Below are 115,343 nucleotides of genomic sequence, written 5' to 3'. Positions count from 1 at the left end.
ATGAAGCTCAACAGCCTAAAACAATTAATGTTAACGAATTTAAATAATTAATTATGTCTATAGTTCACAAAATCGGAAGAAGAAAAACTTCTGTAGCAAGAGTTTATGTAAGACCAGGTTCTGGTGTTATTACAGTAAACGGTAAAGATGCTGCAACTTATTTCTCTACAGACGTGATGGTTTACAAATTAAACCAACCGTTTATCCTTTCTGAGACTGTTGGTCAGTACGACGTTACCGTAAATGTTTTCGGTGGTGGAAATACAGGTCAGGCAGAAGCTATCAGATTAGGTATTTCAAGAGCTTTATGCGAGATCAACGCTGAGTTCAGATTAGCATTAAAGCCTGCTGGTTTACTTACAAGAGACGCAAGAATGGTGGAAAGAAAGAAGCCAGGTCAGAAAAAAGCAAGAAAGAGATTCCAATTCTCAAAACGTTAATTTTCAGACTTCAGATACAAGATCTCAGATTTCAGAATTTATTCGGTCTGTTGTCTTATATCTAAATCTATTTATCAAAACAAAAAAATTGCCCGTTACGTTTAGCATCCAAACGCTTCTCCCATCTAAAGAAGTTGTTGATTGTTTAAAAGACGGAAAGTAAACTAACAAAAACAGAAAACATGGCAAAAGCAAATGTAAAAGACCTTCTAGAGGCTGGTGTACACTTCGGTCACATGACTAGAAAGTGGAATCCAAATATGGCTCCATACATTTTTATGGAGAAAAATGGTATTCACATTGTAGACTTACATAAAACAGCAGTTAAATTGGATGAAGCGTGCAGCGCTTTAGAAAAATTAACTTCTGCAGGTAAAAAAGTTCTTTTCGTAGCTACTAAGAAGCAAGCGAAAGAAGTTGTTGCAAAACACGCTTCTGAACTTAATATGCCTTATATTACAGAAAGATGGCCAGGTGGTATGTTGACGAACTTCGTTACTATCAGAAAGGCTGTAAAGAAGATGAACTCTATCGACAAAATGAAAAAAGACGGTACGTTCGAAACTTTATCTAAAAAAGAAAGATTACAAGTTGACAGACAAAGAGCTAACTTAGAGAAAAACTTAGGTTCTATCTCTGACATGGTTCGTCTTCCTTCTGCAATCTTCGTTGTAGATATCTTGAGAGAACACATCGCTGTAACTGAAGCTAAGAAATTAGGTATTCCAGTTTTCGGTATTGTTGATACAAACTCTGACCCTAGAAAAGTTGACTTCGTTATCCCAGGAAACGATGATGCTTCTAAATCTATCGATATGATCTTGAGCATTGTTTCTGATTCTATCAAAGAAGGTCAGTCTCAAAGAAAAGCTGATAAAGAAAAATCTAAAGAAGAAGGAGAAGTAGTATCTGCTGATAAAGATGCTGATTTCGATGCAGAATAATTAAAGATTTTCTTTAATATAGGAAAAACGCTGGATTTATATCCAGCGTTTTTTTATTATTTATATACTAAGGTTTCTTAGGGCATACCGTAAATTCTGGAAAATCTGGATCTGTAGTTGGAACAACTACCCCGATTCTGCATACACCGCTGCAGCACATTTCTCCAATTTCCAAATTACAGCCGTCTATACAGCTTCTGTATCCTCCTTTGATTGTTCTTAGCTCATTTCTTGAGACTTTTTTTAAATTTTTCATGGTTTTAGTTTTAGTTTTTTCCTACTCTATGTGCTTTTCGGAATCCGCAATTGTATTTCTAAATATATGTAAATATTTATTATGTGTATGATTTTCAGAATAATATTTTGGTTTTACATTGTTTAAGCTTTTGATAGGGGATTTTTGTATAGTTTCTTACAATCTGAATACTGTTTAAATATGAGCTTAGGTTTACAACTCTTTGTTGATGCTTATGACTTTATTAAGCATTTTAAGATCTCTGAATCTTTAGATGTAGCTTTCATTTAGATAGCTCAAAAACAGTATTGTTCTGCTGTTTTCTGCTTGCCTATTAACTTTCCAGATAAAATATTATATTTATTCATTAAAAATAAAAACCCACAGAGTTCTGCGGGTTGTATATTATTTTGAAAGTTTTATAGAATAGGAGGTGGTTACAAATTTTGTACTCTGATAAGCCGAGTTGCAGATAACTCCGGATAACCTGTAGTTTTGATTTTTTGGAACCATTGTATATCCTGTCTTTCCAGCACCTATAGGGATTTTCTTGAAGAAATTGTTCCCGCTTACAGTAAGTACCATATTGCAGGGAGATTTGTTTTCTACCGATATAGAGGTCTTAGGATTCTTGGGATCATCACTGTTGAGGAGATCATTAAGAACTTCGGCTGTTTCCGGCTTATAGCCCTTAATAAGCTCGTTATATTCTCTTTCTGTATTGGCTGTGCTGCCTGAATTATTGGTAGGGTAAGATGTTCTTACCGGATAACCTCCATAATTTACATTACAGCTGGTAAGAATCATTGAAATTCCGGTAAAAACGAATAGTTTTTTCATCCTATTTTATTTTTTGGTTTCTCTTTTTTCAAAGGTTTTTTTTCCGGTTCATTATGGGTAGATTTCATTTCTGTCTCAGTCTGTCCCGGATTACCTATCGTTACAAATATACTTTTTTTAATGTCTTTCTGTGAAATGTATTTCATATCGCAGATATTACTGTTGAGCGTATAGGAACCCTTATTGAGCACAATAAAATTTTCTCCACGAGCAGGAACAGCAAGATTGTAGTAATCTTTTCCTTCAATTCGCAGTACGATATTGCAGTCCGAATTATTTTTGAATAAAAGTATCGCTTCCTTACGGGTAATATCTTCATTGAACATTGCATTCAGAAGCTTCGCCGTTTTATCCTTGTGTTCAGAAGATGTTTCAGTGATGAGTTTTTTAAACTCTTCAGCATCGTCTGAATTTGGGTTTCTCATAATGCTTTTAGGAATATCGGAGATAACAGGCCTTGCTTCCATAGGTTTGGCTGTACGGGCTCCTTTTGTCCATTCTGCATTTTTTAAAGCGATCAGCTTTGGTTTTAGCACACTTTTCTTAGGATCGTCAGGGTGTGCGTTCTTCAGGTATTCTTCAATTTCTTTGATGTTTGTGTTTTTTAGAATGTCTTTATTGCTTTTTTGGGCATTTGTAAAGACGGGTAGTAAAAAAGTGAAGAATAAAATCGTTGAAATTTTTTTTTTCATCAAGCTTGTTTATTTCATCAGCTTATCCGGAATTTAATATAAGTAATTGTTTTTCCTTTAGCCGAGAACAGCTCTTCATAATACGTTTTGATGTCTCTCAAATGCTCTGTATTAGGATCGTATTCAGGTGCCCCATAGATATCATGGTGCGCGCTGATGATTTCATAGCCTGCTCCCTGTAAATATCCCAGTGTATACCCATGCAGAAATTCTGAATCGGTTTTCAGATGAATGATACCTCCTGGCTTCAGGAACTTTTTATATCGGTTTAAAAAATCCGGATGTGTTAATCTGTGTTTTGTTCTTTTATATTTTATTTGTGGATCCGGGAACGTAATCCATATTTCATCTACTTCATTTTCAGCAAAAAAATAATCAACGAGTTCGATCTGAGTTCTCAGAAAAGCGACATTATTCATGTTACTTTCTACAGCTTCTTTGGCACCAAACCAGAATCTAGCCCCTTTAATATCCACTCCTATAAAATTCTTTTCAGGAAATGTTTTTGCAAGTCCTACAGAATATTCTCCTTTCCCACAACCTAATTCCAATACAATTGGATTCTCATTTTTAAAGAAATTGTCTCTCCATTTTCCTTTAAGGTCGAAACCTTCTAAGGCCTCTTCTCTTGTAGGTTGTATTACATTTGGTAATATTTTGTTTTCTGTAAATCTTGCTAATTTATTCTTGCCCATTGAGTTATAAAATGAGTGCAAAAATACTAAAAATTTATGGAGAATCTCTGTCTTTTGGAGGTAAAAGACAGAGAACTAATTCGTTTATGATTGAGGTTATTGGCTTCCTAAAGCGACCATAATGGCTCTTTGTATCGTTTTTTGTGAGGCATATTGTGCTCCGCAAACCAGACTGGAGAAAAGATACTGGCCTTTTTCTATGACAATGGAACCTTCACCCTGAGCCGGTACTGCCAGTCTGTATTTCGTAGTACCTACGCCTTCCATTCTTACAATGATATTACAGTCTGATTTATTTTGAATCATGACAATGCACTCTTTAGCATTAGGATCATTATCAAATAAAGAATTGAGAATTTTTACTGTTTTGTTTTTATGTTCTACAGGAGAGACAGCCATCAGCATGTTGAATTCTTCTGCTTCAGCATTGGGAACTGCAGTATTAGCCGTTGGATTCACAACATAGGTATTCTGAGCAGTGCTTGGAGTATAAACAGTAGTAGGCTGTTTCGCTGCCAGCTCAGCTTTATACTTTGCAATTTGTTTTTGTTTGATGATCGCATTCATTTCATCAAAAGTGATCTTTGTAGAAGGTCTTCTTCTCAGCATAGCAAGCATTTCCTGCATGTCTTTTACCTTCTGATCAGCAGGGTGTGCATTTTTGATGTATTCTTTCATCAGGTCCATTACCTTTGGTTTCAGAACAGATCTTCGGGGATCATCTGGATGGGCATCTCTTAAAAATGCATTGATCTCATAGATATTATTACTTTTTAGAATATTACTATAATCTTTGCCTTTTTTTTGAGCAGACACCGTAAAAAGGAACATGCAGCCAAGAAGTAAAAGTACTTTTTTCATTAATTAATATTAAATTAGAATTGGTGTTTCTCATTTAATTTACGTTTTGCGCTGGTTAGTTTTTATTTGGATAACGAAATATAAGTATTTTTATTTTAAACACTTATTCGTGAGATAAATTTAATATATTTTTGAATATTATAGAAATATATGTGGTAAAAATTGAATAATATATATTTGAATGAACTGTAGTAAAGGTCTGGGCTAAATTTTTATTGTTTCATAAAAAAAATAATCCATGCGTGAAACATGGATTATTGTATAGTCTGATTTGTTTTTTCTCGGAATTTTTAATTGCTGCTTACAACCTCCTGAAGATGTGAGCTTCTAAGTCTCTTCTGATAGATCGGCAGATATTTTTCAATAGGAATCTTTACTGCCTCAAAGTTACCAGCTAATACATAGGCCTGGATGTTTTCAGAGGTATAAACGAACTGAAGGAAATTATCAATTAAATTCTCAGGAATTTTGAATCTTGTAAAATAGTCTTTTCCTAAATAATTTTTGATCTGGGCAACGGAGGTGTTCATTCTTTCGTAAGCCTGGTAACGCTGCTTTTTCTTTCTATCCCCGGAAAGAATATCATAGATGCTTTCAAGGCTGAAGGTCAATCCGCCATCTCGTAGTCCGGCAACAGGAAGTTCCGGTGGAGTTCCGTCACCTTTTGGCTCAGGAAGACCAATGACTTTCTTGAGAGCATATGCTTTATCTTCTTTTCTTAACGAATTGACATCATACCGAAGGTTTCCGGTAGGTTTGAACCTGCTGAGGACAATTTCCTGAATTTCATAATAGGCAATTTTAAGCTCAACCAGATTTTTCTGCGTCATCGATTGAGGCGTTAGCTTTATGTCTTTTCTTTCGGTAACAATAGAGGTAAACCGGATTACATCTCCAGGGTTAGCCGGAATCTTAAAATTACCATTGTAGTCCGTAAGAACGGTTTTTTGTATAGTCAGGTTCGTAACATATACCTGATTGAGATATAAAATAGAGTTGTCTCTCAGAAATACCTCTCCGGAATATATTTGTGCATTCATTTTTGCCAGAAAAACCAATAGCAGCAGAGTAAACAGTTTCTTCATATAATGCGCAAAATTACATAGAAATATAGCAATTTTGCCTAATTAGATGATGAATAGTGGTTAAAGTTATATTAAACTTTGGGATTTAATTGTTAAGGACTGTTAGAAAGTTGCCATTAACTTAAAAAAATAAAGATTCAAATAAAAAAACCGGAAGAAAGGAACTCTGAGTTTTCAGTTATTCTTTCTTCCGGTTTCCTTGTGTTATCTGTGTTTTACCAATAGCCAGCTCGAATATTTTACCGTAAGAGCAGAACCATACTCTGTCCAGGTGATAAAATACCAGTAGGTGGCTGTAGGAACATATCTTCCGCCTATTCTTCCGTCCCAGGTATATCTGTTTTCGGGAGTTCCTCTGAAGACCTCAGCACCATACCTGTCAAAGATCCGGAATACAAGATTTTCATTGGCCATGAGAGCAGAATAATCGATTCCCTCGTTATAACCGTCTCCATTTGGAGTGATGGTATTGATCAGATTAATTATGGCAAATGGTTTTTTGACTTCCTCACACATTTTAGAGTCTCTTACAAATACATTGTGAGCCCCTCTGGGTACGTTGTAAAAAACATTGGAACTCTGCCATACCACACCGTCCAAAGAATATTCATAAGGTGGTGTACCTCCGCTTACTCCCACTTTTACTGTTGTTCCGTCGATTTCAATAGAAGTAATTATAGGATTTGGCAATTCTGTAACGTTCACATACTGTTTGTAAACGCAGCCATTGAAGGTAAGCTCTACCCAATAACTTCCCGGAGCAACATTGGTAATGGAAGGAGTGGTAGCTCCTGTACTCCATAAATACCTTTCGAATCCAGGCCCTGCATCTAAAGTAGTGGTTGTCTTTGGACAAATAGCCTTATCTTTTAATACATCCGATTTTTTAGGAATCTTAATATTGATTTTAAGGGTTGCCACTTCCGGACATACTCCATTTTTTTCAAAACGGATATAATACGTTTGAGAGGTTGTAATATTAACCGGTGATGAGACGATATTCACATTGTTCTGAGCATCTGATAAAGTGGCGTGGAATGTGAAAGTAACATTCGGGTCTAATGTAAACTGAGGGATAAACTGTGCTAAATTGACACTTTTTATTCCATCTAAATCATCATCACAAACACTTTCTGTAACAGTTTTGGTGATCAGTGGTACTTTAGCTCCAATACTGAACTGCAAAGGTTTGATGACAGCAGCACAGCCGTCCGGAGAATCTACTCTGATGTAAATAGTCGTTGTGGCTGTATAACTCCAGCTGTTAGGAAGCGTATTGATATTTCCTGCGTTGGCGTCTGCCAGGTTTGCATAATACCTTACATTGGTAAAGAAATTAGGGTTATTGAGAACAAGAGGAGTGACATTGGAAAGGATAACGGTAACCGTTCCATCCAGATTATCATCACAGAAAATACCATTGTAGTTATCTAAAACAATCGCTTTATTGAAAAGAGATAATGTGATTTGCGCTATACTTTTACAGCCTATATTGTTTTTGACAACTGCATATATGATGTTACCATTGGGTGCGGTATAAGCTGTTGTATTGGTGATTAATGCGGTTGCGTTTTCATTCTGAGCATCCAAAAGAGTAGGGTAATAAGTAATTGTAACAGGCGAATTACTAGTCACGTTTGCTGTAGTGAGGTTGAATGTTCCCTGTCCGTTTATGTCACAGGCAGTTAAGGTCGTATTCATGACAACAAGTGCCTGGATATTAATCGTAACGGTTATCGTTTCACAATCAGGAAAGTCCGGATCATTTCCGCAGAATGTATACGTGAATGTGTCTGTTCCTGCTGTTCCGGGAGTTGTCACGGTATAAGTAATGATTCCTGTGGTTGAATTTACAACTGCAGTACCCAATGCAGGTGCTGTTGTAATCGCTACAGTGTTAGGAGCAGGTGTTTGTGATGAACTACTGAATGCAGGTGTTATAGTCTGTGTAGTACATACATTGTAGGCTGCATTGGTCAGTTTTGTACAGTTCAGAACTTTAAGTTGTTGGGTGACTAAAGGCGCACAGCTACCCATCGTTACAGAACAGGTGTAATATCCAGGTAGTGTAGGAGTGAGTGAAGAAGCAGTAGCTCCCGGAATAATTGATCCGTTTCTGTACCATTGATAGGTATCGTAGATAAGAGGATCTACGGTAAGAACTGCCCCCGGAATACATCCGTCCCCTGATTTTAAAATAACGGGCTGTGTGGGGAAACCAGCAAAGAAACCTCCGTATCCTACAGCATCAGTCCCAGCAGTGATTCCTGCCATAATGGCTTTGTCTGAAACGACTGTAATGGTTCCCGTCACATTAGGAATTCCATAGGTTACCCAATTGGTGGTTCCTGTCATATTGTAAGGACCTGTGATCGCAAGAGGGGTAGCACTGTTTACGGTAACGGTAGCTCCTCTTTCCGTAATAAGGTTGAGCTTTGTAGGGATGTTGAGACCACCTGAAGGATTACCATTGGAATGAACAAAATTTTCATTAATAAGTCCTAGTTCATTAATCTGTTTGGGAAGGTAGCAGTTCAAAGCCGGAATAAAATTGAATCCTCCGGTAGCTGTTTCATTTCCCGAGTTGGAATCTCCTGCTAAAATCTGATAGACATAGGTATTTTTGGATGTTTTTAGATATAAATTATAATGTCCGTTTCCCTGAAGGATATATTTGGAATCTGGTATAACATAATATTTTCCTGCATTGATAGTCGCTATAGGAGGAATTTCATTATTAACAAAGATCTGGGTATTGTCTTCAGTAGCAATCACAACAGCGCCTTCCATATTGGATCCTATAGGTCCGTTCCCTTTTACAAGAGCAAATTCATTCCCCAGTCTGTTGACAGGTACTGCCTGATCCATTAAAATGTCCGAACTGGAAGGGAAGTTTCCGGCATATTGTCCGTTAAAATTCCCGTTGGTGATATTGACGGGTTTGTTTGAAATGATTTTTGAACCAATGAAGCCGTCAAAATTTCCTGTTATATTTCCAACCCCATCAATAATATAAGATTGTCCTTTGTTTAAGGTGAACGTCATTGTAGGATTCGTGGCTCCGGTCGTCCCGTTGGAAAACTGAACGGTAGGGGTGTATCCGGAAATAGTAACGGTGGTATTATCTTCTGTTGCCAGTACGCTGGTCATGAAATTCAGAATATTGTTGCTCACAGTGATAGGAGCAGAGGCGGCATAAAAGCTTGTTCCTGTAGAAGAAATTCCTTTGGAAGTAATGATCTCAGCATGATTGAATACCGAAAACCTTAAGTTGGCATAAAAAGGAAATTCTGCTTTAAGGTATAATCCTTTGGTGGTAGGAGTAAATAAATCCGTCTGCAGAGTGGTGATAATATAATTTCTTAATACATCGAATTTCTGTGGATTATTTTTACTGATATTCACCGTTCCGATCAGTACGTTATTGTTATAAATACTTACGGGAAAAGGAGTCGTTCTGCTGGTGGATAAATACAGTTTCTGATAAGGATTGGTAGCACTTGTCCTATCCATCATAGGAGCAAACCAATGCTCTCGGTCCAATTGGGCAAAAGCAGAGGTGAAAAAATAAAATATAAATAAAAAAGATAGAATTTTCTTCATTCAGTAGTAGTATTTATCACAAATTTAATAATAAAAAGCATTAAATAGTTGAAAACATAATAAAAAAGCCGCGATTTCAAAATCGTGGCTTTTAAAATTTTATGCCTGTAGGATTACTCCCTGTTTTTTACCATAATCCAACCCGTAAATTTTATTGGAGTTTGCTTGGCATTAGGCTCATTCCAGCCTACTTCATACCAATAGTTTCCTGTAGGGACTCTTTTGCTGCCATCTGCAGTTCCGTTCCATTTGTATCCGTTGGTTTTGTCTGCCTGGAAGATTTTGCTTCCATATCGGTCAAAAATATTACATACAAGATTGTTTTTAACGGCCAGTGAAGAGTAGTCTATAACATCGTTTATCCCATCCTGATTGGGAGTAATGACATTAATAAGATTGGGAATGGTGATATCCACTTTTATTGGTTCACAATTATAATCATCTTTTACGTAGATGCTGGCATTTCCTCTCGCAATATTGGTAAATAGGTTAGAATCCTGCCAGCTGATATTGTCCATAGAATATTTATAAGGTGGAGTACCTCCTATAACATTCACTGTTACTGTATTGTTTGAGATGTCAATGTTTGAAATAACGGGCTGTTCTGATGCATATACTTTTACCGTCTGCAGGGTGATGCATTCTCCGGTTTTTAGTTTTACCCAATAGACTCCCACTCCTGCGTTTTTAATGGTTTGAGTAGTTGCTCCGGTACTCCATTCATAGCTTTTGAATCCTGGACCTGCATCCAGCGTGGTTTTTCCTTCCATACAGATAATCTTGTCTGTCAATACATCTGATTTTACAGGAGGGAGAACAACAAGAGTTACCATTGCCACTCTATAGCAGCCATTCCCGTTAATTACTTTTATATAAACTACCCCATTAGGAGCGATATAATTAGCAGGGGTCAAAATTTCATTGGTTCCGGCGTGGGCATCTGCAAGAGAAGGGTAGTATTTCTTGGTAATTCCGGTAGCCAGCGTTACATTGACATTGGTAAGATTGAACAATCCGGTAGCAATATTAGCTTCCAGGAAACAGGTTCTTATTAAAGCATCATTAACTATGGGACTTTCCGATATGGTTAAATTTAATGTCACTTCTTCACAATCTGTAAAATCAGGATTGTTTCCACAAAACTTATAAATGATCTTATCCGGACCAATATAACCGTACGTCGGAGCATAGCTTATTACACCAGTAACAGGATCGAGAACTGCATTCCCATGAGTGGGAGGAGTAATGATTATTACAGTTCCCGGTACTACAGTTTGGGTAGAACTGGAGAATGTAGGTACAATCTGTTTTACTCCATCACATACCGTATCGTTTATGATGGTTTTCTTAAGACATGTGTACACTTTGTACACAGGGGTGAATACCGGCGGGCACGATCCGACTGTAATTTTTACCGTATAGTTTCCTGATTGTGTTGGAGTATAAGAATGGCTTGTTGCACCTGGAATAGGATTATTTTCTTTATACCACTGGTAAGTATCGAAACTGTCATCAACTTCCAGCACAATTCCCGGGATGCACTCACCATTTTGTTTTGCGATAACAGGAATGGAGGAGAATCCTGCAAAATAACCACCATATCCCACTACACCACTACCTCCGGAAATACCGGCAGTAACAGCCTTTGTAGAATTAATGGTCACATTTCCTGTAATATCAGGTACAGAGTAAGAGACCCAGTTTGGAGTTCCTGTTACTGGATAAGGCCCCTGCGTTGCTGGTAAAGGAGCTCCGTTTACGGTAACATTAGCGCCAGCCTCTGTAAGAATATTTAGTTTTACAATATGTCCTGTAAGAGTTGTAGAATAAGGAAGGTCTTTGATTTTTCCAATCTCATCAATTTTTCTTGGAAGGTAGCAGTTCAATGGCGGGATATAATTGAACCCAAGTGTTGCATTACTTGCTCCAACCCCTGCCATCAGCTGGTACACATATACATTCTTTGTCGTTCTGATGTACATGTTGTAATGATCATTTCCTTGGTTGATATAGTTGGTATTATTGATTTTGTTAACCCTGTAACTTTCACCTTCAGCTAATGTTGCCGCTGGCGTAGTTGCATTATTGATATATACCTGGGTACCTCCTTCAGTAGCTACAATCAGTGCATCTTCCATTCTTCTGCTGATGTCACCGTTTCCTTTTACCACAACAAATTCATTTCCTAATCGGTCTACCGGTACAGATTGGTCCATGATAATATCAGATCCCTGATAAGAACCCCCTGCAGCCATTGCGAACTGTCCGTTGAAATTTCCGTTGGTCACTGAAATGGGTTTGTCAGATTCTATTTTGGCCCCAATGAAGGCTTCTTTATTGACTGTTTTATCACCTATTCCTTCGATAATATAGGATTGTCCTTTATTTAATGTAAAAGTAAGCGTAGGGTTGGTCACGCCAGTCCATCCGTTGGTAAATACAACATTGGCAGAATAATTGGAAACCGTCACCTTGGTATTGTCTTCTGTTGCCAGAATTCCGGTGGTGAAATTATACTCACCGTTGAGTTCTTCTATAGGAGAGGTCACCGCGTAGAATTTTGTCCCAATCCCGGCTTTTCCTTTTGATGTTAATATTTCTCCGTGCTGACTTACCGAGAATCTGTAAGTGACAAAGTAAGGTTTAGATCCTTTAGTGTACAAACCCTTATTTCCCGGAGTGAATAGTTCGCCATTTATTGTAGCAACCATTCTATTCAAGGGAATATTAAATGTCTGCGGAGAACCTTTGCTGATTGTAACGGTACCCAGTATAGTATTGTTACTATAAATGTCTACTGTAAATGGAGTCGCAGAATCTGTAGAGAAATAAAGGGCCTGCATAGGAGTGACAACTTTGGGAGATCGGGCTGCCATAGGAGCAAACCAGTGTTCTGTGTCTCTTTGTGCAAAAAGCATTTGAGTTGCCACAAATAACAAAAGAAGAATCGATATAATTTTCTTCATATATATTTAGTTATAGTTTGTACAAAAATAACAGAATAGTTGATTGATGGTTGAAATATTTTATGATATTCATTATTAATTTAAAAAAATAAGCCACGATCATCAAATCGTGGCTTATAAAATATAGTTTTAAACTAATTATTACTCTCTGTTTTTAACAAGAATCCAACCTGTATATTTTACTGGAGTCTTTTCTTTATTGGACTCAGTCCAGTTGATATGATACCAGTAAGTTCCTGTTCCTAGTTTCTTATCAAAGTGCTTACCGTCCCATCTGAAGTTGTTGAATTTATTTCCGGTGAATACCATATTTCCATATCTGTCATATACTACAAATGTAAGGTTGTCTTTATAAGCAAGTTCACTGTAATCTATATAATCATTTACATTATCTCCATTAGGAGTGATGGCATTTAATAGATTAGGAATAGTAATTTCAACAGAAGTAGGAGTACAGTTATAAAAATCTTTTACATAGAAAGTATGCTGTCCTCTTGTTAAACCCGTGAAAGTACTTGAATCCTGCCAGTTAGCCGTTCCGTCAACTGCATATTTGTAAGGAGATTTACCTCCGCTTACAATTACTGTCGCTGTATTGTTGTTGATCTCAATGGTTTGAATTACCGGATCTTCAACTTTCTTCACTTTTACAGTTTGGGTAAGGAAACATCCGTTCTTACTAAGTATTACAGAATATTCTCCAACGCCTACATCTCTGATCCCTGAAGTGGTAGCACCCGTGCTCCATTGGTATGAGTCATATCCAGAACCTGCATCCAGGTTTGTTTTTGCATCCATACAGATATATTGATCTACCAGGATCGGAGATTTTTTGATTGGAAGTACAATTAATTCAATTTTTGCATTCGCTGTACATCCTTCAGCAGTCGTTACTTTCACATATACAAATCCACCTGTTGAAGGGAAATTTTCTGGTGTTGTGATTTCATTGATCCCTGCAGTAAGATCATTTAAAGTACGGTAGTATTTTTTTGTAACCGCATTATAGTCTGTTACTTTAGCTTTAGTAAGATCAAAATAAGCATAAGGAGCTACATCGTACCAACATGCCTTAATAGAAGTATCCGTTACAATGAATGGTACTACAGTAAGGTTTAATGTTACCTGCTCGCAATCTGTAAACTCTACTGAGTTTCCACAGAATTTATAAATAATCTTGTCTGATCCTAAATATCCTGCATTCGGAGTGTAAGTGATTGTTCCGTTTGGATTAACCACAGCGGTTCCTTTTGTAGGAGGCGTTAAAATTACTACTGTAGTTGGAACTACTGTTTGAGTAGACGAAGTAAACGTAGGCGTAATAATTTTAGTAGAACAAGCATTAAGCGCTTGTGTCGTTTCTTTTAAACAGTTTTGTACTTTATAGATAGGAGTTGTCACTGGAGGACATGTTCCCATCGTTACTTTTACAGTATAATTTCCTGACTGTGTAGGTGTATAAGTGTAAGTAGTTGCCCCTGAAATAGCTACTCCGTCACGGTACCACTGGTATGTTTCATATCCGTCATCTACTTCAAGAATAATCCCTGGTACACATTCTCCTATTTTTTTAGCAATTACAGGGATTGATGAGAATCCGGCAAAGTAACCACCGTATCCTGCAGAACTGAATCCACCGTTGATACCAGCTGTTACAGCTTTTGTAGAAGTGATTTTAATATTTCCTGTTACTCCGGTAATTCCATACGTTACCCAGTTGGAGTTTCCTGCCAATGGATATGGACCGTCTGTTGCAGCTGGAGGCGCATCATTTACCAATACTGTTGCCCCTGTCTCTGTTAAGATATTTAATTTTACAATAATATCCTGAACTGCACTGGCTCCAGCTGTTCCAATTGGCATTTCATTGATCTTTCCAATTTCATCAATTTTTCTTGGAAGGAAACAGTTCAATGGCGGTATATAGTTGAATCCGTTGGTGGCTTCACTATTACCTACCCCTACGAACTGATAGAGATATACGTTTTTGGTTGTTGAAATAAACATATTTGAATGCCCCGAAGTACCTTGAGCCACATAGCTGGTTTCATTGATTCTGTACCATCCTCCGGCAGCAAGTGTTGCCACTGGCATACCACCACCATTTAAGAAGACTTCAGTGTTGTCTTCTGTAGCAATAATAAGTCCTCCTTCCATATTCTGGGTAGGGACAGTAGATCTTGTTTTTACAATAGCAAATGTATTTCCAAGTCTGTCAACCGGTACAGACTGATCCAGAACCGGGTCACTACCGGATGGTGAAGTAGAGAAGTTGGCATTACAACTTCCATTAGTAAGGGTTACAGGTTTGTCTGCTACCACTTTTGCTCCGATAAAACCATTCTTGTTGGCCGACTGAGAGCCTGATCCTGCAAGAATGAAAGATTGTCCTTTCTGCAAGGTAAAGGTATGGGTGTTACCAGGAGGAGTACCATTGATAAAGACTACTCCGGCAGTAGGGTTCCAAGATACAGTTACATTAGTATTATCCTCAGTAGCAAGGATACCTGCTGTAAAGTTCTGAATACTGCTTGTATTGGTATTGGGAGCACTCGCAACGAAAAATGTTTTTCCGATTCCGGCTCTTCCTTTACTGGTAATAACTTCTCCGTGAACACTCTGAGCAAGTCTTAAACTACAATAAAAAGGTTTTAATGCCTTTAAATAGAGTCCTTTATTACCCACATTGAATGCCTCTGTAGTTGTACCCGTAGAAATAAGGTTGTTGGCAACCTTGTAGGTTTGAGGGCTGCCTTTACTGATGGTAACCGTCGTGACTACAGCATTGTTGTTGTAAATAGTTACATCAAAGGGAGTTGTAGAATCAGTGGAAAGGTATATCATGTTCGTATACCCTCCAACACTGTCATAATAAGGAGCAATCCAATGCTCGCTATCCCTTTGTGCAAAGAGTGTATTAATTGTCAAAAAAATTAATACCAAACTGAGTAGAAATCTTTTCATGTGTATGGAATTAGGATTTCTACAAAATTAAAATAAAAAATGAAATACTTTTAATAAAATTTAAATAAATGTTAAAAAATTATTCCCGATTTTTAATTAAAAGCCATCCTGAATACGAAACTGGTAATTTCGTATCTGGTTCTGTCCATCTAATTATATACCAATATGTTCCCGTAGGAAGGTTTCTTCCATTTGATTTTCCGTCCCAGGTATAATTTTTGTCAGAAGACTTATATACAGAGGCTCCGTAGCGGTCAGCAATCTCAATGGTAACGTTCTGTTTGATCCTTAATTCTGAATAATTAAGAACATCATTTATTCCATCTCCATTCGGGGTGATCGTATTGATAAGGTTAAGAACCAAAAACTCTTTGGTTACGTGACTACATCCATCAGAACCCAATACGTATACTGTATGAAGACCTCTTGATAATCCTGTGAAAACATTGGAAGCCTGGTAATCGAAACCGTTTAATGAATATTTGTAAGGAGCTGTTCCTCCCGTTACAAAGACAGTTGCTGTAGAGCCTACAACATCTATTTTAGTAATAGCAGGTGCTTGTGAATTTGTTACATTTACAGACTGACGGTATACACATCCGTTGAATCCAAGATCTACATAATAAGTTCCGGCTCCTACAGAAATATTTTGAGAAGTAGCGCCGGTACTCCATAAGTACGAAGTGAATCCAGGACCTGCATCCAACATTATTTTTTCATTAGAACAGATAACCTGATCACGTAATTGGGTTGATTTTTTAGGTGTTTTAAGAGTAAGAGTTAAAACAGCTGTATTAGGACATGCAGTACTGCTTTGAAATCTTACATAAAAAACACTGCTAAAAGAGGTAAGCGTTTGCGATGCGGCAATAGGATTTAGCCCTGCCTGTGCATTCGCCAGTGAGGTGTAGAATGATAGAATTACCCCTGGATCTGTAGTGAATAAAGCTTTATAGTCATTAAGGTTTACTGCTTCAGAACCATTAAGATCATTGTCACAGATATCAGCCTGTCCATTATTGGTAATCAAAGGAATCTTGTTTCCAATGGTGAAATTGATTTGGCCCAAAGCAGGAGGACATTCTCCAACGACACCGGATACTCTTACATAAACAATTGTATTAGCTGTGAAAGTCCAGTTAGCAGGAAGCGTGTTGTTGTTTCCGGCGTTTGCATCAGCCTGATTCAAATAATATTTTACAATGAAGTTCGCCGGATTTGTTACAATTTGTGGGGTTACATTGGTAAAGTTGACATTTACAACTCCATCAAAATTATCATCACAAATTGCAGCATTGAAATTACTTGTATTAAGGTTGGGAGTAGGATAGGTGGTTAATGTGATAGTAGCTGTTTTAGAACATCCGTAAGAGGTTACATTCACATAGATCGTTCCCGACTGTCCTGAATAAGCCGCTGGATTGGCAATCTGCCCCGTTAAATTAGGATTGGTAAAATAAGTAACCACAGCACCCGGTTCCTGAGTGACAATCGCTGTTGTCAGGTTGAATGTCCCGTTTCCATTGGCTGCTGCACAAGAAGTCAAAGTAGCATTGGTTACCTGGAACACATGAGTGTTGATTATAATTTTAAAATATTCAAAAGCAGCCGGATTTCCGGTTCCCTGGATATAATAAGTGAAGGTATCAGACGTATTTGTTGTAATACCTGCATTAGGAGTATAGGTAATCTGTCCTGTTGTAGGGTTTACAAAAACAGTTCCATTGGTAGGATGTACAATAATACTGGTATTGGTAGGGTCCACAGCCTGATTGGAATTACTCAATACAGGATTAATGATTTTTGTATTACATGATCCAATATCATAAGTAGTCGTAGTGATCGGCGGACATACTGTATAATCAAATTCTGCAGTAAGTCTGGATTCACAATTGGTTCTGGTAATATAACAAGTATATACTCCCGAACCATACAAATCCGGGTTGATAGATGGTGACGTAGCACCGTTAATCAGAGTTCCGTTAAGATACCATTGATAAGCATCATAACCACTTTCTACAGAAAGGAGAACTCCATTATAACAATCTCCCGTTTTTGTAATTACCGGAATAGAAGAGAATCCTGCAAAATATCCTCCATATCCTACCGCTCCGTTTCCGGCAGCAATTCCTGCTGTAACCGGTTTTGTAGAAGCAACGGTTATATTTCCTGTTACACTCGGAATGGAATAGGTAACCCAGTTAGGATTTCCCGTTACAGGTGCCGGTCCGGTACCCGCTGCAATTGGATTTCCATTAATTGTTACTGCAGCACCTGTCTGAGTAATAATATTAAGTCTGGTATTGAAAGTATCGTTTCCTATTTTATTAATAAATCCAATTTCGTTGATCTCTTTGGGTAAGAAACAACTTAATGGAGGTATAAAGTTCATTCCGCCTGTAGCATAAACCGTACCTGAAGATGTTCCGGCAAGAAGCTGATATACATATACATTATTGTTAGCGGAAATACTCATATTGTAATTTCCGTTCACCTGGTTTACATAGTTAGTTCCCTGAACAACATAATATTGTCCCGCATTTAAGGTCACATTATTCAAAAGAGTTCCATTTACGGTAAGTTTGGTATTATTTACCGTTGCAATCACTACGGCTGCTTCCATTCCTGAATTTGCAGGTCCGTTTCCTTTTACCATTACAAAATCTTTTCCCAGTCTTTCCACAGGAACAGCCTGATCCATAAGAACGTCTACATTTGTATTGTTTTGAGTAGTATAGATGCTGTTGAAGTTTCCGTTGGTAACAGAGATTGGTTTACTGGCAACAATTTTTGCTCCTACCAATCCTGCTAAGTTATTAGGATTAAGATTACTCTGCGCTTCAAGGATGTATGATTTTCCTTTATTGATTGTGAAAGTTCTTGACGGAGCCGAAATACCGTCAGAAAAAACAACACCAGGATTATATCCGGATAAAGTTACAGTAGTGTTGTCTTCCGTTGCAGTGACTCCAATAGTAGAGTTCACATAAGGTTTTGCCGTCGTATTAGGAGCCATTCCCACAAAGAAAGTTTTTCCAAGTCCGGCTAATCCTTTTGATGTAATAAATTCCGCCTGGTCCTGCACGGTAAATCTATAGCTGGCAAAGAATTTTTTACTTCCTTTTACATATAATCCCATTGAAGTTGAAGTAAACAACCCGGATGGTGCAGAAGCAATCATCATATTGTTAGGGATGGTTACTTGTGTCGGATTTCCTTTGCTTACCTGAACAGTAGAAATTACATTGTTGTTGTTATAAACCTGTACAGAAAAGGGAATTGTTTCATTGGTTGAAAGGTAAAGATAGCCTTTCGGTGTTCCAAGAAGACTGCTTGCCGACATAGGAGCGATCCAATGCTCAGAATCCAATTGTGCATTAGCAAATAAAGAAAGAAAAGTGCAAATAGCCAGTAGAAATTTTTTCATGCGTTATTATATGGGGCCGCAAATTTAAACATTAATAATCAATTTTTTATACAAAAAAAACTTTGAAATCGTGATTATAGTGTAATTGTTGAATATTTAAAACTCTCGTCATATTGTGTTCATAATAACGCCTTTTTAGAATAAAAAAAATCCCGGTGAACTTCACCGGGATCTCATATTTTTAAAAAGATGGATTATAAGCTTACTCTTACAAATCCTGTTACTTTTAGGTCTGCGTTTACAGATTTTACGTAATCAGCAACTGAGATACTTGCGTCTTTAATAAAGTCTTGGTGTACCAAAGTGTTGTCTTTGTAGAATCTCTGCATTTTACCTTTAAGAATATTGTCGATAATGTTTGCAGGCTTACCTTCTTCAGTAAGTTTGTGTCTTTCGATCTCTAATTCTTTGTCGATAGTCTCCTGAGAAACTTTAGTTTCATCCAAAGCGATTGGGTTCATAGCAGCAACCTGCATAGAAACAGACTTAGCAGCTTCGTCAGATCCGTCTACTTTAGCAGAAAGAGAAGTGATTGCAGCAATTTTGTTTCCAGCGTGGATGTAAGCTCCTAAGAAATCTCCCTGGATTCTTTCGAAAGAACCGATCTCGATTTTTTCACCGATAACTCCTGTTTGCTCAATTAATTTGTCAGCAACAGTAAGTCCGTGGAAATCTGTAGCCAAAAGTTCTTCTTTAGTAGCAGCGAAAATTGCCATTTCAGCTAATTCGTAAGCTAGTTCGATGAACGCTTCGTTTTTAGCAACGAAGTCAGTTTCGCAATTTAGAGAGATTACTACACCTAAAGTGTTGTCCTCGTTTACTCTTGCGATTACTGCACCTTCAGCAGATTCTCTGTCAGCTCTGTTAGCAGCAACTTTTTGTCCTTTTTTTCTAAGGATATCTACCGCTTTTTCGAAGTCTCCTTCAGCTTCAACTAAAGCTTTCTTGCAGTCCATCATACCTGCACCTGTTTGGTTTCTCAATTTTGCTACGTCTGCAGCAGCTGGTGTATAAGACATAATATCTATTATTTTTTTTATTTAAGATTAGTATTAATTTTTAGCTTAAATTTAGAGCAGTGCAAAGATAATGATTTTAATGATAAACTAAAAAATGACTTTTCACGTTATTAATATATTTAATACTATTTTAAAGATTTGATTAATGAAAAAAATCTTCTTCCTCCTATTTATATGCATTTTCTCACTTGGTTTTTCCCAAAAAAAGAAAAAAACAAAATCTAAAGCTGTTGTTGAAAAAGAAACGGTAATCATCTATACAGAACAGGAAGCTGAGATTTCAAAAGAGGCAAGAGTAATTGCCGGCTTTTTGAAACAGAATCCGGGACACGCTAAAACAGATTTTTTTAAAAGAAAACTGATTGATATTATTATGGCAGGGAATTCTCCCGAAGCAAAGCCTACAATAAAACCGATCAGTAAAGAAAAAATTGAAAATATCGTAAAGAATAACGAACTAAACAGCGGTAAAACAGTCGCAGCGAATAAAACTTATACCGCTAATGGTAAACCTGTTTCTAATAATACAGCTGCTGCTATTGATGCTTTGAAAGAAGAAAGAAGAACGACATTTGCTTCAGTAGGTTCAACGGGATCTGCAGCGAAGACTGCGGGAACATCTAAATCTGAACCAAGCGAAGAAAATAAAAGAAGGGCAGCCATGTTGACTCATCTCTTTAATAATGACGTCAATAAAAGTGAAGCGTATGTCAATATTAAAAACAGATCATCCTGTAACCTTATTGTAAAGATAAGCGGCAAAAAATATTATAACCTAACTGTTCCTGCAAAAGGAGAAAACTTTATTTTGGTAGATAAAGGTGAATATGTCATGACCACCATGGTGTGTGATGCCAAATATTCTTCTTTAAAGAAAATTGAACAGGATATTGAAATAGCACTTAACGTTGCAGAATAGAACAGACGAAAACTAAAGAAAAAAGGTTAAGAAGAAATTCTTAACCTTTTTATTTTTTATCCTTTAAACTGACCCATCGCAATGAATTTATCTTGTCTCTGGGTTTCAAGCTCCTGTCCTGTAAATTTGGAGAAAGCTTTGATATTTTGTAAAATAGAATTTTTCAAGTTTAAATAAGTTGTCTCCTGGTCATAATGAGCACCTCCAAGCGGTTCCTCAATAATCCCGTCGATAAACTTTTCTCTTAAAGCATCTGCCGGAGTAAGGTTCAATGCATTGGCTGCATCTTCCTTGTGGTCCCAGTTTCTCCATAAGATAGAAGAACAGCTTTCAGGTGCAATTACGGTATACCAGGTGTTTTCCAACATATATACTTTATTTCCAACACCTATTCCTAATGCTCCACCACTGGCTCCTTCTCCGATGATGTAAGTGAAGATTGGTGTTTTCAGCTGAACCATTTCAAAAATGTTTCTTGCAATAGCTTCTCCCTGTCCTCTTTCTTCAGCTTCCAATCCTGGATAAGCTCCCGGTGTATCTACTAAAGTTACCACAGGAATATTGAATTTTTCAGCAAGCTTCATCAGTCTTAAAGCTTTTCTGTAACCCTCCGGATTTGGCATTCCAAATCTTCTGTGCTGTCTTTCTTTAGTTGTTCTACCTTTTTGAGTCCCTATGATCATTACTTTTTGACCGTCAAGGGTAATCAATCCTCCAATCATAGCCGGATCATCAGCGAAATTTCTGTCTCCGTGAAGCTCTAAGAAACTGCCTTTATCTGCCATTCCGTGGATGTAGTCTAAGGTATAAGGACGATCTGGATGACGAGACATTTGTACTCTTTGCCAAGGGGTAAGATTTCCATAGATTTCTTTTTTCTTTTCTAAAATCTTATCCTCAATCTGGCTGCATGCTAATTTTACATCAACACCACTTTCTTCTCCTACTAAAGAACACGTCTGGTATTGATCCATCAATTCTTTGATAGGAAGTTCGAAACTTAAATATTCCATTTCTTGAAGTAAATTAAATCTTTCAAATGTATGAAAAATTATGGTTATTCTATTTAAAATTATTTATAGCATTGTTTATTCTGGAGACACTTTCCTCTTTACCAAGGGTTTCCAGAATATCCGGAACGTCCGGTCCTTTCAATTCTCCTACTAAAGACAATCGTAGCGGCATCATCACTTTACCCATACCCAATCCTTTGTTTTCAGCAAAATCATGCATTGTCTGCTTCAATGTTTCAGCAGTGAAGTCTGTAGCTTCAAAAGCAGATGCCAATTCTCCTAAAATTGCAGAAGTCTCATCATTCCAAGCTTTTTTTGACGCTTTTTCATCGTAAGAAGTTGGAGCTTCAAAGAAGAATTTTCCGTTTTCATAGATGTCTTTCGGGAAAGTAGCTCTTTCTTTCATCAGATGAATTACTTTTAGCAGTTTCTCATCAGAAGCACCGGAAAAATCAAGATCTGTATTTTTCAGGATTTGAAGAATCTCTTCATCAGATTTCATCTGAATATACTGATGGTTGAACCACTCAGATTTTTCTTTACTGAATCTTGCGCCAGCTTTATGTACTTTATGAAGGTCAAATTCTTTGATCATCTCTTCCAAAGGAAGAATTTCTTTATCATCTGCAGGAGACCATCCCAATAATGCGACCATATTGATGAAAGCATCAGGAAGATAACCGTTTTCTCTGTATCCTTTAGAAACTATTCCTGTAACAGGATCTTTGAAATCAAGCGGGAATACCGGGAACCCGAATTTATCACCATCTCTTTTGCTTAATTTACCTTTCCCTTCTGGTTTTAAAATTAAAGACAGGTGTGCAAATTGTGGTGCTTCCCACTGCATTGCTTCATATAAAAGGGTGTGAAGTCCTAAAGAAGGCAGCCATTCTTCCCCACGGATGACGTGAGAAATCTCCATTTCGTGGTCATCAATGATGTTTGCGAAATGGTAGGTTGGCATTCCGTCATTCTTTACCAGAACTTTATCATCTAAAGTATTCGTATTGACGGAGAATTTTCCACGAATAATGTCTTGAAGGTTCAATACTCTGTCAACAGGCATTTTGAATCTTACGACATAAGGAGTCTTTTCGTCCAATAGTTTTTGAACTTCTTCTTCAGAAAGGGCAAGATTGTTTCTTAAACGGTTTCTGGTTTTGTTGTCATAAGAGAAAACATCACCTTTTGCTTCGTATTCTGCACGAATTGCATCTAATTCTTCTGCAGTATCAAAAGCGATATAAGCATAATCTGTTTTTAAGATCTGCTCTGTATATCGGTCATAGATATCTCTTCTTTCAGATTGTCTGTAAGGAGCATATTTCCCTCCTTTCTTAGGACTTTCATCAGGGATAATTCCACACCATTCTAAAGCTTCTTCTATATATTCTTCAGCTCCTTCTACATATCTTGCGGTATCTGTATCTTCAATTCTTAATACAAACTCTCCCCCTTGATTTTTAGCAAAAAGATAATCATATAATGCAGTTCTTACGCCTCCCAAATGTAAAGGTCCTGTAGGACTTGGAGCAAAACGTACTCTTACTTTCTCCATTTCAATTTTAATTTTTGCAAATTTACTTAAAATTATGCGTTTACGAGATGATTTATAACCCGGTATTGGTTTTTTGACTCTAACTTTTTTATTTATTTCTATAGATTTTCATGAAACACTGTTTAAAAGCGATCAATCGTATAATGGCGAATAATTATTGTAAGCTATAAATGATAATTTAAAATAGGGTGTTGTGAAAATGTAAGCCCTATACTGGTGGGTTGTGCTGGAAATAAAAGCTTCTGACGTGTTTGATTAATTAGATTTTTACTCTTTTCATTTTCTTAAATCACAAATAGTGATGGGTATATCATTTATTAATAGGAGTTTAATTAAATGTTAAATTCACTAAATAATGATATATATCATTGTGCGATTGTTTTTATCACTGCTTGTTGAATATTATATTTGCCGAAACTTTTAAATAATACTATGAAAAAACAAATTTTATTTTGCTTCAGTAGCTTACTGATGCTTTTCATGAGTTCATGTTCTACAGAAGAGCTGAATACTGAAGTAACGCCCGACAGTCCCGCAGCAAAAGCCAATCGTTTATCGGCTGCCAAATTTGCAGGAGACGGAATTTATGATGTCTTAGGGCATGGTTATAATGTTGCCGGTGAATATGCCAATGCTACCGCAGCAGGTTTTAAGGTGATCGATATTGACCGTTTTAAAACAGAGCAGGCGAATAGGTTAATTAGTGAAAACACATTCTCACAGGAATATGTTGAGGAATATGGTGAAAATGCAGAGTCATACTCTAAAATGGTTTCTACCAAGGTAAATGTTACAGCCGGTATCCCATTGTTTAAGAAAACACTTTCAGTAGGATTCAATTCTGCAGTGACGACAAACAATAAGTTTGATGCAAAATACATCTACGGAAGTTATAACCTGACTATCAGACAGAAAAGATTGAGGTTCAATGCGACGACAGATATGTTGGGAGATTATCTGACTCCGGAATTTGTTCAGGATCTGCAGACAAAAACTCCACAACAGATTGTACAGGACTACGGAACTCACGTAACACTTGATATTTATACAGGTGCTAAACTGGATGTTATGTTCCAGGCAGAAACAAGAAGCCAAAGCCGCGATCGTGCTGCGAGAATCGGGGTGAAAGTAGGGATGAAAGATATTTTTGATGTAGATGTTACAAATGATGTGAACACTGCTGAATCATCCATGAACTATTCTAAAAAATTAGCCTATAAAACAAGAGGAGGAGACCCTTCAAAAGGATTGGTAGGAGATCTGAATCTTGATCAGACAAATCCTAAAATTAATATTTCCAACTGGCAGAACAGCTCTAATGCAAGCAATTCAGTTTTGGTAGATTTTGGAAACAACGGATTGGTGATTATTTATGATCTAGTGAAAGATGCGGCTAAAAAAGCACAGCTTAAAGCTTATGTAGATCAATATCTTATTGACAATAAAGTGTATCTTGAATTCAATACCATTTCAATTTACAGATATTACAACGGATTAGATCATTACTATACAAGAACTCCGGGAAGCTATAGCGGGTATTCTTTTGAAGGGATAGAGTTCAATGCATTCTTATATAAAGCTCCAAATACTGTTCCTATTTACAGATATTATAACGGGAGAGATCACTATTATACAAGAACTCCGGGGTATTACCAGGGGTATGTAGAAGAAGGAATTGAGTTTAACGCATTTGCAACTCAGCAGCCTAATACTGTTCCTATTTACAGATATTGGAATGGTAAAGATCATTATTATTCAAGATCAGGCGTAAGACCATCTGGTTATGCTTCTGAAGGAATTGAATTCTATGCCTATTAATTAAATATATTGATATTTTACAAGCAGACCGTCTCATTTTTGGGACGGTTTTTTGATGCAGTGAAGAAGAGAATTTAATAATAACTATTTTTTTTTCGCTGATAATGACAATACCGAAAGAATATTTCAGGCAGCCTTATCATTAAAAATGTATTTTTGTAACTTATAAATTTAGAGGATCAATGAAAAAAGCAATCTGTCTTTTTATTGTAGGAGAGAAGTACTGGAAAATGTACAACAAAAACAGAGCAAGGTTTGAAAGCTATGCCAAAAAATGTGGAGCAGATTTAAAGATCATTGACAAACCTATGGATGATACTTTTCATCGTCCGCTTCTATCTCAAAAACTGCTGATTCCTGCAGAAACAAGAGATTATGATATGGTTCTTTTTTTAGACCTTGATATCATAATTTCAGATAAAGCACCTTCAATTTTTGATTATCTTCCGGAAGACAAATATTTTGGCGCTATTTTGGATCCGAGAGGAACAGAAGAGTTCAATAAAACCTGGGGACATATTCCGAGAATATTGGAAGAGACCAGTGAAATATATTTTACAGATCGTCATTTTGAAATGAATCCTTTATTACAAGGAAGCATCAATGGCGGTGTATTTGTTTTCAGACCTGAAAAAGTGGCTGATATCTTTGAAGAATATTATTATTCAGATCATAATCAAGGTGAGCTGAATAGTTTTGAAGAAACGCCATTCGCCTATTTTTCCCAGATCAATAATTGGTTTGAAGCTTTACCACCTGCATTCAATGTTCAGATTTTATACAAGATAAAAGGAACAGAACAGGGGAATGAAGTAGAAAATAATGAGAGAAAACTTCCGGGATTTTTCAGAAGATATTACTACAAAAAAACGGGTACCTGCTTTTATCCCACAAAGAAATATAAAAATTATGTACAACAGATTATTGCTGAAAATTACTTCACCCATTTTTCCGGCAATTATCCTATAATCTACAATTAGTTATGAGCCTACTTTCACGCTTTTCCAGCAAATTTATAACAGTTTCTTACGGAATCACCGTCAATGATGAAGTAAAAGAACTACAAAAATTATTGGAGATCCTCCTTCCCTTGATTGACAAGAATGATGAGATTATTGTTCTTCAGGATATCACCAATAAAAACAAAGAAGTGACAGAATTGCTTGCTAATTATGATACTATTGTAAAACTTGAAGCAAGACTGGACGGGGATTTTGCCACTTTTAAAAACAGGTTAATAGAAAAAGCAAACTGCCAGTATCTGTTCCAGATTGATGCAGATGAATATCCTACCGAGCAATTCATCAAAACATTGAAACCTTATCTTAAAAAAGAAAAAAGTGTTGAAATGTTCCTCGTACCAAGAATCAATATTGTAGAAGGAATTACAGGAGAATATGTACAGCAGATGGGTTGGGATATGAATGCCGAAGGATATATCAATTTCCCTGACTACCAGGCAAGGATTATCAAGAACAATAAAAAAATCTTCTGGAAAAACAAAGTACATGAAGTTTTGTATGGAAACAAGAACTTTACAGAAGTTCCCAAAAAATACGAATTATCATTAGTGCATAAAAAGAATTTTGAAAAGCAGAAAAAGCAGAATGATTTTTATGAAACATTGGAAGATTAATCAGTTTGAATTATATTGAAAACTAAAATGGCAGATTTAGGAATTAACGTTTTTGGATTTATTAATGGAGAATTTGGCATTGCTGAAGCAACAAGACTTAATTGTAAGGCGATACAGAGTGTAGGGGTTCCTATCAGTCTGATCAATTATAATGTGACGACCAATCATAATAATAATGACCTTACTTTTACGGAGTTTTCTGATCATGCACCGTATCCGATCAATCTGATTCAGATATCTCCCTCAGAGACTCCTAACTTCTTTGATTATTTTGATCATTCATTCTTTAAGGATAAATATAATATTCTTTACATGGCATGGGAGTCTGAAACAATTCCTGAAGATTATGTGATGAATATGAACCTTTTTGATGAGATCTGGACGCCATCTACTTACTGTAAAGAATGCATTGAAAAATATGTGAGCCTTCCGGTAAAGGTTATTCCACATCCCATCAATATTGATTTGAAAGAAACCGATGATGAAGATGCATTACAATTTTATGATAAAAGCCTTTTCAATTTCCTATTCATCTTTGATTATAATAGTTCCGTTGACAGGAAAAATGTGATCAATCTTATTAAAGTTTTCAGAGAAACTTTTGATCAGGGAAAAAATAATGCATTTCTGACGATTAAAACTTCACGCTCTCAAAGATTTCCTACGGAAAAAGAGCAACTGATCCAGGCAATAGGAGATTCAAAGAAGATCAAAATTGTTGAAAAGGTTTTTGATAAAAATGCACTGAACTATGTGATCAGCAATTGTGACAGCTATATTTCTCTTCACAGATCCGAAGGTTTCGGTCTGACAATGGCTGAGGCGATGTATTTTAAAAAACCTGTGATTGCAACAGGATATTCCGGGAATCTGGAATTTATGAATACAGAAAATAGCTTTTTGGTTCCAGCAAAAGTGATTGTTTCCGACTCCAATGTGATCAATTATTCAGCAAATACAGTCTGGTCAGAACCTTCATTGAAGGAAGCAGGAGATTACTTAACAGCTGTTTATGAAGGAAGGGAAGACGTACAGGAAAAAGCTGAAAAAGGGCAGGAAACCATTATGGAAAACCTTTCGCTGAAAAGAGTAGGACAGCTGATCAAAATGAGATGTGAAGAGCTTTTTAATGAAAAAAGAATTGAACAGAACAAATCAACATTAATCAAACTGTATGTGGAAAACATTCTGTTAAAAAAAGATTTGAGAATCTACAAGAAAAGTGCTCCGATTCAGTTTATTTACAATATTAAAATGTATTTCAGAAATAGAAAAGGCAAGAAATAATTACTTCTTGCCTTTGATTTTTTTGAGGAAAGCATTCACTTTCTTTCTTGCTTTATTGTAAAGAGTTCTTTCAAGATAGTTGACTTTCGTATGTAATCTTTCAATTTCGCTCAGGTAAAAGACATTATTTACATCACTGCCACCAGTAGTTTCCTTTTTACCAAAACTATCAATAAAATTCAATCTAATTTTGAACAATTCCCCAATGGACTGGATTGAAAAGTTTTCAGCGATCTGAGATTTTGCATTTTCCCTTATTGAAGCCAGGTCGTCAAAATTATTTTTAATATACTGAAGCTTTTCAACGGCATCTTTCAGGCTGGGCTTGGCAAGCGTTAACCCTTCATCAATCAATCCTTTTGTATTGGAAGTTTTGATGAAATCATACTGTATCAGGAAACTGTTGTTTACATTCATAAAATCGAGGTTTCCGGAATAGCCTGTTCCGACTACGATTTTTCCATAAGCCATTGCCTCTGCCATTGTAAGACCGAAACCTTCGGAACCGTGAAGCGAGATCAGCACATCAGACTGCTGGATCAGAGAGTGTAGCTTTTCCTTTGAAAAATGCTCATTGATGATGATCACGTTGGGAATATTGTTGTATGCCTCCAATGCTTTTTGAGCATCTTTACTTCTTTCAAGATTATGTGTTTTTACAATAAGAACACTGTTTTTATCCTCTTTGAAAACCGTTGTGAAGGCCTCAAGCGTAGCTTCCGGATTTTTTCTGATCGTCGTGCTCAAAGAATCGAAAATCGTAAGATAGATCTTTGACTCTGGAGAAATATTATACTGGCTCAGTTCAAAGTCTTTAGACTCAGCCATTTTTTGAATCGGATGAGAAAATCTGATCACCGGAATTCCTGTATATTTTGTGAAAATATTCACACAGAAATCACTAGGTACCCACAGCTCATCAAAAACATTTAATATTTCAACAACCTTATCAGAAACTTCAGGAAATTCCCAGGCCCAGTAAATGATATTATAATGATCTTTAAGATTCAGATCCTGATTCTTAGAGAAAAAATTGTTGATAAAATTGATGTTAATGTGGAAAATATTAATCAGAGATGCTGCTTCAGCACCGCTATCGATTCTTTCAAAAGTTTCACTGGAATAATTGATACGGTTTACTTTGATGCCGATCGTTTCCAATGCTAAGGCATTCAATCGGGTCGCTTCGGAAATTCCAAAATTACCGTCAAAAAAACCATGATAATTTACACTTAATGACATGGATTATAATGTTTTAAGTTTTTCTTTTACTTCTTCGGGGGAAAATGCTCTCAGACTGTCCACAGAATTCTGGCTTAAAGTATTCCAAAGCTCTTCATTATTATTCAGCTGAATAATCGCTTCTGCAAAACTCTTTTCGTCATTGGCAATCAATACATTTTTTTTATCCGTAAGTTTCATTCCTTCAGCACCGATATCTGTGGTAACTACAGGGAAAAAAAACTCAAAGGCCTGTCCGATCTTTCCTTTTACTCCAGCTCCGAATCTTAAAGGAGCTACCATAATTTTCGAATTCATGAAATGTTCTTCAATGCTTTCCACAAACCCTAAAAATTTAAACTTAGGATATAGTTTAAGATCCAGCTTTTCAGCAACATTTCCGATGATGCTTACTTCCAGTTCTGGATTTGTTTTCCAGACAATGGGCATTATTTTTTCATATAAAAACTTTACAGCATCTATATTCGGTTCGTGGATAGATCCAATGAAAGTAATTCCTTTACTCTCATTGAAATTTTTCCTTTCAGAAATATCAATTTTAGGATAATGGATATTGGAAATAGTAATGATCTTATTTTGATCCGCGTACTGGCTCATAATTTCTTTCTCCTTATCAGAGATCGCAATAATGTAATCCAGCTGTGGGGCAACAACGGTTTCCAGACGGAAAAAATGTTTATAATTTTTCTTTAAAGAAATACGGGTTGGTTCCAGTTCGATCGCTCTTTTAAACCTTAAAAAATGAATATCTACCATATCGTAAATGAATTTGGCAGAAGGTAAAAGGGATTTCATCTTTTTGTAGAACAGATTCAGAGCCAGAGGACCATTAAACCAAACGTAATCTATCTTTTTAAAAGAAGACAGAAAATCATAGATATTTTTATACTTATTGTTCTCTGTATAGACAATAACATTGTGCTGCTGGTAAAACTTTACATAAGAATTGTCTTCAAAAATATGGGGAGCGAATAAAATGCAGTTATATCCTAATTCTTTGTAAATAAATATAAGTTCTTTCAGTCTGTTGGCTCCGGATTCTTTATCATGGGCAGGAAAATCTCTTGAAGCAAACAGGATTGTTTTTTGGGAAGCGTCATACAGATTGATGTTGACAATATCCTGAGACTGAAGATATTTGAGTTTTTCTTTTCTTTCGAAGTGTTTTTTTATTTTTTTTAAGATTCCCATTTGCTAGTTTTTAGTATCCAGTTCAAAAACTTTATTTACCCAACTATCCAAAGTGTATCTGTAATAGATTTCTTCCGGAATTTTTTCGTAAGGTTTTTCAAAAAAAGATTTGTCAAGATTACTAATATTTTTGTTTAAAATCAAAATATTATTGGGATTGTAAAAATCATAGGTTTTAATGGCTTCATTATCAGTAATGATTTTCTTTTCCAGAGACATGGCCTCAAAAACGCGGAAGCTAAGCCCATATTGGCCTTCTCGCATCAGGTCAAGCAAAACCTTTGAGTTCTTATAATATTTTGGAAGATCGTTATGAGGAATCTTTTTGATGCTGAAAATCAGAAAAAGATTTTTAGGTACGGTCATGAACATATTGGTCAGCTGATGTTTCCATGATTTTTTTCCGATGATCATAATCTGGAATTTCAGCCCTTGCTCAATGAGCTTTTTAGCCAGCAGTTTTATCAGGGAAACCCTTCTGTTATCATAGGATGTGATATAGAAAAGATCCATTTCCGGTTGCTGGGTTTCTTTCGCACAGTGAGGAAGATAGATGTAATTCGTCAGTTTTTCAAATCCGTGCTTTTTGACATCTATATAGTCAAAAGAGAACACTTTGTCAAAAAGATAGAGTTTATCCTCTACAGGAACTCTTTCAAGATTATCATAAAGATAGGTAACCAGGCGGTCTGTGTATTTTCTAATCTTTTTGAGGGTCGAAAGATCAAATGTATCCGGGTTCATCACCAGTATCTGGTCCTGGTGTCCCAGTTTTTCCAGGGAATCCAGAACGTATTTTTGTCTTTTTTCAGTCTTAAGATTTTTGCTTAAAAAAGTTTTGCTTAAAGCATTTACTGCTCTTTCATTGAAGTTGGAATGAGTAACGGTACTGATCTTTACATGATGCGCATCAATACCCCGTTTGCATAATGTTTCAACAATATACTTATCATAATCCCAAAAATCATAACTAATGATACAAATCTTCATTCAACTAATTTTGCTCTTTTTTTAATGATTCATAGGTTTCATAGACGCTTAAAGATTGCAGGTAAGATAACTGATACCCTTCTTTACCGTCTAAAACACCAAGTCTCATTATGTAGGCTTTAAAGAATTTAAAAGCTGTTTTAAGATATTGAACTAAAACACTGTACTTTTTCCCTTTTGCAGCCAGTTCTTTCCCCTTTAAAATTCCGTAATGAACCATTTTTTTTCTATATGATTCATAATCTGAAACGGAATAATGAAGTAATTTATTTTTAAAAACACCGATAGTTCCGTTAACTTCCAGAGTTTCATGTACCTTTTTTCCTGCCATATACCTGGCCTTCGATTTTCTGAAAAGCCTAAAGTTTTTATCAGACTGTGTTCCTGAAAAATGAATCGGTTTCTGGGCAAAAAAGAACTTCCTGTAAAAATAATAGGCATCCTTTTGCCCGGGTTTATTCATCTCCTCTATAATTTCCTGCCTTAACGCAGGAGTTATTCTTTCATCACCATCCAAAAATAATACCCAATCATTTTTAGAAGCATCCAGAGCCAGATTTCTTTGCTTTGTAAAGTCTTCAAATTTATTTTGAATCACTTTTACATGGGGGAATTTCTTTGCAATTTCTACAGTTTTATCCTTACTAAATGAGTCTATTACTATTATCTCATCACAAAAATCAAAAGACTCAAGGACATCCTGTATGTTTTTTTCTTCGTTATATGTTATGATCAAACCAGTTATATTCATTACAACGCTTTGTTTGATAGAGAAGTACACTGATACTTCTTTAAAATCGTTTTTAAAATAGTTTTAATCTTCCAAAGATAAGTTTTAATTTGAACTTTATTAGCGAATCTTTGCCTTTTATATCAACCCTGCACAGTTCGTAATGATGCTGTGTAGGGAAATAATTCACCTTATTTCCAATTCTTACTGCAAAATCAATTCCTATTTTTTTCAAAATAGAAAAAAAAGCAGATTTCTCCTCTTTTTTTTGAGGGTATTTTCCGTAAGGATAGGCCAAAACCCTTGAATACTCTATATTATGAGCGTCAAGAACTTCCATATTCCTTTCTAGATCTTTTTCTATAAACTCGATGAAGGCATTTTTCAGGTTTTCATGAGCATGGCTGTGAAGTGCAATTTCGAAATAATTTTTATCCAGATTTCTGATTTCTTCAAAAGTCATCATGGAATAATTTTTATATCCTTTTTCAATAAACCCTGTAGGAATAAAAATGGTAGCCTTGAGATTGTATTTTTCCAATAAAGACGGTAAATACTCAAGATTATTTTTATATCCGTCATCAAAGGTGATAATGATATTTTTTTTCGTAGCAATACTGAGCTCTGAAAAAAACTTGGAAGTATATTTTTTACGGCTCAGATAAGAAAACTGCTGTTCAAGATTTTCCAGACTTATGGTAAGATCTTCATGACTTTCTTTTTCAATCTGATGGTACATGAGAATAACCAGTCTGTTGTATGGGAAAGCAAAAAGATACAGACGGAAATACACGACGATAAATACCGCCAATATAATAGGAATCAAATAAAAGATCATATTATTTTAACCTTTTTTTTTCAAGTTCCATGAGTCTTATTTTTTCACGCAGTTTAATATATTTCAAAAAGGTGTAATAGGACATCGTTTTGGCAATATAAAACCCAGGAAATCCATCCAGAAAAGCACGTTTGAAAATCAAAACTTTGATAAATTCAAATATTGGGCTTACAATGATTTTGAATCTGTTGATCTTTTTTCCTCTTTCAAACATTTTTTCCGCCATCATATCGGAATATTTGTTGATTTTTGAGACATGATGATGGATACTTTTGTAGGTATAATGATCCAGTCTTCCCTCCAGGAGGCCGGTTTTTTGATCGGTAATCAAAAATTCATGGACTTTATCATCAGAATACATTGCATATTTTTTTCTGAACAGCCTTTCACGGTATACATTTCCCCAACCTCCATATTTGATCAGGTGAGAACCGAGATGATTGTTGAATTTGGCCTTATATACATTGAATTCTGGGTTTGCTGAAGAAACGATCTTTTGTATGGATCTTTTCAGGGTTTCATCAGGAACTTCGTCAGCATCCAGAAATAGAACCCATTCTTGGGAACATAAACTAAGGGCATGGTTTTTTTGTTCACCATACCCGTTGAATTTTTTCTCAAAGAATTGTACCTGAGGATATTTTTGAGTAGAAATTTCTTTTGTTCTATCCGTAGAAAAGCTATCGACAATGATAATTTCATCAGCTATATCTACTAATGAATCTAAAAGTCTTATGATATTTTCTTCCTCATTATAAGTAATGATTGCAAGGGAAAGAGCCATTTATTTATACTCAAGAATAGTCTTTTCAATAATCTTCACACAATCCAGCAATTGCTCTTCAGTGATTACCAATGGTGGTGCCAGTCTGATGATGTTACCATGGGTAGGCTTTGCCAGTAATCCGTTTTCTTTCAACTGTAAGCAAAGGTTCCATGCGGTAGAGCTTTCAGGAGTATCATTGATCAGGATCGCATTTAAAAGTCCTTTTCCTCTTACTTTAATAATAAGATCTGACTTTTCGATCAGCTTTTCAATTTCAGCTCTGAACAGTTGTCCCAATTCTTCAGCTCTTTCAGAGAGTTTTTCTTCAGCTACTACATCTAGTGCTGCAACTGCAACTGCACATGCAATTGGGTTTCCTCCGAATGTAGAACCATGTTGTCCAGGTTTGATCACATTCATGATGCTGTCATTGGCTAAAACAGCAGATACAGGGTACATTCCTCCGGAAAGTGCTTTTCCTAAGATTAAGATATCCGGCTGTACATCTTCATGGTGGCATGCAATCAGTCTACCTGTTCTTGCGATACCAGTCTGAACTTCATCCGCAATGAAAAGAACGTTGTGCTTTTTACAAAGTTCAGAAGCATTTTTAAGGAAATTTTCATCTGGAACATATACTCCGGCTTCTCCCTGAATAGGTTCTACCAGAAATGCTGCAATATCTCCGGCTTCTCTGCTCAACACTTCTTCTAATGCTGCAATATCGTTATAAGGAATTTTGATAAATCCGGGGGTAAAAGGTCCGTAGTTTTGGTTGGCGTCAGGATCGTTAGAGAAAGAAACAATAGTAGTGGTTCTTCCGTGGAAGTTGTTTTCGCAAACAATTATTTTTGCGGCATTTTCCGAAATTCCTTTTACTTCATAACTCCATTTTCTGGCTAATTTTACTGCTGTTTCTACCGCTTCAGCTCCGGAGTTCATGGGTAAAACTTTATCAAACCCAAAAAGAGTTGTAATTTTCTGTTCGTATTCTCCCAATTTGGAGTTGTAGAAAGCTCTTGAAGTTAAAGCCAGCTTTTGTGCCTGCTCTACTAATGCTCCTACAATTTTAGGGTGAGAGTGTCCCTGGTTCACAGCTGAATATGCTGAAAGAAAATCATAATACCTATTGCCTTCTACATCCCAAACGAAAACACCTTCTCCACGATCTAGAACTACTGGAAGTGGGTGATAATTATGTGCTCCATGTTTGTCTTCAAGGTCAATAAAATACTGTGAGTTTTTTGTTTGTTCTGCTGTTGACATATATTTAGGTTTTCTACAAATTTACGCAATATTAGCGAGATTAAGATGTTAGCATTTTTAGAGAAAAATAAAAATGTATTTTTGAAATTAAAATGAATAACCCTGCTGAATGAAAAAACTATTATTAATTATTTTCGCAATATTTTTATCTGTTGTTAAGGCTCAGGATAAAAAATATCTTCTGTTTCATAATGGCTATCGCGAGTTTTATATTTATACTTTTCAAAAAGAATTCACCTATAAAATCGAAAGATATCAACTGAATAATGAAATAAAACTTGTAGAAACAAGGACCGAAACGTTCAAAAATCAGGAAGAAGAGAATCTTTATTTGAAAGACGCTCAACTTACCAGTTCAATCAAAACGGATGATATTAAAGAATTTGATCAGTTTAGAAATAAGCCGTTCAAAGTTATTGACAAAAGGGAAAAAACATCATACTCTTATTGTTTCTATGGCTCATTATTATTAACAGATAATGTGCAGAGGCAGATAACATATTCTGGCCATATTACTCAATTGTTATACCAGGAAAACTATGGTTACAAACTAGAAGAGGATGCAAGTAAATATAGTTTAAAATATGCTTTTCAAAAGGTTGAAGGGATTAACTTTTTTATTGTAGATGGCAATATTTATCTTTTTAGAGCGAAAGATCTGCTCAAAAATATGTTTAGAAACAGCGATGTACTATTTATTGATAAAAAGTTTGCTACTCTTTTCAATGCTCAGATTTTGAAAATTACTAAAAAAACTATTGGAGATAAAATAGTATACGGTGTAAATGATGATCAGGATATTGCTGTTCTCACCCCTTCATTTGAGAAAATTATGGTTTGTGCTGATGCTATATTAGCAAAGGAGAATGGTCTGTGGTATTTTTATGATTTCTATGGAAATAAGCTTATAGAAAAAGGATATCGGAAAATTTTGCCTACTCGATTCAACCCCAATTTTATAAGGCATAGACCTACCTATGATGGACTGCTTATGTATGTTGTACTGGACGGGAATGAAATAAAAACAGTAGATGAGATTTATAAAAAAAGTAAAACATCAAAATTTATAAATAATTTAAGAGATTTTGCTGTCTGTGGTGCAAGAATGGGCATGTCCAGATCGGAATATGTAAATTTTGAATTCAACGAAAAGGAATTTACTTTAAATAATAAAGTCTTTTATTATGGAGTTTCATCATTTCATCCTCCTCTTGCAAGTAATGAAATACGGATGGAAAATAAATACTCTTTCTTAAATCCCTTTGAAGGTGTTTCATCTATTAATAAAGATGATGAGAACGTTTTGTTTCAGAAATCTACTGCTTCAAAACCTATGACTGTGGTTTTAAAAAGGAAAACAAAAGAAAATAGATTTATTCCTTTTTTTCTGGTGGTTTCAGAAGAAAGTAAGGAACTTCCTTTCTATCATGTGGATTATTTAGGTTTAACATCACAACAGAATAATTCTAACAGCAATTCTTATGATTCTTATGATGATATTTTAGATCTCAAAGCCGATCTGCCAATGCTGAGTCTTGGAGGCACCTATTATTCAAGCCGCGATTTTTCGAATAGTAATATTTCTTTGGACCGGTATTATAAGCTGAAAAGAGATGGTAAATTAGGGCTGTATTCACCAAGGTCTGCTTTTATCAATGATGTAGAGATTAAGTATAAAAAACTGGATGACCTTACAATGCGTTTTTCCCGTTTTGAAGATGAAAATGGAAAAGCGGGATGGCTAAGTGAAGATGGTGAAGAATTTTATGATTTATAAAAAAAACAGACAGTTCAAGGAACTGTCTGTTTTTATATGGTAATAGTAATCTTAGTGATTATCATATTTTTTATCCATTACAAAATCCTCCATGAATTTTGTAGTATAGTTTCCAGCAAGATAATCTTCGTTATCCATCAGTTGTCTGTGGAAAGGAATGGTTGTTTTTACTCCTTCAATATAGAATTCCTCAAGGGCACGTCTCATTTTAGCAATAGCTTCTTCACGGGTTTGAGCCGTAGTGATAAGCTTAGCAATCATTGAGTCATAATTAGAAGGAATGCTGTATCCGGAGTATACGTGAGTATCTACTCTGATTCCGTGTCCGCCAGGAATGTTTAATCCTGTGATTTTCCCTGGAGACGGTCTGAAGTCTGCGTAAGGATCTTCTGCGTTGATTCTACATTCGATTGAATGTAATTTAGGATAATAGTTGATTCCTGAAATAGGAGTTCCTGCCGCAAGAAGAATTTGTTCTCTGATAAGGTCATAATCAATTACCTGCTCAGTAATAGGGTGTTCTACCTGGATTCTTGTATTCATTTCCATGAAATAGAAATTTCTGTGTTTGTCTACAAGGAATTCGATAGTTCCTACACCTTCATATCCAATAAATTCAGCAGCTTTTACAGCAGCGTCACCCATTTTCTCACGAAGTTCGTCTGTCATGAAAGGAGAAGGAGTTTCCTCAGTCAGTTTCTGATTTCTTCTTTGTACAGAACAGTCTCTTTCAGAAAGGTGGCATGCTTTACCGAATTGGTCACCAGCAACCTGAATTTCGATGTGTCTAGGCTCTTCAATCAGTTTTTCCATATACATACCTCCGTTTCCAAAGGCAGCGATAGCTTCCTGAATTGCAGATTCCCAGTGATCTTTAAGGTCTTCAGCTTTCCAAACGGCTCTCATCCCTTTTCCACCACCACCAGCAGTAGCTTTGATCATTACCGGGTATCCGGTTTCTTCAGCCACTTTTACAGCGTGGTCGTAAGATTCGATCAATCCGTCGGAACCTGGTACACATGGTACACCAGCTTCTTTCATGGTCGCTTTGGCGTTTGCTTTGTCTCCCATTTTCTCAATTTGTTCAGGAGAAGCACCAATAAACTTGATCCCGTTCTTCTGACAGATTCTTGAAAAGTTAGCATTTTCAGATAAAAATCCGTAACCTGGGTGGATAGCGTCGGCATTGGTTATTTCCGCAGCCGCAATAATGTTAGAGATTTTAAGATAAGAGTCTTTACTCATTGCAGGGCCAATACATACCGCTTCATCAGCAAATCTTACGTGAAGACTGTCTTTGTCAGCAGTAGAATATACAGCAACGGTTTTGATCCCCATTTCTTTACAAGTACGTAAAATACGCATTGCAATTTCGCCACGATTGGCTATTAATATTTTTTTGAACATCTTCTTAAATTTGAAAATTAGATAATTTGAAAATTAGATTAATGTTATTTGAATGTAGAATTTTAGTCTAACATCTAATGTCTAACATCTAACTTCTAATTAAGATGGATCTACTAAGAATAATGGTTGGTCATACTCTACAGGAGTCGTATCGTCAACTAAAATTTTAACGATTTTTCCACTGATTTCTGATTCAATCTGGTTGAATAGTTTCATTGCTTCAATAACGCAAACTACTTTACCTACAGAAACTTCGTCACCTACATTTACAAATACATCTTTATCAGGAGATGGTTTTCTATAGAAAGTACCGATCATTGGAGACTTGATTGTAATATATTTGCTGTCATCAGATGCAGCTTCAGCTTTCTCAGCAGGAGCAGCAGCCGGAGTTGCAACAGGTGCCGGAGCAGCTACCGCTTGCGGAGCAGTGTGGTATACTGCAGGTTGTGCATAAACAGCATCGCTTCCAGCTAATGGAGTTTTAATAGTGATTTCGAAATCTTTAGTCTTGTACTTCACTTCTGAAACTTCAGCTTTAGATACAAACTTAATAAGATTTTGTATGTCTTTAATGTCCATAAATTTGATATTTGATTTTGGGTCAAAGATACCAAAAAAACGTAAAAAACAACAAAAAACCGCCAAATTTTATCAAAATTGGGCGGTTTTTGTATTAAAATGAGGCTTTTTCAACGAAAAGCGACTCTTAGTTTTCTTCAGTAGCAGCTACTTCTTTTTCCAATACTACTTTACCTCTGTAGTAAAGTTTTCCTTCATGCCAGTGAGCTCTGTGGTATAGGTGAAGCTCTCCTGTTGTTGCATCTTTAGCTAATTGAGGAACTACAGCTTTGTAGTGAGTTCTTCTCTTATCTCTTCTTGTGGACGATTGTCTTCTCTTTGGATGTGCCATTTTCTAATAACTTTTTTAATTGATGAGCGATGAGATTCATCATCTCATCATATTTAAATTATTCTATTTAATTATTGTCTTTTAATTTTCTTAAAGCGTCCCATCTAGGATCACTTTCATGTTCTTTTTCTTCAATTTCCTCAACTTCTTTGGGACTGAACTGGTTAAGAATATTAAGATCTTCGTCACTTATATTCGGTGAAACCTTCTTCATTGGGATAGATAGCATTACATTTTCATAGATCAAATGCGCTATGTTGAATGCATGATCGCTGGTAGGAATCGTAATGACCTCTTCGTTGCTGTCATCATATTCTTCCCCGAAATTCACCAAAATCTTGATTTCATTCTCAATAGGATAGTCAAAATTTTCATTTGTAATATCACAAACCAACTCGACCAATCCTTTTATTTTAATTTCAAATTCTAAGAAAGTAGTGTGTTTATCAAGTAATACATCTACTTTTATTCTAGGATTTGTAAATTCCTGCTCAGTGTCAAATAATTGAAAGAACGTTTTATCTATCTCAAATTTGAACTCGTGTTTTCCGTTTTTAAGTCCGGAAAAGCTTACGTCATAGTTTCTTAATTTGTCCATAAAATGAGTGTGCAAAAATATGCATTTTTTTTATAATAACAAATAAAATCTGAAACAAATTAATTTAAAATTTGTTTTAAAGATTTATGCTTCAGTTTCATCCGGTAGATCCTCGTCTATTCCATTGTCTGTAGCCATTTTTCTAGGCTGAAGACGCTCGCTCATGAGTTCTCTGTATTCACTTCTGTTTTTGAAAATCTTAATAGCAGTGAAGATCGCTTCAGTAAAACTCTGTTCATCAGCAATGTTTTTCCCCGCAATATCATAAGCTACCCCGTGATCAGGCGATGTTCTGATAAACGGAAGGCCTGCTGTATAATTGACACCTTCCTCATAGGCAAGTGTTTTGAAAGGAGCTAATCCCTGATCATGATACATCGCTAAAACAGCATCGAAACTTTTATATTTATTCGGTTGGAAGAAGCTGTCTGCTGGAAAAGGTCCGAATGCCAATATACCATTGTCAGAAAGTTCTTTGATGGCAGGGCTGATGATTTCAATTTCTTCATTTCCGATAACACCGCCGTCTCCTGCATGAGGATTTAATCCAAGAACTGCAATTTTAGGCTTTTGAACACAGAAATCTTCTATAAGCGTTTGGTTTAAAACTCTGATCTGCTTCTTTATTTTTTCCTTTGAAATGTTTTCAGTGATCTGTGCAATTGGAATATGATGTGTGGATACAGCTACTTTAAGGTCTTCGGTTACCAGGAACATTAATCCCTTTTTGCCGAATTTTTCTTCAAAATACCCTGTATGTCCTGTATGTTTAAAACCCATTTTTACCATCTCATCCTTATTGATGGGGGCGGTAACTAAAACATCAATATCTCCTTTCATCAAAGCTTCTGTAGCGGCCTCCAAAGAATCAATAGCCATTTTCGTAGATTCTTCTGTTGGAACTCCTAATTCTACATTAACGTTCTCCTTGGTAAGGTTCACCATATTAAGTTTTGCTGGCTGAGCCTGCGAAGCTTCGTTGACATAGTTGAAATTAAGATTCAGCTTAAAGATGTTTTTCTGATAAGTGAATAATTTTCCCGAGCCAAAAATTACAGGAGTGAAAAAATCTGTAATGGTTTTGTCATTCAGAGACTTCATAATGATCTCCGGGCCGATGCCGTTGAAATCACCGATTGAAATTCCTACTCGTACTTTATGGTTTTTTGGGCTCATTTTGATTATCTTTGAAGATTATAATTTACAAATTTAGCAAAAAATAATATGTTCACAGGAATTATTGAAGCAGTTGGTGTTATTGATAAGATTGAAGAAAAAGGAAGCAATATAGATTTTACCCTTACATGCCCTTTTACAAACGAATTAAAAATTGATCAGAGCCTTGCGCATAACGGTTGCTGTCTTACGGTTGTAGAGATAAAAGACAATCAATATGTAGTAACAGCCATCAATGAAACATTGGAAAAGACGAATCTTGGAAAGTGGGAATTGGGAACTGTTGTGAATCTGGAGCGTTGCATGAAGATGGATGGAAGACTGGATGGACATATTGTTCAGGGACATGTTGATAAAACAGGTGAGGTTGTAGGTATTGAAAATAAAGACGGAAGCTATTTCATTACGATGAAATATGAGAATGACGGAAGCTTTGTAACAGTGCCTCAGGGATCAATCACGGTAAATGGAATCAGCCTGACGGTTGCTAAAAGTGAAGATGCTCAGTTTTCTGTAGCCATTATTCCTTATACTTGGGAATTTACCAATATGAAAAACTTGAAAATTGGTGATAAAGTTAACCTGGAATTTGATATTATTGGTAAGTATATTGCTAGGTTAATTAAAAAGTAGAATGTCAATTAATAAGTATAAAGGATATAGCTTAAGGAACCGGGTATTTTTCGGCTTCTTGCTGGTATGCTTTTTAAGTGTTGTGGCTACATCGCTCGTTCCTTACTTTGTGTTGAGGAATCACTCTCTGCAGCAGAGTAATATCGATATGCAGGATAAGACCAATGCCGTTATGCGGTATCTGGACTATGCGGTAAGCCAGACTCTTATAGAAACAAAAGACCTTCCGAAAGTTTTAGGGAATAAAATCTTTGAAATAGCGGATATCAACCAGCATGACATTTTTATTTATGATCTGAAGGGAGATTATCTGCTTTCCAATAAAGATGAAGCCCTGGTAGAGCAGAAAACGATTCCCATAGAGATCGTCAATAGAATGCTGTCTACCGATGCAAGGGTAGATATGGTAAATTATGATGCTTCTAAAGATGCTAAACTTACCTCTTCATATCTGTTGTTGAAAAACAATGAGCTTGAGCCTATCGGAATTGTCTATATTCCTTTATATCACAATGAATCTGCTTATCTGGAGGTTCTTCATCAATATGTAAAATACATTCTTTTAGTCGATATATTCCTTATCCTGTTTAGTGTATGGATCAGCTGGGTGACCTCCAACAGCCTTGCCAAAACAATTACGAAGTTCTCTGATATGATTACCCGTATTACATTATTTGAAAATGAAATGCGTCCTATCAGATATTATAAAAATGATGAGCTTAATGCTTTGGCTAGAGCGTATAACAGGATGATTCTTCAAATCCAGGATCAGAAGGAAAGGCTGCGTTTCAAAGCTTCAGAAGAAGCATGGAGGGAAATGGCCAAGCAGGTTGCCCATGAGGTGAAAAATCCACTTACTCCGATGAAACTTACGATTCAGAATTTCGAAAGAAAATTTGATCCGGAAGATCCGAATATTAAAGAAAAAGTAAAGCAGATGAGCAAAACCATGGTAGATCAGATCGACCTGATTGCTACGGTAGCTTCGGCTTTCTCAGAATTTGCAAAACTCCCTGAAAAAAATAATGAGGTGATCAATCTGAATACAGAGGTTGAAGATATTCTCCGTGTATTCAATGATGACAGTATTTTCATGCATGCCAACAAAACCAATATTATGATCAATATGGATAGAATATATCTTTCCAGGATTATAACCAATCTTGTGACCAATGCAAAACAGGCAGAAAGTGATCAGAGAAAACTCATCATCAATGTAGATGTAGAACAGCATCAGAGAAGAGTTATTATTTCTGTTCAGGATAACGGAATAGGAATTCCCGATAATATGTACGAAAGAATCTTTGAACCGAATTTTACTTCTAAAAACAGCGGAATGGGACTTGGATTATCGATGGTAAGAAAGATGATTGAAGATTATAAAGGGGAGATCTCTGTGAAATCTGAAGTAGGGAAGGGGTCCACATTCATTATTACACTGCCTACCAATTTATAGTGAAGCCTTTTACATTTAAACAATTTGAAATTCAGCAGTCTAAAGACGTCTTCCGTGTAGGAACAGACGGTGTCCTGCTTGGAGCTTTGGCTGATGTTGAACATGCTTCCCATATTTTGGAAGTAGGAACAGGTACAGGACTGATCTCTTTAATGCTGGCGCAAAGAAATTTGCAGGCTGATTTTTTGGGACTTGATATTAATGAAGATGCTGTATTGCTTACAAAGCTCAATTTTGAAAATTCCCCATTTCATGCAAGGCTGAAAAATAAACATCAGGATTTTAAAACTTTTGAATCTGAAGAGCAATTTGATCTGATTGTGTCTAATCCTCCTTATTTTGAGGAGTCAGGATCAGAGAAAGATAAGATTGCTCGCCAAACTGTAGAATTAAATTTCAGGCAGTTAATATCCAAAGCGTCCGGGTTTCTGTCTGGGAGCGGTATTTTCTCAGTAATTATTCCTGTGGAAGCGGGAGCGGTTTTTATATCAATTGGAAAAGAAAATAATCTGTTTCTGAACCGAAAGGTAAATATCAAAGGGATTGAAAATTCAAAAGCTAAAAGACTGATTCTGGAGTTTTCATTGGAAGAAAAAGAGATCCGCGAATCTGACTTTATTATAGAAAAAAGTCCGAGACAATACTCGGACCAATATCTTGAACTCACTAAAGAGTTTCATGTTTTTAAATAGGGGGCTGAATCCTTACTCAAACAATTCAGCAGTATCCAATACTGATACTTTTCCATCTTCACATCTGATTGCTTCACCAGGGAAGTTCTGAATCATATGGTAATCGTGTGTTGCCATTACTACTGCAGCTCCGTTTTCAAGGGCAACCTGCTTTAATAAGGTCATAATTTCATTGGAAGTTTCCGGATCAAGGTTTCCTGTCGGCTCATCTGCTAAGATAAGATCAGGGTGGTTAAGAAGAGCTCTTGCGATCGCGATACGCTGCTGTTCTCCTCCGGAAAGCTCGTGCGGCATTTTGTGCTTTTTGCTTTTCATGTTCACACTTCCCAAAACCTCATTGATACGGTCTTCCATTTTTACTTTATCATTCCATCCTGTTGCTTCAAGAACAAATTTTAAATTCTTTTCAACAGTTCTGTCAGAAAGTAATTGGAAATCCTGGAATACGATTCCTAATTTTCTTCTTAGATTAGGGATGTCAGAGGGCTTTAATTTTGCAAGGTCAAATCCTACCACAGATCCGTGTCCTGATGCTAATGGAATGTGTCCGTAAAGCGTTTTCAGAAGGGAGCTTTTTCCAGAACCTGTTTTTCCGATAAGATAGCAGAATCTACCTTTTTTAATGTTAAGATTTACATCGGAAAGTACAGTGAAGCTTTTTTGTGCAATCTTGGCTTGCTGTAAACTTATGATATTTTCTCCGGAGATATTTGTATGTGGCATAATTTAATTTTAAAGGCTGTTTCTAACAAAAAAATTTCAATCTTTAAAAATAGAAAAAAGAAGTCTATCTGACTCTAATTTTAGTAAATTTTAACAACAAAAAATGCCTGAAAATAAACTTTTCAAGCATGATTTGTATATGATAATGTAGAATTATCTCTTAGCGCGTGAAGCACTTACAGTTAAACTCTTTCTGCCTTTAGCTCTTCTCGCAGCCAAAACTCTTCTTCCATTTGGCGTAGACATTCTTTCTCTGAAACCGTGTTTGTTTCTTTTCTTTCTTTCTGATGGCTGGAATGTTCTTTTACTCATTACTATATGTTTAAATCGTAATTAATCTATTAATTTTCAGGTTGCAAAGATATATAAAATTTTATAAGATACAAACTTTAATAATCTTTTTTTAAATTAAATTGAATGTTTTTTGATCAGGTATTTATAAACCCCCGATGGGAAAACCATTTTCGGGTGCAAAAATAATATTTAAATGATTTATATAAAAGCTCTATCTTTGAAAACTTTAATTTTAACGAAAATAAACACCGGATGTTTACACCAGCAGAACTTTTAGATATCAATACATTACTTACACAAGAGAGCAAAATAGTTATCCTTACCCACTATAACCCGGATGGAGATGCTATTGGTTCTAGTTTAGGATTGAAGCATTATCTGAAAGCAAAAGGAATTCATGCCGAGGTTATTGTACCTAACGATTTTCCGAAATTTCTGAAGTGGATGCCGGAATCTAAAAAAGTGATTATTGCTGAGTACAAAAGAAAGCTGGCGTCTGATATGATTGCAGGTGCAGATGTTATCTTCTGTCTGGATTTCAATTCTCCATCAAGAATTGGTTTACTTGGAGATTGGCTGGTTAGAGCTCAGGGGAAGAAAATTCTTATTGATCACCACCAGCAGCCGGAAAAATTTGACTTTGTTTACTCAGATACGGTAATCCCTGCAACTTCACAGATGATCTATCATTTCATTGAAGCAATGAATGATGAAAAACTGGTGAATCAGGATATGGCAGAATGCCTTTATACAGGTATTATGACAGATACAGGTGGTTTCCGTTTTCGTTCTACGAGTGCTACCACGCACAGAATTATTGCCAATCTTATTGAACATGGCGCAGATCCTGCCATGATCACATCCAACACATGGGACACCAATACAGTTTCCCGTTTGCATTTACTTGCTTTGGTGCTGGGAAGAATAGAAGTCGTGAATGATGGTACTGTGGCGGTTTTAAGCCTTACTAGAAATGAACTTAAAGAATTAGGTTTCCAGAAAGGAGATACGGAAGGTTTTGTAAACTATGGTTTGAGCATTGCCGGAGTAAAAATGTCTGCTTTCTTTATGGAAGATCTATATGAGGATTTTGTTAAAATCTCGTTCAGAAGTAAAGATGATGTTGATGTGAATCAGTTTTCAAGAAAATATTTCAATGGTGGCGGGCATATCAATGCTGCTGGTGGAAAATCTTTAGAATCTTTGGCTGGAACGATAGAAACCTTTAAAAATAAAGTAAAAGAGGAAAACTTCTAGAAGGACGAAAATGTAAAAACAAAGGGGGAAAGTCTTACACCCTCAAATCTTTTCGGTGTCCTTTTTCTTCAAGCTCCTGACAGGTGTATTCATACACTTGCTGAAACATCTCATCCATGTATCTTTTGTTGAAAAGACTGTACTTCGTCATTTTAGGCGGATCTAAAAATATATTGCAGTGTTTCACTTTAGAATAGACCGATTTGGCGATGGCTAAGTGAAGGATTCTGTCGAATTCTTTCATCAGGCTCATCTTTTTCAATTCGTCATAGCTGATCGAGTTGACGTGAGAGGCAATCAGGAAGTCGCATTTGTCAATAATAGGTTCAATGGGAAGATTGTCCAGAACGCCGCCGTCTACATAAATTTTCTCTCCTATCCTTACCGGAGGAAGAATGAATGGAACACTGGATGAAGCCAGTAACGGGCCGAAAAGCTCTCCTTCAGAAAAGAAATCTACAATGCCATGGGTCATTTCGGTAGCGGCCACATACACAGGGATTCCTAAAATACTGAAATTGTCCTCTGGAAAATAATCTTTGAAAAGTTTTAAAATAAAATTCGAGCTGAAAATTCCGTTCTTTGATAATTTTAAAGCTGATCTGGAAAAAAAAGAAGTCTGTCTTACAATTTCCATCATCTCATCCGGCGTTTTTCCAAAAGAATAAAAAGCCCCAATGATAGAACCTGCACTGGTTCCGGAGATAATATGTGGTTTCAGATTATATTCTTCCAAAGCCTTCAACACGGCAATATGAGCAATGCCACGCATGCCTCCGCCTGAAAGTGTAAGCCCGATAACCGGCGGTTTCTTTTTTTTGAATGTGAATAAAGCCATTGCGAAAATTATCCTTACTAATATACAGGATTTTTTGTAAACAAGACTTTAATTCATTAGAAAACTGGGGATTAGAAAACCAGTTTTTTAGGAAGATTGTGAAGAAGTTCTGTGTTGATGATTTCGGCGCATATGCCAGGTTTTTCCCAATGTCCGTTATGCCCGCAATCCAGAATATATGATTTGATATTCGTTCTGTCCGGTAGATGTTTGATCATCATATCGGTTTTTACGGCGTTGTCGTGTTTTCCTGCCAATACCAGGATTTTAGCCTCCAGATTTTCCAGGACATGCTTTTTATCGGTTCTTTCTACCATCCCTTTCACGCAGGCAAGAGCGCCCATATTGTTCGTCGAGAGTGCAGTTTCAAGAGCGGTTTCAATTTTCCCTTCCAGAATATCTCTTTCGTTAGGATTGAATAAATTGGGAACTCCGGCTCTTGCATAATGAGCAAATGCATCCTTTATAATTCTATAGCTTTTGATGCGCTGCTGTTTTTTTTCCTCATCATCCGGAAAATAGGTAGAGAAAAATAGCGTTAAGCTTTTTAAAGAGTCAGGATATTTTTCTGCGAAAGCTAGCGAAGTGTAACCTCCCATAGAATGTCCCAAAAGATGTACTTTTTCTAAATTTTGCTGGTCTAAAACTTTTTTCACTTCATCAGCCATCAGTTCCATGGTGTGAACTTCTGCAAGAATTTCAGACTGTCCGTGGCCGGGAAGATCAATTTTCAGCAGTGAAAAATCTTTAGAAAGATGAGGCTCCATATCATTCCATATGGATAAATTCTCCATAAACCCGTGAAGAAGTACCAAGGTTTCTTTTCCGTTTCCTTTTCTTTCAAAGTTCAGCATGATTTCAAAATTATAGAAGGTTAAAAATAATGCAGCCGGTTATGGACTGCAAACTCATTTCTTCTTTCAAATGTAAACAAAAAAGAGCATTTCTTAAATGCTCTTCTTGTTTTATTGAGTTAATTCCTTGTAAACCTTTGTTTCCCAAGGTTTGATGTCTGTTACACCATATCTTTCCTTTTTAGAAATAGCGAGATTGTCCAGCATGTCTACAAAATTCTTGTAGTTGGCTTCATCCGTAGGTTTTACAATTACCGTGAATTTTTTCTGATCAGGAGCTTTTTGATAAGCTTCCGCGATGATTTTTGAAATCTTTATTCCACTGAAATCAGTTTCCTTAAGGTTTCCTGTATTCAGATCTTTTGCGTTGCTCTGATGATAAAATACACGGTTGTCTTTTCCAAGGATAAAGGTAACCTGGTTTTTATCTCCAATTACATTATCATTTGGGAGTGGGGTTGGATTATGATCTTTTGCCGGTAACCCTAAATCCATTACGTTGGGTTTTGTAAAATTAGTGGTGAACATAAAGAATGTGATGAGCAAGAATCCCAGATCTACCATAGGAGTCATGTCTACTCTGATCATTTTTTTCTTTTGCTTGCCGCCTTGTTTTTCTTGTGCAATTACTTCTGCCATGATTAAAAGTTTTAAAATGTTAAACGGTATTTTTTGATTAATTCTTACAAAACATATGCCTTGTTTATGGAATAATCAATAGATTCATGAATTTATTGATGGTTTTTGCAATGAATTTTAATTTTCCGTTTCTTTTAATCTGTTTTTCTAAAAGTGTATCATCATGATGTTGCTGGCTTACTGATTATTGAATTTTCAGGATGATCTTTGTCTAAAAATCGACAAAAAAAACTCACACGGTAAAGTGTGAGTTTTTAAATAATATGTAAATGATTTATTTATTCTTTTTATAGAAGTTAACACCACATTCCAGAAATTTTTTAAAATCCTCTTTTGGCATATATCCTGAAACCGGAGTATTGATTACTTTACCGTCCGGAGTGATTAAAACATAGTGAGGCTGGGAGTTATTATTAAAGTTAACCTGTTGGAATAAGCTCCATCGGTCACCAATTGTTTTTACCTTTTTAATCTGGCCTTCCCCAAGGTCAATTTTAGTTTTTTGATCCTCAGGAAGCTCTTCTTTGTCATCTACGTACAGAGATGCTAATACAACATCATTCTGAAGGACTGGTAAAATATCTGGTTCGCTCCATACAAATTCCTCCATTTTTCTACAGTTTTCACATCCGTATCCGGTGAAGTCAATCAGTATGGGTTTATCTTCTTTTTTGGCAAGTTCTATTGCTTTGAAGAAGTCGTGTTCCGGATGCATTCCTAAAATTCCGTCTTTTTCATCATGGAAATAACTTACATTCAATGGAGGTAAAATTCCACTTAATAGCTGAAGTTTCGGACGGTCAGATGGAATCAATCCCTGAATCAGATAGATCACAAAACCAATTCCCAATACTCCTAATATCTTTCTTGTGATAGAAATTTTAGGCTTTTTATCATCATGCGGGAATTTGATAAATCCTAATAAATATAATGCTAATCCTAGTGCAACAATGATCCAGATGGCGATGAAAAGTTCTCTTTTTAAGAAGAATGTTTTAGATACAAGATCTGCTTTAGATAAGAATTTCAATGCTAAAGCCAGTTCTACGAAACCTAAAACTACTTTTACCGTATTCATCCATCCTCCGGATTTCGGAAGACTTTGTAATGCTTGCGGGAATAAAGCCAATAATCCGAAAACAATAGCCCATGCCAATCCAAATCCTGCCAATGCAAATGTCAATAACATCGGAACGTTGGTAGAACCTGTTACCGCACTTCCTAATAAACTTCCCAAAATAGGTCCTGTACAAGAGAATGAAACGATAACCAATGTCAATGCCATAAAGAAAATCCCAATGATTCCTCCTGCTTCTTCCGCTTTAGAAGACTTGTTGGCGATTGAACTTGGCAAAGTAATATCATAATACCCGAAGAAACTTCCGGCAAAGAAGATGAATATGATGAAGAATGCAATATTCAGCCATACGCTTGTGGAAATTTCGTTGAAGATATTTCCTGCAATTCCGTCGATAATATGAAACGGAATACTTAATAAAACGAAGATAAGAAGGATGAAAAACCCATAAATAAGGGCATCTCTTTTTCCTTTTGCTTTGTTCTTATTCCCCTTTGTGAAAAATGAAACGGTCAAAGGAATCATCGGGAAAACGCAAGGAGTAAGCAATGCAATGAGCCCACCGATAAATCCTAAGAATAAATAAGTCCAGTAATTTTCATCCACTTTGGTTGAAGCTGTACCGCAATCCGTCAATGGATTTTTGAAATCTATACTTTCAATTTTCAGCTGTTTAGGATCCAGTTTTGAAGCCTCTGTGATCGTGGCTGCTGTTTTTGAAGGATTTTCGGTAACTGTTTCAGTCACTTTTAATGAGTCTTTTACAGGAACTGCCGTTTCCTCAGGGGTAGCTTCTTCCGTAGCCCCTTTTGGAGTCACTTTTTGGTTGAATTCTAATGTATTTGGAGCCAGACAAACTCTGTCATCACAAGTCTGATAAGTAATCTCAGAAGTGACATCCGCAGGTTTTGTAGGGTCTTTTAACTTAAACTTCTGCTTAAACCCAGCTGAGTTGGAGTAGAAAACAATCGTTCCACCGAATGCTTCAGAAAACTCTTCATGTTTTTTACCCACTTCGGAAAATTTCCCGATCAGTTCAATATTCTTTCCTGTAACTTTATACTCAGTGGGAATTCCGGTATCTTCCGGTAGATCTTTTGAGTAAATGTGCCATCCGCTTTCCATTGTGGCATTCAATACCGCTTCGTACTGGTTGTTTCCCAGATCGTTGATGGTGAATTTAAACTTTACAGGATTCTTTATCTGTGCATTAATCCCCGTTGCTAAAAATAGTAGAATTAATAAAAACCAATTTCTAAATTTCATTTTTCGTTTCATTAAAAATTTTGAGACTCCATTTTGTTTTCTCATCCTTTGCGTATCATCTGTTTTGTCTGAAAGATCGTATTCTGAGTACAGAATCATCATCAGACAGTATCTGAATTTTTTGCCTCGCTAAAATAGATAATTTTTCGTCCTTAAAAAACTTAGAAGCTTTCTTTTTTAGAAGCTTTTCAAGTAAAATATTTCCTATTTTACTTTAGCTGGAGTAAAAATATCAATCCATTTAGGACTCAAAGCTATTATTGATTTTATCAATATTAGAAAATTAAATTCTGTTTCAGTATTGCTATTAAAAAATCCTGAACCTAAATTATAAATAGCAAGTTCAAATCAGACTTTGTTATAATTGCTTTACAATATCTTCTGTAGAGGCTCTCTTTTTGTAATCTGTATCAAAATGCCTCCATATAATTTCTTTCCCCTCATTAAGAATAAATGTCGCAGAAACAGGCAGTCTTCCTGAGTTATCTGATCTGCTTTTTGCAAAGTCATCTTTCAATCTGGAATTATAGAAATTCAGAGTTTCACTGTCGGGAGTATACAGAACATCAAAAGCTTCTGCGATTTTATACCCTTCATCATATAGAACCGTATAATCAGTTTTTGTTTTGTTAATTGTTTTTTCTATAAATTCTGGTTTTTCAGGAGATATGATGACCAACCTTGCATTTTTGGATTTTAGTTCAGGTGCCAGGTTTTGTAACGTTTCAATATATTTATTGCAGTAAGGACACCATTGACCTCTGATAAAAACAATAATAAGTTTTTCTTTTTCTTGCGATGACGAAAATGTATTTCCTACATGGTCTTTTGCCGTAAAATTTTCGATCTTATCTCCAACCATTTTCCCTTTTACCTGTTCTAAGGTTTTATCGGTTTGAACCATTTTTTTTTTCAAAACAGATGCTCCGACATCTAAAAACTGGGTGGGATTATAATATCCGAAATCATATTGAACCAGCTTGCCTTTTGGATCCAGGAATAAAAAAGAAGGATAATTGACCACTTTAAATTCTTTAGCTAGGTTAACCCCCTCTTTTTCTGCATCTATAGCAAGATTTACAAAGTTTTTATTGAACATTTCCCCAATTTGAGGATCGGTGAATGTTTTCTTTGCCATCAACTTACAGGGACCACACCAGGTAGTGTACAAGTCAATGAAAATAAGTTTATTCTCTTTTGCTGCGATTTTTTTCGCCGCTTCTAAATCAATTTTTTTAAAATTGATACCCGTGCTTTGCGCATTAAACGAGATTCCTAGTAATATGAGGAAGCTCAATACCATTTTTTTGAACATAAGAATGTTGTTTTTTATTATGTTCCCTTAAAAAGGAAAAAATCACCCATTCATTTAATAATTTATTTTAACTCGTTGATAATCAGTGTGTTTTTTTTGTCTTTTATTTTTCTGATCTGCTCTACACATTTATATTTTTGGTTCTGAGCATTATGCTTGCTTGAATATTGATATTTGTCCTGGATTTCCTCAATGCTTTTATTTTCAATAAAAATATCGTGGATTAAATTTTGACAGTGTGAAGAAATAGACTTAACATAACCAAAAAGTTTTTCCCAGTAATATTTTTCATTTTCAATCGCAGAAGTGATTTCCTGCTGATTTTCTATGAAATAATTTTCAGGCGACTCTATATAAAAATTTCTGTTTTTTAATTTTTTCAGCCATAGATTTTTAGAAATTCCAATGATGTAATTTCCCAGACAGGTCTGAACGTTGAAATCATCTGCATTCAGCTTTTGATAAAGGATGAGCAGTGCGTCTTGAAAAATATCTTCTGCATCTTCTGTATTGCCTTTATTCTTGAGGATAAATTTTTTAGTATAGTCAAAATACTGTTGATATAAAATACCAAAAGCGATATTGCTGTCTTTCTTAAAATCATCAACAGCTAACGAATTAGTTGTTCTTCTGTCCATTTTATGATTATCTTTTTTTGAGTATTTCCATCTGCCTGATACCTGCGGTCCTGTCTGAGAGGAATAACTCCCAAAATGTGGTTTCTTGAATCACACAATAACCAGACCTTTTCCCTGATCAAAATAGATAATTTCTCGTCTCTAAAAAACTTGGAAACTTTCTTTTTCCCCGAAAAACCAATAGGATAAAACTCGTCACCCTCTTTTTGTTTTCTTAAACGCAGTGGGAAGTGAATTTTTTCAGCATCAAAATCCCATTCAATCTCTTTATTGATCCCATCAATGTTTTCAATATGATCTACGAGATTGATGCTGATTTGGTTTTTAGAAAAATCAAAATGATCGATCAGTATTATTTCTTCTTTAGTGCCCTGTTCATCATTTCTATTCATAAATATCAGTTCATTACGATTGACAATCAACTGATATTCTTTTGAGAAAAAGGAACTGTTGTTTTCGGCTTTAAAAATTTTAGGGATTTCTTCCTCCTGGCTGAACCCGTATTTTTTTAAAATTTCAAATTTTACGAAATCACTTTCCTGATCAAGTTTTTCTTTTGATACTATTTTATAGTCTTTGTTAAATATTGTAATACGATTTTCTATCTCCTGAATTTGTTTCTGTACAAAATCTTTGGTTTGATTCAGGTACAAAGAACTTTTTCTGAAGTTTTCCAAGAAATGATCGTTAGTTTCCATCAATGCCGGAACAATCTTATTTCTAATCTTATTACGGAGATAATCATTTTTTTTATTGGACAGATCTTCCCGGAATTCAATAGTATTCTGTTCAGCAAATTCATAAATTTCTTTTTTGGAAAAATTTAAAAGGGGTCTGAGAATATTATTGTCATTTGATGGAATTCCAGTCAATCCATTGATGCCGGCAGCCTTGGAAAGATTGATGATAAATGTTTCCAGCTGGTCGTTCAGATGATGGGCTGTCACCAGAAATTCCAGTTTTTCCTTTCGCTGGATTTCTTTAAAAAAGGTGTATCTAAGTTCTCTTGCCCAAAGCTGAATAGAATTTTCCGGCTTCTGATCTTTTTCAGAAACTTCATACAAATGAAATTTTATATGATTTTTCTCACAAAAATCCTGTACTGTTTTCTGATCCAGTTCCGAATCATTACCACGGAGTTTATAATTGATATGAGCAACCTGAAACCGGTACTTTGAACCTTGGATTTCGGAACCTAAATCCCTGAATAAAGAGGCAAGAACCATAGAATCTGCCCCACCGCTTACGGCCAGAAGATACGTGTGATTTTCAGGCTCGTGAACGAGATTTTTTAATTGGCTGATAAAGCTTGATTTTTCCAACATAGATGTTGAGAATTTCTTTTATGCAAAGATAACCGATATAATTCAATTGAATTTTCCTAACTTTGAGTAGTCTAAAAATGATTATTTATGAAGATTTTAAAAGTTTTGGCAGTTTCTGCAATGGCGCTGGGAATGACATCTTGTGTCAGCAAGAAGCAATATGATGCTTTGAGCATAAACTATAAACAGTGTATTGAGAATATTGGAGAAAGACAAAGAGAAATTCAGGATTTGAAATCTCAAAACTCTGCATTGACAGGGGAAAACAATTTGTTGAAAAGTCAGCATGATGCTTTGAAATCATCACTTGATGCATGTCTTTCTAATACCGGAAAAAGTTCTGCTAACATTGATAAACTTGTAGGTGAAATCAATGCTTCCAACTCTTATATCAAACAGTTGATATCAAGCAATGCTAAAAACGACAGCTTGAACCTTGCATTGTCCAACAAACTGAAAAGATCTTTGGATAATATGTCAGATCAGGATGTACAGGTGAAAGTATTGAAAGGGGTAGTAATGATCTCTCTTTCAGATAAAATGCTATACAAAACAGGTGATTACAACATTTTGCCTGCAGCTCAGGAAGTGTTGGGTAAAGTGGCTAAAGTAATCAATGATTATGATAAATATTCAGTATTGATCGAAGGTAATACAGATAATGCTCCATTAAGTTCTCCAAATCTTCCGAGAGACAACTGGGATCTTTCTGCATTAAGAGGGACTTCTGTTGCTAAAATTCTTCAGACTCAGTTTGGAGTAGATCCTGCAAGAATTACCGCTGGTGGTCGTTCAGAATACAACCCGAAAGCGACTAATATGAGCGTTTCAGGAAGATCTGAAAACAGAAGAACAGAAATCATCATCATGCCTAAACTTGATGAGTTTATGAAACTGATGGATATCACTCCTAAGAAATAATCACTCAACCATACATAAAAATAAATCCCGAAGCAATTCGGGATTTGTTTTTTTATGAACCTATTTGTTTCGGAATATAATGGGCAGGTATTTTTTTCTTTGAAGAACGGACAACCTTTTTAATGGGTTGTTCAAAATAAAAATTGGTGATATTCCATACAATCATAATCGCTGAAAAATAATATAAGTTGAGAACCAATGCAATTCCTATATGCATAGAAACCGTTAGGAAAAGCCATGTCTTCTGAGTCGGTTTGTACCATATGAAAAACGGATAACACATCTCAATAATAATAGTGCTCCATCCGATCAAACTTAAAATATAAGAATGTTCTATAAGCCAGCTAAAATCAATATTCAGATCTCTGTTGGAGTAGGGCAGATGGATGGCTTTCCAGATAGATTCGCCGTTCCACCAGTTGAAACCTAAAGCTTTGTCCAGCCCTGAAAAGAAATAAGCAATAGAAATATGAATCTGGAATAACCTTTTTACTGGGGTAATATTAATGTTTCCAGGTTTTTTGCTGAAAATAAAGTTTCTAAGGGAAAAATGGGAATCGGACGGAAAAAGGATCAGATAAAACAAGGACATACTCGTGAAAAAGTCCGCACCATACGCAAAGAAAGAACTTCCCTTGAGTAATGCAATCTGTAGTATCAGTAATAGCAGAGCAGAAATCCTGGAATAAAATCCGGTGATAACAAAAATACACAATGTAATAAATGATACTTTGGTCATCATAATTGTAGTGCTCTCTTCAATACCGAAAGTCTGCAAAAAACTGACAGCTTTTGAAAATGTAATGAGCCAATCCGGAGTGAAAACACTCATGATATCCTGTGGAATGACGCTGCTGCTAGAAAATAATTTTTCAAAATCAGGCATCACTGCAATGAATTGTAAGAGAATAATAAGTCCTATTGCAATTCTGAAGAAACTTAAAAATTCTGTTTGATTATCCTGCTTGAAAAAGAAATTTTCAACTTTTGTGTAAAGTACATTCAGTTTTTTCATCGTTTTAATGTTTAAATTCATCAATAAGAATCAAATTTTCATTCGTCTTTCCCTGTCTGAAATCTGCAATAGTAGGGTAGTCGTACAGATAAAGTTTTGTAGTAACCTTTGTTGCTTTTGGATTTTCTTTCATGACATGCGCTGCAATCTGTCGGATAATAATGTCCAGATATTGATAGTACTTGCTGTCGTACTTGTTTTTATCAGAAATTTTATCAAGAAACATATTAAAGACTGTCGTATATCTCACTCTGCTTTCCTTACTTTTAAAATAAGGCATGGTCTTTTGTTCCAGAATATTTCCATTGCTATCTTTCAGTTCAAAGCTCATGACAAAATCACTGGCAACATTGGGTGCATAAAAGCCATAGCCTGTATCAAAACCGGTATAAGATGCAAACATATTGACGGGTTTTGACTGGGCAATGTTTTCTGAAATTTTGTAAGCTAAAGGTTTTTCATAATTTTTGTTTTCATAATAAAAACCATAGTAGCCATCAAACGTTCCCTTCAAACCAATCGTAAAGACCAGTAGTAAAACAATAAAAATTCCGGATAACTGAAGCTTTCTTTTCATGGCAAAAGATTTAAGAAAAGGCTGTCTTCAGAATGAAAACAGCCTTTTGCTGTTATTTGTAATTTACCAATACATTATTCAGTTTTACATTGATTCTGGGATCAATAGCTGTATTGGCTTTTATAGATTTTATAATCACATTGGTAAGGTTCTTTCTACCCATCGTTGGTGGGCAGATGGTATATTCTTCAGCACCTCTTATCGTTAATTTACTTAAAGATGCAATGTCTTTCTGGCTCAGCAATGCAGCGTTGGTAGCAACCTGATTGTTTTGAATAGCATAATAATCTGTTCGCAATTCTTTAGCTCCGTATTTTTTTAGGATATCATCTACTTTAGTTCTCAGATCACCATATTTTTTCCAGTCAATATTGGCTTTTATCAGGCATCCGCGGATGATGTACTGTCTGTTGATTTTGTATACAATAAAATTGGTACCCAAACCATTCTGATGAAGTTTTTGCAGGCTTAATAAATTTTTCATGTCTTCATCAGAGATTTTTTTGACATCTTTAATGATGTAATTGTTGTCTACGATGTAATTGCCCTTTTCTTTATAAAAAGTCATCTCCTGAGGTTTTAGCTGGGAAAATATAATAACAAGTCCCACTATTGCTCCAATTAAAAATAAAGTCTTTGTTTTCATGTGGTTGTTTTAAAAAAAATATCCCTACTCTGTTTTAGGATTTTCGGGTTCCTCCTTTTTGTGAGTGTTTCATGGTTGGAAAACTTAGATCAAATGTAGAATGATGTGAGTGCTTTAGAATAAGTGTTTATCCTGTTTTTATGTAGGGATTTTAACCTTTAACCTTAAATCTGATGATGGGATGAGGTAATAATCTGTAAATAACAGCCTGTCTAAGGATTATCAAGACTGCTTTGTAGATGCGTAAAATGTAAAATTTGATAAAAATTTGTCGAACGAACTTGATAAAGTTCTTTTGAATGGATGTTGGTAAAAGATTGATCCCTGTGCGGGATAAATTGTTAATCTGACGATCAGGCAGACTACCTGATGTGACCTGAGTAGAAATAACCCTGTATTAAAAAAAAATAAATCCCGAAGGTGGCCGGGATTTACTTTTTAATCAAATTAATTCTTCTTTTTTCAAGAGAGAAATAATTCGTTGCAAAAATGAAGTGGATATTTCTGTCTTAGTTTTTGCTGCAGAAGAATCTGTTCTACCTTTCGGTACAACTTTTTTGCGATTCTCATGGTTAGTTTGTGTCTCTCCTGCAACCATCTTGTTTTCTCTTAGTGTTTTTACCCGTTATTCGTATTGCAAACTTATCATTAATACCACAAAAATAACATCCGTGTTTTCACGGTATTTTATATGGGTATTTCCCTGAAAAAGTGAAAATTATTTTATAGATAAATAAATTATACGGTATATAATCATTTGGTTTATAATAAAATATGTATATTTAAATCTCTATAAAAGGAAATAATATAGAGAGATATCCGAAAATCTTAAGAGTAGGAATTAATACTAAACTAAAACAATTATGAAAAATTTAAAAAGACTTTCAAGAGGAGAAATGAAAACTGTACAGGGAGCTGATTTATGGTGTAATCCACAAATAATTTGTCAAAGAACTTCTGACTGCTGTCCGGGATGGGTTTGCGGTTCTAAAGGAGAGTATTGTATAGCCTATTAAAGATATCATCTGTGTTGAAATACTTAGACTAAAAAAGAGGGATTTATTTCTCTCTTTTTTTGTATCTTATCTTCGGGTAGAAACTGAAAATTAAAAAAAGAAGTTTTAAAATCCTTAAATTTGTTTAAATTAAAGTTGTATGAGTTTTTTTGAAGAAAAGAATCCTGAAATGGACAGATATTTAGAAGCACACGCTTCTTCGGAATCCGAAATTCTGAAAAAACTGAGAAGAGAAACGTATCAAAAAACAACACAGCCGCATATGATTTCGGGATACCAGCAGGGAAGACTGCTAACGATGATTTCCCAAATGATGCAGCCGAAAAATATCCTGGAGATAGGAACATTTACAGGATATGCCACATTATGCCTGGCTTCAGGGTTGGCAAAAGACGGCAAAATTACAACGTTGGATGTGAATGAAGATCTTGCCTATCTGCCGAGAAAATATTTCGAAGCAAGCGAATATGCTGATCAGATTGATTTCAAACTTCAGGATGCTAAAGAGTTTTTAAAAGAAACAGATGAGTTTTTTGACCTGATTTTTGTAGATGCAGATAAAGAGAACTACGCTGAATATTTTAGACTGATAAAACCCCATACGAAGTCAGGAACTGTAGTTCTTTTCGATAATGTTCTGTGGTACGGAAAAGTACTGGAAGAAAATCCAAAGTTGAAATCTACCCAGTCTATCCAGGAATTAAATGATTTAGCAGCAAAAGATGAAGATTTTGAAAATCTTATTTTACCTTTGCGAGACGGAGTCAACTTTCTTCGCAGAAAGTAATTAAAATATCCAAAGATTAAACATTTAAAGAGTGTACAGACCGTATTTTTACTCTTTAAATTATTCAATCTTAAAATTGAGAGTTAATGAATAAAGGAATTTGTATTGTTACAGTAGCGCCGGTTCGTGCAGAAAATTCTGACAGAGCTGAAATTGTTACGGAAATATTGTTCGGGGAAAGTGCAGATATTTTGGAAGTAGATAAAAACTGGACCAAAATCAAGATGCATTACGATGGCTATGAAGGATGGATGGATACGAAACAATTGAAACCCGTAACAGATGAAGATCTGGCCAGAAGAAAAGTTACTGTTGTTACTGAAGATTTTTCTTCCGTACTCATGAACGACGGAAAAACGCTGCTGTCTATGGGATCAGAAGTGGAATTTCCAGTGGTGGCTTCCAGAAGAAGTCATGATGTACGGGAAAGTATCGCATTGGCTGCAAAAGAATTCCTTAATGTACCTTATCTGTGGGGAGGCAAAAGCTTTTTTGCAGTAGACTGCTCAGGCTTTACCCAATTGGTATATAAAATTCACAATATTAAAATACCCAGAGATGCATCACAACAGGCTGAGGTGGGAGAACCTCTTACTTTTATAGAAGAAACACAGCCCGGAGATCTTGCTTTCTTTGAGAATGCAGACGGGAAAATAATTCATGTAGGAATTATGCTGGAGAATCAAAAAATCATCCATGCTTCAGGAAAAGTGAGAATTGACACCTTAGATTCTACAGGGATTTTCAATAAAGAAATGAATAAGCACACTCATAAATTGAGAGTGCTTAAAAGCGTAATTTAATTTCCAACAAATCTGATCTGAAATGGAAAATATTCTCTTTACAATTTTTGATATTTTTAATTTTGGATGGGTCGTTTTTCTGTGGTGGTTTACCATCAAGAACTATAATACTTTGCCGAAGAAAATTCCTGTTCATATGGATTTGGACGGAAAGCCGGACAGGTTCGGTGGAAAGATCTATGCTTTTTTAATGCCTTTATTGGCTGCAGTAATGTATGCTGTTTTTACCTTTGCTACAAGGCATCCTGAGGGAACGAATTTTCCGGTAGAAATTACAGATCAGAACAGACACGCCCAGTTTTTAATCATGAAGATCTTTATGAGGGTTCTATTTGCATTCCTTATGCTGATCTTTATAAACAATCAGGATTATATGATCAGACGGGCTTCCAATGAAAATGCTAAACCGAAAATTTCGATTGCTACTACCATTTTAAGCGTTATTGCATTTTTACCTGTAATGTTGGTCATTATCAATCTATTTAAATGATACATTCCAAAGACAATTCAGAACATTATATTTGGGGAGACCATTGTGACAGCTGGATTCTGAAAAACCCCCAAAACTTATCTGTGAAGCAGGAAAAGATGCCTGCGGGAACTTCAGAAAAATTACATTTTCATAAGGCAGCAGAACAGTTTTTTTATATTCTGAAAGGAGAAGCCGTCTTATATATCAATGAAGATAAATTTTTGGTTAAACAAGGTGAATCTATTTCCATTGCACCAGGATCAAGGCATTTTATATCCAATGAATCCCCCGAAGAAATTGAGTTTTTAGTCATATCCAATCCACCTACGGATCAGGATAGAATTGAAATTAAAGAATAATTAAAATGGCTTTCCTATACAATATATTTATCAGTCTCCTTACTTTCGGAATGAAAGCTTTCGCGTTGATTAATGATAAAACTAAAAAAGGCGTTGAAGGAAGAAAGCAGTCCTTGAACAAAGTAAAATCTGCATTTTCAAAAACAGATAAAGTGATCTGGATGCATGCTGCCAGTTTAGGAGAGTATGAGCAGGGATTGCCCGTTTTGGAAAAGCTTAAAGAGAATTTTCCCCAGCACAAAGTTCTGGTGACCTTTTTCTCTCCATCCGGATATGAAAATGTTGTAAAAAAGAAACATATTGCAGACGTGATCTGTTATCTTCCTTTTGATAAAAAAAGCAGTGTAAAAGAATTTGTATCACAGTTTAATGCCGAACTATTTTTTACGGTTAAATATGATTACTGGTATAATCTGCTTGCTGAACTGAAAAATAAAGGTACAAAGATCTACGTTATTTCTGCGTTGTTCTATGAAAGACAGTCCTTCTTTACCTCTTATGGAAAATGGTTTGTAAAACAGCTTCAGAAAAATGTAGATTGGTTTTTTCATCAGACCCAGTTTTCATTGGCTTTGGCAAAAAGTGTAGGGTTGGTGAAGTCTTCCGTAACGGGAGATACAAGATTTGATAGAGTGAAACAACTTCGCGAACGGGATAATCATGTAGACTTTATTGCAAGTTTCAAAGGAGAAAATAAAGCCGTTGTCTTTGGAAGTTCATGGCAGGCAGAGGAGAAAATAGCACAGGTGGTTTCCCTTAAAAATAATACGGTGAAACTCATTATAGCACCGCATGATCTGAAAAGAGTAGAGCATTTAAAAAATACCTTTCCAAATGCTTTATTATACAGCGAAATAAAAAATGCCCAACCATCAGTTTCTAATTCTCAAATTCTGATCATAGACAGCATCGGGTTATTGTCAAAACTATATTCTTATGCAGATGTAGCCGTTGTGGGAGGAGGGTTTCATGAGGCAGGCCTTCATAATATTCTGGAAGCAGCAACCTTTGGCGTTCCTGTGATCTTTGGAAATCATTACAGAAAGAATCCGGAAGCCGATGATCTTGTCTCCGCAAATGGAGGGAAATCTTTTCCGGACGAATATACAGCCTCAGAATTCGTTTTATTTCTCTTGAATGAAGAGAATAGAGAAGAACTTGAAGAAATGTCTCAAAATGCCGGGAAATTCGTAGATGAAAAACCTAATTCTACCCAAATGATTCTTCAGAAAATTTTATCGTAAGTATCCCTGGCTTTTCATCTCTTTCACAATCTGTTCCACATTTTCCGGGATTTTTTCACATTCGAGCCAGCTGATGTCAAGACCGTTATTGATGCAGAGTTTTTGAAGATAGTGGTTGTCTGAGATCTTCTTCTGGGTATCACGCAGATATTCATCAATTTCCATCCAGTAATCCTCATCCAGTTTTTTAATAAGAGTTAAAGATTTGAATACTTTATTGATAATGTAAATATAAAGTTTGTAAACATTGTCAAATCTTTGTCTGCTGAGGTCACTGTTGTTATCCAATATTTTATTGACAAGAAGAAGGTTCAGTGAAACTTCTCCAAATTTATCAGTAGTAATTTTTATATGTTCAGTGATTTCTGCACTTATCTTTCGGATGATAGTCAGGAAATAGGGAGCATTTCCGGTATATTTTGATGCTAAAAGAACCTTTTCCTCTACAATTTCTTCCATGGCATTTCTCTTATCATCGGTGGTTTCCGGATCGATAAGTTCGAAATACAGTTTTTTAGACAATAATTTATCCTTTCTCAGGAGTCTGAAAATAAGTTTGTCTTTCTCGGTACCGGAAAAAGCGCTCAGAGCGGCTTTGAACTCTTTTGAATACTCCATTAATTGAAAATTTTCGAATACTTCATGAATCCATTAAGCGCCCAGTTAGCCGTATAGTATAATGATTTTACAGTTGAAAATCCCATGAAATCTTTATAAACAAGATATTGATCTTTGATGATGTTTTTTTTATTTCTGGAAACACTGTTTTCGCGCATTCTGTATTTTGCCAGTGTTTTATTAATAGGCATCCCTTCCGGAATTACTTTTAAAAGATTTAGCCACATAACGTGGTCTTCACGCTTACTTTTTACTGGGAACAGAAACTTTCCAACTCTTTTTGTGTCATACATTGTGGAAACCGGAGCCAGTCGGCAGGTCTTCAGCAGATTGGAAAAAGTGACAATTTTATCAGCAAGGAAATCTTTTAATATAGGTTGAAGCTGCTCATTACATCTCGAATAATTACAGTATACAAGTTCTGCATGATGTTCCTGCATATAATCTGTCATGGTTTCAAGATACTCAGAATGCCAATAATCATCAGAATCCAGAAAGGCTATGTATCGTCCCTGAGCTCTTTCAAGGCTGTTATTTCTTGCATTTCCCGCTCCGCCGTTTTTCTCCAGTACCTGCAGTTTTATTCTGGGGTCATTATATTTTTTAATGATTTCAACAGTATTGTCTTTGGAAAGGTCATCAGTGATCAGCCACTCCCAGTTTTCGTAGGTTTGGTTAAGAACAGACTGTATGGTTTCCTCGATGAATTCCGCTGAATTATAGCAAGGAGTGATAATGGAGACGAGATCTTTCATTTATGTTTTCTAAACTGCAAAATTATAAAAATCTTTTTTCATAAAGATGCCAGGAGCTTACACCTACCGCAATAACCACCAACATACATACCAAAGCCATTACAAATGGATTGTAATCTTCAAACAGTCCTAAAGTCTGGAAAGTTCTGATAATAGGAAAGTGGAAAATGTAGATTCCGTATGTGAAATCACCATATTTTCCGAAATTATTTAAGAATTTGAATGAATAGGCAATATACATTACGATAACACCGATCATCATTGGAGAAAAAAGCTGGATTTTTAAATATAAATCAATCCACACAGTGGCGAGAGCAATGATGAAAATTATATTTTTATGTTTGATAAATTTATCAAAATTAAAGTAAACCAGCATTCCAGGGATAAAATAGGATAATGTTCCAGGAAGCTGTTTGGCGAGTGAAATTTTATTTAAAGATTCAAAATAATTGAGATAAATAAGTGATAAAAAGTATAAAATAACCAGACTTATATTTCTGTATTTATTATTCTTTCCGAAAAGCAAAAACAACAAAGGAACAGAGAAATAGTAGCACATTTCTATTTTAAGCGTCCATAAAGCACCGTTAACTGCTTGATTTCCAAAGACTCCCGGAAGCCAGGGTGCTTTAAAATTTAAAAATAATGAGTTCCAAAAAAAGTATTTGTAAACTTGTGTATTACTGAAATATTCGGTTAAAGAATATGTGCTTACCAAACTTAATAAAATCGCACATAAAAAAATAACCAATAAGTAAGCGGGAACAATTCTTTTGATTCTCTTTTTTAAATAACTTTTCAGGCTTGAAGACCTGTCATAACTCCTTGCAATAAGAAATCCGCTCACTGCAAAGAAACCGAAAACGGCAATTTCAATAGGGCTGTGTTCAAAAATCTTGAGATCAGGAGATGCGCTGAGTGTACCAAGATGTCCAAGAAAGACAATAAAGGCGAGGAGAACACGTATAAAGTCAAAATTGTTTTTCGTTATATCCTGCATTTGTATTTTGTTTCCTGCAAAAATAACTTTTTTAATAAAATGAATGATGCTCATGTATTCATTATTTGTTAAATAAAGGGAAAATGAGGTCCGAGTGTTTTAAAATATATATAAATAAACGTCGATAAAATAATTTTTCATAAAAAATAGTAATATAAATCAAAAAAATTATAATTTTAGCGCTTGAAAAAATTGATCTATGAAGAAATTAGCATTACTATTTGCAGGTTTGTCGTTATTTGCCGCTACAGGATGTAGTAGTGATAATGATACTGTTCTGGAAGCACCCCTAGTTGGGACATGGCAGCCATTGAAAGAAGTAGTTACTACTGTAGAGGTTGGTGAAGACCCGGTTTCTAACACGATTACTTATACGGACTGCCAGAAGCAGACCAGATGGTGGTTTAGTGTTGATTCCAAAGGTGGAAAAACAAACTGGGGAGATACTGCTACACCTGGCCAGTGTGCTATTCTTTCGGATATAAAATTCAATTATACCTACAATAAGGAAGGAAAAGACGTTCAAATGAAAATTCAGGGGATCGTAGAGCCGGTAAATGCAAAGATTATTACTTTGGATAATACAACGCTTAATCTTGCTGTAAGAGAAGAAACTCAGGATCCTACTATATTCCAGACAAGAACTTATACGTTCAAAAGAGTTAGCCAATAATAGTATACTTCAGGATATAAAAATAGATCTCATCTCCGGATGGGATTTTTTTGTTGAGCCTAGAATTGCAATTCATCATAAATTAAATTTCTATTTACTTTAAAATCATTATTTTTGTGAATCTTGTTAAAAAGAGAAGATAATTCAAAATTTTAAAGTCTAACATATAACATCTATATAAAGTGTTTTACGATCATCAGCAGATAGAAAAAAAGTGGCAGAAATACTGGGAGGAAAATCAAACCTATAAAACCTCTAATAACACAGATAAACCAAAATTTTATGTACTCGATATGTTTCCGTATCCATCGGGGGCAGGACTTCACGTAGGTCACCCGCTCGGATATATTGCGTCGGATATCTATGCGAGATATAAGAGACACCAAGGGTTTAATGTACTTCACCCGGTAGGATATGACAGCTTTGGACTCCCTGCTGAGCAGTATGCGATCCAGACAGGACAGCATCCGGCAATCACTACAGAAGAAAATATTAACAGATACGAAGAGCAGTTAAAAAAGATCGGATTTTCATTCGATTGGAGCAGAGAAGTAAGAACTTCAGATGCTTCCTATTATAAATGGACACAATGGATTTTTATCCAGTTGTATCACTCTTGGTATAATAAAGATACCGATAAGGCAGAATCTATAGATTCGCTTATCAAACATTTTGAAGAAAAAGGAACAGAAGGATTAAATGCCAATCAGAATGATGAATTAAATTTCACCGCTGAAGAATGGAAAAATGCTTCTGATATTGATAAAGAAGACATCTTATTAAACTATCGTCTTTCTTACAGAGCTGAAACAACTGTGAACTGGTGTCCTGCACTAGGAACAGTATTGGCAAATGATGAGGTGAAGGATGGTAAATCTGAAAGAGGAGGATTCCCGGTTTTCCAGAAAAAAATGATGCAGTGGAGTATGAGAATCTCTGCTTACTCTGAAAGACTTTTACAAGGATTGAATACTTTAGACTGGCCACAGCCTTTGAAAGATTCCCAGGAATACTGGATCGGAAAATCTCAGGGTGCACAGGTTCAGTTCCAGGTAGAAGGTCATGATGAGATTGTTGAGGTATTTACAACGAGACCTGATACCATCTTTGGGGCTACCTTTATGGTATTGGCTCCCGAAAATCCTTTAGTAGAAACTATTACTACAGATGCTCAAAAAGTAGAAGTAGATACTTATATTGAAGAAACTTCCAAAAAAACGGAAAGAGACAGAATGTCTGACGTGAAAAACGTGAGCGGAGCTTTCACCGGAAGTTATGCAATCAATCCGTTCAGCAATGAGAAAATGCCAATCTATATTTCAGACTATGTGTTGATGGGATACGGAACAGGAGCTGTAATGGCTGTTCCTGCACATGATGAGCGTGACCACAGATTTGCAAAGAAATTTAATCTTGAAATTAAAAAGGTTGTAGAAACTCAAGAAGATGTTCAGGAAAAATCTTTTGATTCCAAAGATTCCGTTTGTGTAAACTCTGATTTCTTAAACGGGCTGCATTATAATGAAGCGAAAGCAAAAATGATTTCAGAGATCGAAACGAAAGGAATTGGTCATGGAACAACAAACTATAGACAGCGTGATGCTATTTTCTCAAGACAGCGTTACTGGGGAGAACCTGTTCCTATATATTATAAGGATGGGATGCCTTACACGTTGCCGACTTCTGCTTTACCGCTGGAACTTCCTGAAGTTGAAAAATATTTACCAACAGAAGATGGAGATCCGCCACTAGGAAATGCAAAAGAATTTGCATGGGATGAAGCTAATCAGAAAGTGGTAGCTACAGACCTTATTGACGATAAAACAATTTTCCCTTTAGAATTATCTACAATGCCGGGTTGGGCTGGAAGCTCATGGTATTTCCTTAGATATATGGATCCGCAAAATGACGGAGAATTCTGTGCAAAGGATCTTTCAGACTATTGGGGACAGGTAGACTTATATATAGGAGGAAGCGAACACGCTACAGGTCACTTGTTGTATTCCCGTTTCTGGAACATGTTCCTAAAAGATAGAGGATACATCAATCATGATGAACCATTCCAGAAATTAATCAACCAGGGGATGATTTTAGGAATGAGTGCATTTGTATATAGAGTTGACGGAACCAATCAATATGTATCTAAAAACTTAGCCGGAGAATATCAGACCCAGCAGATCCACGTTGACGTATCTTTATTAAAAGGTACATCTGATGAATTGGATACGGAAGCCTTCAAAGCTTGGAGACCGGATTATGCGGATGCTGAATTTATCCTGGAAGATGGAAAATACATCACAGATCGTGAAGTAGAGAAAATGTCCAAGTCAAAATACAATGTCGTAAACCCTGATGTTATCTGTGAAGAATATGGAGCAGACGGTTTAAGATTGTATGAAATGTTCTTAGGACCTTTAGAGCAATCCAAGCCTTGGAATACTCAGGGGCTAAGTGGAGTATATGGTTTCCTTAAGAAATTCTGGAACTTATATTTCAATGGAGAAACTTTTGAAGTTTCAGACGAAGAACCTACAAAAGCAGAATACAAAGTGCTGCATACCTTAATAAAGAAGGTAGTATATGATATTGAAAACTTCTCTTTCAATACCTCTGTATCATCATTTATGATTGCTGTAAACGAGCTTCAGAAAATAAAATGCAACAAGCGCAATATTTTAGAACCGTTAGCCGTTATCATTTCTCCTTATGCTCCTCATATCTGTGAAGAACTGTGGAGTTTATTAGGACACGATACATCGATAGAATTTGAAAAGTTCCCAGTATTGAATGAAGATTATCTGGTTGAGGACGAAATTGAGTATCCGGTAAGCGTAAATGGCAAAATGAAGTTCAAAATTTCGCTTTCAGCTCAATTATCTGCCAAAGAAGTGGAAGATTTGGTGATTTCAAATGAGAAAATGCAAGAGATTTTGGAAGGGAAAACCCCTAAAAAAATCATTGTGGTTCATCACCGTATTGTGAATATCGTAATTTAAAAAAAAATTAACATTGGGAAAATCAAAAAAATGGGTGTCTTATTTTTTTGATTTTTTAACTCAAATGTTAAATTTGAGGAAAATAAATAAAATAATTTAAAATAATTATTATATCGAAATCGTATTAAAATTTCTTTATCAAAAAAAAGCAAAATGTTTAATTAAGACTCTTGCATTTTAATTAATTTTGCCTTTAATTTACACCCTGTAAAATTTTAAAACAATATAATTTAGTTAAATATGGAAATGAATGTTTCAAAAAATGATGAGCAAGTAGTTGCTAGAAAAGCAGGAGGTTTAAATCCAGCTATTATTATTCCTATTTTATTCGTTATAGGAGTTTGTATTTACTTATTTGTTCTGGGGAGCCCAGGGAACTTTAAAGATGCAGATAAGCTTGGAAGTGGTTCTGTAGCTTTTTCAAGTGTTGAAGGAAAAGACATTCATCCAGAATCGTTTTTAGGTATTATCTACAAAGGAGGGGTTATTGTACCAATCTTGATTACTTTCATGATTACTGTAATTGTTTTCTCTTTTGAAAGATATTTCGTTCTTGGTAAAGCGGCTGGAAAAGGAAACTTAGACAACTTCGTTGTACAAGTAAGAAGCTTACTAAACCAAAACAAAATTGACGAGGCTATCGAAGAATGTGACAGACAACAAGGTTCTGTAGGTAACGTAGTAAAAGAAGGTCTTACTACTTACAAAGCGCTTTCTCACGATAATACATTAAATAAAGAGCAGAAAATGGTAGCGCTTAACAAAGCTATCGAAGAAGCTACAACTCTTGAGATGCCAATGCTTGAGAAAAACATGATGATCCTTTCTACTCTAGGTACAGTTGCAACGTTAATCGCACTACTTGGAACAGTAATCGGGATGATCAAGGCGTTCTTTGCATTAGGTTCAGGAGGTGGTACTCCAGATGCTGCTGCTCTATCTACAGGTATCTCTGAAGCCTTGATCAACACGGCATTAGGTATTGGTACTTCAGCAATCGCTATTATCCTTTATAACTTCTTTACATCTAAAATTGATGGATTAACTTACAAGATCGACGAGATCTCTATGAGTATCCAACAATCTTTTGCTGAATTCAACTAAGAATTAGCAAGGTATTTGCATTAGCAATTAAAAGAAGTTTAATCAAAAATATTTTATAATAATGGCGAGAGTCAAACCAAAAAGACATGGAGTAGTGACGGACATGACCGCAATGTGTGACGTTGCGTTCCTACTTCTTACGTTCTTTATCTTGACCACTCAGTTTAAAAAACCTGACGTGGAGCAGATCAAACCGCCATCTTCAATTTCGGAAAAATTACTTCCTGATGCTAGTTTAATGACTATCAATGCTACTCCGGACGGAAAATTCTATTTCCAACCAGTAGAAAATGCATCAGAAAGAGTTGCTCTTTTGGATAAAATGGGACAGAAGTATGGTATTACTTTTGACAACAACCAAAAAGCTGCTTTCCAGAAAGTTCAGGCAATTGGAGTTCCAATGAACCAACTTAAAGGTTATTTGGATATGCCTGCAGATGAGCAGAAAAATTATAAGAGTCCTTCAGGAATTCCTATGGACAGTACAAATAAGCAGTTAATTGACTGGGTAAAAGAAAGTTTAAGCGTTAACCCTGACTACAAGTTAGCCATCAAAGGTGACGTTACAACTCAGTACCCGAAAGTTAAAGGTCTATTTGAGGGTTTAAGAGATATTGATTTTCTTAAATTTTGGTTGATTACATCACAAGAAGGTAAACCTAACGAATAATATCGATAGAAATGGCAGAAGTACAAGTACAAGAAAAAGGCGGCAAGGGCGGCAAGGTCCGTTCCAAGAAGCAAAACACCAGAGTCGATATGACTCCGATGGTGGACTTGGGTTTTCTATTGATTACCTTCTTTATGTTCACAACTACATTTAGTAAACCGAATGTTATGGACTTAGGTCTTCCGGCTAAACCAAAACCAGATGCTCCTAAACCTCCACCAACAGAAATTAAACTTTCTAACTCAATTTCTATCTTATTAGGAAAAAACAATAGAGTTTTTTGGCACCAACAGGATGCTAGTTCTTTGAACGACCAAACTCTTTTGGAAACTACTCTTGATAGAGAAGGAATTAGAAAAGTAATTCAGCAGGCAAAATCTAGAGCTGTAGATCAAAGTAAATTTACGGTGATCATTAAGCCAACTGATGATGCTGTATATAAGAACTTTGTTGATATTCTTGACGAAATGGCAATTACCAAAAGCGAGCAGTACGGTGTTACTGATTTGAAGCCTTGGGAAAAAGCTATTTATGAAAAGAAAATAGGAGGTGCTGCTGCACCTGCTGCTACAAAGTAATTTAACCATAAAATTGTTATATATAATCTATGGCAGATGAAAATGTATACGGTCAGAATCTTACTTTAGATGAGATCGTATTTGAAAATAGAAACAAGGAATATGGTGCCTATGATCTTAGACATCAGTATCCTAGACTTTTAACTAAGTCTTTTATTATAGGAACAGCATTATTCCTTTTGGCCGCTTTGTCTCCGTTCATCTATCTTACGATCAAGAATCTTACAGCTCCACCTAAACAAGAAGTGAAGGCAGATCTAGTAGATATTCTTGAAGAAGAACCGATTATCGAGCAGCCTAAAGAAGAAGAACCACCACCACCACCTCCACCAAAAGAAGAGGAGAAAATTGAGGTGATTCAGAACGTAGTTCCTGAGCCTGTAAAAGCTCCGAAAATTGAAACTCCACCACCACCGATTACGAAACAGTTGGAAACAACAACTGGTTTGAATAATCAGGAGGGGGTTAAAGCTCCGGCTTATACGCCACCACCACCACCACCATCTACAGGTACTAAAGCTAGTACTGTAGAAGTTAAAACGAATAACCCGAACGAGATCTATAAAGATGTTGACCAGTCTGCAGAATATCCTGGAGGAATGGGAGCATTAAGAAAGTTCTTGGGAGATAACTTCGATACTTCTTTAATGGAAGGAGGTGAAGGGACACTTAAAGCTAAGCTTAAGTTCGTTGTAGAAAAAGATGGAACTGTTTCTGCGGTTACTATTGAAGAGAAATCTCCAAATGGCGACTTCAACAGTGAAGCTGTTCGTGTAGTTAAGAAACTTAAAAAGTGGACTCCAGCTAAAAGAAATGGAGAAAGCGTTAGATCTTACTATAGCGTACCATTTACTATGAACTTTGAATAAGACTTAATTTATTCAAAATATAAATAAAAAGAGAAGCATATGCTTCTCTTTTTATTTTTTTTGGTATTTTTGTTACATGATGTTCAATTGGTTATCCCTGGTTACGGGATTGTTTTATATCGTTTTAGGAATTGTAGTGATTATCTATAAATTCTTCTTTACTATTTTAGAACCTGCTGTTGCCTATGCATTGGGAGTGGTATTGGTTATTTATGGTATTTTCAGAATTTACAGGGCGATCTCAAGAATTAAAAAATCGAGAAATGAAGAATAGTTTCAAGCTTGCAGTAATTTTTGTTTTAAGCATGATGCTTGCAGGCTGCAAAAAGGAGCAAAACGCTCCTTCATATCACAAAGGTGATCTTACAATTTTTACTGACGAATCTTTTCAAAGTGTCACAGAAGCATTAGCCGGCGGCTATATGATTAATTACCCTGAAACCCATATCAAAGTAGAAACTAAAAAGGAAGATTTAGGACTTCTTGATCTTCTTAAAGGTAATGCTAAAGTGATCGTGATGTCCAGAAATCTTAATCCTGATGAAATAAAAACATACGAAGAAAGAACAGATTTGAAGTTCCTTCCTGCTAAATTTGCTGCGGATGCGGTAGTTTTTGTTGTTCCTAAAGATTCTCCGAAAGAAAGTATTTCAATGGAGGAAATTGAGAAGGGATTGATGTCTGATAAAAAGGAGCTTATCTTTGATGGAACCAACTCAAGTAATCTGAATTTTGTTGCTGAAAAATTTAAAAAGCAGCCAAAAGATCTGCAATTTTCCATTATTCCGGGAAATCAGAAGATCATAGAGGAGCTAGGCCAATATCCTAATAAAATAGGCGTTATAGGCCTTAATACTTTTAGCCGTCCTTATGATAAAACTTCAGAAAAACTGAGAGAGATGGTGAAAATTCTTCCTGTGGTAGAAAAAGGGAAATCATATAATGCCGATTTTGAAGGACTTCGTTCAATGGAATATCCATTTACAAGAGTACTTTATTTCCTTATTAATGAAGGTAACTTTAATATAGCCAACGGATTTATAAGATTTTCATGTACCCACTTAGGACAAAAAATTGTTCAGAAAGAGGGATTACAGCCTTATAACATCTACAAAAGAGAGGTGCAGATGCGATAAAATTATTAAATTCACAATTTATTCCTATTAAAAAAAATGTTTTGGTCTGAAAATTGTGTAGAATATAACTCAATTATTAGAAAATATAAAATGAAAGATATAATGAATATGAATGTAAAGAAGATTGCTTTTGGAGCAGCCGTAGTATTTTTTACCGGTTTTGCCTCTGCACAAACACTGCAGGATGGTATTAACAGTATAGACAGTGATAAATTTGCACAGGCAAAAACAAACTTCACTGACATGATCGCTAAAGAGCCTACAGCTGAAAACTACTTCTATTTAGGAAATACTTTCTTAAGACAGGGAGAGCCAGACTATGCTAAAGCAACTGAAAGTTTCAACAAAGGATTAGCTGCTGATGCAAAAAGCTATCTGAACAAAATCGGTTTAGCTGCTGTTAAATTAGGTAAAGGTGATAAAAGCGCTGTAGCTGAAATTCAGAAAGTAGTAACTGATTCCAGAGAGAAGGATGCTGAAGTTCTGTTCAGAGCAGCAGAAGCTTTAACTTTATTTGAAAAGAACAGTTCACCTGATCTTGCTATCCAGTTTTTAACTAAAGCGATTGAAAAAGCTGAGAAAAAAGGTGTTCCTGCACATTATTATTATACATTAGGAGATGCTTACAGATTAAAAAGAATGCCGGGAGAGGCTATGTCTGCTTATGATAAAGCATTACCTACTGCTAAGAATAAAGCTTCAGTTTATACAAGAATGGCAACTTTATGGATGGCAGCACAGCAATGGCAGCAAGCTAAGCAAAACATTGATAAAGCTATTGGTGTAGATGCAACGTATGCTCCTGCTTATAAAGCATTAGCGGGTTATGATATCAGATACCAGCAGAATGCGAAAGCAACTCAAGACCTTATCAACTATACAAAATACGCTGACGAAGATCCATATACTCAATTAGAAATTGCAAAATTATACTTCACAAATGAAGACTATGCAAACTCTAAAACTGTTTTGGATAAGATCTTTGATAAAATCGAAGACCCTATTAAATTCAAATTAAGAGCTTATCAGGCATATGCAGATAAAAACTATGCAGATGCTAAGCAAAACATGGATACGTTTGCTTCTCAAGCTGAAAAGACAAGAATACAGCCTGCTGACCAAGGTCTACAAGGGCTTATTGCTGCAGGTTTAGCAAAAGATGAAAAAGATGCTGCTAAAAAGAGCGCTTTGATGACAGAATCTCAGCAGAAAGTTGCTATTGCAAAAGCTGCAAAAGATGAAACAATGAAATGGGATCTTGAATTGGCTAACATCGCAGGTGGTGGAGGTGCTTCTCAGGCAGATGTTGATAAAGGACCTACTAACCCAGCTATTGAAGCATTGAAAAAGCAGGTTGCAGCTAATGCTCAGGACTCTGATGCGTTGTTCAAGTTGGCAACAGCTTACCAGGATGTTAAAAACTGGAACGGAGCAATCCTTACATGGCAAAAAATGTCAGCTCTTCTTCCTGATTGGGCTCCAGCTTATTACAGTCAGGGATATTCTTACCAACAGGCAGGAAATAATGATGCTGCAAAATTGGCTTATGAAAAATTCATCAGTACAGTAAAACCTGCTGACCAGGAAGCAAACAAACAAACTCTTGCTTATGCTTATTTCGCAGTAGCTTATATGAACAAAGATTCTGATGCTGCAAAAGCGAAAGATTATGTAGCTAAATCTTTACAGTTAGATCCTACTTACCAGGATGCTGTGAAATTAAACGCAGAGATCAATAAGTAATTTAAAATTTAAATTATAGATATTAAAACTTCCCATCCATTATGTTTGGGAAGTTTTTATTTTAAATCCTATCTTTGAATTTATGAAAACTGATATACTTGCTTTTGGTGCACATCCTGATGATGTAGAACTGGGATGTGGCGGAACTATTGCTAAAATGGTTGCGGAGGGAAAAAAATGTGTCGTTGTAGATCTTACAAGAGGAGAGCTGGGAACAAGAGGTACAGATGAAACAAGAAAAGCCGAAGCTTCAGACGCCGCTAAAATTTTAGGATTGTCTGCAAGAGAAAATCTTGGAATGAAAGATGGCTTTCTTGTCAATTCCGAGGAATATCAGATGAGAATCGTAAAAATGATTCGAAAATACAGGCCAGAAATCGTCTTAGCGAATGCAATTGATGATAGACATCCGGATCATGCAAAAGGAGCGAAATTAGTGTCGGATGCGTGCTTTTTATCCGGGTTAAGAAAAATTGAGACCGTGGATGGAGGAGAAGCTCAGGAAGTGTGGAGACCGAAGCATGTTTTTCATTATATTCAGTGGAAAGATATCAGGCCGGAATTTGTAATTGATATCTCGGAATATCTTAACACAAAACTTGAAGCCTGTATGGCTTATAAAACCCAGTTTTATGATCCGGCTTCTAAGGAACCCGAGACTCCGATTACGACAAAAGACTTTTATGAGAGTTTGACATACCGTGCACAGGATTTAGGCCGATTATCGGGAGTTACTTATGCTGAGGGATTTACGTCAGAAAAGTTAATTTCTTTGAAAAATTTTGATGGAATTGTTTGGTAGTTGAGGAAAATGTCCTATATTTGCACTCACAAAACGGTGATTGTAGCTCAGTTGGTTAGAGCGTCGGATTGTGGTTCCGAAGGTCGGGGGTTCGAGACCCCTCATTCACCCAAAGAAAGTACACTTTTTAAAAGTGTACTTTTTTATTTTGAACCAATCTCAGTAACAGCTTAGAGTTACTTTTTATACTTTTTTCTCATTTTTTTTTCACATATCACGCTTATAATGTTAAGTCAATGCATAAAAATGATATTATTTAATCCTTTAAAATAAATTTAGGGATTGATTTCTGAAACTTTTATATTTGTTTAGCCAGAATCATGAGAATAATTCCTATTAAATTATTTCAAAATCAAAACTATTAACATGAAAAAACTCTTCACAATTTTCATTTTATTATTTGTCTTAAAATCCTATGCCCAATCTTACTATCAAAACCTCTTTGATGAGAAGCATTATGATACATCATTAGGTAATTCAGACAGTCCTGATCAGGGTGAGTTTTCTTGGGGTGTACCAGCACATATGGAAGCATTAGTAATAATGTATGAAAAAACACATGATGTAAAATATGCTAAAAACTTAATAAGATGCATAGGGAATGTGATTGATAGGAGAGATGATCTTAGAGAACAGACACCAAGTTTAGGTTTAAGCAATATTTCTGATTATAGAGATAGTATTGGCCCTGTATGGTCAACCAATCGTTATAATTTGCTTGCAAATGATGGAAAACCTTATGGCCATTTAGCTCACAGTGCTAATATAACCTACCCAATGGCTAAGTTCGCGGCTATCGTTAAAAATGATACTACTATTCAAAATATATTGTATCAATCAGGTGGCCGTTATAATGGGATGACATTTAAAAATATTGCGGATGATCTTAAACAAAAGGTAAAAGAAACGCTTATGTATCATAAGGATCAATGGCATGAGGAGCCATCCCCTAATTCTAATGATAGTATAGGGTATTATAAAGAAAGAGATTCTATTAATGTTAATAGCAATCCTCCACTAAAGTATAAGGGTGAAATTTTACCGTTTAATATGCAAAGCTCCATAGGAAGGGTTTTTGTACAAATGTACAGGGCGACAGATGACCAGCGTTATCTTAAAAAGCTTAATAAAGTTGCTAATTTCTTAAAATTAAATACTTCTGTTAACAACAATCTAGGGTCGTATACTTGGATATATTGGAATCTTTTTTACTTACGTGATGATATATCCCATGCAGGTTTGACTGTAAGTTTTCCATATGAATGCTATAAATATAATATAAAAAACAACAACAATGATTCTCTTTATACATCCTTAGATATGAAGAGATATGCTAACAGTTTTACAAAAGATATTTATCAGGGACCTCTATCTATACATGATGCAGTGAATTATAACGGTTTAAAATGGAATATTAAATATCATACTATAAATGAGCTTCCTCCACCTAGTAATACCAATTATGATGCATATGTTTCCTACATGTGGCTATATCTGTCCTCGGAATATGATAAAAAAATATATCAGATAATTGCAGACTTACAAGCTGCAAAAAATTATTATGAGCGTATCAATGTAGAAGGTTCATCTTTGACATTGGCACTTTTAGCTAATTATGAAAACTTAATTGTTCCTGTAAGTACCGAACATAGATATGGAGAAGGTTCTGACTGGAGAGGAGTTGCAAAGGGAAATTTTGATGGAGGAAGCAATGAACAATTTGTTGTCTTAAGAAATTTTGATGGAATGATGGGTACAATGAAACCTCTTAATAAAGGGTTCACCTCTGTTACAAACAGTAGAGTGTGTGGCGATAGTACCTACCATTGGAAAGGTTTAGCTACAGGTGATTTTTTTGGTGATAGTAAGAGCGAGATTATCGCATTGAGTGATCATGCTGATTTTAACAAAAACGGATTTTATATTTATAAAATTGAAAATAATCAGATCATTGAAAGTACGCAATTTACAGGATTCGGTGAAGATTCGAAATGGGTAGGAGTTGCTGCTGGAAATTTTATCAGTGGAGGAAAAACTGATTTTATTGCTGTCAGAAATTACAACAAAGAAGTAAGAGTATATAAATTTAATGGGACTAATCCTGAATTGGTCTATTTTAATCAGCTCAATCTGCCTGCAAATTCTAAAATTAAAGCGGTTGCAGCCGGTAATCTTGATCATGCTGGTAAAGATGAAATTGTATTACTGATTGATGCTGATGATTATATGCAAAATGGTGTATATGTTTATAGTATTGATGATAATGGAGTAATGACACTGATTGATAAGTCTATAGGATTTGGATCAGCTTCAGATTGGAAAGGGCTGGCTGTTGGAAATCTTGACGGTATTGAAGGGGATGAGATTGTTGCCCATAGAAATTTTGATGGAAATTATAAAATTTTTAAACTGAAAGAACTAAACGGAATTAAATTTTTAGATGATGTTGGAATTGAAAGTTTTCCTGTTTCGCAAACCCAAGATAATGTAATGTGTTTTGGAAACTTTGATCCAAGCTCTAAGAATGATGAGCTTGTTACGCTGAGAAAAGATGGAGGCATAGTTATGTTTTCAGCAGCGCAAGTTGTTAAAACCCCTCCTCAGGCTAATAAACAATCAGATCCTTGTCAGAATAAAGTGCCAGACGTGTTATTCAGTTTTCTGAAATCGGCATCTTATAATAAGGATGAATCAAAAGAAATGGTATTCGCAAGATAGGAAGATAGGAATGAACAATTTTAAATAATAATATTCAAAAGAAACGGGCAAAAGCCCGTTTTTTTAATGTATAAAAATAGCTGAACTCTACTATGATATATATTCTTATAACAAGATTGTCTGACTTTAAGGCATAAAAAAAGCATCTTTTTCAGATGCTTGTGTTTTTAGATATTCTTTTTAAACTTCGTCGTCAGAATCAATTGTGAATGATTTGCTTTTGAAGTCTTTGTCGTGTTTTTCTGAAATTACATCCTCACCCTTTTCATTAATGATGAAATCTGTGGACTCATTAAACATCTCCTGAAAACTCTTAAAATCTTCCTTATAAAGGTAAATTTTATGCTTCTCGAATGTAGCTTCCCCATTCTCTCCGAAATTCTTCTTACTCTCAGTGATTGTAAGATAATAATCTCCTGCTTTCGTCTCGCGCACATCAAAGAAATAAGTTCTTCTCCCTGCTTTTAACACCTTCGTGAAAATCTCATTTTCATGGCGTTCCTTGTATTCACTCATTGTTAGATATTTTTTAATCTTGTTAAGAACAAATATAAAAGAATTCTTTTAATCACAAAATTTTTTTTATGATTTATTTAACAATTGAGAATGAAATGGCTAAGCAGTTACAGAATTGGCAATTTCAGTTAGGTTGATGATTTGATCGGCTTTTTGAGCGCTAGACTCTCTGTGTGTGATGATTATGGATGTAGCATTACTGATTTTTTTATCGATATTTTCAAGAATATTTTGCTCTGTTTCAGTGTCTAAAGCAGACAGAGAATCATCAAAAATAATGATATTGGGGTCTTTAATTAAGGCTCTTGCAATACAAATTCTTTGTTTCTGTCCCCCCGAAAGCATCACCCCCCGTTCACCTACAAGTGTTTTATATTGATCTTTAAACTCTACAATATTTTTGTGAACATCGGCAATATTTGCATACTCTAATACTTTCTCATGAGAAGGATTATCAATGGCAAAACCAATATTGTTTTCGATAGAATCAGAGAATAAATAGCTCTCCTGAGGAATATATCCGATAAAGTTTCTGTAGTTTTCCAGATTATGATCTTTCAGGTTTTTACCGTCAATCAGAATTTCTCCTTCACTAGGATCTATCAGTCTGCATAAAAGCAGTGCTATCGTTGATTTTCCGCTTCCGGTTTTACCCATAATCGCTAAAGATTCTCCAGCTTTAACTTTAAAACTTAAGTTATCCAACGCTTTGATTCCGGTATTGGGATATACATAGGAAACATTTCTAAATTCTATATCCCCTTTTATAGGATAGTTTTCAAAATTAGTATTAACGATCTCAGATTTTTTATCCATGAATTCATTGATCCTTTGCATGGAGGCTTCGGCTCTCTGGTTCACAGATGTTACCCATCCTACCATAGAGAAAGGGAAAATCAGGGTGTTGATATACATAAAGAAATCTGCAATTTTACCGATGCTTAATTCACCGGCAATATATTTGGAACCCCCAATCAAGATCACAGCAACATTCAATAATCCAATTACAAAGAGAATAATGGTGAAGAAATAAGCTTCAGTTTTTGCCAGATCTAATGCTTTATTCTGATAGTCGGTGACTTTGATCCCGTAGTTTTTCCCAATATATTTCTCTCTGGCAAAAAACTTTACCACACGGATTCCTGAAAAGCTGTCCTGAACAAAAGTTGAAATCGCAGACTGGCTTTTCTGCATGATCTTCGACTTTTTGTTAATGATTGAACTCACTTTATAAATAGCAAAAGATAAAATCGGAAGAGGCAGCAAAGTCCACAACGTCATGGATGCATCTGTTTTTACCATATAAATAGCCGTAATCACCACAAGAACGATCAGGTTAGCCACATACATGACACCAGGACCAAGATACATTCTTACGGCAACAACATCTTCACTCAATCTGTTCATTAAATCTCCGATGGTGGTCTGCTTATAATCCGTTAAAGATAAATCCTGATAATGTCTGTAGATTCTATTTTTAAGTTCATATTCTATCCTTCTCGAGGCAACAATGATGGTCTGCCTCATCATAAAGGTAAAAAATCCGGTCAGAAGAGAACACCCTACGATAATTCCTACATAGATCAGAACCTGGTTATTGAAGCCAATGTTCCCACTTTTTGTAAGCTCATCCACAGATTTTCCTACAAACTGGACCTTATATATATTGAAGAAATTACTGGCAATGATAAATAGTACCCCCCAAAAAAGTAGTATTTTGTGTTTCCAAAAATAAGGGTTTAAGGTTTTTAACGCTTTCATATAGTTTGACAAAATTACAAAAATGTCATCACACTACGAATTCGTCAATTTTAAATTTTGTATCTTTGCACCCATAAAAAAGCTCTTTGAATGTTAGGAAGACGACAAATCCGTGAAAAAGTAGTACAGTCAGTGTATTCATACTACCAAAATCCTGTAAAATTTGATGTTTTAGAGAAAAACATGTTTGCCGGGATAGAAAAAATCTATTATCTATACATCTATCAGCTCAATTTTTTGGTAGCTCTGAAAGAATTGGCAGAACATCAGATCGAAATTGGTAAGAATAAATATCTTAAAACTGATGCTGATATCAATCCTAACCAAAAATTCATCAATAACCAAGTATTGCTTAAACTGGAAGAAAACCCTGAAAGATTATTTTTTACAGGTCAGCATAAACAATTGAAATGGGATATGCATGATGATTTATTGGTGAAAACTTTCCAGAGAATTACTGCCGGAAAACGTTATCAGGATTTCATGAAAGAAGATGGATACTCTTTTGAAGAAGACCAGAAATTTATCGGTAAATTATTTTTGAGATATATTGCTGAGAATGAAGATTTTCATGATTACTTAGGTGATAAGGAACTTTCATGGTACGATGATATTCACATTGCCAACTCAATGGTACAGAAAACAATCGGTTTCCTAAGAGAAGATGAAGAAAGCAGAACTTTAATCAAAATGATTAAAGATGAAGAGGATAAAACATTCGCTGCAAAATTGTTGAGAGACACTCTGAACAATTGGGAAACGAATGAAAAGAAATTGGAAGAAAGACTTGAGAACTGGGATATTGAAAGAGTTTCTTTAATGGATAAAGTAATTTTATCCACCTCTATTTCAGAACTTGATAACTTTGCTTTTACCCCTTCAAGAGTTATTATTAATGAATATATTGAAATTGCAAAAGTATTTGCTACAGACCGTTCCAATATCTTCATTAATGGTATTTTAGATAAATATTGTAAAGATCAAAATAGAATATAAAATGAAAAAGACGTTATCAATTATCGCCTTGTCTATTATAGGCTTTGGGTTAGTTTCATGTAAAAAAGAAAACAAAGAAACTCAAAGTACTGAAACTGCAACTACTGATTCTGCGGCTGTTGCGACTCCGGTAATCACTGATTCTGCAGCAACACCTGCAACAAGTGAAGCAGCTGCTCCGGTTTCGAACGAACCATCTACTTCTGTTGCTTTATCTGAAAACAGCTTCGATTTTGGAAAAATCAAAAAAGGAGACAAAGTAGAGCACATATATGAAGTTACTAATACTGGTAAAAACCCTTTAATTATTTCTGAAGTTAAGCCAGGATGCGGATGTACAGCTCCTGATTTCACAAAAGAACCGATTATGCCGGGTAAAAAAGGAAAAGTTACATTGCACTTTGATTCTTCAAGCTTTGACGGAAACGTTCAGAAATATGCAGATGTTTTTGCAAACGTAGAAAAATCTCCAATCAGATTAACGTTCACAGCGAACATTCAACCATAATAATTAATATATGTTGACATTATTTTTACAGGCACAAGGTGGATCTTCACTGATGATGCCTATCATGATGGGGGTGATGTTCGTCGGATTTTATTTCCTGATGATAAGACCTCAGATGAGAAAACAAAAGCAGGAGAAAAGCTTTCAGGAAAACCTTAAAGTAGGAACGAGAGTAGTTCTTACATCAGGTCTTCACGGAAGAATTGCTCAGGTTCAGGATGACGGTTTTGTGATCGAAACATTATCCGGAAAACTGAAATTCGAAAAAGCGGCGGTGTCAAGAGAAATGACAGAATCCCGTTTTGGAGATAAAGCGAAATCTGCTGATAAAGCAGATGACAAAAAAGAAACAGCAACTGAAGAAAAGAAATAATTCAGTCTGAAAATATTTAGCTGCGGCGGGTGAACTAAGTTCACCCGCCGCAGCTTTTTTATAGATAATATTTTGACCTATAATGATAGGAATGATTAATATTTTTTCCTTTTCTCAATAGTCAATAATATACTGGGGAATCTTTGTGTCCATTTGTGGAAACAATTAGTGAGAGTAGTATTTAATAAAAAAATTATCTTTGTCATATGAGTCAAAACACAAACAAAACAGTTCTTATTCTGGGGGCGAATTCTGATGTAGCGAAACAATGTATCAGGCAATATCTTGAAAAGGGATTTTCGGTGACCGCAGCTTCCAGAAATACAACTGCTTTGGAAGACTTTATTAATTCAAATAATCTGGACCATTCAAGAGTATCTGTTTTGTATTTTGATGCTGCAGATTTTGATTCCCATCCTACATTCTATGCTGATCTACCCGTAAAACCTCATATTGTAGTGTATGCTGCGGGATTTTTAGTCGATAATCAAAAAGCTTTGACTGATTTCAGAGGAGCGAAACAGATGATGGAGGTCAATTATATGGGTGGAGTATCTATCCTGAGCATTATTGCAATGGATAAAAGCAATACAAACCTGGAAAGGATTATTGGTCTCTCTTCTTTGTCTGGAGTAAGAGGAAGAAAAAGTAATTTTGTGTACGGAAGTACAAAATCTGCATTTACTCAGTTTTTGGCTGGATTAAGACAGGAGATAGCTTCCCGGAAAATAATCGTGAACGCTTTGGTGATAGGCTATATCAGAACAAAGATCAATGAAGGATTGGAACTGAATGAATCCTTGATTATGGAGCCTGATTATGTGGCGGAATTTATTGTCAACGCAGGAAATTCTTTTACTATTGTTCCGAATTTTAAATGGAAGATGATTTATATTATTTTGAAATTACTGCCCGAAGGTTTGGTAGCAAAATTGCCTTAATCCCGTTGTTTAGAATATTTTTGAACAAAATCTCTGAAAGTATAATAATCAGATCCTTCAAAAGCGGATGATGTAAAGATAATATTGATTTTGTTTTGCAGAAGATTCAGAATAAGATAATCACCAACAATTTTATAGCTTATTTTATCCCAGTTAGAACCTGTTATATTGGTTGGTTTCTGAATGGTTATAGATTCTTCATTAAGAATAATTAAGCTTCTTTTTTCACTCTGCTGTTTCAATTCATCGATGCGTTTTTCAATCAATTGATAGGTCTGTTTTTTTGATTTAAAATAGAGTGCACTCAAGAAGCAAATGTATCCGATACACAGAAATCCAAGTAATTTGAATGTGTAGGGAATGATACTTTTATCAAAAATTTTTATAGGTAAAAAGCCAATTAATAAAAAGAATATGGTACAAGCACCTATTATTTTCAATTGAAGAAAATTTTTCTTCCATCTATATTGAAAGAAAAATTTTTGACTCTCTCTTTCTCTGTTTTCATTAAAAATAATTTGAAATTGAATAGACTTTTCCATCATTTCCTTATAAAAAGATTGTTATCAAAAATATATAATTAATTGATAAGAAGTTGATAAAATATTAATTCCGGAATAAGAGAACTTCGGTATCGTTTTTGTAATTCTATGACCTGAAAATTATTTCTTTCTGTAAGATTCAATTTCTGAATGATTATTGAGAAGCTGAAACAATCCGTTCTGCTGCCAATCTATTTTAATCTATAATATCATTTGCTTTCACTTTTGAAGTGTAAGGTCAATCTCATTTTAGACAGATAGTGTTCAATTTCATTTTTTTAATCGAACAGAAGTCAATATCTCATCGATATAAATAGTAAACACAGTATAAAATGGACGATTTAGAATTGAATAAAATTCAACAGCACTGGGACACTTTAATTTCTTCAGCAATTTCATGGGCACCGAGAATTTTTACAGCGGTTATTTCTGCTTTGCTAATTTATCTTATCGGATCGTGGATGATACGAATGATCAAAAAGCTGGTTGCGAAAGGTTTCAGAAAACGTAATATGGAAGCCTCTTTACAGCATTTTCTTTTAAATATTATCAACTGGGGGCTTAATATTCTTCTCTTTATTGTCGTAGTTACTCAGCTAGGAGTACAGACTTCCGCATTTGTTGCAATGATTGGTGCTGCCGGTTTGGCGATAGGTCTTGCACTGCAGGGATCACTGACGAATTTTGCAGGTGGAATCCTTATTTTATTGCTGAAACCTTTTAAGATAGGCGACTTTATTTCTACTAATAGCGGCGTTTCAGGAACAGTACAGGCTATAGATATTTTTCATACAAAACTGGTTACTCCGCAAAACCATTTGATCGTTATTCCAAATGGAGTGGTTTCAAACAACAGTATTACCAATTTTACCCAATTAGGAACCCGTAGAACATCATTGGATATCGGGGTTGCCTATGATGCTGATCTTAAGCAGACCAAAGAAATTTTACTGAACGTAATAAGAAGCAATCAATATGCTCTTGCAACACCCGCACCACAGGTAATGGTTACTGAGCTTGGGGATAGCGCTGTCAATTTATCAATAAGAGTAAGTGCTTCTACTGAAAACTTCTGGGCGATGAACGAGGAACTGATCATAGATTGTAAAGAAGCTCTTGACAAAGTAGGGATCGGAATTCCTTTTCCACAAAGAGATGTGCATGTTTACAATAAATAATTGTATTAGAAATAATAAAAAACTCCTGCATTAAAATAATGCAGGAGTTTTTATTTGAAAATTCTTGACGGAAAGTAAACAGGACCCCTTTAATTTTCTTTTTTAGAGTATTTCTCAAGAAAATCTAATAAAATAGTATAATCATTTCATCTAAAAATTTTGTGATGAGAATTTTCTTCAATATTATAAGAACTTTCAACAAACTCATCTTTGAAGCCATGCATTCTCTTATGTAAAAAAAATCAGGTAATTAAAATGCTATTGGAACCTCGTTTGTTTCCGTTCATGGGCTTTGTTGTCAAATGACAATTGTTTTTCCCGGTTACTTTTATACCTTTATATTTCCGCAATCCGTGGTTACAACAAAAAATATGGAAGAGCTTTTTAATTATATCAAAAAATTCGGGACACTGAATCCTCAGGATGAACTTTTGATTGCTGAAGGAATTCATGAAATCACTGTAAAGAAAGGAGAGCCTTTTATAGAAGCAGGAAAAGTAAGTCAGAGAATTGCTTTTGTGAAAGAAGGTGTTTTCCGGTCTTTGTATTATAATAAACAGGGTGATGATTTTACCAGGTATTTCATCTATGAAGGAAGGTTTATCGGAGATTTTCAGGGGTTTACGGACCAGCTTCCTGCTCATGAAGATATTGAGGCTATTACGGATGCTGTATTGCTGGTAATCGATCTTAAACATCTTAAAATACTGGAGGAGAAAATTGCTGTATGGCCGGTTTTATTTACCAGAATCCATGCCTTTGTCGTTGAGAATAAACTGAAGGTAGCGAGTATCATGCTGAATCAGGATGCGAAATCCCGTTATATTCATTTTTTAAATCATTATCCCGGCCTCGCCAATAGGGTTCCGCAATCTATGCTGGCATCTTATCTTGGGGTTACCCCTTCATCATTGAGCAGAATCAGAAGAAATATAGTTTAGAACTATTGATGATGTTGCTTGGAGAATAATATTGAAGATTCTAACCTCTGATATCTGGCTTCTCACTTTTCTTCCAATCTCTTTTTGTCAAATGACAATGGTCTTTCTCGTTGACTGTCATAGCTTTGTCTCATAAAATTAAAGTACGAATATGGATATTGTATTAGGGCTGCAGTGGGGAGATGAAGGAAAAGGAAAGTTTATCGATCTTATCAGTGAGAATTATGACATTACAGCACGTTTTAATGGTGGCTCTAATGCTGGGCATAGCATTGAACGAAATGGGCGAAGAATTACCCTTAAAATGATCCCTTCGGGAATCTTTATGAAAGGAGTACAAAATGTTATTGGAACAGGAACAGTTCTGGATCCTGTAAGTTTTAAAAAAGAAATTATAAATCTTCAGGCATTCGATGAAACGGTTCAGCCGGAAACCAATATCATTATTTCATTAAAGGCTCACTTTGTACTGCCTACTCACAAACTTCTGGATATTTTTATGGAAGAGAGTTCTGATTATACAACGATCGGAACAACCAAAAACGGAATTGCACAGGCATATTCAAATAAAATTTTAAGACAGAATCTCAGAATAGGAGATATGTTTGCTCCCGACTTTAAAAGCAGAGTGCAGCATATTTTAGAGAGGGATTACAAAATGCTTGCAGAAGGAAATAGGGAGCTTCCTTCTTTGGAAGAGATCAGGAATGAGTTTTTCGAAGCAGTAGATTTTCTGAAGAAATTCAAATGTACTGAAACAGAAATATATCTGAATAATGCTTTAGCAGAAGGAAAAACAATATTGGCAGAAGGATCTCAGGCTGCCATGCTGGATATTGACCATGGAACTTACCCTTACGTTACTTCTTCTTCAACAACGGCTGCAGGAGCGAGTATTGGATTAGGTGTTTCACCGAAAAATATCGGTGAAATATTTGGGATTGCCAAAGCATACTGTACCAGAGTAGGAAACGGAGTATTTCCGACAGAGTTATTTGATGAATTAGGTGAAGAGATCAGAACAAAAGGAAATGAGTTTGGGTCGAACACAGGACGTCCAAGAAGAACAGGCTGGCTGGATTTACCGGCTTTGAAATATGCAGTGATGATCAATGGAGTGACTCAGCTGGTTCTGACGAAAGCTGATGTATTAAGTGGATTGAAATCAGTTGCCGTTTGTACTCATTATGAATTGGAGAATGGAGAGATATTGGCTGTTTCGGGAATACTTCCGGAAAGCGGAAAGCCAATACTGAAATGGATGAATGGATGGGACGCTGATTTCTCTGCGATGAAAAGTCCTTCGGAGCTGCCAAAAGAAGTCCATGAGTTTCTATTATTTCTGGAAGCAGAATTAGGAATTCCTGTCGCTTACCTTTCAACGGGGCCGGGAAGAGAGCAGATGTTGAAAATGATTTCATAATTATAAAACAGGAATTATATAAAAACAAAAGAGGTTAGGAAATAAGTTTCCTAACCTCTTTATTGGGATGAAAATGATTAATTAACTTTTGTAAGTATAAAGCGTTGCTTTGTAGAAGGCTGAACCGTTTGGTCTGTAGTGCCGATTACAATAGGGGTAAGATTAGTTGTTAAGCCATTCTTTACCTCTAATCTCAATGCTGGAGCATTCTTAGGAGCGAATCCAAAGCCATTATTTCCGAGATTGAATAATAACCATTTCTGAGAATCTGTATTAGAATTGGTTCTTAATTCAACTGCTGTTCCATTCGTTGTCCCGTTACTTTTTACGGTGAGCACCTTTGTAGGATCCAATATAGATTTGATGATATAATAACCGTGATCCGATTTGCTGAAAGTAAATTTCTGGTTATTCCCTGTAGAAGATGAATACAAAATTATGCTGGTTCCGTCTGTCGTGGAACTTCCGGAAATATCTAAATTTTTATCACTTGCTAAAGCTGTTGTCATTGTATACGTTCCGTTGATGGCAGAACTGGCATTCACAGGTCCATACAAATGATTTATTCCGGCATAATCACCGGCAGACAATCCTGTCCTTTGCTTGGTGAATGTGGATCCGTCCAGCTTAGTCATTACCGGCTGACTTGAGTTGATAGCAAAGTCCGTAGATTGATACATCATGACTGAACCGAAATCAAATGCGCCATGTCCTGCGTAATCATTATAAAGATTGAAGTTATGACGGCTTCCTTCTACGGCTTTGTTTACATCTACAATAATGTACTGATCTCTATCTGGGCGGCACTGTTCATGCATGATTCCCATAGAGTGCATTACTTCATGAGCAATAATTGCGGGATAAGTGATATTATAGATTTTAATACCGTTCACTCTGTTTTTTTGCCATCCAAGTGGAGAGCTGTTGGTTGTTGTATAAGTGAAGGTGATGTATTCTGTTTGATTGGTCCGTTCAACAAACTGAACACTGGTTTGAGAAGAAATCAGATCAAACGCTTTGTTGATATTGGTAAGGAATGTATTATAATTCTGAGTGCTCAGACTTCCTTGGCTGGGTAATGTATAATAAATTGTTGCATTCGGCCAAGTCTTAATAAAAGAGCTTACAATGGTACTTTTCCCGACTGTTGACATTTCAGAATTGGCCTGCATCTTTAAGTTATCAAACTGCTCGGAGCTAATGGTAATGTCATCTGCATAAAAATATTCACCATTTACTTCATTGACATACGTGTAAGTTCCGTTAATTAATAATTTGTGAATCTTTGCATTTTCTAGCTTCGTCGTTGTAGGATCCATTGAATCTTCTTGTGGATTTTCAATATCCGACCTACATGAATTCAGTGCCAAAACAAGGCATCCTGATAGGAGTAATAGTTTGCTTTTCATATTATATAATATTGGTTGGTTAAATTTTAAAATATGAACAGCTATATTATTCCCATACACAAAAGATTGCAAAAATAAATCAATTCCTAAGTTTGATTAAGTCCTCATTATAATTCAGCTGTATGTTATAAATATATTAATAAAATATTATGATTGTATATAACATAATATAATGATTGTTTTATCTATTTTTTATTTAAAGTGTGTATTTATTTCGATAATAACCCTTTTTGTATTAATTTTTTACTGTTAAATTCCAAATTAAATTATTTCACTAATATTTGATATGATAGACAAATTGATCCTTTTTACTAATATAAAGCTCATTATATTACCAAATTAATAAAGTGTATTGAAATTTATAATGTGATGGACTGCAAATAATGCTAACTCATGAATGCTTATTTTTCAACAATAATCTGGTCAGTATAAAGCATTAGTAACTGCAGGGTTAATTGAAGATTCCTGTAATTTAGAATATAAAAAAAGCGGGGCAAATACCACGCTTTACATTTTATTGATCCTTTCTAACTCACTTAGTCCCAAAGATTTTTTTACAAATTCCATGATAATTGGATTCGGTTCATTTTCTGTAGAAGTTAGAGCAGGTTGAAATAATGTACCAACAAAAAAAGGATGGGATTTTATTTCAAATGAACGATAATTTCCGTCTTCAGATACCGAAGTGAGAGATAATCCGTTTTCTGTCAGAATATCAATGTATTTTTCATTGATTCCGTAGCTGCAATAGTATTTCCCAATAATATTATCCTGATGGATGGTTTGATAAAGAAAGCTATCTTTATCAATAAGTTTAAGATTTTCCTGTTCGCCTTTTAAGGAGCAGGAAAGTTTTTTTATCAGTGGATCTTTCCCATCTGGGTTTGTTTCTTCATGATCAGCATTCTGAATACCGCAGATGTTTCTTGCAAATTCTATAATCATATGCTGAAATCCGCCACAATTTCCAAAAGTAGGAATATTATTCACTCGTGTATATTTTATTGCATGAAGAACATTTTCCATATCGCGATATGGGCTTCCGGGGGCAATCCAAAGTCCTGCATACTTTTGGGTCTCAAAAACGATTTTATTATTAAATATATCAGTAGAAATCCAGTCAAACTGAATAGCTACATTTAATTTTTTTTGGATGCTTCTTGTGCTTTCATTTAATGCGTGAAGTGTGGAATGAATGGGATTGAAATCTCCCAGAATAGCAATTTTTTGTATCATAGTATTTGTGTTTAAAAAAGCGGGGCATTTGCCCCGCTTTACATTTATGCTTTTAAGTCCAGTTTTAATTCTAATTCATCGAGCTGTGCATCAGCAATCGAAGCAGGTGCATCGATCATCACATCTCGTCCTGAATTGTTCTTAGGGAAAGCGATATAGTCTCTGATCACTTCGTTTCCGTCAAGGATCGCTACCAAACGGTCAAACCCGAATGCTAAACCTCCGTGCGGCGGAGCTCCGTATTTGAAAGCATTCATCAGAAATCCAAACTGAGCTTCAGCTTCTTCTCTGGTAAATCCTAACAGATCAAACATTTTAGACTGAAGATCTTTATCAAAAATTCTGATAGATCCTCCTCCGATTTCATTTCCGTTCAGAACCATATCGTAAGCGTTTGCTCTTGCTTTTCCTGGATCTGTTTCCAATAAGTGGATATCTTCAGGTTTTGGAGAGGTGAACGGGTGGTGCATTGCATGATAACGTCCACTTTCTTCATCAAATTCCAATAAAGGGAAATCAACTACCCAAAGCGGTGCGAATACATTTCCTTTTCTTAGTCCCAAACGGTTTCCAAGCTCCATTCTTAATGCAGAAAGCTGAGCTCTTACTTTATTTTCGTTTCCGGAAAGGATCAGCATTAAGTCTCCTTCTTTTGCTCCGAATTTCTCAATGATTTTCGCCAGATCTTCTTCATTGTAGAATTTGTTAACGGATGAGGTTTTTACTCCATCTTGCTGGAATTTTGCCCAAACCATTCCTGAAGCTCCAATCTGAGGACGCTTTACCCAGTCAACAAGTTCATCAATTTGCTTTCTTGTATATTCTGCACATCTTTCTACATTGATTCCGACAACCAATTCTGCATCATCAAATATCTTAAAGTCTTTTCCTTTTACCAGCTCGTTCAGTTCTACGAACTCCATTCCGAAACGGATATCCGGTTTGTCATTTCCGTATTTTCTCATCGCATCTGCGAAAGTCATTCTTGGGAAATCTCCGAATTCCTGACCTGTAATATCTTTAATAAGAGTTTTAGTCATTCCTTCGAATACGTTCATAACGTCTTCCTGTTCTACGAAAGCCATTTCACAGTCGATTTGTGTAAATTCCGGCTGTCTGTCGGCTCTTAAATCCTCATCACGGAAACATTTTACAATCTGGAAATATTTATCCATTCCACCTACCATCAAAAGTTGTTTGAAAGTCTGTGGAGATTGCGGCAATGCATAAAACTGTCCCGGATTCATTCTGCTTGGTACAACAAAGTCTCTTGCTCCTTCCGGAGTAGACTTGATCAAAACAGGTGTTTCCACTTCAATGAAACCTTCTTCAGATAAATAATTTCTTACTTTCTGTGCCATTTTGTGACGGAAGATCAGTTTATCTTTTACCGGGTTTCTTCTGATATCCAGGTAACGGTATTTCATTCTCAATTCCTCACCACCATCTGTTTCATCCTCAATAGTGAAAGGAGGCAGCTGAGATTCATTCAGAATAGTCAGTTTTTCTACAAGAATTTCAATTTCCCCTGTAGGAATATTCGGGTTTTTGCTAACTCTTTCAATAACTCTTCCGGTAGCCTGAATCACAAATTCACGTCCCAATTTTTTAGCCTCTTCCATCAATTGCGCAGAAGAACGCTCCTGATCAAAAACCAGCTGGGTAATTCCGTAACGATCTCGAAGATCTACCCAAATCATAAATCCTTTATCACGGATAGTTTGTACCCATCCTGACAGTGTAACTTCTTCATTCAGATTTTTCAGAGATAGCTCTCCGTTGGTGTGTGATCGAAACATAATTATTTGTTTAAAGTTCAATGTTTAAGGTTCAATTCCGAACCTCGAATTTTTCGTTGGCAAAGATAAGATTTTTGCAGGTTTTATAAATAAAAAAAACTTCCTTTCGGAAGTTTCGTATATTGTTTTCAGGTTTTTTAATCTCTATTACCGCCTTTTTCTATCAGAATTTTCTTAATTTCTTCAGTACCTTTTGTTTCATCAGCTACTTCAAGAGGTGTTCTGTTCTGACATTTTTTATTAACATTGGCTTTGTTGGCCAACAGGAAGTTGATAATGTTCTTTCTGTCAGACATTACACTGAAACCAAGTGGCGAATAAAGTATATCTCCAACGAGGAAGCATTTGTTGTAATCTCCTGGGGCAAACTGTTTTTTAAATGTTGCTATATCATCAGAATAAATAGCTTTCATCTTTTCCTGAGTCATCTTCTGGGCAGATAACATGCTGCCAGACAGTAATATTCCAAATAGAAAGGTAGTAGAGATTATTTTTTTCATAAGGATAATTTTTAAGAATATACAAATCTAAATTAAATTTTATTACCAATTGCTAAGTTTTGTTAATAATTGGATTTGTATTTTTGGGATTACATAAATTATTGATTGCGAAATGACAAAATATGTTGAGTTTTTGAAAAAAGCATTCAGTGGGGAAGAAACTGATTTTACGAAAGTGAATATCAGAAGTGCTGTCCTGCTTTTAGCGATTCCCATGATGTTGGAAATGGCTATGGAATCTGTATTTGCACTTGTTGACCTCTATTTTGTCGGCCACCTGAAAGAAAGTGGTTTTGCAATTCAGACGGTAGGGCTCACCGAATCTGTACTTTCTATAATGTACTCTATTGCGATTGGGATGAGTATGGCGGCAACAGCTTTGGTGGCAAGACGAATTGGTGAGAAAAATCCGGAACAGGCTTCCAGAAGTGCTGCGCAGGTATTGCTGGTCTCATTTATTATTACTTTTATTTTAAGTTTACTGGGAGTGGTTTATGCCGAAGAAATTCTGATCCTGATGGGTTCAAAACCGGCAGCAGCAGCCTATGGAAAAGACTTTACCAGAATTATGATGGGGAGCAGTACGATCATCATGCTTTTATTTTTAATTAATGGTATTTTCAGAGGTGCAGGAAATGCAATGATCGCCATGAAAAGTTTATGGATAGCAAATATTGCCAATATTATTCTTTGTCCGATCCTGATCAAGGGTTTAGGACCTGTCCCTGCTTTAGGACTTACCGGAGCTGCTTTGGCAACAACAATAGGCCGTAGTATCGGGGTGATTTACCAGTTGTATCATCTTTTAGTTGCCGATACCCAAATCCGTATTAAACTTTCTTATTTTAAACCGAGTTCGGAATTAATCAAATCTATTGTAAAAATTGCAACACCGGGAATTTTTCAGTTTGTCATTGCTTCATGCAGCTGGATCTTTCTTGCAGAGCTTGTAGCGACAACAGGAGGGGAGAATGCTTCAGCAGGTTATCAGACGGCTTTAAGATTGATGATGTTCTTTATACTTCCAGCGTGGGGACTGAGTAATGCCGCTTCTACACTGGTAGGACAGAATATGGGAGCCCATGAAATGTTGAGAGCAGAACAGTCGGTGATGAAGACGGTAAAATATAATGCCATCTTTATGTTGTTGGTCAGTCTGATATTTATTTTCATGGGTGATTTCTTAGTCGGTTTTTTCACTCAGGATGCAGCCATTAAGGATTTTGCTAAAAATGCTCTTCAGATCATGAGTACAGGATTTATTTTCTATGGAATCGGTATGGTAATGATCAACGCCTTTAATGGAGCTGGTGATACCTGGACCCCTACATGGGTGAATCTTTTTGGCTTCTGGCTGTTTCAGATTCCGTTGGCATATTTTTTATCAAAGCATCTGGATATGGGACCGAAAGGTGTTTTTATTTCAATTCCTGCTGCAGAAACCTTGATTACAGTAGTCGCATTTATTTTATTTAAAAAAGGAAAATGGAAAACTATAAAAGTTTAGAAAGGATGGAAGCTGGAAGAGGGAAGTACTAGCAGCTTGAAATATTTAAGCTGGCTTTTGTTAACAAAATGGAAAAATAGACAAGTGATCTGCTGGTTGAGTATAGAAAATAGTAACCTGATAGTAACTTCCAGCCTCCTTCCTCCAGCTTCCCTTCCTAATTTATAAAACTTTAACAGCTTCATTAATTGGATTTTAGAACTGTATTCTTTAAATTCGTAGTATAACAAATACATATTACTATGGGAAAAGGAGACAAAAAATCAAGAAGAGGAAAAATCAATTCCGGAAGTTATGGTAAAAGAAGGCCTAAAAAAGCATCAAAATCTTTTGCAACTTCTGAAGAAAAATCTAAAAAATAATCAAAAATAAAAAAGACCGAAGATCATCTCTCCGGTCTTTTTTTATGAAATTAAATTAATTATTTTCCTCCAAGAATATTACCAAGGATGCTGCCTAAACCACCGCCGCCTTGTTGCTGTTGGTTTCCACCACCCAATACACTTCCTAGTATATCGTTCAGTGGATTTCCTGATGATTGAGATTGTCCGCCGTTTCCTAAAACACTTCCAAGAATGTCATTTAAAGGATTAGACTGCTGAGACTGAGCCTGGTTGGAAGCATTCCCCAGAATTCCTCCTAAAAGATCTCCTAAACCACCTGCTCCTACATTACTCTGTTGTTTCTGCTGTCCAATATAACCCATTACTACGGGTGCCAGCATTGCCAGAATAGGACCGATTTTGTCTATTGAAATTCCAGTATTCTGTGACAATTGATTTTCAACAGTACTTTTCTGGTCACCAAAAATATGACCAAGAATAGATCCTCCTTCATTCTGTCTGGCTTCAATCTGAGAAGCGTCGTTCAAGATACTTCCGTTATGATCTTTATCTAGAGCACTGTTTAAAGCTTCTGCTTCTTTAGCATCCTGAGACTTATTTCTAAGATAAGAAATAATAAGAGGGGTAGCTACTGCTAATAAGGCGATTACCTGATTTTTACTGATCCCGAATTTGTTCTCAGCTTGTTCGGCAACCTGATTGCCTGTGTTCCCTGTAAGTAGGTCGATTAAACTCATTTTTTGTGTTTATTAAGTATTAAGTGAACCAAAGTTATCAAAAAATATGCCTCATAAAATGACCGCCTCTCATAATTATTGTTAAAGTTTTCGGATCTGTTCTTCCGTGTACCCTTTGCTTTTTAATACCTTTATGTATTCTAGGGCACTTATTGTCATCCATTCGATAGGTTCAGGAGCTTGCTTCTTGTCAATAGTGAACTCCAGAATGCCTACATTATTATTCATCCATGGAAGAGCATAATAATCCAGACCACCTTTGTATTCCTTAAATGCATGAAATTCTTTTCCTTTATCTGTTAAAAGTATAACGTTGTAAAAGAGAAGATACCCCACAGGAATCAGTAAGCATACCCATGAAAACTTTCTTAAACGGGCATACTTTGCAGAAGAAAGACCATACCCGATTGACAAAGCAAAAATTATATTGAAGGGTAAAAAGAAAACATAATTATCTGATACGGCATAAAACGTAGAAAACCCGTATACACATACTGCCCCGACAGCAAAGACAAAAAACATTTTTCTATGAGTCTTGTATAAAAGCAGAATACCTGCGACTCCGAAATAGGTAAATAGATTGAAATTATATATCAGGTAAACAAAAGATTGGAAAAAATCCTTCACATACTGAATTGTGCTTTTTTTCAAAGAATCTTCCACCCAGGTTCCCTGATCAGAGCTGTATGGTGAGTTGAAAGGCAGCCCCTGGGAAATATTTAGAATAAATAAAGAACCAAACAATGCTGCAAAAATAAATAGTGAAGCCATTGCATATTTTCTTTCGCTTCTGAAATAAAATAAAAAGATCAGTAAGGCGGGTATTAGCAAAATGTTTTGGATGTGAACCCATAAGCTGATTCCTAAAAATAGGCTGCTCAGCAATACATAGATTCTCTTATTTTCTGTAAAACTTTTTATAACTGAAAAGAAAAAAAGGCTTACCCAGAGAGAGTTATAGGTATATACTTCCACTATTTCCGCATTTCTCCAAAATGAGAAACTGAAACCAAAAACAAAAGCAGCCGTAAGGGATGCCCATTCTGTTTTTGAAATGGTTTTTACAGTCAGATAAATTACAGAAACAGTGGCTGCACCTGACGAGACAACCAAAAACCGGCTTGCCTCAATGGCACTCATACCGATCAGGTTTTTAATTAAAATAACGGTATTTATATATAAAAAATGACTTGTAGCATCAGCCACCACTGCCCATTCTTCCTTTTCTGCTGAGAGAACAAATCCTACACAGTCTGCGAAAGGAATTTTTGAAAAACTTCCAATATAATAAATCCCAAGAAAAATAATAAACACAAATACGGCTGATAAATATTTGTTCATATTAATTCTTTACGATAGGGACATTAGAACAGGCTTCTCCGAACATCAGAGATTTTACAATAGGTTTTAATTGTTCTACCAACTCTATATAAGCATTTTCCGGAATTTCTTTATCTGAACAGCCTTTTACAAGGACTCTTTTTCCTCTCATCTCCTCAAAATCATGAGTCTGGATGGCATTGTGCATTAAAATAACTTCAAGATCCTCACGGTTTCCAAACACTACTTTTTTTGCAACGTCGGTTATCTTTGCTGTCAATACAAAATAAGCCCAAAGCGGGATAATAGTATCCACAGAATTGTAGATGTATATATAAGCGTCTTTGTATTGTTCAGTATCGATGGCATCTACCTTTTCGCGAAAATCTTTTTCTTTCAGGATCATTTCCTGGAAAAGGAAATCTTTAAGGTCAATCCCTTTTCTTTCCCCCTTTGGAAGTAAAGTGGTAAGGTCAAAATTGATAAGGCCGCTTTCTGCAACTTTATTCCGTATTTCAAATTCTTCTGACATTTTTTATCATTATCTTTGAACAAATTTACGAATTAAGATCATATCTATTTTAATTTGTTCTCTATCCTTACTATAGAAATGAAATATTACATTATTGCAGGAGAAGCTTCCGGTGATTTGCACGGCAGCAACTTGATGAAAGCCTTAAAGCAGAAAGATCCAAATGCAGAATTCAGATTCTGGGGTGGTGATCTGATGAAAGCTCAGGGCGGAACACTGGTGAAACATTATCGGGACCTGGCTTTTATGGGATTCCTGGAAGTGGTGATGAACCTACGCACAATTCTGAATAATATTAAAATCTGTAAAGAAGATATCCTGAATAATAAACCTGATGTTTTGATTTTGGTAGATTATCCGGGTTTCAATCTTAGGATTGCCAGATTTGCCAAAGAATTGGGAATCAAAGTTGTTTACTATATTTCGCCACAACTTTGGGCCTGGAAAGAGGGCAGGGTAGAGACGATTAAAAAATATGTGGATGAAATGATGGTAATTCTTCCTTTTGAAGAAGAGTTTTACAGAAAGCATGGAGTGCATTCCCATTTTGTAGGCCACCCTTTGCTGGATGCTATTTCTGATCTGAAAGAAATCAGCACTGCGAAATTCAAATCGGAAAACGGGCTGAACGAAAAAGAAATTATTGCCCTTTTACCCGGTTCCAGAAAACAGGAGGTTGAGAAGATGCTTGAGATAATGCTTTCTGTGAGACCTCATTTTAAAGACTATCAGTTTGTCATTGCCGGTGCCCCTAGTCTTCCTAAAGAATTTTATCAAAAATATGTTGATGACAATGTTCATTTTGTATCCAATAGAACATATGATTTGCTGAGGTGCTCCAAAGCTGCTCTTGTGACTTCCGGAACAGCGACACTGGAAACCGCTCTGCTGAATATTCCTGAAGTAGTTTGCTATCGTGGAAGCAAAATTTCCTATGCTATTGCTAAAAGATTAGTTAAAAATATCAATTATATTTCCCTTGTCAATCTGATCATGGATAGAGAAGTTGTTAAAGAATTAATTCAAAATGATCTGAACACTAAAAATCTGGTAGCAGAACTTCACAAAATCCTCACCGGAGAAAAAAGAGAACAGGTCCTGAATGATTATACTCTTTTAAGAGAAAAACTTGGCGGGAAAGGAGCCAGTGAGCATGCTGCTGAGGTAATTTTAAAGGTATAATTGTTATCGAACATTTAAGAATTTAATCTGCTTTTTAACTATGAATTATTCTGTCCGCTTTCTTTTATTATTGGCATTTACCCTGTTTTTCTCAAAAAGTTTTGCCCAGCAGAACAGTTCAAGAGATAAAGTCCAGATATTCTATTATGGATGGTACGGAAATCCAGCAAATGACGGAAGTTATCAGCACTGGAACCATGAGATTATTCCTCACTGGAGCAATCCGAAGTGGAATAATTTGGGGCATCATAAAGGGGGTGATGATATTGGGGCAAATTTTTATCCTGCCCTTGGAAATTATAGTTCTAATGACCCGAAGATCATTGAAAAACACATGAAGATGATCAAAGAATCCGGTGTAGGGGTAGTTGTAGTCAGCTGGCTTGGAAAAGATTCGTTTACCGATAAAAGTCTCATCAAATACCTGGATATTGCCGATCATTTTGATTTAAAAATTGCATTTCACATTGAGCCGTTCTATAAAAGTACTTCAGAATTAAAAGAACAGCTTTCCTATCTTGTAAAAACCTATTCTCATCATCATGCGTTTTATAAAAAAGATGGTAAACCACTGTTTTACGTATATGACAGCTATAAAATTCCTAAAGAAGAATGGACAAAAATGCTATCCAAAAATGGAGAAAAAACGGTTAGAAATACAGATTTAGATGCTCTTTACATTGGATTGTGGGTAGAGAAAGATGATGCTAAATTTTTTGATTCATCTGGTTTTGATGGCTTCTATACCTATTTTGCTAGTGAAGGTTTCGTATATGGAAGCACAACGGCAAATTGGGATTTCTTATCCAAATATGCTAATGATCATCATCTGATTTTTATCCCTTGTGTAGGTCCCGGTTATTCAGATACCAGAATACGTCCATGGAACGAAGCGAATTTTAAAAGCAGAAATGGTGGTAAGTATTACGAAAATATGTTTGATGCTGCCATCAAAGTAAACCCGGATTTCATTGGAATCACATCATTCAACGAATGGCATGAAGGGACACAAATAGAACCGGCTATCCCTAAAAAAGTGGGGAACTTCAAATATGAAGATTATGGGAAAGATCCCTTGTTTTATATCAAAGAAACGAAGCGTTTGACGGATAAATTTTTGAAAAAGAAATAACATACTTTCAAACTTTAATTTTATAGTAAAAAATCAAGTGCTCTTTTAATAGTTTTGATAAAAAGTAAAGCACTTATTTAGCTGTTTAAGAGATCGTATATCATTGATTAATTATCTATTTTCCAAGGATAATTAATTGAAATTGCAAAAGCAGCCTCTCCTTATTCTGGTAATATTTTTTATTCTTGGAATTCTTTTTCAGGATAAGATTCTACTGTCAGGAATTGTATTTTATTTAGTTATTGCGATTTGCCTGGCCATACTCACTGCAATATGTTTTCATTCTTATTTTCTGCACAAAATTAAAGTTATTTTACTTGCATTTTTGTTCTTTGGAACGGGGATTATTCTTCATGGTTATACTACTTCTTCAAGGGATGTTCATTTGCTTGTAAAGGATAAAGAATCTGTTACTTTTAAAATCACTCAAAAATTAAATTCTACTGAAAAATATAGAAAGTATGAAGGAACAGCCAGGGTAAGAAATGGGGTTTTAAATTCAATTTTTTATATTCCTAAGACTCATCGGGAGCTGGATTTTATTCATTACTATAAAGCTGAAGGTTATATAACCCGACCAAAAGCTCCCCAATATGATTTTCAATTTAACTATTTTCAATACCTGAAAAGAAGACATATTGATTACCAGATTTATCTTTCAGAAGAAATTGTATCTGCAGAACGGAATGATCTGACAATTACAGATAAACTACGGCAATATAGACTTGCGGTTCTCAGGAAGGTTGATGAAGCTGGAATATCTGCGAGAACCAAAGAATTTTTAAAAGGTATTATTCTGGCAGACCGTACAGAAATGGATGCAGATACTATACTGGATTTCAATAGGTCTGGTTTGATTCATTTTTTGGCTATTTCCGGAACTCATATTGTGGTTATTTTCGGAATGTTTTATTTTTTACTGATCCGTTTTATTCCCCTGAGGTTCAGGAAATATGCGATTATTCTAAGTTTGTCTTTTATCTGGTTGTTTGCTGCTTTCATAGGATTTGGAAATTCTGTTTTGCGCTCCTGTATCATGCTGACGGTCTATTTTATATTTGTGTTGCTTCAGCGGAAACCTGATCTGCTTCACTCCTTGGCATTATCGGCTTTTTTTATTTTAATTGGAGACACACAGCAGCTTTTTGACGTGGGGTTTCAGCTTAGCTTTCTGGCTGTTTTGGGGATATATTGGTTGAATCAGCCTCTTTTGAAGCATTTTCCGAAGCAGGACAATTATTTAAAAAAGATTCTGTTTAATACGATCACCATATCTTTATCAGCGCAGATGGCAACTCTTCCTTTAGTATTGTATTATTTTCATCAGTTTTCATTCATATCCATCATTGCAAATTTTGTTATTGTTCCTTTCTCTGAAATAATTATCATTTTTTCATTCCTGATGACCGCTCTTTTTTCCTGTGGAATTGACTTTGGACTTATAAATGGGATCTATGATTTCATTATTCAGATATTGTTGAAAATGATCCATTGGTTTGCTGATATAGACCTATTATTCTTTGAAAATATCTCTATGAATGGGATAGAGGTTCTCTCCGTATCGGTAGCGATCTATTTATTGAGGCCAGCCATTTTAAAATTTAATTTTAAAAATTCTATGAGATTAATGATGGCTGTTACCGTGTTTCTGATGATAAGAGTAGGAAATAATATCTCTGAAAATCAGAAAGAAGAGGTGTTGGTTCATGTCTTTAGTAAAAGCAAAGTTTTTTCAATAAAAAAGGGAAATAATGTTTGTTTCTGGATTTTAAATAGGGAAAATAAGACAAAGGTTTTACAGTATATTGTGAGTCCTTACTGCGCTTCCAGAAGAGTAGATTATTTTGAAATAAAAACCTTTTTACCCTCTACTCAGCAAGTCGTTTTCAGAGATAAGGTGTATGATCTGAAATAATGCTCTATAATTTATACGTTTTCCTCCACTTATAATGTGTATCATTCTTATTTAGAAAGATTACAAACTGTCTAATTGTGAGATTTCTCACTTTTCGATCTTGTTAACATTTCTTAATTTTGTGGGAAATTCAAATTTAAACTTATATGGCAGGTTTAACGAGTTCTACGATAGGTAGAAAATACGCTATGGCATTATCAGCTCTGTTTTTGCTGGTTTTTCTTATACTGCATTTGACAACCAATTTGTTATCAGTTCTGAATAAGGATGCGTTCAATACAGCATCTGACTTTATGGGCTATAATCCTTTTGTGCAGTTCTTAATGCAGCCTATTCTTGGCTTTGCAGTAATTTTCCATTTTGCGATGGGATTTGTATTGGAGATCAAGAATAATAAAGCGCGTCCGGTAAAGTATGCAGCAAACAACGCATCAGTGAATTCTTCATGGATGTCCAGAAATATGATTATTTCAGGAGCTGTTATTTTAGCTTTCTTGGCGCTTCACTTATATGATTTCTGGCTGCATGAAATTAATTACAAGTATGTAGACGGATTGACTCCTGATGCAGAACGTTTCTGGCCCGAGCTTCATGAGAAGTTTGCTGATCTTTGGAGAGTGGCTCTGTATGTGATCTCTTTTGTTTTATTGGGATTACACTTAGCTCACGGGTTTCAGTCTTCATTCCAGTCAATCGGAGCAAGACATCCAAAATATACTCCGGTGATCAAAGCTTTCGGGAAATGGTATTCTATCATTATTCCTGCAGGATTTATCATCGTAGCAGTTTACCATTTTATAACTCAATAATATCAATATACTAGTATGAGTAAATTAGATTCAAGAATTCCAGCGGGTCCTCTTAAAGACAAGTGGAAAAATCATAAAGACCATATGAACCTTGTTGCACCAAACAACAGAGATAAGATTGATATTATTGTTGTAGGTACAGGTTTGGCAGGAGGTTCTGCTGCAGCTACACTAGCTGAGCAAGGATATAACGTAAAAGCATTCTGCTACCAGGATTCTCCAAGAAGAGCGCACTCTATTGCAGCTCAGGGAGGGATCAACGCAGCTAAGAATTACCAAGGTGATGGTGACTCTACTTACAGATTGTTTTATGATACCATCAAAGGTGGTGACTATAGAGCAAGAGAAGCCAACGTTTACAGATTAGCTGAAGTTTCTGCAAATATTATTGACCAATGTGTTTCCCAAGGGGTTCCTTTCGGTAGAGATTACGGCGGTCAGCTGGATAACCGTTCATTTGGTGGGGTTCAGGTAAAAAGAACTTTCTATGCAAAAGGACAAACAGGACAGCAGCTATTATTAGGAGCTTATTCTTCAATGAGCCGTCAGATCGGTAAAGGAAGAATCAAAATGTACAACCGTCACGAGATGTTGGATCTTGTTATTGTTGACGGAAAAGCAAGAGGAATTATTGCAAGAAACCTTGTAACAGGTGAGATCGAAAGACATTCTGCTCACGCTGTAGTAATCGCTTCAGGAGGATACGGAAACGTTTATTTCCTTTCTACCAATGCAATGGGATCCAATGTTTCTGCAGCTTGGAAAATCCACAAAAAAGGAGCGTATTTTGCAAACCCTTGTTATGTACAGATACACCCGACTTGTATTCCTGTTCACGGAACGCAGCAGTCTAAACTTACTTTGATGTCTGAATCTCTTAGAAACTCAGGAAGAATTTGGGTTCCTAAGAAGATTGAAGATTCTGTTGCCATCAGAGACGGTAAACTGAGACCTGAAAATATTAAAGAAGAAGATAGAGACTATTATTTAGAAAGAAGATATCCTGCATTCGGAAACTTAGTACCTAGAGACGTTGCGTCTAGAGCTGGTAAAGAAAGATGTGATGCTGGTTTCGGAATCGAAAATAATGAAACGAAAGAAGGTGTTTACTTAGATTTCTCAACAGAGATCATCAAAAAAGGTAAAGAAGCCGCTATCGAAAAACATATTCATAATCCTACAGATCAGCAGATTTATGATTTAGGAAAAGCTTGGATTGAGGAGAAGTACGGTAACTTGTTCGTTATGTACGAAAAAATTACAGCTGATGATCCTTACAAAACTCCAATGAAAATCTATCCTGCAGTTCACTATACAATGGGTGGTGTATGGGTTGATTATAACCTTCAGTCTACAATCCCTGGATGTTTCGTCATTGGTGAAGCTAACTTCTCTGATCACGGAGCAAACAGATTGGGAGCTTCTGCTTTGATGCAAGGCTTGGCGGACGGATATTTCGTTCTTCCTTACACGATTGCAGATTACCTTTCTGCAGATATCAGAACGGGAACAATTCCTACTAATTCAGCAGCATTTGATGAAGCTGAAAAAGATATTAAAGGAAAAGTAGATTTCTTCTTAAATAATAAAGGAACACATTCTGTAGATCATTTCCATAAAAAACTAGGACACATCATGTGGAATAAAGTGGGTATGGGAAGAACTCCTGAAGGATTAAAAGAAGCTATTGCTGAAATTGCTCAGGTGAAAAAAGAATTCTGGGAAGACGTGAAAGTTCCTGGTGATGCTGATGGAATGAACACTGAGCTTGAAAAAGCATTCAGAGTGGCAGATTTTATCGAACTAGGACAATTAATGGCTATCGATGCGTTACACAGAAATGAATCTTGTGGCGGACACTTCAGAGAAGATCATGCGACTCCTGAAGGTGAAGCAGAAAGAGACGATGTCAACTTTAAATATGTAGGAGCTTGGGAATATCAGACTGATGATATCACAACAGAAGTTCTGCATAAAGAAGAGCTGATCTACGAAAACATTGAAGTTAAAGCAAGAAGTTACAAATAATCTCCAACCTATAAATAAATAATTATGAGTGCAAAAAAAGGCCTTCATCTTACCCTAAAAATTTGGAGACAAAAAAATAGCAAAACTAAAGGTCAGTTTGAGACCTACAAAATATCAGATGTTTCTACAGATTCTTCTTTCTTGGAAATGTTGGATATTCTGAACGAAAACATTATCAACGAAGGAAAAGAGCCTATCGCTTTCGATCACGACTGTCGTGAAGGAATTTGCGGGATGTGTTCTCTTTACATCAATGGTAGAGCGCACGGTCCTGATACGGGTATCACGACTTGTCAGCTTCACATGAGAATGTTTAAAGATGGTGAAACGATCGTTATTGAACCTTGGAGAAGTGCTGCTTTCCCTGTTATCAAAGACTTGATGGTAGACAGAAGCGCATTCGACAGAGTAATGGCAGCAGGAGGTTTCATTTCTGTAAATACTTCCGGTAATACATTGGATGCTAACGCAATTCCGGTTCCAAAAGAAGATGCAGACAAAGCAATGGATGCGGCTGCTTGTATCGGATGTGGAGCTTGTGTAGCGACATGTAAAAACGGATCTGCAATGCTATTCGTAGGAGCTAAAGTTTCTCAATATGCATTACTTCCTCAAGGGAGAGTGGAATCGAAGAGAAGAGTTCTGAACATGGTAAAAGCTATGGACGAAGAAGGATTCGGAAACTGTTCAAACACCGGAGCATGTGAAGTAGAATGTCCTAAAGGTATTTCTCTTGAAAACATCGCTAGAATGAACAGAGAATATATGGCTGCTCTTGTAGATCAAGGATAGAATTGATTCAAATACATAAAAAATCGCCTTCATTTTTGGAGGCGATTTTTTTATGAAAGGCATAGCCTTGTTAAAGTTTGTTAACTTATTGATAGATTTGAGTCATTCTTTATTTAATAAGTATATATTTGAAGGGTAGTTGAATCGTTTTTTCAAAAACTTTCAAAAACGTCTTACCGTGACAAAAGAGAACCATGAAATAATTGGAATATCCCTTTTGAACCGTAATAATAAAATTTTTAAAAAAAATAATTAGTGTGAATTAACAAGCCCTAAAAAGCTTATTTTTGTGTAATATTAAAAATTGAAATGAAAAAATATCTTTTATTGTTTATCATCACAGTTTTTGTGATGTCTTGTTCAAAAAAAGTAGAAGTAAAAGGGAAAATTACCGGAAGCTCATCATTAGAAAGAATTGAATTTGTAGAAGCTTCAGGAGTAGGAACCCTGCCTTTGGTTAATATTGGTTTAGATAAAGACGGAAATTTCTCAGGAAGCTTCGATGCTCCTAAAGACGGAATGTACGTAATCAACTATGCAGGCAGACAAAACCTGATCTATCTTGAAGGAGGACAAAAAGTAAATATTTCAGGAAACGGAACTACTTTCCCAAGTGAATACGTAATTACTGGAGACGCTAAAAAGAATAATGATTTCCTTACAGCAACTATGAAATTCCTTGCAGAATATGGCAGCAAAGTGAATTTAGGAGCATTAATGAGCGGAGACGAAGCAGCTTTTCTAAAAGGAATGCATAAAGTTGAAGCAGACATTAATAAAAATGTTGATGATCTTGCAAAGAAAAACAACCCAAGCAAAGGACTTTTAGAGTGGAAGAAAAACGACGTGAAAGTAACTATTCTTAACTTGCTTGCCAACTATGAAATGTCTCACGGACCAATGTCAGGGAATCCATCTTATAAAGCTTCTAAAGCTTTCAAAGATTATGAAACTCAACTGGAAACTGACAAAGAAGCGATGGTGAAAACGATCCCTCTTTACAGACAATATCTTCTTGTAAAAATGACTCCTGATTTTCAGAAGTATGCAGAAGCAAACAGCAAAGGGAAAACCGGAGTTACAACTTCTGAGATGTTCGCTCAATATTTAAAAACTAAGAAAGATTTATCTCAGACTGCAAAAGATTATCTTTTAGCGTTTGTAATGGCTCAGGCGGATATTCATCCAACAAGTCCAGCGGCAAACATTGACAAGATTAAAAAAATCATTGATTCAGATATCAAAGATGCTACTATTAAAAGTGATCTTTTAAAAATGCAGGTAGCAATTACAGGTCTTAAAATTGGAGAAGCAGCTCCAGATGCAGCTTTAACAAAACAGGACGGAAAAGCGTATAAGCTTTCTGAAAACAAAGGAAAACCTTATATGGTATTCTTCTATGCTTCATGGAATCCTTACATCAGCGAAGCTACAGTACCTGTATTAAAAGAAGTAGTAAACTTCTATAAATCTAAAATGAATTTTGTATTTGTAAACGTAGATGATACAAAAGATCAGTTTATTAAAACAAGCAATTCTCTTTTAAAAGGAATTCAAGGAGTAAATGTTTACGGAGAAGGAGGTCTGAATTCTGATATTGCCAAGAAATATGGTGTATACGGATTCAAATTACCTTGCTTTGTAATCATCGATAAAGACGGTAAAATTGCCAGCAGATCTTTTGTGAATCTTGGTGAGCAGGAACTGGTAACAGTTCTTGATAAGCAGACTGGGCTTTCTGCTCCGAAAGCACAACCCAATATGCAGATGCAGCCACAATTACAGCTTGACCCTTCTGCAATGCAGCAAGCTCCACAACCTGCAAATCCGCAGCCGGCTCCAACAAAATAATAAACTTTAACACAGTATAGAAACCTTATCTTCGGATAAGGTTTTTTTTATTGTATTTTTGCAAACGAAATTAGAACTGAAAGGTTTTAAAGTTTATTAGAAAAAATAGAAAATAGATGAAGTATAGAGTAGAAAGCTGTCTTCGTCACAAGAAATTGATATGAGAAAGAAGAAAGATGTAATTCTTGAAAATATAAAGCTTTTCGCGGCAGGAGCAAAAGGTGTAGCTATCGGAAAAACTGAAGAAGGGAAAACTGTTTTGGTTTCCGGTGCGATTCCCGGGGACGTTGTAAATGCAAGAGTTAAAAAATCAAAGTCAAAATATTTTGAGGCTGAAGTAAAAGAAATCGTTGAGAAATCACCATTCAGAGTTGATCCAAAATGTATTCACTTCGGAACTTGTGGTGGTTGCAAATGGCAGAATATGAGCTACGAAAAGCAGCTTGATTTTAAACAAGAAGAAGTTTACAATAATATTAAAAGAATCGGAGGAATTGAAGATTTTGAAACGGTTCCAATTTTAGGCGCTGAAGAACAATATTTCTACAGAAATAAAATGGAATTTTCTTTTTCTAATGCAAGATGGTTAACTCAATACGAAATCAGTTCTGAAGAAAACTTCGGAAGCAGAGATGCGCTTGGTTTCCATATTCCGGGAATGTGGAGCAAGATTTTGGATTTAAAAGAATGTTTCCTTCAGGAAGATCCGTCGAATGCAATTCGTTTGGCAGTCAAAAAATTTGCTGAGAATAAAGGGTTAGATTTCTTTGATGTGAGAGAGCAGAAAGGTTTCCTGAGAACTTTAATGATGAGACAAAACTCTAAAGGAGAATGGATGGTTTTATTCCAGCTTTACAGAGAAGAAAGAGAAAACCGCACTCAGCTTTTTGATTATTTGTTGGAGCAGTTCCCACAGATAAAAACATTGGTGTATGCTATTAATCCTAAACAGAATGATTCTATTTATGATTTAAATATCAATGTGTATTTCGGAGAAGGTTACCTTATGGAAGAAATGGACGGATTGAAATTTAAAATCGGACCAAAATCTTTCTTTCAAACCAATTACAAACAAGCTTTAGAATTATATAGAAAAACGCTTGAATTTGCCGATCTAAAAGGCGATGAAGTTGTTTATGATTTATACACAGGAACTGGAACGATTGCTCAATACGTGGCAAGAAATGCAAAACAGGTTATCGGAATTGAATCTGTACAGGAAGCAATCGATGCAGCAATCGAACATGCTGAACTGAATGGTTTAACCAACACAACTTTCTATTGTGGAGATATGAAAAACGTCTTTAATGACGAGTTTTTAGAAAATCATCCAAAAGCAGATGTTTTAATTACAGACCCACCAAGAGACGGAATGCACCAGAAAGTGGTAGAACAGATCTTAAAACTTTCACCGGAAAAAGTAGTTTATGTAAGCTGCAACTCAGCAACGCAGGCGAGAGATCTTGCTTTGATGAAAGACCACTATACTTTAGTAAAGATCCTTCCGGTAGATATGTTCCCACAGACACACCATGTTGAGAACATTGCATTGCTGATTAAAAAATAAATTTATTTAAATTTGAATTTCAAATCTTAATATGAAGTATTTTAAATTTCTCATAATGATCTGCTTTTTAGGAATGCTTTTTTCCTGTGGCGGAGACGATGATATTTGCGAAAGTGGAGAAGGAACTCCCAGAATGAAGATAGCTTTCAGATCTCTGTCAAATGGAGGGAAGGAAACGACATTGGATTCGTTGTATGTAGCAGTAGATTACGGTGCAGGAAAAGTGGATCTGGGTGGGCTTGCAAAAATTGATTCCAGATTAATTCCTTTACGTGTTGACAATTCACCTTATACGGACGTTTATTTCAAACTTAAATCTAAGGGAGTGGAATCTAAAGTAAGGGTCAGTTATACTACAAAGTCTACCTACGTATCTCCGGGATGCGGGATCAAGAAGTATTATGAGAATTTAACTTCAGAATTAGTAACTCCGAATCCTGTTCAAAAGGTGGAAATCGGACAAAATCAAATAGAGAATGAAGACAAGACTAATCTTTACCTTTCTTTTTAGTTTATTTGGAGTAATAAGCTGGGCACAGGACAAAAAAAAGGAAGCAGAGAAGAAGGTTCATGAAAAATATGAACCCAATTTTATGGTTGGCCTTGATGTATTGAATACCGGAGCCGGATTTTTTTCGGACAGAAAACTGTATCAGGGATTTATTTCTTCAAAAATCAGAGGGAATGTTCATGCCATTGCAGAAGCAGGTTTTGAAAAGAATGTATACCAGAAGAATGGGTATGATGCTAAAGCAAGTGGTCCTTTTGTTAAGCTGGGAGCGTTTTATATGCTGGCAAAGGATGCCGAAAATGAATTCAACGGATTTTATGCCGGAGGAAAAGTTGCCGGGTCTTTCTATAACCAGGAGTATATGGCAATTCCCGTTCGAGGATTCGGCGGAAGTAGTTCTTCTGAGGCCTTTCCTTCCTCATCTCAGTCTTCTTTTTGGCTGGAAGGAACCATAGGAGGTAGAGTGCAGTTATTTAGCTCCAACTTCTATATTGATGTAAATCTTCAGCCGAGATATATGGTATACACCTCTAAGCAGGATGATATCACTCCAATGATAGTTCCGGGGTTCGGAAAAAGTTCATCAAAATTCAATATGGGATTTGCATGGAATATCGCATATAAGTTTTAGAAATATTAATTATTAACTTTTATAATATATAGAATACAAACTTTAGACATGTCTAAAGTTTGTATTTTTTTTAATGAATCTATATATTATATATATTATGTTAAAAAATATCAACTTATATTATTCGAGTAAATTATAAAATAGTTATATTTGGCGGAAATTATAATTGTTATTTAATTTATGAAAAGAGTATTTACTGCCTTGGTGTGTACTTTAATAGGTGGAGCGGCGTTCGGACAATGGACTCCTACTTCATTTAATAAAGTAGACAACAAAAAAAGAGGAACTTTTACAGTAGAGAAATCTGGTGTAAGAGAAAACGGGTATTATAAATTAGACTTAGCTTCACTAAGATCTCAATTGAAGAATGCTCAAGAGATGGGGCCAAATGCAGCTCCAGTGATTATTTCTCTTCCAACTGTTGATGGGAGGATAGAAAGATTCAAAGTATTTAGCTTTCCTGTTCTGGCAAAAGAAATTGCTGATAAGTATGAGCTAGGTTCTTACGTGGGAACAAGTGTTGAAGACCCTAGTAAATATTTAAGATTCAGTGTTTCTCCTAATGAACTTCAGTCTATGATTATAGATGGAGACAAATAAGAGTTTATTGAGCCTTTAACTACTGATAAGAGTGTATACGCAGTGCATCCTAAAACGATGAAGAATCCAAATGGATTTATATGCTCAACTGAAGAAAGCCCAGCTTCTAAAAAACAAATAGATGCTTTATTAAAAAAAGGTAAATCTATTGCTAATCAACCAACCAGTTTTGCTAAAAATTCTGACAAGAAATACAGAACAATGAGATTGGCAATGTCTGTTACGGGAGAGTATACTCAGTTTTTTGGAGGAGTTGCGGGTGCATGGGCACAGATAAACAACACCATATCAAGAGTAAATGGAGTATTTGAAAAAGACTTTGCATTACACTTAAATGTGTTAAATTATCCAGCTCTTATTTTTGATAACCCTACTACAGATCCATATGCCTCTGTTACCAGCGCAACAGCGCCTCCAGGTACATGGAATACTGAATTACAAAACCAATTGACAACAGTTGTAACTGAGGCAAATTATGATATTGGTCACTTGTTTGGAGCTTCAGGGGGAGGAGGAAACGCAGGTTGTATTGGTTGCGTTTGTATAAGTCCTACTACTGCTGAGCCAGAAGGAAAAGGATCAGGAATTACATCTCCTGCTACAGGAAGTGTGAATCCATCTGCAACATACCCACCATCCGGAGATAATTTTGATATCGACTATGTGGCTCACGAAATGGGACACCAGTTGGGAGCAAATCATACATTCTCTCATAGTATTGAAGGAGCAGGGGTAAACATGGAGCCAGGTTCAGGGTCTACCATTATGGGATATGCTGGTATTACAGGAGCTAGTTATGATGTACAGCCACATTCAGATCCTTACTTCCATATTGCAAGCATTGATCAGATTCAGGAAAACCTGAATGAGAAAACTTGTGATATAGAAACACCGATTCCTAACAATCCACCTGTAATTGCTTCGTTGCCAACATTTAATATTCCTAAAGGTACAGCATTTGTACTTACGGCTTCAGCTACAGATGCTGAAAACGATCCACTTACTTATGTGTGGGAAGAAGTAGATAACGCTGCTGCTGTTATTAATAAAAATATTTTAGGTAACACGACTACTGGTGCAACATTTAGATCTAAGTCTACAGGAACTAACCCAACAAGATATTTTCCAAGCTTTACATCTGTGATGAACGGTGTATTGAATAATGCTAATAATACTTGGGAATCAGTTTCTGCATTATCAAGAACTACAAATTTTGCAGTGACAGTAAGAGATAATAATCCAAATATTGCACAACAGCAAACTAATTTTGCAGTTCAGACAGTTGTTGTTGGAGATACAGGGCCATTCAAGTTAGCAAATCAATATGCTGATGTAAATACATCTACGCCTATTCAATGGCTTGTTGCTAATACTAATGCTGCTCCATATAACGTAGCAAATGTTAAGATTGATTATACTACGGATAACGGAACAACTTGGACTGTATTAGCTGCTTCAACTCCAAATGATGGAACTGAAAACTTTACATTCCCTTCTTCTTTAAACGGACAGATCATTAAAGTAAGAGTTTCTGCGATAGGAAATATTTTCTATGCAGTAGGACCTGTTACAATAGGACCACTTTCTGCTTGTAGCTCTGCTGCACCTACAAATGTAGCAGTAAGTAACATTAGTAATACTTCTGGTAACGTTTCATGGATGGCGTATACAGGAGCAACATATAAAGTACGTTACAGAAAAGTGGGTACAACTACATGGAGTGAGGTTGATTCTGCAGTTCCTTCTATTAACTTAACTGGTTTAGCAGAAGGTACAAACTTTGAAGTACAGGTTGCTTTAGTTTGTGGTACTACAGTAGGAACTTATTCTGCATCTGTTAACTTCACTACACTTGCTATTACTTATTGTGCGGCATCAACATTGTTAACTACTGAGGAGTATATTTCAAATGTAACTCTTAATAATGTTAACAACACTACTGCAGCATCAACATATTCAAACTATACAACGAATTCAGCTCTTCAGGTTAACCTTACTAAAGGATCTACTTATCCTATATCTGTTACAGTAGGAAAAGCAGATGTTAATGATGTAGCTGCTGTATATATCGACTTTAACAAAAATGGAGTTTTTGAAAGCAATGAAGCTGTATTAAATGTTCCAACTACAACTGTAGCTACAAGTGTATATAATGGATCATTTACAGTTCCTGTAAGTGCGGTAGAAAACCAGCCATTAAGAATGAGAGTTCTTGCATTCTATGCAGGAGCAAGTAATGCGGGATTCCCGATTCCAGCTTCATTTGCTTGTGGAACTAATTTCTACTATGGAGAGGTTGAAGATTATAACGTAGTTGTTACAGGTAGCCTTGCTACTTCTGAGACTTCTGTTAAAAATAATGGTATTCAGATCTATCCAAATCCTGCAACTGATATTCTAAATATTACTAAAGTTTCAGATAGAGCTACCTATAAAATTTATAGTGCTCCTGGACAACTGATAGATAGTGGAAATATCAATAATGGAAAAATTAATGTTTCAGCATTAGTTAAAGGAGGATATGTAATTACAATAGATGATAAAGGTATTGAGCAATTCAAATCAAAATTCATCAAGAAATAGAAATAACCTTTAAATATTATTAAATCCCCGGGCTATCCCGGGGATTTCTTTATTTAAGGCATAAGTGGAGATATTGTTGTTTTTTTTCAAAAAAAAGCTAATTGTACCTATAAATTAATAATAAAAAATGTTTAGATTTGTATGATTAATATTAATAATGAAAACATTATGAAGAAACTCTTTACCTCTTTAATTCTGTTTCTCTGTTTGATCTGTACAGGCTTTGTATCAAAGGTCTCAGCCCAGGCAGGCCAGATCGGGACAGGAACAGGTACCTCAGTGTATCTCCCCATACGTTCCTATTATGGATATAGCTATTCCCAGCAAATTTATACAGCTGCGGAAGTTTCGACTGCCATTGGTACGTCGACCTATATCACGGCCGTAAAGTTTTATGTAAACACCTTATCAACTCCTCAGGATAGTTATAAGGATTGGGTCGTTTACATGGGTAATACTACCCAAAATAGTTTTTCAAGCAATACAAACTGGATTCCGTTGGGTTCTTTAACCCAGGTGTATACCGGAGATTTGCCTACCATAACCAATGGAAACTGGGTAACTCTTCAGTTGACTACTCCGTTTATTTGGAATGGAACTGATAACCTTGTGATTGCTGTAAATGAAAAAACATCAGGTTATTCATCATCGCCAGGTACAGCTTGGGGATCTTATAATGCAGGAGCTAATAGAGGTATTCTCTATTATGAAGATACCACAAACCCAAATCCTGCCTCGCCTCCTTCGGCATCAGATAGGTATTCGGATATTCCGAGAGTACAGTTGGTGAGTCATCAGCTGACTCCATGTACTGCAGCACCGCCTACGAATATCACAGTGAACAATATAACTACTGTATCAGCAGTTGTTAACTGGTATACCGCTACAGGTTCTACTTATGTTGTAAGATATAGAAGTTTACCTGCTGGCGCATGGCAGCAAATTAACGTCACGGCCCCTCTTTCGGGGAGTGCGACAATTCCGGGACTGACAGAACAGACCCAGTATGAAGTCCAGGTGGCTACTGTCTGTGGTGGTACTCAGGGAGCGTTTTCTGCTGGAGTAACTTTTACGACTCCAGCACTTAGTTATTGTGCTTCAGCAGCGACAAGTACTTTTATTGATGGTTATATCAACCAGGTTTCTGTCAATGCACAAGGAGCTCCTTCTATGGTAAGCAACTCTGCTCAAAGTGGTTACACAGATTATAGTGCAGACCCTACAAGATTAGTTACTTTGGTAAGAGGTGGTACTGCTACTGTTTCAGTTTCAAAAGCATGGCCAGATTATCAATATAGCTTCTTAACGGGAGTTTGGATTGACTTTAACCGTAATGGTATTTATGAAGCGAGTGAAAGAGTATTAACTTCTCCAAGTAATACGACAACTCCGGTAACAGGTACATTCACTATACCAAACGCTGGAGGTGGTGTTTATACCGGAAACCTGACTACAAGAATGCGTGTTGTAATGAATGAATACAGCCCTATTGCTGCTTGTGGTACTTATTCTTATGGTGAGACGGAAGACTATGCAGTAAAACTTATTGATTTATCAGCATGTACTACGGCCCCACCTTCTAATATCATTGTAAATAATGTAACCCCTTCAACAGCTAATGTTACTTGGACGTCAGCTACAGGAGCTACTTATATTGTAAGATACAGAGTTTCTCCTTCTGGTGCATGGCAGCAGATTACGGTGAATACACCTTTGGTAAGTAATCAATTACTTATAGGATTATTAGAACAGACTGCATACGAAGTTCAGGTAGCTACGGTTTGTGGAGGTACTACAGGAGCGTTCTCACCAAGTGTGAACTTTACAACTCCACCTCTTACTTATTGTACAGCTTCTCCTACAAGTAATACTGCTACAAGCGGTTATATTAATAATGTAACAGTTACTCCGACGAATACGCCTATTATGATAAGTAATTCAGTATCGGACGGATATAAAGATTATACAACAGATGCTACAAGAGTAGTTACTTTTGAAAGAGGTTCTGCCAATAATAAAATTTCTGTAAACAAATACTGGCCAGGTTCTCCTACATCTTATTCAGTTTCAGCATGGGTAGACTTTAACAGAAACGGAACATTTGAGACAAGTGAGAAGATTCTGAATACTACCTATAATACAACAACTCCGGTAACAGCTAATTTTGCAGTGCCGACAGTTGCGAGTGGTAATGTATATACAGGAACTCTTCCTACTCGTATGCGTGTCGTAATGAGATATTTCGATAATGCTAACCCTTGTGGAACATTCACTCAGGGAGAAGTAGAAGATTACGCGGTAAGGTTTGTGGATTCTCAACCTTGTACTACAGCTCCTCCAACGAGTATTACAGTAAACAATGTTGCAGCTACTACAGCAACTGTATCATGGATTTCTACTGTAGGAGCTACGTATAATGTGAGATGGAGAGTTGCTCCAAGTGGAGTTTGGCAAACCGCTACTGTACCAGCTGGTCAGAACTTCTATGGAATTACAGGTCTTACAGAACAGACGAATTATGAAGTTCAGGTTTCAACCACTTGCGGAGGTTCTACAGGATCTTATTCATCATCAGTCGCATTTACAACACCGCCGTTGTCTTACTGCCCGATGATAGGTACTGGAACGAATGACCATATTTCGAATGTAACCGTTACCTCTTCGAATCTTGGAGTTCCTCCAATGAATAATACTTCAGTACAGACTAACTATATAAGCTATACTACTCCAGAGACTCTTATTACTTTAGATGTTAATTCTCAAAATAATAAAATCTCCGTAGCAAAAGGTTGGACGGGTGCAACAGGAAACGATGCTGTAACAGCATGGATTGACTTTGACAGAAACGGACAGTTCACGGATGCTGAGAGAATCTTAATTTCTCCAGCCAATACCACAACTCCGGTTACTGCCACTTTTGCTGTTCCTTCAACAGCGTATACAGGGCCATTGACAACAACGATGAGAGTTGTAATTAAACGTACAAGTGCTCCTATTATGTGTCAGAATGCAATAGATGGAGAAGTAGAAGATTACCGAGTAAGAATAAGACCTTGCAGCAATGCAACGCCTAATGCCCCTACATTTACTACCACTCATACAAGCGCAACTGTTACCATTACAGGAGCAGGAGTAAGTTATGTGGTAAGATACAGAGTTCAGGGAACAACAGCATGGACACAAGTATATGCTTCTACCCAATTGGGTAACCTTCCATTAGTGATTAATGGATTAACGCCTGCTACGACTTATGAAGTAGAAGTAGCCGCTATTTGTGGAGATATTGTGGGAACAGCCACTCCAATCAAGACATTTACGACACGATGTGATCCAACGCCTCCAAATGTGACCGTGGGTAATATTACTCCAACTACAGCATTGATTACATGGGCTCCGCTAGCAGCAAGTTCTACTTATACTATGAGATGGAGAAAAGTAGGAACTACAACATGGAATATTATAAGTTTACCTGCAGCTCCCGCAAATACGTATGTGTTAGGAAGTGTAACGCCTTTAGAGCCTTACACCACTTATGAAGTTCAGATTGCTAATCAGTGTAACGGAGAAACTACTCTGAATCCATATTCTAACCCTAAAGTATTTACAACAGAAAGAATATGTCAGATTCCTCCTCCGGGATTAACCATTACGCAATTGCTTCCAACATCAGCCGAGGTTAAATGGGATCCATTCCCGGGAGCAACCTATGTTCTTAGATATAGAAAAGTAGGTATTCCAAGCTGGACAGAAGTACCGTCATTAGTTAATAACCT

103 protein-coding genes and 1 tRNA gene (1 of these 104 running past the window's edge) are annotated in these 115,343 nt (G+C 35.8%); 54 read left to right on the top strand and 50 right to left on the bottom strand.

Features of this window, described 5'->3' with window-relative positions; all coding sequences use genetic code 11:
* The 3 genes from rplM to rpsB form a co-directional block, all read left to right on the top strand.
* Positions 1–47 carry the 3' end of a 50S ribosomal protein L13 gene (rplM, locus tag DBR39_RS21695; protein WP_027375420.1) on the top strand. Its footprint begins 409 nt before the window's first position, so the window shows 47 of its 456 coding nt (coding positions 410–456); the start codon falls outside the window, past its left edge; the stop codon is at positions 45–47.
* A gap of 6 nt (positions 48–53) precedes the next feature.
* Positions 54–440 (top strand): 30S ribosomal protein S9, encoded by a 387-nt coding sequence (rpsI, locus tag DBR39_RS21690; RefSeq protein WP_045501218.1) that lies wholly within the window; start codon positions 54–56, stop codon positions 438–440.
* Positions 441–622: 182 nt separating this feature from the next.
* Positions 623–1,384, top strand: coding sequence for a 30S ribosomal protein S2 (gene rpsB, locus DBR39_RS21685; RefSeq protein ID WP_103247172.1), 762 nt, complete (start codon positions 623–625; stop codon positions 1,382–1,384).
* A 67-nt stretch (positions 1,385–1,451) separates the two neighbouring features.
* Here rpsB and DBR39_RS21680 read toward each other — a convergent pair whose 3' ends face one another.
* The 11 genes from DBR39_RS21680 to tsf form a co-directional block, all read right to left on the bottom strand.
* A complete protein-coding gene (locus DBR39_RS21680) occupies positions 1,452–1,640 on the bottom strand; it encodes a bacteriocin-like protein (protein ID WP_124536612.1) in 189 nt (62 codons plus the stop codon).
* Positions 1,641–2,024: 384 nt separating this feature from the next.
* Positions 2,025–2,459 (bottom strand): DUF6759 domain-containing protein, encoded by a 435-nt coding sequence (locus DBR39_RS21675; RefSeq protein WP_124536610.1) that lies wholly within the window; start codon positions 2,457–2,459, stop codon positions 2,025–2,027.
* A complete protein-coding gene (locus tag DBR39_RS21670) occupies positions 2,456–3,151 on the bottom strand; it encodes a DUF6759 domain-containing protein (protein WP_228447891.1) in 696 nt (231 codons plus the stop codon). The genes DBR39_RS21675 and DBR39_RS21670 overlap by 4 nt, the downstream gene beginning before the upstream one ends.
* Positions 3,152–3,168: 17 nt before the next feature.
* A complete protein-coding gene (gene trmB / locus DBR39_RS21665; RefSeq protein ID WP_124536608.1) occupies positions 3,169–3,846 on the bottom strand; it encodes a tRNA (guanosine(46)-N7)-methyltransferase TrmB in 678 nt (225 codons plus the stop codon).
* Positions 3,847–3,942: 96 nt separating this feature from the next.
* Positions 3,943–4,707, bottom strand: coding sequence for a DUF6759 domain-containing protein (locus tag DBR39_RS21660; protein WP_124536606.1), 765 nt, complete (start codon positions 4,705–4,707; stop codon positions 3,943–3,945).
* Positions 4,708–4,997: 290 nt separating this feature from the next.
* On the bottom strand, positions 4,998–5,792 hold the full coding sequence (locus tag DBR39_RS21655) for a hypothetical protein (RefSeq protein ID WP_103231246.1): 795 nt from the start codon (positions 5,790–5,792) through the stop codon (positions 4,998–5,000).
* Between the two features lie 204 nt (positions 5,793–5,996).
* The gene (locus DBR39_RS21650; protein ID WP_185147241.1) at positions 5,997–9,395 is read right to left on the bottom strand and encodes a T9SS type B sorting domain-containing protein; all 3,399 of its coding nucleotides are present in this window, start codon (positions 9,393–9,395) and stop codon (positions 5,997–5,999) included.
* A 113-nt stretch (positions 9,396–9,508) separates the two neighbouring features.
* Positions 9,509–12,361 carry a T9SS type B sorting domain-containing protein gene (locus DBR39_RS21645; protein WP_124536604.1) on the bottom strand — a complete coding sequence of 951 codons (2,853 nt, stop codon included), beginning with the start codon at positions 12,359–12,361 and terminating at the stop codon, positions 9,509–9,511.
* A gap of 141 nt (positions 12,362–12,502) precedes the next feature.
* Positions 12,503–15,325: a gliding motility-associated C-terminal domain-containing protein gene (locus tag DBR39_RS21640; protein ID WP_124536602.1), complete on the bottom strand. Its 2,823-nt coding sequence runs from the start codon at positions 15,323–15,325 to the stop codon at positions 12,503–12,505.
* A 79-nt stretch (positions 15,326–15,404) separates the two neighbouring features.
* Positions 15,405–18,752: a gliding motility-associated C-terminal domain-containing protein gene (locus DBR39_RS21635; RefSeq protein WP_124536600.1), complete on the bottom strand. Its 3,348-nt coding sequence runs from the start codon at positions 18,750–18,752 to the stop codon at positions 15,405–15,407.
* A gap of 194 nt (positions 18,753–18,946) precedes the next feature.
* Complete coding sequence (gene tsf / locus DBR39_RS21630; protein ID WP_124536598.1) at positions 18,947–19,771, bottom strand: translation elongation factor Ts; 825 nt, start codon at positions 19,769–19,771, stop codon at positions 18,947–18,949.
* A 145-nt stretch (positions 19,772–19,916) separates the two neighbouring features.
* Between tsf and DBR39_RS21625 the strand changes: the two genes are divergently transcribed.
* On the top strand, positions 19,917–20,690 hold the full coding sequence (locus tag DBR39_RS21625) for a DUF6759 domain-containing protein (protein ID WP_124536596.1): 774 nt from the start codon (positions 19,917–19,919) through the stop codon (positions 20,688–20,690).
* A 56-nt stretch (positions 20,691–20,746) separates the two neighbouring features.
* On the opposite strand, the gene DBR39_RS21620 is transcribed toward DBR39_RS21625, so the two are convergent.
* Together DBR39_RS21620 and gltX are read right to left on the bottom strand one after the other, a co-directional pair.
* Entirely contained in the window at positions 20,747–21,703 is a 957-nt protein-coding gene (locus DBR39_RS21620) for an acetyl-CoA carboxylase carboxyltransferase subunit alpha (protein WP_124536594.1), read from the bottom strand.
* 49 nt (positions 21,704–21,752) lie between these two features.
* Entirely contained in the window at positions 21,753–23,261 is a 1,509-nt protein-coding gene (gltX, locus tag DBR39_RS21615; RefSeq protein WP_124536592.1) for a glutamate--tRNA ligase, read from the bottom strand.
* A 432-nt stretch (positions 23,262–23,693) separates the two neighbouring features.
* Between gltX and DBR39_RS21610 the strand changes: the two genes are divergently transcribed.
* From DBR39_RS21610 to DBR39_RS21595, 4 genes are all read left to right on the top strand, one after another.
* A complete protein-coding gene (locus DBR39_RS21610) occupies positions 23,694–25,079 on the top strand; it encodes an MAC/perforin domain-containing protein (protein WP_124536590.1) in 1,386 nt (461 codons plus the stop codon).
* A 182-nt stretch (positions 25,080–25,261) separates the two neighbouring features.
* On the top strand, positions 25,262–26,059 hold the full coding sequence (locus DBR39_RS21605; protein ID WP_124536588.1) for a hypothetical protein: 798 nt from the start codon (positions 25,262–25,264) through the stop codon (positions 26,057–26,059).
* Between the two features lie 2 nt (positions 26,060–26,061).
* Positions 26,062–26,715 (top strand): glycosyltransferase family 2 protein, encoded by a 654-nt coding sequence (locus DBR39_RS21600; protein ID WP_124536586.1) that lies wholly within the window; start codon positions 26,062–26,064, stop codon positions 26,713–26,715.
* A 27-nt stretch (positions 26,716–26,742) separates the two neighbouring features.
* On the top strand, positions 26,743–28,002 hold the full coding sequence (locus DBR39_RS21595) for a glycosyltransferase (protein WP_124536584.1): 1,260 nt from the start codon (positions 26,743–26,745) through the stop codon (positions 28,000–28,002).
* Here DBR39_RS21595 and DBR39_RS21590 read toward each other — a convergent pair whose 3' ends face one another.
* From DBR39_RS21590 to rocD, 7 genes are read right to left on the bottom strand one after another with little or no spacing between them, the layout of a single operon-like run.
* Positions 28,003–29,244 (bottom strand): glycosyltransferase, encoded by a 1,242-nt coding sequence (locus DBR39_RS21590; RefSeq protein ID WP_124536582.1) that lies wholly within the window; start codon positions 29,242–29,244, stop codon positions 28,003–28,005.
* 3 nt (positions 29,245–29,247) lie between these two features.
* The gene (locus DBR39_RS21585) at positions 29,248–30,435 is read right to left on the bottom strand and encodes a glycosyltransferase family 4 protein (RefSeq protein WP_124536580.1); all 1,188 of its coding nucleotides are present in this window, start codon (positions 30,433–30,435) and stop codon (positions 29,248–29,250) included.
* 3 nt (positions 30,436–30,438) lie between these two features.
* The gene (locus DBR39_RS21580; protein WP_124536578.1) at positions 30,439–31,425 is read right to left on the bottom strand and encodes a hypothetical protein; all 987 of its coding nucleotides are present in this window, start codon (positions 31,423–31,425) and stop codon (positions 30,439–30,441) included.
* 4 nt (positions 31,426–31,429) lie between these two features.
* A complete protein-coding gene (locus tag DBR39_RS21575; RefSeq protein ID WP_124536576.1) occupies positions 31,430–32,176 on the bottom strand; it encodes a glycosyltransferase family 2 protein in 747 nt (248 codons plus the stop codon).
* A gap of 52 nt (positions 32,177–32,228) precedes the next feature.
* Positions 32,229–32,993, bottom strand: a complete 765-nt coding sequence (locus DBR39_RS21570) for a polysaccharide deacetylase family protein (RefSeq protein WP_124536574.1) — start codon at positions 32,991–32,993, stop codon at positions 32,229–32,231.
* Between the two features lies 1 nt (position 32,994).
* Positions 32,995–33,777 (bottom strand): glycosyltransferase family 2 protein, encoded by a 783-nt coding sequence (locus DBR39_RS21565; protein ID WP_124536572.1) that lies wholly within the window; start codon positions 33,775–33,777, stop codon positions 32,995–32,997.
* Positions 33,778–35,025 (bottom strand): ornithine--oxo-acid transaminase, encoded by a 1,248-nt coding sequence (rocD, locus tag DBR39_RS21560; RefSeq protein WP_124536570.1) that lies wholly within the window; start codon positions 35,023–35,025, stop codon positions 33,778–33,780.
* Between the two features lie 109 nt (positions 35,026–35,134).
* On the opposite strand from rocD, the gene DBR39_RS21555 reads away from it, so the two are divergent.
* Entirely contained in the window at positions 35,135–36,802 is a 1,668-nt protein-coding gene (locus DBR39_RS21555) for a hypothetical protein (protein WP_124536568.1), read from the top strand.
* 51 nt (positions 36,803–36,853) lie between these two features.
* Here the strand turns inward: DBR39_RS21555 and accC are convergent, their stop codons facing one another.
* The 5 genes from accC to pdxA form a co-directional block, all read right to left on the bottom strand.
* Entirely contained in the window at positions 36,854–38,209 is a 1,356-nt protein-coding gene (accC, locus tag DBR39_RS21550; RefSeq protein WP_124536566.1) for an acetyl-CoA carboxylase biotin carboxylase subunit, read from the bottom strand.
* A 99-nt stretch (positions 38,210–38,308) separates the two neighbouring features.
* Entirely contained in the window at positions 38,309–38,791 is a 483-nt protein-coding gene (accB, locus tag DBR39_RS21545; RefSeq protein WP_103232315.1) for an acetyl-CoA carboxylase biotin carboxyl carrier protein, read from the bottom strand.
* Positions 38,792–38,918: 127 nt separating this feature from the next.
* Positions 38,919–39,122 carry a 50S ribosomal protein L32 gene (gene rpmF / locus DBR39_RS21540; protein ID WP_002976251.1) on the bottom strand — a complete coding sequence of 68 codons (204 nt, stop codon included), beginning with the start codon at positions 39,120–39,122 and terminating at the stop codon, positions 38,919–38,921.
* 67 nt (positions 39,123–39,189) lie between these two features.
* Positions 39,190–39,720, bottom strand: coding sequence for a YceD family protein (locus DBR39_RS21535; RefSeq protein WP_124536564.1), 531 nt, complete (start codon positions 39,718–39,720; stop codon positions 39,190–39,192).
* Positions 39,721–39,804: 84 nt separating this feature from the next.
* On the bottom strand, positions 39,805–40,896 hold the full coding sequence (pdxA, locus tag DBR39_RS21530; RefSeq protein ID WP_124536562.1) for a 4-hydroxythreonine-4-phosphate dehydrogenase PdxA: 1,092 nt from the start codon (positions 40,894–40,896) through the stop codon (positions 39,805–39,807).
* Between the two features lie 48 nt (positions 40,897–40,944).
* Here pdxA and DBR39_RS21525 point away from each other — a divergent pair, with 48 nt between their 5' ends.
* Genes DBR39_RS21525 through DBR39_RS21515 form a run of 3 tightly spaced genes read left to right on the top strand, consistent with a single transcriptional unit; the run spans position 40,945 to position 43,677 of the window.
* Positions 40,945–41,529 (top strand): riboflavin synthase, encoded by a 585-nt coding sequence (locus tag DBR39_RS21525; RefSeq protein ID WP_103232313.1) that lies wholly within the window; start codon positions 40,945–40,947, stop codon positions 41,527–41,529.
* A gap of 1 nt (position 41,530) precedes the next feature.
* Positions 41,531–42,985, top strand: coding sequence for a sensor histidine kinase (locus DBR39_RS21520; protein WP_103232312.1), 1,455 nt, complete (start codon positions 41,531–41,533; stop codon positions 42,983–42,985).
* Positions 42,985–43,677, top strand: a complete 693-nt coding sequence (locus DBR39_RS21515) for a tRNA1(Val) (adenine(37)-N6)-methyltransferase (protein ID WP_124536560.1) — start codon at positions 42,985–42,987, stop codon at positions 43,675–43,677. The genes DBR39_RS21520 and DBR39_RS21515 overlap by 1 nt, the downstream gene beginning before the upstream one ends.
* Positions 43,678–43,689: 12 nt before the next feature.
* On the opposite strand, the gene DBR39_RS21510 is transcribed toward DBR39_RS21515, so the two are convergent.
* Positions 43,690–44,400, bottom strand: coding sequence for a cell division ATP-binding protein FtsE (locus DBR39_RS21510; RefSeq protein WP_103232310.1), 711 nt, complete (start codon positions 44,398–44,400; stop codon positions 43,690–43,692).
* A 153-nt stretch (positions 44,401–44,553) separates the two neighbouring features.
* Positions 44,554–44,712: a 50S ribosomal protein L34 gene (gene rpmH / locus DBR39_RS21505; RefSeq protein ID WP_040997588.1), complete on the bottom strand. Its 159-nt coding sequence runs from the start codon at positions 44,710–44,712 to the stop codon at positions 44,554–44,556.
* A gap of 234 nt (positions 44,713–44,946) precedes the next feature.
* On the opposite strand from rpmH, the gene DBR39_RS21500 reads away from it, so the two are divergent.
* Positions 44,947–45,951, top strand: coding sequence for a DHH family phosphoesterase (locus DBR39_RS21500; RefSeq protein WP_103232308.1), 1,005 nt, complete (start codon positions 44,947–44,949; stop codon positions 45,949–45,951).
* A gap of 34 nt (positions 45,952–45,985) precedes the next feature.
* Here the strand turns inward: DBR39_RS21500 and DBR39_RS21495 are convergent, their stop codons facing one another.
* From DBR39_RS21495 to tilS, 7 genes are all read right to left on the bottom strand, one after another.
* Complete coding sequence (locus DBR39_RS21495; protein ID WP_124536558.1) at positions 45,986–46,789, bottom strand: patatin-like phospholipase family protein; 804 nt, start codon at positions 46,787–46,789, stop codon at positions 45,986–45,988.
* 71 nt (positions 46,790–46,860) lie between these two features.
* Complete coding sequence (locus DBR39_RS21490) at positions 46,861–47,643, bottom strand: alpha/beta fold hydrolase (RefSeq protein WP_124536556.1); 783 nt, start codon at positions 47,641–47,643, stop codon at positions 46,861–46,863.
* 111 nt (positions 47,644–47,754) lie between these two features.
* On the bottom strand, positions 47,755–48,282 hold the full coding sequence (locus tag DBR39_RS21485) for a biopolymer transporter ExbD (protein ID WP_124536554.1): 528 nt from the start codon (positions 48,280–48,282) through the stop codon (positions 47,755–47,757).
* Between the two features lie 274 nt (positions 48,283–48,556).
* On the bottom strand, positions 48,557–50,626 hold the full coding sequence (locus DBR39_RS21480) for a protein-disulfide reductase DsbD family protein (protein ID WP_124536552.1): 2,070 nt from the start codon (positions 50,624–50,626) through the stop codon (positions 48,557–48,559).
* Positions 50,627–50,984: 358 nt separating this feature from the next.
* The gene (locus tag DBR39_RS21470; RefSeq protein ID WP_124536550.1) at positions 50,985–51,941 is read right to left on the bottom strand and encodes a redoxin domain-containing protein; all 957 of its coding nucleotides are present in this window, start codon (positions 51,939–51,941) and stop codon (positions 50,985–50,987) included.
* A gap of 62 nt (positions 51,942–52,003) precedes the next feature.
* Positions 52,004–52,579 carry an RNA polymerase sigma factor gene (locus tag DBR39_RS21465; RefSeq protein WP_124536548.1) on the bottom strand — a complete coding sequence of 192 codons (576 nt, stop codon included), beginning with the start codon at positions 52,577–52,579 and terminating at the stop codon, positions 52,004–52,006.
* The gene (tilS, locus tag DBR39_RS21460) at positions 52,552–53,904 is read right to left on the bottom strand and encodes a tRNA lysidine(34) synthetase TilS (RefSeq protein ID WP_124536546.1); all 1,353 of its coding nucleotides are present in this window, start codon (positions 53,902–53,904) and stop codon (positions 52,552–52,554) included. Before tilS ends, DBR39_RS21465 begins: the two co-directional genes overlap by 28 nt.
* An 87-nt stretch (positions 53,905–53,991) precedes the next feature.
* On the opposite strand from tilS, the gene DBR39_RS21455 reads away from it, so the two are divergent.
* Entirely contained in the window at positions 53,992–54,825 is an 834-nt protein-coding gene (locus DBR39_RS21455) for an OmpA family protein (RefSeq protein WP_124536544.1), read from the top strand.
* A gap of 52 nt (positions 54,826–54,877) precedes the next feature.
* On the opposite strand, the gene DBR39_RS21450 is transcribed toward DBR39_RS21455, so the two are convergent.
* Genes DBR39_RS21450 through DBR39_RS21440 form a run of 3 tightly spaced genes read right to left on the bottom strand, consistent with a single transcriptional unit; the run spans position 54,878 to position 57,063 of the window.
* Entirely contained in the window at positions 54,878–55,840 is a 963-nt protein-coding gene (locus DBR39_RS21450; RefSeq protein WP_124536675.1) for an HTTM domain-containing protein, read from the bottom strand.
* 4 nt (positions 55,841–55,844) lie between these two features.
* Positions 55,845–56,417, bottom strand: coding sequence for a hypothetical protein (locus DBR39_RS21445; protein ID WP_124536542.1), 573 nt, complete (start codon positions 56,415–56,417; stop codon positions 55,845–55,847).
* Between the two features lie 52 nt (positions 56,418–56,469).
* Positions 56,470–57,063: a hypothetical protein gene (locus DBR39_RS21440; RefSeq protein ID WP_124536540.1), complete on the bottom strand. Its 594-nt coding sequence runs from the start codon at positions 57,061–57,063 to the stop codon at positions 56,470–56,472.
* A gap of 863 nt (positions 57,064–57,926) precedes the next feature.
* Between DBR39_RS21440 and DBR39_RS24635 the strand changes: the two genes are divergently transcribed.
* From DBR39_RS24635 to DBR39_RS21410, 6 genes are all read left to right on the top strand, one after another.
* Entirely contained in the window at positions 57,927–58,079 is a 153-nt protein-coding gene (locus DBR39_RS24635) for a CCPGW family putative bacteriocin (protein ID WP_124536538.1), read from the top strand.
* Positions 58,080–58,218: 139 nt separating this feature from the next.
* Entirely contained in the window at positions 58,219–58,866 is a 648-nt protein-coding gene (locus DBR39_RS21430) for an O-methyltransferase (RefSeq protein WP_124536536.1), read from the top strand.
* An 86-nt stretch (positions 58,867–58,952) separates the two neighbouring features.
* Complete coding sequence (locus DBR39_RS21425; protein WP_124536534.1) at positions 58,953–59,669, top strand: C40 family peptidase; 717 nt, start codon at positions 58,953–58,955, stop codon at positions 59,667–59,669.
* 22 nt (positions 59,670–59,691) lie between these two features.
* On the top strand, positions 59,692–60,159 hold the full coding sequence (locus DBR39_RS21420; RefSeq protein WP_124536532.1) for a DUF1648 domain-containing protein: 468 nt from the start codon (positions 59,692–59,694) through the stop codon (positions 60,157–60,159).
* Positions 60,156–60,500 (top strand): cupin domain-containing protein, encoded by a 345-nt coding sequence (locus tag DBR39_RS21415; protein ID WP_124536530.1) that lies wholly within the window; start codon positions 60,156–60,158, stop codon positions 60,498–60,500. The genes DBR39_RS21420 and DBR39_RS21415 overlap by 4 nt, the downstream gene beginning before the upstream one ends.
* Before the next feature lie 5 nt (positions 60,501–60,505).
* A complete protein-coding gene (locus DBR39_RS21410) occupies positions 60,506–61,744 on the top strand; it encodes a 3-deoxy-D-manno-octulosonic acid transferase (RefSeq protein ID WP_124536528.1) in 1,239 nt (412 codons plus the stop codon).
* Here the strand turns inward: DBR39_RS21410 and DBR39_RS21405 are convergent.
* From DBR39_RS21405 to DBR39_RS21395, 3 genes are read right to left on the bottom strand one after another with little or no spacing between them, the layout of a single operon-like run.
* Positions 61,736–62,362, bottom strand: a complete 627-nt coding sequence (locus tag DBR39_RS21405) for a deoxyuridine 5'-triphosphate nucleotidohydrolase (protein WP_124536526.1) — start codon at positions 62,360–62,362, stop codon at positions 61,736–61,738. The two genes, DBR39_RS21410 and DBR39_RS21405, sit on opposite strands and share 9 nt — an antisense overlap.
* Positions 62,362–63,117, bottom strand: coding sequence for a glycosyltransferase family 2 protein (locus tag DBR39_RS21400; protein WP_124536524.1), 756 nt, complete (start codon positions 63,115–63,117; stop codon positions 62,362–62,364). The genes DBR39_RS21405 and DBR39_RS21400 overlap by 1 nt, the downstream gene beginning before the upstream one ends.
* A 22-nt stretch (positions 63,118–63,139) precedes the next feature.
* Positions 63,140–64,171, bottom strand: a complete 1,032-nt coding sequence (locus tag DBR39_RS21395) for an acyltransferase family protein (protein ID WP_124536522.1) — start codon at positions 64,169–64,171, stop codon at positions 63,140–63,142.
* 145 nt (positions 64,172–64,316) lie between these two features.
* Here DBR39_RS21395 and DBR39_RS21390 point away from each other — a divergent pair, with 145 nt between their 5' ends.
* From DBR39_RS21390 to DBR39_RS21335, 12 genes are all read left to right on the top strand, one after another.
* The gene (locus DBR39_RS21390) at positions 64,317–64,790 is read left to right on the top strand and encodes a lipocalin family protein (RefSeq protein WP_103233856.1); all 474 of its coding nucleotides are present in this window, start codon (positions 64,317–64,319) and stop codon (positions 64,788–64,790) included.
* Between the two features lie 182 nt (positions 64,791–64,972).
* Positions 64,973–67,786, top strand: coding sequence for a leucine--tRNA ligase (gene leuS, locus DBR39_RS21385; protein ID WP_124536520.1), 2,814 nt, complete (start codon positions 64,973–64,975; stop codon positions 67,784–67,786).
* A gap of 240 nt (positions 67,787–68,026) precedes the next feature.
* Positions 68,027–68,890, top strand: a complete 864-nt coding sequence (locus DBR39_RS21380) for a MotA/TolQ/ExbB proton channel family protein (RefSeq protein ID WP_109739038.1) — start codon at positions 68,027–68,029, stop codon at positions 68,888–68,890.
* 61 nt (positions 68,891–68,951) lie between these two features.
* On the top strand, positions 68,952–69,560 hold the full coding sequence (locus DBR39_RS21375) for an ExbD/TolR family protein (protein WP_124536518.1): 609 nt from the start codon (positions 68,952–68,954) through the stop codon (positions 69,558–69,560).
* An 11-nt stretch (positions 69,561–69,571) separates the two neighbouring features.
* Positions 69,572–70,138: an ExbD/TolR family protein gene (locus DBR39_RS21370; RefSeq protein WP_103232163.1), complete on the top strand. Its 567-nt coding sequence runs from the start codon at positions 69,572–69,574 to the stop codon at positions 70,136–70,138.
* A gap of 29 nt (positions 70,139–70,167) precedes the next feature.
* A complete protein-coding gene (locus tag DBR39_RS21365) occupies positions 70,168–71,007 on the top strand; it encodes an energy transducer TonB (RefSeq protein ID WP_124536516.1) in 840 nt (279 codons plus the stop codon).
* 76 nt (positions 71,008–71,083) lie between these two features.
* Positions 71,084–71,281, top strand: coding sequence for a DUF308 domain-containing protein (locus DBR39_RS21360; protein ID WP_185145152.1), 198 nt, complete (start codon positions 71,084–71,086; stop codon positions 71,279–71,281).
* Positions 71,271–72,143 carry a PstS family phosphate ABC transporter substrate-binding protein gene (locus DBR39_RS21355; RefSeq protein ID WP_124536514.1) on the top strand — a complete coding sequence of 291 codons (873 nt, stop codon included), beginning with the start codon at positions 71,271–71,273 and terminating at the stop codon, positions 72,141–72,143. The genes DBR39_RS21360 and DBR39_RS21355 overlap by 11 nt, the downstream gene beginning before the upstream one ends.
* A gap of 90 nt (positions 72,144–72,233) precedes the next feature.
* On the top strand, positions 72,234–73,886 hold the full coding sequence (locus tag DBR39_RS21350; protein ID WP_124536512.1) for a tetratricopeptide repeat protein: 1,653 nt from the start codon (positions 72,234–72,236) through the stop codon (positions 73,884–73,886).
* An 82-nt stretch (positions 73,887–73,968) separates the two neighbouring features.
* Positions 73,969–74,688 (top strand): bacillithiol biosynthesis deacetylase BshB1, encoded by a 720-nt coding sequence (gene bshB1 / locus DBR39_RS21345; protein WP_124536510.1) that lies wholly within the window; start codon positions 73,969–73,971, stop codon positions 74,686–74,688.
* 35 nt (positions 74,689–74,723) lie between these two features.
* A tRNA-His gene (locus DBR39_RS21340) sits at positions 74,724–74,799 on the top strand.
* 255 nt (positions 74,800–75,054) lie between these two features.
* Complete coding sequence (locus DBR39_RS21335; protein ID WP_124536508.1) at positions 75,055–77,406, top strand: hypothetical protein; 2,352 nt, start codon at positions 75,055–75,057, stop codon at positions 77,404–77,406.
* Positions 77,407–77,586: 180 nt separating this feature from the next.
* Here the strand turns inward: DBR39_RS21335 and DBR39_RS21330 are convergent, their stop codons facing one another.
* Together DBR39_RS21330 and DBR39_RS21325 are read right to left on the bottom strand one after the other, a co-directional pair.
* Entirely contained in the window at positions 77,587–77,922 is a 336-nt protein-coding gene (locus tag DBR39_RS21330) for a DUF3276 family protein (protein ID WP_034701927.1), read from the bottom strand.
* Positions 77,923–78,021: 99 nt separating this feature from the next.
* Entirely contained in the window at positions 78,022–79,683 is a 1,662-nt protein-coding gene (locus DBR39_RS21325) for an ABC transporter ATP-binding protein (protein WP_124536506.1), read from the bottom strand.
* Between the two features lie 90 nt (positions 79,684–79,773).
* On the opposite strand from DBR39_RS21325, the gene DBR39_RS21320 reads away from it, so the two are divergent.
* From DBR39_RS21320 to DBR39_RS21305, 4 genes are all read left to right on the top strand, one after another.
* On the top strand, positions 79,774–80,679 hold the full coding sequence (locus DBR39_RS21320) for a transcription antitermination protein NusB (protein ID WP_103232154.1): 906 nt from the start codon (positions 79,774–79,776) through the stop codon (positions 80,677–80,679).
* 1 nt (position 80,680) lies between these two features.
* On the top strand, positions 80,681–81,187 hold the full coding sequence (locus DBR39_RS21315; RefSeq protein WP_124536504.1) for a DUF1573 domain-containing protein: 507 nt from the start codon (positions 80,681–80,683) through the stop codon (positions 81,185–81,187).
* Between the two features lie 10 nt (positions 81,188–81,197).
* Positions 81,198–81,560, top strand: coding sequence for a preprotein translocase subunit YajC (gene yajC / locus DBR39_RS21310; RefSeq protein ID WP_124536502.1), 363 nt, complete (start codon positions 81,198–81,200; stop codon positions 81,558–81,560).
* A gap of 206 nt (positions 81,561–81,766) precedes the next feature.
* Positions 81,767–82,501 (top strand): SDR family NAD(P)-dependent oxidoreductase, encoded by a 735-nt coding sequence (locus DBR39_RS21305; RefSeq protein WP_124536500.1) that lies wholly within the window; start codon positions 81,767–81,769, stop codon positions 82,499–82,501.
* On the opposite strand, the gene DBR39_RS21300 is transcribed toward DBR39_RS21305, so the two are convergent.
* A complete protein-coding gene (locus tag DBR39_RS21300; RefSeq protein ID WP_124536498.1) occupies positions 82,498–82,809 on the bottom strand; it encodes a hypothetical protein in 312 nt (103 codons plus the stop codon). The two genes, DBR39_RS21305 and DBR39_RS21300, sit on opposite strands and share 4 nt — an antisense overlap.
* A gap of 566 nt (positions 82,810–83,375) precedes the next feature.
* Here DBR39_RS21300 and DBR39_RS21295 point away from each other — a divergent pair.
* From DBR39_RS21295 to DBR39_RS21285, 3 genes are all read left to right on the top strand, one after another.
* Complete coding sequence (locus DBR39_RS21295) at positions 83,376–84,221, top strand: mechanosensitive ion channel family protein (protein ID WP_124536496.1); 846 nt, start codon at positions 83,376–83,378, stop codon at positions 84,219–84,221.
* Between the two features lie 371 nt (positions 84,222–84,592).
* On the top strand, positions 84,593–85,162 hold the full coding sequence (locus DBR39_RS21290; protein ID WP_124536494.1) for a Crp/Fnr family transcriptional regulator: 570 nt from the start codon (positions 84,593–84,595) through the stop codon (positions 85,160–85,162).
* A 151-nt stretch (positions 85,163–85,313) separates the two neighbouring features.
* Positions 85,314–86,585, top strand: coding sequence for an adenylosuccinate synthase (locus DBR39_RS21285; RefSeq protein ID WP_124536492.1), 1,272 nt, complete (start codon positions 85,314–85,316; stop codon positions 86,583–86,585).
* A gap of 77 nt (positions 86,586–86,662) precedes the next feature.
* On the opposite strand, the gene DBR39_RS21280 is transcribed toward DBR39_RS21285, so the two are convergent.
* The 4 genes from DBR39_RS21280 to DBR39_RS21265 all read right to left on the bottom strand — a co-directional run bounded on the left by DBR39_RS21280 (position 86,663) and on the right by DBR39_RS21265 (position 91,529).
* On the bottom strand, positions 86,663–87,994 hold the full coding sequence (locus DBR39_RS21280; protein WP_124536490.1) for a M12 family metallopeptidase: 1,332 nt from the start codon (positions 87,992–87,994) through the stop codon (positions 86,663–86,665).
* 507 nt (positions 87,995–88,501) lie between these two features.
* On the bottom strand, positions 88,502–89,230 hold the full coding sequence (locus DBR39_RS21275) for a glutamine amidotransferase-related protein (protein ID WP_124536488.1): 729 nt from the start codon (positions 89,228–89,230) through the stop codon (positions 88,502–88,504).
* Positions 89,231–89,274: 44 nt separating this feature from the next.
* Entirely contained in the window at positions 89,275–91,029 is a 1,755-nt protein-coding gene (gene aspS, locus DBR39_RS21270; RefSeq protein ID WP_124536486.1) for an aspartate--tRNA ligase, read from the bottom strand.
* Positions 91,030–91,166: 137 nt separating this feature from the next.
* The gene (locus DBR39_RS21265) at positions 91,167–91,529 is read right to left on the bottom strand and encodes an ankyrin repeat domain-containing protein (protein ID WP_124536484.1); all 363 of its coding nucleotides are present in this window, start codon (positions 91,527–91,529) and stop codon (positions 91,167–91,169) included.
* Positions 91,530–91,641: 112 nt separating this feature from the next.
* On the opposite strand from DBR39_RS21265, the gene DBR39_RS21260 reads away from it, so the two are divergent.
* A complete protein-coding gene (locus tag DBR39_RS21260; protein WP_124536482.1) occupies positions 91,642–93,036 on the top strand; it encodes an MATE family efflux transporter in 1,395 nt (464 codons plus the stop codon).
* A gap of 242 nt (positions 93,037–93,278) precedes the next feature.
* On the top strand, positions 93,279–93,398 hold the full coding sequence (locus tag DBR39_RS21255; protein ID WP_124536480.1) for a 30S ribosomal protein THX: 120 nt from the start codon (positions 93,279–93,281) through the stop codon (positions 93,396–93,398).
* A gap of 59 nt (positions 93,399–93,457) precedes the next feature.
* Here the strand turns inward: DBR39_RS21255 and DBR39_RS21250 are convergent, their stop codons facing one another.
* The 3 genes from DBR39_RS21250 to DBR39_RS21240 form a co-directional block, all read right to left on the bottom strand.
* Entirely contained in the window at positions 93,458–94,117 is a 660-nt protein-coding gene (locus DBR39_RS21250) for a DUF937 domain-containing protein (RefSeq protein WP_124536478.1), read from the bottom strand.
* A gap of 81 nt (positions 94,118–94,198) precedes the next feature.
* A complete protein-coding gene (locus DBR39_RS21245; protein ID WP_124536476.1) occupies positions 94,199–95,458 on the bottom strand; it encodes a protein O-mannosyl-transferase family in 1,260 nt (419 codons plus the stop codon).
* Between the two features lies 1 nt (position 95,459).
* A complete protein-coding gene (locus DBR39_RS21240; RefSeq protein WP_109739043.1) occupies positions 95,460–95,969 on the bottom strand; it encodes a DUF2480 family protein in 510 nt (169 codons plus the stop codon).
* Positions 95,970–96,047: 78 nt separating this feature from the next.
* Here DBR39_RS21240 and lpxB point away from each other — a divergent pair, with 78 nt between their 5' ends.
* From lpxB to DBR39_RS21180, 13 genes are all read left to right on the top strand, one after another.
* Positions 96,048–97,151 (top strand): lipid-A-disaccharide synthase, encoded by a 1,104-nt coding sequence (lpxB, locus tag DBR39_RS21235; protein ID WP_124536474.1) that lies wholly within the window; start codon positions 96,048–96,050, stop codon positions 97,149–97,151.
* A 40-nt stretch (positions 97,152–97,191) separates the two neighbouring features.
* The gene (locus tag DBR39_RS21230) at positions 97,192–98,283 is read left to right on the top strand and encodes a glycoside hydrolase family 99 protein (protein ID WP_124536472.1); all 1,092 of its coding nucleotides are present in this window, start codon (positions 97,192–97,194) and stop codon (positions 98,281–98,283) included.
* Positions 98,284–98,419: 136 nt separating this feature from the next.
* Entirely contained in the window at positions 98,420–100,198 is a 1,779-nt protein-coding gene (locus DBR39_RS21225) for a ComEC/Rec2 family competence protein (protein ID WP_124536469.1), read from the top strand.
* 146 nt (positions 100,199–100,344) lie between these two features.
* Complete coding sequence (locus DBR39_RS21220) at positions 100,345–101,007, top strand: succinate dehydrogenase cytochrome b subunit (RefSeq protein WP_103232034.1); 663 nt, start codon at positions 100,345–100,347, stop codon at positions 101,005–101,007.
* Between the two features lie 15 nt (positions 101,008–101,022).
* A complete protein-coding gene (locus tag DBR39_RS21215; protein ID WP_124536468.1) occupies positions 101,023–103,035 on the top strand; it encodes a fumarate reductase/succinate dehydrogenase flavoprotein subunit in 2,013 nt (670 codons plus the stop codon).
* Positions 103,036–103,059: 24 nt separating this feature from the next.
* Positions 103,060–103,827: a succinate dehydrogenase/fumarate reductase iron-sulfur subunit gene (locus tag DBR39_RS21210; protein ID WP_124536466.1), complete on the top strand. Its 768-nt coding sequence runs from the start codon at positions 103,060–103,062 to the stop codon at positions 103,825–103,827.
* Between the two features lie 309 nt (positions 103,828–104,136).
* Positions 104,137–105,678: a TlpA family protein disulfide reductase gene (locus tag DBR39_RS21205; RefSeq protein WP_124536464.1), complete on the top strand. Its 1,542-nt coding sequence runs from the start codon at positions 104,137–104,139 to the stop codon at positions 105,676–105,678.
* Between the two features lie 160 nt (positions 105,679–105,838).
* Complete coding sequence (rlmD, locus tag DBR39_RS21200; RefSeq protein ID WP_124536461.1) at positions 105,839–107,245, top strand: 23S rRNA (uracil(1939)-C(5))-methyltransferase RlmD; 1,407 nt, start codon at positions 105,839–105,841, stop codon at positions 107,243–107,245.
* A gap of 55 nt (positions 107,246–107,300) precedes the next feature.
* Positions 107,301–107,756, top strand: coding sequence for a DUF6452 family protein (locus DBR39_RS21195; RefSeq protein WP_228447890.1), 456 nt, complete (start codon positions 107,301–107,303; stop codon positions 107,754–107,756).
* Positions 107,722–108,387 (top strand): DUF6048 family protein, encoded by a 666-nt coding sequence (locus tag DBR39_RS21190; RefSeq protein ID WP_124536457.1) that lies wholly within the window; start codon positions 107,722–107,724, stop codon positions 108,385–108,387. Before DBR39_RS21195 ends, DBR39_RS21190 begins: the two co-directional genes overlap by 35 nt.
* 180 nt (positions 108,388–108,567) lie before the next feature.
* Positions 108,568–108,987, top strand: a complete 420-nt coding sequence (locus DBR39_RS24495) for a hypothetical protein (RefSeq protein WP_228447889.1) — start codon at positions 108,568–108,570, stop codon at positions 108,985–108,987.
* A gap of 57 nt (positions 108,988–109,044) precedes the next feature.
* Positions 109,045–111,570 carry a reprolysin-like metallopeptidase gene (locus tag DBR39_RS21185; RefSeq protein ID WP_228447888.1) on the top strand — a complete coding sequence of 842 codons (2,526 nt, stop codon included), beginning with the start codon at positions 109,045–109,047 and terminating at the stop codon, positions 111,568–111,570.
* A gap of 168 nt (positions 111,571–111,738) precedes the next feature.
* The coding region (locus DBR39_RS21180; protein ID WP_185147240.1) for a GEVED domain-containing protein at positions 111,739–115,343 on the top strand (3,605 nt) is incomplete at its 3' end.

The sequence above is a fragment of the Chryseobacterium sp. KBW03 genome (genome assembly GCF_003852415.1).
In the GTDB taxonomy this organism is placed as follows: Bacteria; Bacteroidota; Bacteroidia; order Flavobacteriales; family Weeksellaceae; genus Chryseobacterium; species Chryseobacterium viscerum.
Note: the sequence above shows the minus strand (reverse complement) of the source record. Positions and strands in the feature narration are given on the sequence as shown.

Bases quoted from the DNA above. Each gene is read 5' to 3' on its own strand.
- rpsI (WP_045501218.1), top strand. From the start codon at position 54: ATGTCTATAGTTCACAAAATCGGAAGAAGAAAAACTTCTGTAGCAAGA.
- rpsB (WP_103247172.1), top strand. From the start codon at position 623: ATGGCAAAAGCAAATGTAAAAGACCTTCTAGAGGCTGGTGTACACTTC.
- DBR39_RS21680 (WP_124536612.1), bottom strand. From the start codon at position 1,640: ATGAAAAATTTAAAAAAAGTCTCAAGAAATGAGCTAAGAACAATCAAA.
- DBR39_RS21675 (WP_124536610.1), bottom strand. From the start codon at position 2,459: ATGAAAAAACTATTCGTTTTTACCGGAATTTCAATGATTCTTACCAGC.
- DBR39_RS21670 (WP_228447891.1), bottom strand. From the start codon at position 3,151: ATGAAAAAAAAAATTTCAACGATTTTATTCTTCACTTTTTTACTACCC.
- trmB (WP_124536608.1), bottom strand. From the start codon at position 3,846: ATGGGCAAGAATAAATTAGCAAGATTTACAGAAAACAAAATATTACCA.
- DBR39_RS21660 (WP_124536606.1), bottom strand. From the start codon at position 4,707: ATGAAAAAAGTACTTTTACTTCTTGGCTGCATGTTCCTTTTTACGGTG.
- DBR39_RS21655 (WP_103231246.1), bottom strand. From the start codon at position 5,792: ATGAAGAAACTGTTTACTCTGCTGCTATTGGTTTTTCTGGCAAAAATG.
- DBR39_RS21650 (WP_185147241.1), bottom strand. From the start codon at position 9,395: ATGAAGAAAATTCTATCTTTTTTATTTATATTTTATTTTTTCACCTCT.
- DBR39_RS21645 (WP_124536604.1), bottom strand. From the start codon at position 12,361: ATGAAGAAAATTATATCGATTCTTCTTTTGTTATTTGTGGCAACTCAA.
- DBR39_RS21640 (WP_124536602.1), bottom strand. From the start codon at position 15,325: ATGAAAAGATTTCTACTCAGTTTGGTATTAATTTTTTTGACAATTAAT.
- DBR39_RS21635 (WP_124536600.1), bottom strand. From the start codon at position 18,752: ATGAAAAAATTTCTACTGGCTATTTGCACTTTTCTTTCTTTATTTGCT.
- tsf (WP_124536598.1), bottom strand. From the start codon at position 19,771: ATGTCTTATACACCAGCTGCTGCAGACGTAGCAAAATTGAGAAACCAA.
- DBR39_RS21625 (WP_124536596.1), top strand. From the start codon at position 19,917: ATGAAAAAAATCTTCTTCCTCCTATTTATATGCATTTTCTCACTTGGT.
- DBR39_RS21620 (WP_124536594.1), bottom strand. From the start codon at position 21,703: ATGGAATATTTAAGTTTCGAACTTCCTATCAAAGAATTGATGGATCAA.
- gltX (WP_124536592.1), bottom strand. From the start codon at position 23,261: ATGGAGAAAGTAAGAGTACGTTTTGCTCCAAGTCCTACAGGACCTTTA.
- DBR39_RS21610 (WP_124536590.1), top strand. From the start codon at position 23,694: ATGAAAAAACAAATTTTATTTTGCTTCAGTAGCTTACTGATGCTTTTC.
- DBR39_RS21605 (WP_124536588.1), top strand. From the start codon at position 25,262: ATGAAAAAAGCAATCTGTCTTTTTATTGTAGGAGAGAAGTACTGGAAA.
- DBR39_RS21600 (WP_124536586.1), top strand. From the start codon at position 26,062: ATGAGCCTACTTTCACGCTTTTCCAGCAAATTTATAACAGTTTCTTAC.
- DBR39_RS21595 (WP_124536584.1), top strand. From the start codon at position 26,743: ATGGCAGATTTAGGAATTAACGTTTTTGGATTTATTAATGGAGAATTT.
- DBR39_RS21590 (WP_124536582.1), bottom strand. From the start codon at position 29,244: ATGTCATTAAGTGTAAATTATCATGGTTTTTTTGACGGTAATTTTGGA.
- DBR39_RS21585 (WP_124536580.1), bottom strand. From the start codon at position 30,435: ATGGGAATCTTAAAAAAAATAAAAAAACACTTCGAAAGAAAAGAAAAA.
- DBR39_RS21580 (WP_124536578.1), bottom strand. From the start codon at position 31,425: ATGAAGATTTGTATCATTAGTTATGATTTTTGGGATTATGATAAGTAT.
- DBR39_RS21575 (WP_124536576.1), bottom strand. From the start codon at position 32,176: ATGAATATAACTGGTTTGATCATAACATATAACGAAGAAAAAAACATA.
- DBR39_RS21570 (WP_124536574.1), bottom strand. From the start codon at position 32,993: ATGATCTTTTATTTGATTCCTATTATATTGGCGGTATTTATCGTCGTG.
- DBR39_RS21565 (WP_124536572.1), bottom strand. From the start codon at position 33,777: ATGGCTCTTTCCCTTGCAATCATTACTTATAATGAGGAAGAAAATATC.
- rocD (WP_124536570.1), bottom strand. From the start codon at position 35,025: ATGTCAACAGCAGAACAAACAAAAAACTCACAGTATTTTATTGACCTT.
- DBR39_RS21555 (WP_124536568.1), top strand. From the start codon at position 35,135: ATGAAAAAACTATTATTAATTATTTTCGCAATATTTTTATCTGTTGTT.
- accC (WP_124536566.1), bottom strand. From the start codon at position 38,209: ATGTTCAAAAAAATATTAATAGCCAATCGTGGCGAAATTGCAATGCGT.
- accB (WP_103232315.1), bottom strand. From the start codon at position 38,791: ATGGACATTAAAGACATACAAAATCTTATTAAGTTTGTATCTAAAGCT.
- rpmF (WP_002976251.1), bottom strand. From the start codon at position 39,122: ATGGCACATCCAAAGAGAAGACAATCGTCCACAAGAAGAGATAAGAGA.
- DBR39_RS21535 (WP_124536564.1), bottom strand. From the start codon at position 39,720: ATGGACAAATTAAGAAACTATGACGTAAGCTTTTCCGGACTTAAAAAC.
- pdxA (WP_124536562.1), bottom strand. From the start codon at position 40,896: ATGAGCCCAAAAAACCATAAAGTACGAGTAGGAATTTCAATCGGTGAT.
- DBR39_RS21525 (WP_103232313.1), top strand. From the start codon at position 40,945: ATGTTCACAGGAATTATTGAAGCAGTTGGTGTTATTGATAAGATTGAA.
- DBR39_RS21520 (WP_103232312.1), top strand. From the start codon at position 41,531: ATGTCAATTAATAAGTATAAAGGATATAGCTTAAGGAACCGGGTATTT.
- DBR39_RS21510 (WP_103232310.1), bottom strand. From the start codon at position 44,400: ATGCCACATACAAATATCTCCGGAGAAAATATCATAAGTTTACAGCAA.
- rpmH (WP_040997588.1), bottom strand. From the start codon at position 44,712: ATGAGTAAAAGAACATTCCAGCCATCAGAAAGAAAGAAAAGAAACAAA.
- DBR39_RS21500 (WP_103232308.1), top strand. From the start codon at position 44,947: ATGTTTACACCAGCAGAACTTTTAGATATCAATACATTACTTACACAA.
- DBR39_RS21495 (WP_124536558.1), bottom strand. From the start codon at position 46,789: ATGGCTTTATTCACATTCAAAAAAAAGAAACCGCCGGTTATCGGGCTT.
- DBR39_RS21490 (WP_124536556.1), bottom strand. From the start codon at position 47,643: ATGCTGAACTTTGAAAGAAAAGGAAACGGAAAAGAAACCTTGGTACTT.
- DBR39_RS21485 (WP_124536554.1), bottom strand. From the start codon at position 48,282: ATGGCAGAAGTAATTGCACAAGAAAAACAAGGCGGCAAGCAAAAGAAA.
- DBR39_RS21480 (WP_124536552.1), bottom strand. From the start codon at position 50,626: ATGAAATTTAGAAATTGGTTTTTATTAATTCTACTATTTTTAGCAACG.
- DBR39_RS21470 (WP_124536550.1), bottom strand. From the start codon at position 51,941: ATGTTCAAAAAAATGGTATTGAGCTTCCTCATATTACTAGGAATCTCG.
- DBR39_RS21465 (WP_124536548.1), bottom strand. From the start codon at position 52,579: ATGGACAGAAGAACAACTAATTCGTTAGCTGTTGATGATTTTAAGAAA.
- tilS (WP_124536546.1), bottom strand. From the start codon at position 53,904: ATGTTGGAAAAATCAAGCTTTATCAGCCAATTAAAAAATCTCGTTCAC.
- DBR39_RS21455 (WP_124536544.1), top strand. From the start codon at position 53,992: ATGAAGATTTTAAAAGTTTTGGCAGTTTCTGCAATGGCGCTGGGAATG.
- DBR39_RS21450 (WP_124536675.1), bottom strand. From the start codon at position 55,840: ATGAAAAAACTGAATGTACTTTACACAAAAGTTGAAAATTTCTTTTTC.
- DBR39_RS21445 (WP_124536542.1), bottom strand. From the start codon at position 56,417: ATGAAAAGAAAGCTTCAGTTATCCGGAATTTTTATTGTTTTACTACTG.
- DBR39_RS21440 (WP_124536540.1), bottom strand. From the start codon at position 57,063: ATGAAAACAAAGACTTTATTTTTAATTGGAGCAATAGTGGGACTTGTT.
- DBR39_RS24635 (WP_124536538.1), top strand. From the start codon at position 57,927: ATGAAAAATTTAAAAAGACTTTCAAGAGGAGAAATGAAAACTGTACAG.
- DBR39_RS21430 (WP_124536536.1), top strand. From the start codon at position 58,219: ATGAGTTTTTTTGAAGAAAAGAATCCTGAAATGGACAGATATTTAGAA.
- DBR39_RS21425 (WP_124536534.1), top strand. From the start codon at position 58,953: ATGAATAAAGGAATTTGTATTGTTACAGTAGCGCCGGTTCGTGCAGAA.
- DBR39_RS21420 (WP_124536532.1), top strand. From the start codon at position 59,692: ATGGAAAATATTCTCTTTACAATTTTTGATATTTTTAATTTTGGATGG.
- DBR39_RS21415 (WP_124536530.1), top strand. From the start codon at position 60,156: ATGATACATTCCAAAGACAATTCAGAACATTATATTTGGGGAGACCAT.
- DBR39_RS21410 (WP_124536528.1), top strand. From the start codon at position 60,506: ATGGCTTTCCTATACAATATATTTATCAGTCTCCTTACTTTCGGAATG.
- DBR39_RS21405 (WP_124536526.1), bottom strand. From the start codon at position 62,362: ATGGAGTATTCAAAAGAGTTCAAAGCCGCTCTGAGCGCTTTTTCCGGT.
- DBR39_RS21400 (WP_124536524.1), bottom strand. From the start codon at position 63,117: ATGAAAGATCTCGTCTCCATTATCACTCCTTGCTATAATTCAGCGGAA.
- DBR39_RS21395 (WP_124536522.1), bottom strand. From the start codon at position 64,171: ATGAGCATCATTCATTTTATTAAAAAAGTTATTTTTGCAGGAAACAAA.
- DBR39_RS21390 (WP_103233856.1), top strand. From the start codon at position 64,317: ATGAAGAAATTAGCATTACTATTTGCAGGTTTGTCGTTATTTGCCGCT.
- DBR39_RS21380 (WP_109739038.1), top strand. From the start codon at position 68,027: ATGGAAATGAATGTTTCAAAAAATGATGAGCAAGTAGTTGCTAGAAAA.
- DBR39_RS21375 (WP_124536518.1), top strand. From the start codon at position 68,952: ATGGCGAGAGTCAAACCAAAAAGACATGGAGTAGTGACGGACATGACC.
- DBR39_RS21370 (WP_103232163.1), top strand. From the start codon at position 69,572: ATGGCAGAAGTACAAGTACAAGAAAAAGGCGGCAAGGGCGGCAAGGTC.
- DBR39_RS21365 (WP_124536516.1), top strand. From the start codon at position 70,168: ATGGCAGATGAAAATGTATACGGTCAGAATCTTACTTTAGATGAGATC.
- DBR39_RS21360 (WP_185145152.1), top strand. From the start codon at position 71,084: ATGATGTTCAATTGGTTATCCCTGGTTACGGGATTGTTTTATATCGTT.
- DBR39_RS21355 (WP_124536514.1), top strand. From the start codon at position 71,271: ATGAAGAATAGTTTCAAGCTTGCAGTAATTTTTGTTTTAAGCATGATG.
- DBR39_RS21350 (WP_124536512.1), top strand. From the start codon at position 72,234: ATGAAAGATATAATGAATATGAATGTAAAGAAGATTGCTTTTGGAGCA.
- bshB1 (WP_124536510.1), top strand. From the start codon at position 73,969: ATGAAAACTGATATACTTGCTTTTGGTGCACATCCTGATGATGTAGAA.
- DBR39_RS21335 (WP_124536508.1), top strand. From the start codon at position 75,055: ATGAAAAAACTCTTCACAATTTTCATTTTATTATTTGTCTTAAAATCC.
- DBR39_RS21330 (WP_034701927.1), bottom strand. From the start codon at position 77,922: ATGAGTGAATACAAGGAACGCCATGAAAATGAGATTTTCACGAAGGTG.
- DBR39_RS21325 (WP_124536506.1), bottom strand. From the start codon at position 79,683: ATGAAAGCGTTAAAAACCTTAAACCCTTATTTTTGGAAACACAAAATA.
- DBR39_RS21320 (WP_103232154.1), top strand. From the start codon at position 79,774: ATGTTAGGAAGACGACAAATCCGTGAAAAAGTAGTACAGTCAGTGTAT.
- DBR39_RS21315 (WP_124536504.1), top strand. From the start codon at position 80,681: ATGAAAAAGACGTTATCAATTATCGCCTTGTCTATTATAGGCTTTGGG.
- yajC (WP_124536502.1), top strand. From the start codon at position 81,198: ATGTTGACATTATTTTTACAGGCACAAGGTGGATCTTCACTGATGATG.
- DBR39_RS21305 (WP_124536500.1), top strand. From the start codon at position 81,767: ATGAGTCAAAACACAAACAAAACAGTTCTTATTCTGGGGGCGAATTCT.
- DBR39_RS21295 (WP_124536496.1), top strand. From the start codon at position 83,376: ATGGACGATTTAGAATTGAATAAAATTCAACAGCACTGGGACACTTTA.
- DBR39_RS21290 (WP_124536494.1), top strand. From the start codon at position 84,593: ATGGAAGAGCTTTTTAATTATATCAAAAAATTCGGGACACTGAATCCT.
- DBR39_RS21285 (WP_124536492.1), top strand. From the start codon at position 85,314: ATGGATATTGTATTAGGGCTGCAGTGGGGAGATGAAGGAAAAGGAAAG.
- DBR39_RS21280 (WP_124536490.1), bottom strand. From the start codon at position 87,994: ATGAAAAGCAAACTATTACTCCTATCAGGATGCCTTGTTTTGGCACTG.
- DBR39_RS21275 (WP_124536488.1), bottom strand. From the start codon at position 89,230: ATGATACAAAAAATTGCTATTCTGGGAGATTTCAATCCCATTCATTCC.
- aspS (WP_124536486.1), bottom strand. From the start codon at position 91,029: ATGTTTCGATCACACACCAACGGAGAGCTATCTCTGAAAAATCTGAAT.
- DBR39_RS21265 (WP_124536484.1), bottom strand. From the start codon at position 91,529: ATGAAAAAAATAATCTCTACTACCTTTCTATTTGGAATATTACTGTCT.
- DBR39_RS21260 (WP_124536482.1), top strand. From the start codon at position 91,642: ATGACAAAATATGTTGAGTTTTTGAAAAAAGCATTCAGTGGGGAAGAA.
- DBR39_RS21255 (WP_124536480.1), top strand. From the start codon at position 93,279: ATGGGAAAAGGAGACAAAAAATCAAGAAGAGGAAAAATCAATTCCGGA.
- DBR39_RS21250 (WP_124536478.1), bottom strand. From the start codon at position 94,117: ATGAGTTTAATCGACCTACTTACAGGGAACACAGGCAATCAGGTTGCC.
- DBR39_RS21245 (WP_124536476.1), bottom strand. From the start codon at position 95,458: ATGAACAAATATTTATCAGCCGTATTTGTGTTTATTATTTTTCTTGGG.
- DBR39_RS21240 (WP_109739043.1), bottom strand. From the start codon at position 95,969: ATGTCAGAAGAATTTGAAATACGGAATAAAGTTGCAGAAAGCGGCCTT.
- lpxB (WP_124536474.1), top strand. From the start codon at position 96,048: ATGAAATATTACATTATTGCAGGAGAAGCTTCCGGTGATTTGCACGGC.
- DBR39_RS21230 (WP_124536472.1), top strand. From the start codon at position 97,192: ATGAATTATTCTGTCCGCTTTCTTTTATTATTGGCATTTACCCTGTTT.
- DBR39_RS21220 (WP_103232034.1), top strand. From the start codon at position 100,345: ATGGCAGGTTTAACGAGTTCTACGATAGGTAGAAAATACGCTATGGCA.
- DBR39_RS21215 (WP_124536468.1), top strand. From the start codon at position 101,023: ATGAGTAAATTAGATTCAAGAATTCCAGCGGGTCCTCTTAAAGACAAG.
- DBR39_RS21210 (WP_124536466.1), top strand. From the start codon at position 103,060: ATGAGTGCAAAAAAAGGCCTTCATCTTACCCTAAAAATTTGGAGACAA.
- DBR39_RS21205 (WP_124536464.1), top strand. From the start codon at position 104,137: ATGAAAAAATATCTTTTATTGTTTATCATCACAGTTTTTGTGATGTCT.
- rlmD (WP_124536461.1), top strand. From the start codon at position 105,839: ATGAGAAAGAAGAAAGATGTAATTCTTGAAAATATAAAGCTTTTCGCG.
- DBR39_RS21195 (WP_228447890.1), top strand. From the start codon at position 107,301: ATGATCTGCTTTTTAGGAATGCTTTTTTCCTGTGGCGGAGACGATGAT.
- DBR39_RS21190 (WP_124536457.1), top strand. From the start codon at position 107,722: ATGAAGACAAGACTAATCTTTACCTTTCTTTTTAGTTTATTTGGAGTA.
- DBR39_RS24495 (WP_228447889.1), top strand. From the start codon at position 108,568: ATGAAAAGAGTATTTACTGCCTTGGTGTGTACTTTAATAGGTGGAGCG.
- DBR39_RS21185 (WP_228447888.1), top strand. From the start codon at position 109,045: ATGAAGAATCCAAATGGATTTATATGCTCAACTGAAGAAAGCCCAGCT.